Origin of the sequence: Ornithinibacillus bavariensis, assembly GCF_018333235.1 — a bacterium.
Classification (GTDB): domain Bacteria; phylum Bacillota; class Bacilli; order Bacillales; family Amphibacillaceae; genus Ornithinibacillus; species Ornithinibacillus bavariensis.
Map to the genome: position 1 here is coordinate 173,015 of NZ_BORP01000003.1, position 115,343 is coordinate 288,357.

The 115,343-nt window shown below is 36.3% G+C and carries 113 protein-coding genes, 2 pseudogenes, 1 CRISPR repeat array and 1 riboswitch (1 of these 117 cut by a window edge); of the genes and pseudogenes, 32 read left to right on the forward strand and 83 right to left on the reverse strand.

Annotated elements, in window-relative coordinates:
• Positions 1-15: 15 nt before the first annotated feature.
• Positions 16-366: a VOC family protein gene (locus KI338_RS09550; RefSeq protein WP_212920777.1), complete on the forward strand. Its 351-nt coding sequence runs from the start codon at positions 16-18 to the stop codon at positions 364-366.
• Positions 367-788: 422 nt separating this feature from the next.
• On the opposite strand, the gene KI338_RS09555 is transcribed toward KI338_RS09550, so the two are convergent.
• Genes KI338_RS09555 through KI338_RS09570 form a run of 4 tightly spaced genes read right to left on the reverse strand, consistent with a single transcriptional unit; the run spans position 789 to position 4,653 of the window.
• Positions 789-1,907: an ABC transporter permease gene (locus KI338_RS09555; protein ID WP_212920778.1), complete on the reverse strand. Its 1,119-nt coding sequence runs from the start codon at positions 1,905-1,907 to the stop codon at positions 789-791.
• The gene (locus KI338_RS09560) at positions 1,904-2,788 is read right to left on the reverse strand and encodes an ABC transporter ATP-binding protein (RefSeq protein ID WP_212920779.1); all 885 of its coding nucleotides are present in this window, start codon (positions 2,786-2,788) and stop codon (positions 1,904-1,906) included. Before KI338_RS09560 ends, KI338_RS09555 begins: the two co-directional genes overlap by 4 nt.
• A gap of 18 nt (positions 2,789-2,806) precedes the next feature.
• Positions 2,807-4,084 (reverse strand): ABC transporter permease subunit, encoded by a 1,278-nt coding sequence (locus tag KI338_RS09565; protein ID WP_212920780.1) that lies wholly within the window; start codon positions 4,082-4,084, stop codon positions 2,807-2,809.
• Positions 4,085-4,107: 23 nt separating this feature from the next.
• Entirely contained in the window at positions 4,108-4,653 is a 546-nt protein-coding gene (locus KI338_RS09570) for a hypothetical protein (protein ID WP_212920781.1), read from the reverse strand.
• Between the two features lie 182 nt (positions 4,654-4,835).
• Between KI338_RS09570 and KI338_RS09575 the strand changes: the two genes are divergently transcribed.
• The 4 genes from KI338_RS09575 to KI338_RS09590 all read left to right on the forward strand — a co-directional run bounded on the left by KI338_RS09575 (position 4,836) and on the right by KI338_RS09590 (position 7,934).
• The gene (locus KI338_RS09575) at positions 4,836-5,558 is read left to right on the forward strand and encodes an ABC transporter ATP-binding protein (RefSeq protein ID WP_212920782.1); all 723 of its coding nucleotides are present in this window, start codon (positions 4,836-4,838) and stop codon (positions 5,556-5,558) included.
• A complete protein-coding gene (locus KI338_RS09580; protein WP_212920783.1) occupies positions 5,555-6,307 on the forward strand; it encodes an ABC transporter permease in 753 nt (250 codons plus the stop codon). Before KI338_RS09575 ends, KI338_RS09580 begins: the two co-directional genes overlap by 4 nt.
• 100 nt (positions 6,308-6,407) lie before the next feature.
• The gene (locus KI338_RS09585) at positions 6,408-7,340 is read left to right on the forward strand and encodes an aldo/keto reductase (RefSeq protein ID WP_212920784.1); all 933 of its coding nucleotides are present in this window, start codon (positions 6,408-6,410) and stop codon (positions 7,338-7,340) included.
• A gap of 165 nt (positions 7,341-7,505) precedes the next feature.
• A complete protein-coding gene (locus KI338_RS09590) occupies positions 7,506-7,934 on the forward strand; it encodes a MarR family winged helix-turn-helix transcriptional regulator (RefSeq protein ID WP_212920785.1) in 429 nt (142 codons plus the stop codon).
• A 61-nt stretch (positions 7,935-7,995) separates the two neighbouring features.
• Here KI338_RS09590 and KI338_RS09595 read toward each other — a convergent pair whose 3' ends face one another.
• Positions 7,996-8,859, reverse strand: coding sequence for a VOC family protein (locus KI338_RS09595; RefSeq protein ID WP_212920786.1), 864 nt, complete (start codon positions 8,857-8,859; stop codon positions 7,996-7,998).
• A gap of 189 nt (positions 8,860-9,048) precedes the next feature.
• Positions 9,049-9,093: riboswitch (PreQ1 riboswitch) on the forward strand.
• A 7-nt stretch (positions 9,094-9,100) separates the two neighbouring features.
• On the opposite strand from KI338_RS09595, the gene KI338_RS09600 reads away from it, so the two are divergent.
• The gene (locus tag KI338_RS09600; RefSeq protein ID WP_212920787.1) at positions 9,101-9,586 is read left to right on the forward strand and encodes a QueT transporter family protein; all 486 of its coding nucleotides are present in this window, start codon (positions 9,101-9,103) and stop codon (positions 9,584-9,586) included.
• A gap of 44 nt (positions 9,587-9,630) precedes the next feature.
• Here KI338_RS09600 and KI338_RS09605 read toward each other — a convergent pair whose 3' ends face one another.
• The 3 genes from KI338_RS09605 to aac(6') all read right to left on the reverse strand — a co-directional run bounded on the left by KI338_RS09605 (position 9,631) and on the right by aac(6') (position 11,876).
• The gene (locus KI338_RS09605; RefSeq protein WP_212920788.1) at positions 9,631-10,218 is read right to left on the reverse strand and encodes a lysophospholipid acyltransferase family protein; all 588 of its coding nucleotides are present in this window, start codon (positions 10,216-10,218) and stop codon (positions 9,631-9,633) included.
• An 89-nt stretch (positions 10,219-10,307) separates the two neighbouring features.
• Positions 10,308-11,354: a mechanosensitive ion channel family protein gene (locus tag KI338_RS09610; RefSeq protein ID WP_212920789.1), complete on the reverse strand. Its 1,047-nt coding sequence runs from the start codon at positions 11,352-11,354 to the stop codon at positions 10,308-10,310.
• Positions 11,355-11,426: 72 nt separating this feature from the next.
• A complete protein-coding gene (aac(6'), locus tag KI338_RS09615) occupies positions 11,427-11,876 on the reverse strand; it encodes an aminoglycoside 6'-N-acetyltransferase (RefSeq protein WP_212920790.1) in 450 nt (149 codons plus the stop codon).
• Between the two features lie 177 nt (positions 11,877-12,053).
• Between aac(6') and KI338_RS09620 the strand changes: the two genes are divergently transcribed.
• A complete protein-coding gene (locus KI338_RS09620; protein ID WP_212920791.1) occupies positions 12,054-13,679 on the forward strand; it encodes a catalase in 1,626 nt (541 codons plus the stop codon).
• Positions 13,680-13,876: 197 nt separating this feature from the next.
• Here the strand turns inward: KI338_RS09620 and KI338_RS09625 are convergent, their stop codons facing one another.
• On the reverse strand, positions 13,877-14,173 hold the full coding sequence (locus KI338_RS09625) for an iron-sulfur cluster assembly accessory protein (RefSeq protein WP_212920792.1): 297 nt from the start codon (positions 14,171-14,173) through the stop codon (positions 13,877-13,879).
• 177 nt (positions 14,174-14,350) lie between these two features.
• Between KI338_RS09625 and KI338_RS09630 the strand changes: the two genes are divergently transcribed.
• The gene (locus tag KI338_RS09630; RefSeq protein WP_212920793.1) at positions 14,351-15,016 is read left to right on the forward strand and encodes a GntR family transcriptional regulator; all 666 of its coding nucleotides are present in this window, start codon (positions 14,351-14,353) and stop codon (positions 15,014-15,016) included.
• 38 nt (positions 15,017-15,054) lie between these two features.
• Here KI338_RS09630 and brnQ read toward each other — a convergent pair whose 3' ends face one another.
• The 10 genes from brnQ to KI338_RS09680 all read right to left on the reverse strand — a co-directional run bounded on the left by brnQ (position 15,055) and on the right by KI338_RS09680 (position 23,210).
• Positions 15,055-16,413, reverse strand: coding sequence for a branched-chain amino acid transport system II carrier protein (gene brnQ / locus KI338_RS09635; protein ID WP_212920794.1), 1,359 nt, complete (start codon positions 16,411-16,413; stop codon positions 15,055-15,057).
• 352 nt (positions 16,414-16,765) lie between these two features.
• Positions 16,766-17,644 carry a metal ABC transporter permease gene (locus KI338_RS09640; RefSeq protein ID WP_212920795.1) on the reverse strand — a complete coding sequence of 293 codons (879 nt, stop codon included), beginning with the start codon at positions 17,642-17,644 and terminating at the stop codon, positions 16,766-16,768.
• Between the two features lies 1 nt (position 17,645).
• Positions 17,646-18,569, reverse strand: coding sequence for a metal ABC transporter permease (locus KI338_RS09645; protein ID WP_212920796.1), 924 nt, complete (start codon positions 18,567-18,569; stop codon positions 17,646-17,648).
• Positions 18,550-19,308, reverse strand: a complete 759-nt coding sequence (locus tag KI338_RS09650; protein ID WP_212920797.1) for a metal ABC transporter ATP-binding protein — start codon at positions 19,306-19,308, stop codon at positions 18,550-18,552. Before KI338_RS09650 ends, KI338_RS09645 begins: the two co-directional genes overlap by 20 nt.
• Before the next feature lies 1 nt (position 19,309).
• Complete coding sequence (locus KI338_RS09655; RefSeq protein WP_212920798.1) at positions 19,310-20,251, reverse strand: metal ABC transporter solute-binding protein, Zn/Mn family; 942 nt, start codon at positions 20,249-20,251, stop codon at positions 19,310-19,312.
• Positions 20,252-20,484: 233 nt separating this feature from the next.
• Complete coding sequence (locus KI338_RS09660; protein WP_212920799.1) at positions 20,485-21,294, reverse strand: DUF4097 family beta strand repeat-containing protein; 810 nt, start codon at positions 21,292-21,294, stop codon at positions 20,485-20,487.
• Positions 21,287-21,847, reverse strand: coding sequence for an HAAS signaling domain-containing protein (locus KI338_RS09665; RefSeq protein WP_212920800.1), 561 nt, complete (start codon positions 21,845-21,847; stop codon positions 21,287-21,289). The genes KI338_RS09660 and KI338_RS09665 overlap by 8 nt, the downstream gene beginning before the upstream one ends.
• Positions 21,840-22,163, reverse strand: a complete 324-nt coding sequence (locus KI338_RS09670) for a PadR family transcriptional regulator (protein ID WP_212920969.1) — start codon at positions 22,161-22,163, stop codon at positions 21,840-21,842. The genes KI338_RS09665 and KI338_RS09670 overlap by 8 nt, the downstream gene beginning before the upstream one ends.
• Before the next feature lie 185 nt (positions 22,164-22,348).
• Positions 22,349-22,873, reverse strand: coding sequence for a DUF2812 domain-containing protein (locus tag KI338_RS09675; RefSeq protein ID WP_212920801.1), 525 nt, complete (start codon positions 22,871-22,873; stop codon positions 22,349-22,351).
• A gap of 1 nt (position 22,874) precedes the next feature.
• Positions 22,875-23,210, reverse strand: a complete 336-nt coding sequence (locus KI338_RS09680) for a PadR family transcriptional regulator (protein WP_212920802.1) — start codon at positions 23,208-23,210, stop codon at positions 22,875-22,877.
• Between the two features lie 216 nt (positions 23,211-23,426).
• Between KI338_RS09680 and KI338_RS09685 the strand changes: the two genes are divergently transcribed.
• From KI338_RS09685 to KI338_RS09695, 3 genes are read left to right on the forward strand one after another with little or no spacing between them, the layout of a single operon-like run.
• The gene (locus KI338_RS09685; protein ID WP_212920803.1) at positions 23,427-24,182 is read left to right on the forward strand and encodes a GTP cyclohydrolase II; all 756 of its coding nucleotides are present in this window, start codon (positions 23,427-23,429) and stop codon (positions 24,180-24,182) included.
• Positions 24,175-25,269, forward strand: a complete 1,095-nt coding sequence (gene ribD / locus KI338_RS09690; RefSeq protein ID WP_212920804.1) for a bifunctional diaminohydroxyphosphoribosylaminopyrimidine deaminase/5-amino-6-(5-phosphoribosylamino)uracil reductase RibD — start codon at positions 24,175-24,177, stop codon at positions 25,267-25,269. The genes KI338_RS09685 and ribD overlap by 8 nt, the downstream gene beginning before the upstream one ends.
• A gap of 8 nt (positions 25,270-25,277) precedes the next feature.
• Positions 25,278-25,841: a 5' nucleotidase, NT5C type gene (locus tag KI338_RS09695; RefSeq protein WP_212920805.1), complete on the forward strand. Its 564-nt coding sequence runs from the start codon at positions 25,278-25,280 to the stop codon at positions 25,839-25,841.
• A 43-nt stretch (positions 25,842-25,884) separates the two neighbouring features.
• Here KI338_RS09695 and KI338_RS09700 read toward each other — a convergent pair whose 3' ends face one another.
• The 5 genes from KI338_RS09700 to KI338_RS09720 form a co-directional block, all read right to left on the reverse strand.
• The gene (locus KI338_RS09700; RefSeq protein ID WP_212920806.1) at positions 25,885-26,340 is read right to left on the reverse strand and encodes a MarR family winged helix-turn-helix transcriptional regulator; all 456 of its coding nucleotides are present in this window, start codon (positions 26,338-26,340) and stop codon (positions 25,885-25,887) included.
• 154 nt (positions 26,341-26,494) lie between these two features.
• Complete coding sequence (locus tag KI338_RS09705; RefSeq protein WP_212920807.1) at positions 26,495-28,624, reverse strand: heavy metal translocating P-type ATPase; 2,130 nt, start codon at positions 28,622-28,624, stop codon at positions 26,495-26,497.
• Positions 28,605-28,979 carry an ArsR/SmtB family transcription factor gene (locus KI338_RS09710; RefSeq protein ID WP_212920808.1) on the reverse strand — a complete coding sequence of 125 codons (375 nt, stop codon included), beginning with the start codon at positions 28,977-28,979 and terminating at the stop codon, positions 28,605-28,607. Before KI338_RS09710 ends, KI338_RS09705 begins: the two co-directional genes overlap by 20 nt.
• 151 nt (positions 28,980-29,130) lie before the next feature.
• On the reverse strand, positions 29,131-29,886 hold the full coding sequence (locus KI338_RS09715) for a GNAT family N-acetyltransferase (RefSeq protein WP_212920809.1): 756 nt from the start codon (positions 29,884-29,886) through the stop codon (positions 29,131-29,133).
• 232 nt (positions 29,887-30,118) lie between these two features.
• On the reverse strand, positions 30,119-30,724 hold the full coding sequence (locus KI338_RS09720) for a class I SAM-dependent methyltransferase (protein ID WP_212920810.1): 606 nt from the start codon (positions 30,722-30,724) through the stop codon (positions 30,119-30,121).
• A 285-nt stretch (positions 30,725-31,009) separates the two neighbouring features.
• Here KI338_RS09720 and KI338_RS09725 point away from each other — a divergent pair, with 285 nt between their 5' ends.
• Entirely contained in the window at positions 31,010-32,176 is a 1,167-nt protein-coding gene (locus tag KI338_RS09725) for an MFS transporter (RefSeq protein ID WP_212920811.1), read from the forward strand.
• Positions 32,177-32,486: 310 nt separating this feature from the next.
• On the opposite strand, the gene KI338_RS09730 is transcribed toward KI338_RS09725, so the two are convergent.
• Positions 32,487-33,107 carry a class I SAM-dependent methyltransferase gene (locus KI338_RS09730; protein ID WP_212920812.1) on the reverse strand — a complete coding sequence of 207 codons (621 nt, stop codon included), beginning with the start codon at positions 33,105-33,107 and terminating at the stop codon, positions 32,487-32,489.
• A 138-nt stretch (positions 33,108-33,245) separates the two neighbouring features.
• On the opposite strand from KI338_RS09730, the gene KI338_RS09735 reads away from it, so the two are divergent.
• Positions 33,246-33,680, forward strand: coding sequence for a YugN family protein (locus tag KI338_RS09735; protein WP_212920813.1), 435 nt, complete (start codon positions 33,246-33,248; stop codon positions 33,678-33,680).
• Positions 33,681-33,716: 36 nt separating this feature from the next.
• Here KI338_RS09735 and KI338_RS09740 read toward each other — a convergent pair whose 3' ends face one another.
• The gene (locus tag KI338_RS09740) at positions 33,717-34,787 is read right to left on the reverse strand and encodes a C45 family autoproteolytic acyltransferase/hydrolase (protein WP_212920814.1); all 1,071 of its coding nucleotides are present in this window, start codon (positions 34,785-34,787) and stop codon (positions 33,717-33,719) included.
• Positions 34,788-34,904: 117 nt separating this feature from the next.
• On the opposite strand from KI338_RS09740, the gene KI338_RS09745 reads away from it, so the two are divergent.
• Positions 34,905-35,114 (forward strand): hypothetical protein, encoded by a 210-nt coding sequence (locus KI338_RS09745; RefSeq protein ID WP_212920815.1) that lies wholly within the window; start codon positions 34,905-34,907, stop codon positions 35,112-35,114.
• A gap of 47 nt (positions 35,115-35,161) precedes the next feature.
• On the opposite strand, the gene KI338_RS09750 is transcribed toward KI338_RS09745, so the two are convergent.
• From KI338_RS09750 to KI338_RS09790, 9 genes are all read right to left on the reverse strand, one after another.
• On the reverse strand, positions 35,162-35,947 hold the full coding sequence (locus tag KI338_RS09750; protein ID WP_212920816.1) for an ABC transporter permease: 786 nt from the start codon (positions 35,945-35,947) through the stop codon (positions 35,162-35,164).
• Positions 35,947-36,705 (reverse strand): ABC transporter permease, encoded by a 759-nt coding sequence (locus KI338_RS09755; RefSeq protein ID WP_212920817.1) that lies wholly within the window; start codon positions 36,703-36,705, stop codon positions 35,947-35,949. Before KI338_RS09755 ends, KI338_RS09750 begins: the two co-directional genes overlap by 1 nt.
• 1 nt (position 36,706) lies before the next feature.
• Positions 36,707-37,651, reverse strand: a complete 945-nt coding sequence (locus KI338_RS09760; RefSeq protein WP_212920818.1) for an ABC transporter ATP-binding protein — start codon at positions 37,649-37,651, stop codon at positions 36,707-36,709.
• 384 nt (positions 37,652-38,035) lie between these two features.
• Positions 38,036-38,977: a nucleoside hydrolase gene (locus tag KI338_RS09765; protein WP_212920819.1), complete on the reverse strand. Its 942-nt coding sequence runs from the start codon at positions 38,975-38,977 to the stop codon at positions 38,036-38,038.
• A 12-nt stretch (positions 38,978-38,989) separates the two neighbouring features.
• Positions 38,990-39,928 (reverse strand): nucleoside hydrolase, encoded by a 939-nt coding sequence (locus KI338_RS09770; RefSeq protein ID WP_212920820.1) that lies wholly within the window; start codon positions 39,926-39,928, stop codon positions 38,990-38,992.
• A 129-nt stretch (positions 39,929-40,057) separates the two neighbouring features.
• On the reverse strand, positions 40,058-40,603 hold the full coding sequence (locus KI338_RS09775; RefSeq protein WP_212920821.1) for a cupin domain-containing protein: 546 nt from the start codon (positions 40,601-40,603) through the stop codon (positions 40,058-40,060).
• Between the two features lie 75 nt (positions 40,604-40,678).
• Positions 40,679-41,431, reverse strand: coding sequence for a FixH family protein (locus KI338_RS09780; RefSeq protein ID WP_212920822.1), 753 nt, complete (start codon positions 41,429-41,431; stop codon positions 40,679-40,681).
• Positions 41,432-41,452: 21 nt separating this feature from the next.
• Positions 41,453-42,037 carry a DeoR family transcriptional regulator gene (locus KI338_RS09785; protein WP_212920823.1) on the reverse strand — a complete coding sequence of 195 codons (585 nt, stop codon included), beginning with the start codon at positions 42,035-42,037 and terminating at the stop codon, positions 41,453-41,455.
• A gap of 158 nt (positions 42,038-42,195) precedes the next feature.
• On the reverse strand, positions 42,196-43,068 hold the full coding sequence (locus KI338_RS09790) for a hypothetical protein (protein ID WP_212920824.1): 873 nt from the start codon (positions 43,066-43,068) through the stop codon (positions 42,196-42,198).
• 358 nt (positions 43,069-43,426) lie between these two features.
• On the opposite strand from KI338_RS09790, the gene KI338_RS09795 reads away from it, so the two are divergent.
• The gene (locus KI338_RS09795) at positions 43,427-44,338 is read left to right on the forward strand and encodes a nuclease-related domain-containing protein (protein WP_212920825.1); all 912 of its coding nucleotides are present in this window, start codon (positions 43,427-43,429) and stop codon (positions 44,336-44,338) included.
• Positions 44,339-45,135: 797 nt separating this feature from the next.
• On the opposite strand, the gene KI338_RS09800 is transcribed toward KI338_RS09795, so the two are convergent.
• The 4 genes from KI338_RS09800 to KI338_RS09815 form a co-directional block, all read right to left on the reverse strand.
• Complete coding sequence (locus KI338_RS09800) at positions 45,136-46,329, reverse strand: MFS transporter (RefSeq protein ID WP_212920826.1); 1,194 nt, start codon at positions 46,327-46,329, stop codon at positions 45,136-45,138.
• Between the two features lie 125 nt (positions 46,330-46,454).
• The gene (locus KI338_RS09805) at positions 46,455-46,928 is read right to left on the reverse strand and encodes a CBO0543 family protein (protein WP_212920827.1); all 474 of its coding nucleotides are present in this window, start codon (positions 46,926-46,928) and stop codon (positions 46,455-46,457) included.
• 25 nt (positions 46,929-46,953) lie between these two features.
• Entirely contained in the window at positions 46,954-47,421 is a 468-nt protein-coding gene (locus tag KI338_RS09810) for a CBO0543 family protein (RefSeq protein ID WP_212920828.1), read from the reverse strand.
• A gap of 96 nt (positions 47,422-47,517) precedes the next feature.
• Entirely contained in the window at positions 47,518-48,705 is a 1,188-nt protein-coding gene (locus KI338_RS09815) for an amidohydrolase (RefSeq protein WP_212920829.1), read from the reverse strand.
• A 218-nt stretch (positions 48,706-48,923) separates the two neighbouring features.
• Here KI338_RS09815 and KI338_RS09820 point away from each other — a divergent pair, with 218 nt between their 5' ends.
• The gene (locus KI338_RS09820) at positions 48,924-50,267 is read left to right on the forward strand and encodes a sodium-dependent transporter (RefSeq protein ID WP_212920830.1); all 1,344 of its coding nucleotides are present in this window, start codon (positions 48,924-48,926) and stop codon (positions 50,265-50,267) included.
• 70 nt (positions 50,268-50,337) lie between these two features.
• Here KI338_RS09820 and KI338_RS09825 read toward each other — a convergent pair whose 3' ends face one another.
• The 4 genes from KI338_RS09825 to uvrA all read right to left on the reverse strand — a co-directional run bounded on the left by KI338_RS09825 (position 50,338) and on the right by uvrA (position 56,358).
• On the reverse strand, positions 50,338-51,939 hold the full coding sequence (locus KI338_RS09825; protein WP_212920831.1) for an ABC transporter permease: 1,602 nt from the start codon (positions 51,937-51,939) through the stop codon (positions 50,338-50,340).
• On the reverse strand, positions 51,939-52,841 hold the full coding sequence (locus KI338_RS09830; protein ID WP_212920832.1) for an ABC transporter ATP-binding protein: 903 nt from the start codon (positions 52,839-52,841) through the stop codon (positions 51,939-51,941). The genes KI338_RS09825 and KI338_RS09830 overlap by 1 nt, the downstream gene beginning before the upstream one ends.
• Positions 52,838-53,485, reverse strand: a complete 648-nt coding sequence (locus KI338_RS09835; RefSeq protein WP_306345308.1) for a TetR/AcrR family transcriptional regulator — start codon at positions 53,483-53,485, stop codon at positions 52,838-52,840. Before KI338_RS09835 ends, KI338_RS09830 begins: the two co-directional genes overlap by 4 nt.
• A 413-nt stretch (positions 53,486-53,898) precedes the next feature.
• On the reverse strand, positions 53,899-56,358 hold the full coding sequence (gene uvrA / locus KI338_RS09840) for an excinuclease ABC subunit UvrA (protein WP_212920833.1): 2,460 nt from the start codon (positions 56,356-56,358) through the stop codon (positions 53,899-53,901).
• Between the two features lie 169 nt (positions 56,359-56,527).
• Here uvrA and KI338_RS17760 point away from each other — a divergent pair.
• Together KI338_RS17760 and KI338_RS17850 are read left to right on the forward strand one after the other, a co-directional pair.
• Positions 56,528-56,722 (forward strand): annotated as a pseudogene (locus tag KI338_RS17760) (MerR family DNA-binding transcriptional regulator); the annotation flags it as partial.
• Positions 56,723-56,728: 6 nt separating this feature from the next.
• Positions 56,729-57,241, forward strand: coding sequence for a MerR family transcriptional regulator (locus KI338_RS17850; protein ID WP_373306339.1), 513 nt, complete (start codon positions 56,729-56,731; stop codon positions 57,239-57,241).
• A gap of 266 nt (positions 57,242-57,507) precedes the next feature.
• On the opposite strand, the gene KI338_RS09850 is transcribed toward KI338_RS17850, so the two are convergent.
• From KI338_RS09850 to KI338_RS09895, 11 genes are all read right to left on the reverse strand, one after another.
• Positions 57,508-58,215: an FAD-dependent oxidoreductase gene (locus KI338_RS09850; protein ID WP_212920835.1), complete on the reverse strand. Its 708-nt coding sequence runs from the start codon at positions 58,213-58,215 to the stop codon at positions 57,508-57,510.
• Between the two features lie 41 nt (positions 58,216-58,256).
• Positions 58,257-58,628, reverse strand: a complete 372-nt coding sequence (locus KI338_RS09855; RefSeq protein ID WP_212920836.1) for an iron chaperone — start codon at positions 58,626-58,628, stop codon at positions 58,257-58,259.
• Between the two features lie 17 nt (positions 58,629-58,645).
• A complete protein-coding gene (locus KI338_RS09860) occupies positions 58,646-59,053 on the reverse strand; it encodes an SRPBCC family protein (RefSeq protein WP_212920837.1) in 408 nt (135 codons plus the stop codon).
• A 3-nt stretch (positions 59,054-59,056) separates the two neighbouring features.
• Entirely contained in the window at positions 59,057-59,386 is a 330-nt protein-coding gene (locus KI338_RS09865; protein WP_373306337.1) for an ArsR/SmtB family transcription factor, read from the reverse strand.
• A gap of 146 nt (positions 59,387-59,532) precedes the next feature.
• Positions 59,533-59,982 carry a hypothetical protein gene (locus tag KI338_RS09870; protein WP_212920839.1) on the reverse strand — a complete coding sequence of 150 codons (450 nt, stop codon included), beginning with the start codon at positions 59,980-59,982 and terminating at the stop codon, positions 59,533-59,535.
• 112 nt (positions 59,983-60,094) lie between these two features.
• Positions 60,095-60,412, reverse strand: coding sequence for an RNHCP domain-containing protein (locus KI338_RS09875; protein WP_212920840.1), 318 nt, complete (start codon positions 60,410-60,412; stop codon positions 60,095-60,097).
• A 144-nt stretch (positions 60,413-60,556) separates the two neighbouring features.
• The gene (locus KI338_RS17855) at positions 60,557-60,679 is read right to left on the reverse strand and encodes a hypothetical protein (protein WP_280530745.1); all 123 of its coding nucleotides are present in this window, start codon (positions 60,677-60,679) and stop codon (positions 60,557-60,559) included.
• A 319-nt stretch (positions 60,680-60,998) separates the two neighbouring features.
• The gene (locus KI338_RS09880) at positions 60,999-61,841 is read right to left on the reverse strand and encodes a MerR family transcriptional regulator (RefSeq protein WP_212920841.1); all 843 of its coding nucleotides are present in this window, start codon (positions 61,839-61,841) and stop codon (positions 60,999-61,001) included.
• 80 nt (positions 61,842-61,921) lie between these two features.
• The gene (gene norA, locus KI338_RS09885) at positions 61,922-63,088 is read right to left on the reverse strand and encodes a multidrug efflux MFS transporter NorA (RefSeq protein WP_212920842.1); all 1,167 of its coding nucleotides are present in this window, start codon (positions 63,086-63,088) and stop codon (positions 61,922-61,924) included.
• 575 nt (positions 63,089-63,663) lie between these two features.
• Positions 63,664-64,188 (reverse strand): hypoxanthine phosphoribosyltransferase, encoded by a 525-nt coding sequence (hpt, locus tag KI338_RS09890; protein WP_212920843.1) that lies wholly within the window; start codon positions 64,186-64,188, stop codon positions 63,664-63,666.
• A gap of 44 nt (positions 64,189-64,232) precedes the next feature.
• Positions 64,233-65,519 (reverse strand): NCS2 family permease, encoded by a 1,287-nt coding sequence (locus tag KI338_RS09895; RefSeq protein ID WP_212920844.1) that lies wholly within the window; start codon positions 65,517-65,519, stop codon positions 64,233-64,235.
• A gap of 123 nt (positions 65,520-65,642) precedes the next feature.
• Between KI338_RS09895 and KI338_RS09900 the strand changes: the two genes are divergently transcribed.
• From KI338_RS09900 to cas2, 8 genes are all read left to right on the forward strand, one after another.
• Complete coding sequence (locus tag KI338_RS09900) at positions 65,643-66,503, forward strand: LysR family transcriptional regulator (protein ID WP_212920845.1); 861 nt, start codon at positions 65,643-65,645, stop codon at positions 66,501-66,503.
• A gap of 334 nt (positions 66,504-66,837) precedes the next feature.
• Positions 66,838-69,243, forward strand: coding sequence for a CRISPR-associated helicase Cas3' (gene cas3, locus KI338_RS09905; RefSeq protein ID WP_212920846.1), 2,406 nt, complete (start codon positions 66,838-66,840; stop codon positions 69,241-69,243).
• A gap of 233 nt (positions 69,244-69,476) precedes the next feature.
• Entirely contained in the window at positions 69,477-70,190 is a 714-nt protein-coding gene (gene cas5c, locus KI338_RS09910; RefSeq protein ID WP_212920847.1) for a type I-C CRISPR-associated protein Cas5c, read from the forward strand.
• A 2-nt stretch (positions 70,191-70,192) separates the two neighbouring features.
• The gene (gene cas8c / locus KI338_RS09915) at positions 70,193-72,106 is read left to right on the forward strand and encodes a type I-C CRISPR-associated protein Cas8c/Csd1 (RefSeq protein ID WP_212920848.1); all 1,914 of its coding nucleotides are present in this window, start codon (positions 70,193-70,195) and stop codon (positions 72,104-72,106) included.
• A complete protein-coding gene (cas7c, locus tag KI338_RS09920) occupies positions 72,087-72,944 on the forward strand; it encodes a type I-C CRISPR-associated protein Cas7/Csd2 (RefSeq protein ID WP_212920849.1) in 858 nt (285 codons plus the stop codon). Before cas8c ends, cas7c begins: the two co-directional genes overlap by 20 nt.
• Positions 72,934-73,590: a CRISPR-associated protein Cas4 gene (gene cas4 / locus KI338_RS09925; RefSeq protein ID WP_244853531.1), complete on the forward strand. Its 657-nt coding sequence runs from the start codon at positions 72,934-72,936 to the stop codon at positions 73,588-73,590. The genes cas7c and cas4 overlap by 11 nt, the downstream gene beginning before the upstream one ends.
• Positions 73,587-74,618 (forward strand): type I-C CRISPR-associated endonuclease Cas1c, encoded by a 1,032-nt coding sequence (gene cas1c / locus KI338_RS09930; RefSeq protein WP_212920850.1) that lies wholly within the window; start codon positions 73,587-73,589, stop codon positions 74,616-74,618. The genes cas4 and cas1c overlap by 4 nt, the downstream gene beginning before the upstream one ends.
• 8 nt (positions 74,619-74,626) lie before the next feature.
• The gene (cas2, locus tag KI338_RS09935) at positions 74,627-74,917 is read left to right on the forward strand and encodes a CRISPR-associated endonuclease Cas2 (RefSeq protein ID WP_212920971.1); all 291 of its coding nucleotides are present in this window, start codon (positions 74,627-74,629) and stop codon (positions 74,915-74,917) included.
• A gap of 173 nt (positions 74,918-75,090) precedes the next feature.
• Positions 75,091-78,237: direct repeats of the CRISPR family, unit length 32 nt; unit sequence GTCGCACTCTTTATGGGTGCGTGGATTGAAAT.
• A 514-nt stretch (positions 78,238-78,751) separates the two neighbouring features.
• On the opposite strand, the gene KI338_RS09940 is transcribed toward cas2, so the two are convergent.
• Complete coding sequence (locus KI338_RS09940) at positions 78,752-79,891, reverse strand: response regulator (RefSeq protein WP_212920851.1); 1,140 nt, start codon at positions 79,889-79,891, stop codon at positions 78,752-78,754.
• Between the two features lie 191 nt (positions 79,892-80,082).
• On the opposite strand from KI338_RS09940, the gene KI338_RS09945 reads away from it, so the two are divergent.
• A complete protein-coding gene (locus KI338_RS09945; RefSeq protein ID WP_212920852.1) occupies positions 80,083-83,169 on the forward strand; it encodes a hybrid sensor histidine kinase/response regulator in 3,087 nt (1,028 codons plus the stop codon).
• Positions 83,170-83,320: 151 nt separating this feature from the next.
• Here the strand turns inward: KI338_RS09945 and srtD are convergent, their stop codons facing one another.
• From srtD to copZ (KI338_RS09990), 9 genes are all read right to left on the reverse strand, one after another.
• Positions 83,321-83,905 carry a class D sortase, LPxTATN-specific gene (srtD, locus tag KI338_RS09950; RefSeq protein ID WP_212920853.1) on the reverse strand — a complete coding sequence of 195 codons (585 nt, stop codon included), beginning with the start codon at positions 83,903-83,905 and terminating at the stop codon, positions 83,321-83,323.
• 90 nt (positions 83,906-83,995) lie between these two features.
• Entirely contained in the window at positions 83,996-84,826 is an 831-nt protein-coding gene (locus KI338_RS09955; RefSeq protein ID WP_212920854.1) for a GNAT family N-acetyltransferase, read from the reverse strand.
• Positions 84,827-86,077: 1,251 nt separating this feature from the next.
• Positions 86,078-86,284: a copper chaperone CopZ gene (gene copZ, locus KI338_RS09960; RefSeq protein WP_212920855.1), complete on the reverse strand. Its 207-nt coding sequence runs from the start codon at positions 86,282-86,284 to the stop codon at positions 86,078-86,080.
• Positions 86,285-86,314: 30 nt separating this feature from the next.
• Positions 86,315-88,699, reverse strand: coding sequence for a heavy metal translocating P-type ATPase (locus tag KI338_RS09965; protein ID WP_212920973.1), 2,385 nt, complete (start codon positions 88,697-88,699; stop codon positions 86,315-86,317).
• 12 nt (positions 88,700-88,711) lie between these two features.
• Positions 88,712-89,014, reverse strand: coding sequence for a metal-sensing transcriptional repressor (locus tag KI338_RS09970; RefSeq protein ID WP_212920856.1), 303 nt, complete (start codon positions 89,012-89,014; stop codon positions 88,712-88,714).
• A 208-nt stretch (positions 89,015-89,222) separates the two neighbouring features.
• Positions 89,223-89,846, reverse strand: a complete 624-nt coding sequence (locus tag KI338_RS09975; RefSeq protein ID WP_212920857.1) for a nitrite reductase — start codon at positions 89,844-89,846, stop codon at positions 89,223-89,225.
• Between the two features lie 125 nt (positions 89,847-89,971).
• Positions 89,972-90,250 (reverse strand): glutaredoxin family protein, encoded by a 279-nt coding sequence (locus KI338_RS09980; RefSeq protein WP_212920858.1) that lies wholly within the window; start codon positions 90,248-90,250, stop codon positions 89,972-89,974.
• A gap of 26 nt (positions 90,251-90,276) precedes the next feature.
• A complete protein-coding gene (locus tag KI338_RS09985; protein WP_212920859.1) occupies positions 90,277-90,951 on the reverse strand; it encodes a DUF8832 domain-containing protein in 675 nt (224 codons plus the stop codon).
• A 126-nt stretch (positions 90,952-91,077) separates the two neighbouring features.
• Complete coding sequence (copZ, locus tag KI338_RS09990; RefSeq protein WP_212920860.1) at positions 91,078-91,284, reverse strand: copper chaperone CopZ; 207 nt, start codon at positions 91,282-91,284, stop codon at positions 91,078-91,080.
• Between the two features lie 278 nt (positions 91,285-91,562).
• Between copZ (KI338_RS09990) and KI338_RS09995 the strand changes: the two genes are divergently transcribed.
• Positions 91,563-91,754, forward strand: a complete 192-nt coding sequence (locus KI338_RS09995) for a helix-turn-helix transcriptional regulator (RefSeq protein WP_212920861.1) — start codon at positions 91,563-91,565, stop codon at positions 91,752-91,754.
• Complete coding sequence (def, locus tag KI338_RS10000; protein WP_212920862.1) at positions 91,747-92,322, forward strand: peptide deformylase; 576 nt, start codon at positions 91,747-91,749, stop codon at positions 92,320-92,322. The genes KI338_RS09995 and def overlap by 8 nt, the downstream gene beginning before the upstream one ends.
• 375 nt (positions 92,323-92,697) lie before the next feature.
• Here the strand turns inward: def and KI338_RS10005 are convergent, their stop codons facing one another.
• From KI338_RS10005 to KI338_RS10060, 12 genes and pseudogenes are all read right to left on the reverse strand, one after another.
• Positions 92,698-93,153 (reverse strand): GNAT family N-acetyltransferase, encoded by a 456-nt coding sequence (locus KI338_RS10005; protein ID WP_212920863.1) that lies wholly within the window; start codon positions 93,151-93,153, stop codon positions 92,698-92,700.
• Positions 93,154-93,408: 255 nt separating this feature from the next.
• Complete coding sequence (locus tag KI338_RS10010; RefSeq protein ID WP_212920864.1) at positions 93,409-94,287, reverse strand: class I SAM-dependent methyltransferase; 879 nt, start codon at positions 94,285-94,287, stop codon at positions 93,409-93,411.
• Positions 94,288-94,649: 362 nt separating this feature from the next.
• Positions 94,650-94,997, reverse strand: a complete 348-nt coding sequence (locus tag KI338_RS10015) for a YkgJ family cysteine cluster protein (protein ID WP_212920865.1) — start codon at positions 94,995-94,997, stop codon at positions 94,650-94,652.
• 615 nt (positions 94,998-95,612) lie between these two features.
• Complete coding sequence (locus tag KI338_RS10020) at positions 95,613-96,005, reverse strand: hypothetical protein (protein ID WP_212920866.1); 393 nt, start codon at positions 96,003-96,005, stop codon at positions 95,613-95,615.
• 221 nt (positions 96,006-96,226) lie between these two features.
• Positions 96,227-96,832, reverse strand: coding sequence for an ABC-2 transporter permease (locus KI338_RS10025; protein ID WP_212920867.1), 606 nt, complete (start codon positions 96,830-96,832; stop codon positions 96,227-96,229).
• A pseudogene (locus KI338_RS10030) lies at positions 96,825-97,690 on the reverse strand (ABC transporter ATP-binding protein). The gene KI338_RS10025 and the pseudogene KI338_RS10030 overlap by 8 nt, the downstream one beginning before the upstream one ends.
• A gap of 5 nt (positions 97,691-97,695) precedes the next feature.
• Positions 97,696-98,067, reverse strand: a complete 372-nt coding sequence (locus KI338_RS10035; protein WP_212920868.1) for a GntR family transcriptional regulator — start codon at positions 98,065-98,067, stop codon at positions 97,696-97,698.
• A gap of 15 nt (positions 98,068-98,082) precedes the next feature.
• Entirely contained in the window at positions 98,083-98,388 is a 306-nt protein-coding gene (locus tag KI338_RS10040) for a YfzA family protein (RefSeq protein ID WP_212920869.1), read from the reverse strand.
• Positions 98,389-98,752: 364 nt separating this feature from the next.
• Positions 98,753-99,112, reverse strand: coding sequence for a hypothetical protein (locus KI338_RS10045; RefSeq protein WP_212920870.1), 360 nt, complete (start codon positions 99,110-99,112; stop codon positions 98,753-98,755).
• Between the two features lie 54 nt (positions 99,113-99,166).
• Positions 99,167-99,682, reverse strand: a complete 516-nt coding sequence (locus KI338_RS10050; protein ID WP_212920871.1) for a GNAT family N-acetyltransferase — start codon at positions 99,680-99,682, stop codon at positions 99,167-99,169.
• Positions 99,683-99,763: 81 nt separating this feature from the next.
• Positions 99,764-99,943: a DUF2087 domain-containing protein gene (locus KI338_RS17770; RefSeq protein ID WP_244853534.1), complete on the reverse strand. Its 180-nt coding sequence runs from the start codon at positions 99,941-99,943 to the stop codon at positions 99,764-99,766.
• Between the two features lie 178 nt (positions 99,944-100,121).
• The gene (locus KI338_RS10060) at positions 100,122-100,982 is read right to left on the reverse strand and encodes a LysR family transcriptional regulator (RefSeq protein ID WP_212920872.1); all 861 of its coding nucleotides are present in this window, start codon (positions 100,980-100,982) and stop codon (positions 100,122-100,124) included.
• A gap of 291 nt (positions 100,983-101,273) precedes the next feature.
• Here KI338_RS10060 and KI338_RS10065 point away from each other — a divergent pair, with 291 nt between their 5' ends.
• Positions 101,274-102,359, forward strand: coding sequence for an NAD(P)H-dependent flavin oxidoreductase (locus KI338_RS10065; protein WP_212920873.1), 1,086 nt, complete (start codon positions 101,274-101,276; stop codon positions 102,357-102,359).
• 1,068 nt (positions 102,360-103,427) lie between these two features.
• Complete coding sequence (locus tag KI338_RS10070) at positions 103,428-103,916, forward strand: SRPBCC family protein (protein WP_212920874.1); 489 nt, start codon at positions 103,428-103,430, stop codon at positions 103,914-103,916.
• A 74-nt stretch (positions 103,917-103,990) separates the two neighbouring features.
• Here the strand turns inward: KI338_RS10070 and map are convergent, their stop codons facing one another.
• The 5 genes from map to KI338_RS10095 form a co-directional block, all read right to left on the reverse strand.
• Positions 103,991-104,731, reverse strand: coding sequence for a type I methionyl aminopeptidase (map, locus tag KI338_RS10075; protein ID WP_212920875.1), 741 nt, complete (start codon positions 104,729-104,731; stop codon positions 103,991-103,993).
• 146 nt (positions 104,732-104,877) lie between these two features.
• Positions 104,878-105,705 (reverse strand): hypothetical protein, encoded by an 828-nt coding sequence (locus KI338_RS10080; RefSeq protein WP_212920876.1) that lies wholly within the window; start codon positions 105,703-105,705, stop codon positions 104,878-104,880.
• A gap of 160 nt (positions 105,706-105,865) precedes the next feature.
• A complete protein-coding gene (locus KI338_RS10085) occupies positions 105,866-106,417 on the reverse strand; it encodes an LPxTATN C-terminal sorting signal domain (protein ID WP_212920877.1) in 552 nt (183 codons plus the stop codon).
• Positions 106,405-110,727, reverse strand: coding sequence for a DUF8202 domain-containing protein (locus tag KI338_RS10090; RefSeq protein ID WP_212920878.1), 4,323 nt, complete (start codon positions 110,725-110,727; stop codon positions 106,405-106,407). Before KI338_RS10090 ends, KI338_RS10085 begins: the two co-directional genes overlap by 13 nt.
• 698 nt (positions 110,728-111,425) lie before the next feature.
• The gene (locus tag KI338_RS10095; protein ID WP_212920879.1) at positions 111,426-112,397 is read right to left on the reverse strand and encodes a helix-turn-helix transcriptional regulator; all 972 of its coding nucleotides are present in this window, start codon (positions 112,395-112,397) and stop codon (positions 111,426-111,428) included.
• A 76-nt stretch (positions 112,398-112,473) separates the two neighbouring features.
• Here KI338_RS10095 and KI338_RS10100 point away from each other — a divergent pair, with 76 nt between their 5' ends.
• A complete protein-coding gene (locus KI338_RS10100; RefSeq protein WP_212920880.1) occupies positions 112,474-113,079 on the forward strand; it encodes a DJ-1/PfpI family protein in 606 nt (201 codons plus the stop codon).
• Positions 113,080-113,199: 120 nt separating this feature from the next.
• On the opposite strand, the gene KI338_RS10105 is transcribed toward KI338_RS10100, so the two are convergent.
• Together KI338_RS10105 and KI338_RS10110 are read right to left on the reverse strand one after the other, a co-directional pair.
• Positions 113,200-115,146, reverse strand: coding sequence for a BglG family transcription antiterminator (locus KI338_RS10105; protein WP_212920881.1), 1,947 nt, complete (start codon positions 115,144-115,146; stop codon positions 113,200-113,202).
• 72 nt (positions 115,147-115,218) lie between these two features.
• A protein-coding gene (locus KI338_RS10110; protein ID WP_212920882.1) for a glycoside hydrolase family 1 protein crosses the window boundary here: on the reverse strand, positions 115,219-115,343 show its 3' portion. Its footprint extends 1,321 nt past the window's final position; 125 of the gene's 1,446 nt are visible here — the last part of the coding sequence; its start codon lies off the right edge, out of view; it ends in the stop codon at positions 115,219-115,221.

A 115,343-nucleotide genomic window follows, 5' to 3' on the forward strand; every position in this document is an offset into this window, starting at 1 on the left:
AAGGAGAGTGTACTAATGAAGGTCATTCGAATAGTTGCCAATGTTGAGACTCAGGAAATATCTAAAGCAAAGTACTTTTACGGGGAAGTGCTTGGACTTGATGAACTGATGGATATGGGATTTATTGCGACTTTCGGTTCGCATGAGAAAATGGAGACTCAAATAAGCTTTCTTTCTGAGGGTGGTTCAGGGACACCTGTGCCTGATTTGTCAATTGAAGTTGATGATCTCGATGATGCACTTACTCGCATAAAAAAAGCAGATATTCCAATTGAGTATGGACCAATTGAGGAACCGTGGGGGGTTCGACGTTTCTTTGTAAAAGATCCATTCGGTAAGCTTGTTAATATTCTTAGCCATCTTTAAATAAATGAGATGACAGATGTGTTGAATATCGACTTTAATAAGGTGTTTTTGTTGAATAGAAACAAATGAGTTACTTCTACACTTTACGACCATAATGTGTAATAAAAGAAAAGGTGCTTTAGTTTAACAAGACAATATAGACAATACGGTTTTTAAGTGACAAGGCTGGTAAATAAAGGCAACATAGTAAAGAACATATTTTTGTCTATATAATGGAATTCCAATAACTGTAAAAAGAGTGCATTCCTTTATTATAATAAAGCTCTAGATTTGGAACGGTATAGTGGTTTAGTACCGTATTCTAATATAGAACTATTTTTGTATATAACGACGAGTCCGTTACTAATGTTAAATAATAGCAAACGCCTGTGAAATCACAAAATTCCACAGGCGTTCAGTAAATTTCCTTAACATAGTAAGATTTATTCCACCTTACTCTTCCTGATCTTCTGCCTAGCTACTAAATAAAAAATAGCTGTCAATACAAGAATAGCTGGAACTCCTTGCCACCAAACCCTTCCATTTTGAAATTGAATACTTTCTCCTGGTAATAAATATTGAAATGGATTGAACCAAGCTAATGGATTCCACGAAGCAATTGTAGTCAATCCATAACCAGCTAGTAATATTCCTAAGACACCAGAAAGTGTGGCTAATGTATGTTTAAAGAACAAACTAAGCAATAAACAAAGAGAAATTATCATGAGTATACTTACCGATACCATACTAATTGCTAATTGCATATATTCCGATATGGTTAAAAGTTCTATCCGCTGATTTACTTCTATTACAATAGGATAATTAAATGACCCTTTATATCCAAAAACATACCCAATAATTGAGGTTACTACTAATAAATATCCGATTGTTATTACATAAATAATAATCGAACTCCAGAATTTACTTGAAATAATGTGCGTACGATTCAATGGCTGAGTAAACAATAAATTAATAGAACGATTCTCAAATTCAGATGACATAATTTCCCCTACTAATAACAAGACAATAAGAATCGCCCCAAAACTAATAAACAAATCTACCACTTGTTTAATAAAATTCGGAAACGCTCTACTATAGACTTCATGTTCAGGAGGGATATTCGAATCGAGCAATTTTTCGTTTAATGCTAAAGAATAGGAAATTTCCTGAAAGGTTAACGAATGATCCCCACCCTTCTCTTTATACTCCTTAGCAGTCGAATAGTACTCATTCTGTAGTCTCAACCTTTCCTGAAACTGATTAGGTGCTAGTAAATTCCTTGTTTCATATAAATTATTAATCATCGCACTATTTAACCGTTGAAGTTCCTTATGCTCTTCATTCTCTGGGGCATCCTCGAGAATAGATTGATGAATCTTTGCATTAGAGAAATTACTCTCTAATAGCTCATCAATCCGTTCTCTGGCCTCTTTTTCAATAGATGATTCAAATATGATATTACGAGCCATCAGAAAAGCTACACAAATAACAATTCCGATTAAGATATACAAGAACTTTTTACTAAAAACTATCTTTTTTAACTCGAATGACAGTAGCCTCATGAGGATAGCTCCTCTTCAAACAACTCACGATACCGCTTCTCTGCACCTACTTTTTGTACTTCTATATCTGTAATCGCAACATCATTGTTATTCAACGAATCAATAAAGCTCTGCAGGTCAATATCTGTTTCTTCAAATCCCAATTGAAGCTGGTCAGTTATGGAGAAAGAAATATTCCTTTCGTTTAAGCCCTTTTTGGCCTTTTCGATATCACTTACTGTGACTAAATACCGTTTCGATGATATGTCTTTTAGGGATTCCTTTAAAAGTGCGCCATCCTTCATAAAGTAAATCGTATTCGTTAATCGATCAATTTCATCTAAATTATGGGAAGAAACAATAATTGATGTCCCTTCCTTATGTAACTCTAGTAAAATCTCGCGCATATTAATCGCACTAGTTGGATCTAGTCCGTTTATTGGTTCATCCATTAATAAAAGCTTTGGTTCATTAATAATAACCATGGCGAGTAGTAGATGCTGTTTCATCCCAAGAGAATAATTACGGACTCGCTTTTTCAAGTACTTTTCCATACCAACACGCTCCGCCACCTCTTTAATCTTAGAATTAGCTATTTTTTGTACACTACAAATAAATTTCAAATGATCATAGCCCGTTAGATTTCCATATAGGATACGGTTATCCTGTAAATAAGATACTTGATGAAAAAGGGACGCATCGGTATGCTTCTTTCCTAACAACGTTACTTCTCCTTCTTGAAAGGAAAGGAGATTGGTCATGCAATTCAATAAAGTAGTCTTCCCTGAACCGTTTGGACCTACTAAAGCAATAATCTGTGGTGTCTCTATTTTTATATCTATTCCTTTTAACACCATTTGCTTTTTATATCGTTTCTTTAAATTGCTCACATCTACAATCACGTCATCACTCCCATTTCTCTAATTACCCATCTTAGTTTGCAGGCTATATACAACATACGTTACAACTAATAGAACAAAACTAGAAATACTTAATGAAATCATTCCGTTTGTAAAAGTGATATTAAAATTAGCCATATTTAGTGCTAATTCATTTGTTAATACTTCAAATACGGAGAAATATTGAAATGGGATATAATGTGTCACGCTGGATGTTTGTAATACCCCACTCATTTTCAGTCCAATAAATAGCGTCGCAAGGGTTAATCCTATGGAGACAACTACACGTTTGGTCATAATCGAAAACAGGAATAAAATAGAATAACAGAATAATAGTATTAGCATAAACATACCTGCAGCTTTTATTAGAAATACTCCCATACTCATGAGCGTAAATGTTCTATCCTCACCATAGATTAGTACTGGATAGTCCCAGTCACCAAAACGATCAAAAATAATTCCAACTATTATAGAAAATCCTACTGCTGTCACCAGTATGAATATACTAACAAAAATTGCTGTTATAAATTTACTAGTTAAAATTTTATACCTACCAATCGGTTGTGTTTGCAATAAATGGAACGGTCCATGTCGGCCTAGTCCTTCCTTCGTAACAATATCTCCGAATAGGAAAAGAAAGAATATGACACCAGTAAAACTAAACAATAAACCAAACAATCGAAAGAGATAATGAATGCTGGCAGATGAATATTTATTACTATTTTCTTTTATATAATTCATTATGGATTCTGCTTCTTCTAAGCTACTACTAGAAACCTCCCTATCATATAGCGTTACATAAGAAAAGTACCTATCCACTGGCAATAGAGGTGTAACATCTTTATCTTGCATCCATTTGCTCATTTCCACAAAGGTTTCTAATGTAAATAATGTTGGATGGGTATATGTATGTGTTTCATTTTGAAATTTCTTTGTGTCAATTACTGGTTGTGTTTCTTCTATTTCTATTTGTAGTAGAGCATCCCAATTTTCTTCTTCTAATAATTCTAAAGTCGTTTGTCTTTTTCCTAACCAATCCTCATCAAACTCAATAGAAGACTGTAGTTCCATTGCTTTAGCACCTTCAGCAGATTCTAAAGCCCTTCTATTTTCTTCAAGTCTTTGTTCCGTTATTTGAATTTCTTCCTTTACTGGGCTAATTTCATCCTCAACACGGGTTGTATTGATATAAACAAACACATAATATGCAATAAAAAATACAAGCAATACTACCAAAAGTATTCGAAAAAAAATGGTATTCCACAACTTCTTTATTTCAAAAATAATTAGCTTTAACAAAAAAACACCCCCTATTCGTAGAATTACTGAACAATGATGCCAAAAACATAATAAGCTTGCCCTACTAGGTCTCCGTCCCATTGTAATTTAAGGTAGTAATAGTACCTCCCTTTTTCCATGGGTGCAGTTATTTGTCTATTATTGACTTCTACTTTTTTTTCTTCATCAAAATTAACCTGAGTTAATTCAATACTATCTGGATTGTAGATGTGGTCTGATTTAGGTTGACCACTGGTGGATATAGAAAAACTAAATACCTCACCTGGTTCTACTCCTAACGGTTCCCAACCATATAATTGCTCCTCTGGCGGATTTGGCTTCAGCGAACAGAGACTTTCCTCTTTCCAACACCAAACATCAAGAGCAACAAGCGTTGATTTTTCTTCTGTTCCTATATCAACTGTAGGCACTTCGCTCTCCCCATGACTTTCTTGGTTATCAGGTTCATTTTCAATGCTATCAGGCGACCTAACAGCCTCTTCCTTCATCCCTTTCAATGCTGGATTTTCCGCACATCCGACAAGAAATATCCCTATTATTAATAGGAAAGAAATAGAATACTTTTTCACATGAAATCCTCCAAATAATCATTTAATAATATTCAAAACCTTTCAAAAATTGTAACATAAATATAATATATTTGAAATAATTGCCCTTTCTCTTTTATATTTATAAGTTGAATGGTTAAAGAATTTAACCTCCGATTATAAGGAACATTAAAAATAGCCAAATCACATAAGGAAGTGACAAAATGAGTCAAACTGCCATTTTATTTCAAGATGTTAATTATTCTGCCGATGATCTAAAAATATTAAAAAACATTAATGGCTACTTCCCTGAGGGTAAAATCGCAACCATTGTTGGTCCATCAGGTGCTGGAAAATCAACTTTGTTTAAACTATGTAATGGATTACGTTCTCCTGATTCAGGGGAAATTCTAATTAAAGGAAAACCAATCATTAACTTTCATCCAGTAGAACTACGCAGAAAGGTAGGCATCGCATTACAAAGTGCTACAATGATAAGCGGTAGTGTATTAGAGAACCTTGAACTACCACTTAGATTGCAGGGTAAGACAATTGACATCGAATTCGCAAAAGAATTACTTCATGATGTTGGATTAGATGGGGATTTCTTGATGAGGAATGCTAAGGAGTTATCAGGTGGTCAGCAGCAAAAGCTATCCATCGCACGTACATTAGTGAATCAACCCGAAGTATTATTACTAGATGAAATTACTTCTTCCCTCGACCGAGTGTCTCAGCATGACATTGAGGAATTAATTGAAAAAATTAACGAAAAATACGGGACGACGATGATTTGGATCACCCACAATCTTGAACAAGCATTAAGAATTGGACAATACACATGGGTGATGATGAATGGGGAACTGATTGAATCGGGAGAAAGCTCCTTATTAAGGAATCCACAGGATAAACGAGTCCAAGAATTCGTAAAGGGGGAAATAGTATGAGCTATCTCGCCCTATCACTAACATTAATTTTCGTCCTTATCCCTCTAGTCCTTTCACGGACATTAAGACTTGGGTTAGAAAAGGATACACTTATTGCAACAGTTCGATCAATTATTCAATTACTAGCGGTTGGTTATGTCTTGCAATATGTATTTGAAGCGGACAATATCATTTTCCTTCTCCTCATGATTTTATTAATGATTGGGGCAGCAACCCAGAATGCTCGGAAAAAAGGAGCATCCATTCGAGGAATTACCTGGAAGCTTTTCATTACATTCGTTTTTATTGAAGCATTAACACAAAGCATCTTGCTAGGCTTTAGCATCGTGCCACCTACACCACAATATATCATCCCGATTAGTGGCATGGTAATCGGTAATTCAATGGTTTTGGGAATACTTTTTTTAAATCGTTTTACTGCTGAGATAGAAAATCGCCAAGATGAAACCGAACTGATTCTAACCTTAGGTGGGACACCAAAACAAGCAATTCATACGCAATTAATTACATCCATTAAAGCGAGTACGATTCCAACAATTGAAAGCCAAAAAACAATCGGGCTCGTCCAGTTACCTGGGATGATGAGTGGGCAAATTATAGCAGGAGCTGATCCTGTACAAGCAGTCCAATTTCAGTTGCTTATCTTATTCATTCTATTAACAACAGCAGTTGTGACCAGTATCATGCTAGGGTTTCTTTCCTACCCAACTTTATTTAACAAGCGAATGCAGTTTTTAAAGATCAGATAGCACGCTATAGGGAGCCATCCATGACGAGGTTCCCTATTTCTTGTGTTTCCTTACCCTTATTTATAAAATGAGATTAATACTTGGAAGGAGGTATTTTGTATTGTCTAAAAAAGTACGAATTGGAAAAACAGACTTGATTGTAAATCCAATTGGTCTTGGAGCAAATGCCATTGGTGGCCACAATTTATACCCAGGACTGAATGAAGAAGCCAATAGAAATCTTGTCAAAACCGCTATTGCCCAAGGACTAAATTTTATTGACACAGCTTTTAGCTATGGAAACGGTCGTTCTGAAGAGTTAGTTGGTGAAGTTTTAAAAGAAATAGGAAATCGTCACGATGTGATTATTGCAACAAAAGGTGCACAAAAATTCGTTGGGGAAGATAAGCAAATTGTTAATACCCCTGCCTTTTTGAAGGAATCCGTTGAGGCAAGTCTTAGAAGACTGCAAACAGATTATATTGACCTGTACTATATTCACTATCCCGATGAGTCTACACCAAAATATGAAGCTGTTGGTGCTTTAAAGGAATTGAAGGATGCTGGAAAAATTAGGGCAATCGGCGTATCTAACTTCTCATTAGACCAGCTTAAAGAAGCGAATCAGGATGGCTATGTGGATGTTATTCAAGGACACTATAATTTGTTGAACCGTAAAGCAGAGCAAGAGTATTTCCCATATACTTTGCAAAACCAAATTTCATTTGTTCCATATTTTCCTTTTGCATCAGGATTATTAGCTGGAAAATACAGCACAGAAACTACCTTCCAGGATTTCCGAGCGAATATGCCACATTTACAAGGCAAAGAATTTGAGGAAAATTTATCAAAGGTTGAAAAGCTACGTACGATTGCGAATGCAAAGCAAGTAGAGGTGTCCAACATTGTATTAGCATGGTATCTAGCTCAGGAAGCAATCGATACAGTGATCCCTGGAGCAAAAAAGCCTGAACAAATTCTGCAAAATTTAAAGACATTAGATGTCCAGCTTTCAGCTAGTGAAATAGAAGAAATTAGCAACATATTCTCATAGAGGGGACTATCCCCTCTTTTATCTCCTCGCCATAATCCCCAAAAGTCCGCTGATATTAATTATTTGACAAGAAAACATAAACTCCCTAAAATATACTTAATTAAAAATAATTTAATTCATAATAAATTCAGCATCATTTATAACGAAAAATAAGAAGGTGGAACCATGAGCGAAAATCTTTCCTTAAAAGCATTTATCGTTCTAATGAAGGCATCAAAATCAGTGCAAGAGCTTATTAAAAAAGATATTAGTAATTATGGAATGCGTACCTCTGACTTTGAGATATTAGAGGTTCTATATCATAAAGGAAAATTAACCGTTCGAGAAGTCTCAGAGGCTGTCCTCATCAATACGGGCTCTATCACCTATGTTATTGATAAATTAGAGAAAAAAGGACTAATTGAACGAAATAATTGTAAGGACGATAGACGTGTCGTATACATTCAGATAACTGCGGAAGGCAGGAAGTTGATGGATAATATCTTCCCACAGCATCAAAAAGTGATTGAAGCTTTATTTGATGGGATAACCGAAGAGGATAAAAAAACGATGATTGAAGTGCTAAAGACCGTTGGCCAAAAAGCTGCAAACTAAAAGGATTAATTACCAAAGTAAAGATGAGGTCTAAAACTTCCTCATCTTTATTTTTTACAAATTATTCACTAACCCTCAATTGCATCTGATTACCAGCAGGGTCTTTTACCACAGTAGAATTTCCAATCGTTTCCGTACTTACGCCTATCTCGCTAAGTCTGGCAATAATTTTTTCCTTCGTTATTTCATCTGGTACTACTAACGTAAACCAATTTAGTCCGACACTATTAGCAGCTGGAGCAGGTGCCCCTACACCATTCCAGACATTTAGCCCCAAATGATGATGATACCCACCAGTTGAAGCAAATAACGCTCCAGGATATCTTGTTACAATGTCAAACCCAAGCCCATTGACATAAAAGTTTTCTGTCTCTTCCAAATCTGCTACATGTAAATGAATATGCCCCATAACCGTATCTTTTGGTATACCATCCCAATCCTTATCACTCTCTGCTAACAGGTTGCTAGCATCTAATGCTACCGTAGCCATATCAACATGCCCATTATTCCAGTTCCAATCCATCGATGGCTTATCGCTTGCCACCTCGATACCATTACCATCTGGGTCATCAAAATAAAGTGCCTCACTTACATAATGGTCAGATGCGCCTAATCGAATAGATGGTCCCTCCGTTTGAATAAGATGCTTGAGGAAGTTTGCTAAGTCTGCACGTCTAGGTAGAAGAATTGCAAAATGATAAAGCCCTGTTGTTCTACCCACTTTTGCCATAATATCCTCCGGCTGTTCGAGGATTAGAAGTGGTTGTACCCCATCAGCAGAAAGGACTACCTTCCGTTCTGATTGCTCCAGAATCGCGAATCCAAAGACTCTTTGATAAAAAGCCAAGGACTTTGCAATATTTAAAACCTTTATATTCACTTCTCCGACAAATATGGTCGGTTTTTGAAAGAATCTCTTTTCCATAAGCAGATACTCCCTTCCAAAAAGTAACTATTATCCACTAACTTACTAATTGTAAGTATAGTTTTAATTTAAGGCTCTGTCAAGTAGTTATCCTCCTTTAAATCTTACACTAGTCTAATTTAAAGGCATTCTAGATTAAAATACATCTTTCTATTTTTAACAATTTGTACTATACTAGATAAGTTCTAGCAAGACGTGGTTCGAAACCATCCCACGTAAAAAAACTAAGGGAGAGATTAATATGAAAGCAAAGACACTCGTTGTCAATGCACTAGTAGCTGCTCTTTATATTGCAGTAACCGCACTAGTTGCACCATTCGGATTTACGAATATTCAATTTCGTATTTCTGAAATATTTAACCATCTTATTGTTTTCAATAAGAAATACTTTTTTGGAATTGTAGTTGGAGTATTCTTAGCCAATCTGTTAATGTCGCCATCCAAGCTAGACTTACTATTTGGTGTGGGACATTCCGCAATATCACTAGGGATCGTCATACTAATTTCCAAGTTTGTAAAGAATGAATGGGCATTATTAATAACAAACACTATCGTTTTTACATTTAATATGTTCATCATCGCATGGGAATTAAAAATCCTCGAACCGATTACACCATTTTTACCTACTTGGCTGACTTTGGCGGCTAGTGAATTAATAGTCTTGGCAATCGGTATTCCGATTATGTATGCATTAAATAAATCTATTAAATTCCATAAGATGATATAAAAAAATCCTTCACAGATCTCTTAAACGGGACCTGCGAAGGATTTTTATTGTATTTTTTCCTGTAACAAATTCATTTCCTTATCTAACTCTTCCATTAGAACATCCATGGCTTCCTTTTTGGATATTCCCTCAGGTAAATAAATTGGTTCTCCATAAATAAGTCTAGGCTTAATACGCTTAAATAAATCTTTAAAATTATTTGGGCCGACATATGCTGCTGGAACAATCGGCACATCTGCATGTACCGCAATGGTTACCGCACCACGTTTAAGTGGAGCACCTTCACTGGAACGTGTTCCACTAGGAAAAATCCCAACAACCTTCCCCTCTTTCAGTAGCTTTCGAGGTGTCTTGATTGCACTTGGTCCAGGATTTTCACGATCAACTGGAAAGGCATGTAAGCTCTCCATTAACCATTTCGTGAACTTCGACTGAAATAATTCCTTTTTTGCCATATAATGAATTTGTGTTGGCATCGTCGCAATTCCTAACCATAAGATATCAACAAAGCCTGTGTGAGTACATGCAATAACATAACTGCCGGATTTTGGCAGATTGTCTTTTTGATAAACTTTTATCCTTCCAAAAAGGCTAAGAAACGCCTTTACCACATTGGCTGCTAATTTATACATGTTTCTCTCCTCTATTCTTTCTCATGCTTACCTTTATTTTACCACAAACTAATAATACCTGGTACTAAATTAGTACCCGAACAAAAATATTATTTTGCTATGTCCATTACTTCTTCTTCAGCAAGAATGTCCATAATTTTAAAATTGATAGCTTCCCTAACCTCGAGATATTTTCCCCAATCTGTCGTCTTTGTAAAGAAATAAATCAAGATATCAAAACCATTGTCCATGTAATTCTCTAGATTGACCTGAATCGTTTCAGGGTGCACTTCATTGCTTTCTTGTAATAGGGAACGAATACGCTCCAATACACGTTCAATTTTTTCTCGTGGAGTATCATACTTAATCCTTAAGTAAAAGGATACTTGTCTCTTCCCCATTTTGCTCCAGTTTGTAATGGCCTCATTTGCCAGTGTATTATTGGGAAGCGTTACAAGAGCCTGGGCAGCAGTTCGAATCTTTGTACTACGGAAGGTAATATCTTCTACTTTTCCCTCGACACTTGGTGTCCGAATCCAATCACCAATTGTAAATGGTTTTTCCGAAATAATGACAATTCCTCCGACAACATTTGCTAATGCATCCTTTGCGGCTAACGATACAGCTAATCCACCCAGACCCAGACCTGCTACTAAGCCATCAATTTTATAATTAAACTCAGCTAATATAACACTAATACTTATAGCAATAATAACTACTTGTAATGCCTTTGACAGAAACGGAATCAGGATCTCATCAATATTTATCGTTGTCCTTTCATTTATATTACGAAATAAATTGGACGAGGTGGATGATAAGCGGACAAGGCCCCATGTCAGCAAAATAATCATTATTATCTTAATAGCAGTCCGAAATGCTTCATTGTCCTCATTTAAATACGGATAATAGGCAACTGCCGCATAGATCCCGAGAATAACAAACACCCACTGAACCGGCCGTTCAAATGAGCGTAAAATATTTGTCAGAAGACTGCTGTTAGAACGACTGACAAATTGCTTTAAAATAGCAAAAATATATTTGGTAAAAATTTTGCGAAACAAAAGGAATAATAAAAAGATACCTATAGCAATTCCTAAATCAATTAAATTCCATGGTGTTAAAAATGCATTCCAAAACTCATTCCAATTCCCATTCATAGAACCCGAATATCCTCCTAAAAAAAAGTAAGTTTATCATACCATATTACTGCAAGCTTTCGCATTTAAGCATTAGTCTAAGTCACGGATAAAGGTAATTAGACGTCCCGCTTCCTGAAATCCTAGGCTGATATGGAATGGATAACTATCCTTATTATCAATCTCCATATCTGAACCTACCTGCTTACATCCATGTTCAACTAACCACTTTTTCCCTTCATGAAAAAGTTTCGTAGATATTCCCCTTCTCCTATATGATGGGCTAACGTATACTCCTTCAATGTATCCTGTTGGACTTGAATCTGCTCCCTCTACATATTCTGTTCGGATAGATAAATGCATAAATGCCACTGCTTCACCATCAACTACATACAATAGAAATCTATCTTTATCGGTTTGTAGCATTTCCTCAAATTCTTGTTTAAATTCCATAAAATCATGTCCTTGCCATAATTCCATGGCTAATTTCGTAAGGCCATCCAGTTGCTTCTTTCCAGCTACTAAAATTTCTCCCAATGACAACTCAACCTTCCTCGTAAACTTTATAATAACTACTGTTAATCTTAGAATATCTTTTCAATTTAAGGGTTTCAACGTTTTTTTCCTAATCGAAAAACAACTTCCATTTTTAGGTTTATTTCGATAGGTTCTGGCAAACATAGATACTGTGAAGAATGACGATGAAAAGGAGCCAGGCAAATGGATAACAATCCTTCAAACGAGAATCACCAAACAAATATTGAAAAGGAAGATACCCTTACCACTAGGCAAGGCCATCCTGTTACCAATAACCAAAACATACGAACTGTTGGTAACCGTGGACCGGCTACATTAGAAAACTATGACTTTATCGAGAAGATCAGTCACTTTGACCGCGAGAAGGTTCCCGAGCGTATTGTTCATGCCCGAGGTGCTGGAGCACATGGTTATTTTGAAACATATGGCACAGTTGGGGATGAGCCAGTTTCTAAATACACAAGGGCAAAGGTATTTAATGGAAAAGGAAAGCGAACCCCAGTTTTTGCACGTTTTTCAACTGTCGTAGGTGGGCTTGATTCGCCTGAGACAGCACGTGACCCACGCGGATTTGCAATTAAGTTTTATACCGAAGATGGAAACTGGGATTTAGTTGGCAACAATCTTAAAATCTTTTTCATCCGTGATGCTATGAAATTCCCGGACATGATCCATGCCTTTCGTGCCGACCCAGTTACCAATATGCAAGATCCTGAAAGGTTCTTTGATTTCTGTGCCAACTCGCCTGAATCCTTTCATATGGTTACCTTTGTCTATTCCCCATGGGGAATTCCGGCAAACTATCGTATGATGCAAGGGTCAGGGGTTAACACCTATAAATGGGTTAATCAGGAAGGGAAGGCTGTCCTTGTGAAGTATCACTGGGAACCGAAACAAGGCATAAAGAACCTAACGGTTAAGGAAGCTGCCGAAATTCAAGCAAAAAGCGTTAATCATGCAACACAAGATTTATATGAAGCAATTGAACGTGGTGACTTTCCAGAATGGGAACTCTTCGTACAGATCATGGAGGATGGGCCACATCCAGAGCTAGACTTTGATCCACTTGATGATACGAAGCTATGGCCAGAAGATCAATTCCCATGGCTACCCGTAGGAAAAATGGTGTTGAATAAAAACCCAGAGAACTATTTTATGGAGGTTGAACAAGCAGCCTTTGGTACGGGTGTCCTTGTAGATGGACTGGATTTTTCCGATGACAAAATGCTACAAGGAAGGACATTTTCCTATTCTGATACACAGCGTTATCGAGTAGGGGCTAATTATTTACAGCTGCCAATTAATGCAGCAAAAAAACGTGTTGCAACAAATCAAGAAGGCGGACAGCTTCGGCACTATAATGATAAAGCACCTGGTCAAAATCCGCATGTAAACTACGAGCCTTCTATCCTCGGTGGTTTAACGGAAGCCGAGCAAGTTGGAAAGGAATATACGCCAAAAGTAGAAGGAAATCTCGTTCGCGAATCGATTGACCGAAATGATAATACGAAGCAAGCTGGTGAAACATATCGCCGCTTCGAACAATGGGAAAAGGATGAACTCATTAACAATCTAGTCAATGATTTATCCATTTGCGATAAACGTATTCAAGACAAAATGATTGCTCTTGCAGAAGAAGCTGATGAGGAATATGGTCGACGCCTTCGCGAAGGAATTGCTGCTAAAATAAAGGAAATGGGTAATACGAATATGGAAGCAGGAGAAGAATTCCACCCTCTTGGTGCTAAAGATGCCCCAGAAGCAGTCGATGATGCCATTAGAAAAGGACGGGAAGCCGATCCTTATTGATATTGTGGAGAGGTACCAGTTTGATTGGTACCTCTTCTTTTTGAGAAGAAAAAGTTATATTTAGTGAAACGCTGATATGCTGCTACTATTCGCTGATAATCATGTTCCCGAGTTCTCCAAGACCAACTTTATCGTATAAAACTACTTCAGAAACCAAAAAAAGGCAAGGAAACGTATCCTTGCCTCATGCAAACCTATTAATGATGATGTCCCATTTTAGGATTTGTAATTACCATTTCTTCCTGTGGCACATAGAAGTATTGAATCCATACTCCATCTAAATACTCGTTTCCTTTTTCCAATATAATATCGATGTCCTTGTCTGTTTTTACCACTTCATCATTTTCTGTAGGTGTATCTAATTCAATATCATAATGAGCATGGTCTCCGTGAATATGAGTAACAACGACACGAATCATTTTTCCTTGTGCCTCTTCTGACTCAAGCATCTTTTTTAAGACTTTCGCAGCATTTCTATTTATTTTACATTGCATAATAATGAACTCCTTTTACTCAAAATTTACTTTTATATTGTTTCAGTTTTAACCAAAAAACACAAATTAAACATCTTATCAAAACAACTCCCTACTTCCTTCTTTAAAAATCACATATTCATAGAATAAGTTTTCATGTATACTAGAAATAGAGATAGTTATGGAGGGGGGATTCCGTTGCCAATACCAAATAATCATACAAAACCCATTCGTACTACAGCTAAGGAAGGCGCATATAAACAACTACTTCATTGGATCATCGATGGTACCTTATACCCAGGTGAAAAGCTAAACGATACAGAGCTCGCTAATGCATTAGGTGTAAGTAGGACACCGGTCCGAGAGTCCCTACAGCTGTTAGAGTCACAAGGATTCGTTAAAATGTATCCGGGTAAGGCGACCCAAGTAACTGAAGTTGAAAAAGAGTCTATTAAAGAATTACTGCCACCATTAGCTGCATTACAGGCATTGTCAGCAGAACTTGCTATTGAGCATATCACTTCGAAAGATATCTCCTTATTAACTACTACCAACCATGCCTTCCGTGATGCACTTTACGAAAAAGACTATCATTCTGCCTTGAATATAGATGAGCAATTTCACCAGGTGATTGTGGACATTGCTAATAACGGATACATAAATAATATCGTTGAAAAGCTCCAAGCACATGTAAGAAGGCTGTTCTTTCATAACTCCATCATTCTATCGGTCAACTCTATCGACGTTCACGAGAGAATCATTCGTGCGATGGAAAAGAAGAATAAAGAAGAAGCGTCTAGCTTAATGAAACAAAACTGGCTAGGAATACTGCAAGATTTTCAACTACCAGAAAAAATTAGTTAATAAAAAAATCGGTGCCCTCATTTTGGACACCGATTTTTTTATGCCTCTACAGTCCTTCCTACCCTTGCCAATCTAGCAATAACTCCTGTAATAAGTATGACAACCACTGCTGGAACAAGCCAACCGAGGCCATTATCATAAAACGGTAGTATATCTTGATAGAAATTTACAATTGGTTGGAAGAATCCATAACCCTCTATTTCAAGAGAACTATATAACGTTTTTAGGCCGTCTACAATACTTACTAAAAACGTTACCGCGATAGTAGAAACATACACGATACGGGAATGGTGAAATAAAGGTGACAAGAATGTCAACAGCATTAAAACAACAGCCAATGGATATAAGAACATTAATACTGGTATCGAGTACGTAATAATATTCGTTAATCCAAAATTAGCAATCACAAAAGTTAATACAGTAAAGAAAATAACGAGCGTTTTATAGCTAAACCTCGGTAACAACCGGTGAAAGTATTCCCCACATGCTGTAATTAAACCAATATTTGTCGTTAGACATGCTAATATCATGACAACCCCTAGTAAAATTGAACCAAAAATACCAAAATAATAATCCGCTGCACTACTTAAGACAAGTCCACCAGTGTCAAAAAGTCCAAACTCCTCGACGCTTACAGATCCCAAGTACGAAATTCCGAGATAAATTAATCCTAAAAACGTAATTGCTATTAAACCAGTTTTGGTGGTTGCTGCAAGAATACCTCTTTTGGTTGTGACTCCCAACGAACGGATTGCATTAATCACAATGATTCCAAAAACTAATGATGCCAAAGCATCCATTGTATTATATCCCTCTAGAAAACCAGTAGTAAAAGGACTGCTTTGATATACTCCTACTGGAGATTGAGGTGTCCCTAACGGTTTTATAATGACAAGAATAAGAAGAATAGCAAGTAATACAACAATACCAGGAGCTAGAATTTTCCCTACATTATCTACAATTTTTGCCGGATTTAAGGAAAGCCATAGCGTAATGGCAGAGAATATAAGTGTAAATAAGAATAATCCCAACGAATGTGAACCCTCACCTAAATGCGGTAAAATAGCTACATCAAACGCAACTGCCCCTGTTCTTGGTGATGCAAAGAAGGGTCCAATTGTTAAATATAGTAAAGTTGTAAAGAACACACCATAAGCCGGATGTACCCGACCGGAAAGTTCTTGCAAGTCTTTACTTCCGGAAAAACCCATAGCGAGTATTCCTAAAAAAGGTAATCCTACTCCGGTTACTAGAAATCCTAGAGCAGCTAGCCATAAATTCGTTCCTGCTGCTTGTCCTAACTGAGCCGGAAAAATTAAGTTCCCCGCTCCAAAGAACAAGGCAAAAAGCATTGTACCTATAACTAAATACGATGAAAATGATAGTTTTTTCGTCAATTGTCTCTCTCCTGTTGTTTTTCTGAATTATCAGATTAATAGACGAGCAATAAATCAGATATAGACGAAATTTATCTTACTACTTTCTTTAGTAAAATGCAATATATTACGGCTAAATTTTTCGACTTTTTGGCCTTTTGTACTATTTTAGCTATGTGGCTAGTATCGTAATGCAATCTAAAAGTAAATTATCTAACTTCATTAAACAGATTCCTGATGATTAGAAAGTAACCTCCTTCACCATAGATAGCACTTATAGTAATTAAAATTATTTCTATCAAAAAGCTAACCCCAGGGCCCTATTCCCTAAGATTAGCTTAAAGTTAAAGCTTCGTTAAGTTATAAGATTTCATTAGGCTGCTACAATTTCCCCCGGCCGACGATATTTCGCAATTAGACCGTGCTTAGGCGAACCAATAAAACTGATTAAAAAAACGATTCCCGTTGCAAATGCCATCGAAGCAGAGATGGACGTATCTATCCATGCTGCAATATAATATCCCGCTACTGCAGAAACGACTCCAAACAATGCACTTAATAGTAACATTACAGACAATTTATCTGTCCAAAGATAAGCAGCGGCGGCTGGTGTAATCAGCATGGCAACAACCATAATAGCGCCTACCGCATCAAAAGACGCCACTGTCGTAATGGATACGAGGCTCATGAATAGATAATGCATAAAAACAACTGGGATTCCTAGGCTAGCAGCAAGAGCCGGATCAAATGATGTAATTTTCCATTCTTTGTAAAATGCTATAATACAGACCAACACGATCATCAGCACTAGTGCTAGAAGGGCAGTCGCTTCAGGTACTTTTCCTACTATTGGAAGCGTAATAGTCTCCCAAGGAATAAATGTAATCTCTCCCATTAATGCATGCTGAACATCAAGGTGAGCATTTCCGATAGAGGTTGTAATTAATATAACTCCAACTGCAAAGAGTGTAGTAAAGACAATTCCAATCGAGGCATGCTGTTCGATTTCAAATTGATGAAGACCTTGAACGAAAAGGGCAGTTAGAAGTCCAGCTAGTATAGCACCCACCAACATATGTGGCCCACTTAATTCCTTGGTGATAAGAAAAGCAGTGACAATTCCTAATAAGACTGTATGACTAATAGCATCCGCCATCATAGCCATTTTTCTTAAAATAAGAAATGTCCCTACAAGTCCACAAGAGAGTCCAACTAATGATGCAGTCAAGATTATCCATGCTGTATAAGACATTTTAATTCACTCCTTTTGTTCCGATTGTCGAGGTCTGTTTTGTAGTACCAATTCGCTTACGTTCCAAATATTGCTCAAACCAGGTGATAAGTAACCCCTTCTCTTTCCCAAAAAGCAAAGAAAAGATAAAGAGAATAGCAGCAACTACTACAATAAACGGGCCAGTAGGCCACCCTTTTCCTACTGCACTTAAATAAGTCCCAAAGGCCCCAGATAGTCCTCCAAACAATGCAGATAGAATAAGCATATAGTGAAAGGAGTTGGTCCAATATCGAGCACTAACGGAAGGAATAATTAGCAATGCGGCAATTAAGATAACCCCAACAGCCTGAATTCCAATTACAATCGTTGTCACCAATATTAGGGTGTAAATAACATTCATCATGCTCAAGGAAAGGCCAAGTCCCTTCGCATGCTGTGGATCAAATAAAAATAATTTCCACTCCTTGAACCCAATAAAGATAATCGTAATGACTACTAATGCTAAAATGAGCATTGTGAAAACGTCCAGTTTTACCATTGACGCAGCTTGCCCGAAAATAAAACTATCTAGACCGCTTTGATTCCCACCAGCAGAACGATTGACAATCGTTAATAACATAATCCCAAGACCAAAGAAAATCGAAAGGACCATTCCCATTGCCGTATCTTCTGTAATCCTAGTGGATGACTGGATCCATTGAATAAAGAAAGCCCCAACTAATGCACTAACTGCAGCACCGGTAATGAGAAATATGATATTTTTCTCCCCGATGACTAAAAAGCCAATAATGACACCAGGTAGTGCGGAATGAGCTAATGCATCACTCATGAGACTTTGCTTCTTCCAATAGGCTAAGCAACCAACCATACCAGAGGCAATGCCTAAAGTCATCGTACTAGCTAATACCCACTGAAAGTTACTACTAGTTAGAATGGACCACATGGGAACCCCCCTCAACTATTCGTTGCATTTTTCCGCCATAGGTTTTCATGATATTTTCCTTTGTAAATACTGAGTCCGTCAAACCATGCTCTTTAACCGTTCGATTTAAAAATAAAACATGGTCAAAATAATCCGTGACAGTCTGCAAATCATGATGAACAACCATCACCGTTTTCCCCTCATCTTTTAGCTCCTTAAGTATTGCCATAATTGCTTTTTCCGTTGTCGCATCGACACCTGCAAGTGGTTCATCCATGAAATAAAACTCTGCATCCTGAACGAGTGCACGTGCGAGAAAAACACGTTGCTGCTGTCCACCTGAGAGCTGACTAATTTGCCGATCTGCATATGGTGCCATATCCATTTTTTCTAGTGCCTCATATGCTAATTTCCTATGGGCTCGGGATGGTCGCTTTAGCCACCCGATTTGCCCATATAAGCCCATAACAACTACATCCAACGCGTTTGTTGGAAAATCCCAATCAACAGATCCCCGCTGTGGAACGTAGCCAATAACTCGTTTTGCCTTTTTAAAAGGCAATCCATAAAAATCTATTTTCCCTGTGAGAGAGGGATGTAAGTGTAAAAGCGTCTTAATCAATGTAGACTTACCCGCACCATTAGGCCCAACTATTCCTGTTAAGGACCCTTCCTCGATTTGAAAATTTACGTTATCAAGCACCGTATTTTTCCGATAGGATGCAGATAGATTAGTAACCTTTAATACTGTTTTTGCCATGTTAATTTACCCCTCCCATTAATGCCTCATAAATCGTCTTTACATTATGCCGATACATACCTAGGTACGTACCCTCTTCGGTTCCAGCCTTCCCCATTGCATCTGAATAAAGCTGTCCACCCAGTTCCACATCAACTCCCTCTTCTCTTGCCCCTTCTATAACAGCCTTAATGGAGCTCTCATTAATACTACTTTCCACAAAAACGGCAGGAACATTATATTGTTTAATAATCTCAATGGTACTTCTAATATTTGAAACGCCAATTTCACTATCTGTACTTAATCCCTGAAGTCCAATAACCTCTAAATCATGCATTCTACCAAAATAACCAAAGGCATCATGTGCCGTAACTAAGTATCGATGTTCAACAGGAATCTCTGAAAGCTTTTTGGATTCTTCGCTTAAATCATCCACTTTTGCAAAATATGCTTCCTTGTTTTTCGCTAATACATCGGACCTCTCTGGTGCATATTTCTGTAATTCCTTAACAGCCTCATCCAGTGCTAGCTTCCATAGCTCTAAATCAAACCAAATATGCGGATCAATCGAACCCTTTTCATCCTTCAAAAGTAGTTCTTCCGGTACTGCCTCTCCTACCGCTACAACAGGCTTTGCAGCTTTCATTTCTTCAAATATACCGACCATATTTGCTTCAAGATTTAAGCCGTTATAAAAAACAAGCTCAGCATCGGCAATTTTTGTAATATCTCCGTGTGTAGCATTATAAAGATGCGGATCTACCGAAGGACCCATTAAGCTGTTCACCTCGACAAGATCTCCACCAATTACTTGTAAAGGTTCGGCAATTTGGGCAATGGTTGTAACAATCTTTATTTTCCCATCACTAGCATGATTAGCAGATTCCCCAGATGAACAAGCCGTCAAAAACAAACCCAAGCTAAGTATAAGAATTAATATCCAGCCTTTACTAAAACACTCCACTTTTGCACTCTCCCTTTTGTTTTTCCCTTAGGAAAAATTATTAGTTAATTACAATATTAAATAGTACAGTTTGTATTAGTCAAGTTATTTTTGCTAAAACTTTAACTTTTGCCCTAGGGAAACACTGGACGTTTCTAGTAATATGCAGGGATAAGCTGAAACGTGCAATCTATTGAAAATAAAAAAGCTGCTCAAGGTACATTACCTTAAACAGCTTTTTACCAATCCATATACTATTTCGAAACCGTAATACTACCATTAACCGTCGTTAACTTAATTCTATTCTCTCCATTACCGGTTACACTGCTTCTTGTATTACTACCAAAGATATCAACTTTTCCATTTACTACACTAGCATCAATGGTTGCATTTGTTGGCTCATTTTGTGTTTGAACCTTAATTCTTCCATTCACAGATTCTAGATCAATTGAGCGATCTAGATCGTCCGTTATAAATGTGATGGTTCCATTGGTAACATCGCTAGACACCTGACCATCTACATAATTAAATCTAATACTCCCATTTTCAGAGGTAACATGAGTCCGATTAGTGATAACTTCAGTAAGCTCTACTCTTCCATTTTCTGTTTCAATTGCTACATCTTCAGCGGATACATTTTCCGCTTCGATCTTTCCATTTTCCGCTTCTATTTTTAATTTGTGATACATTTTTTCAGGTAAATATACTGTTAATTTAGGACTTTTAAAATCAAAATCCCAACCGAAATGTAGAAACTGGATAACCTTTTCTTCTAATTCAATGGCAAGGGATTGACCTTGTTCTTCCAATTCTAGATTATATTTTTTTTGTTTGGATTCTGTTGCATAAAATTCTACCGTAATAGTTTCTTCTTTCGTAGGCAACACTTCAATTCCCGCATTATCCGCTTCGATTGAGATATCCGTTATATTTGTATTTTCAATAACTTCTTTTTTACTTATCTCTTCTGCGGAACCAGATAGTCTAAATGTAGCTAAAACACCTACTAACCCTACAGCAAGAAGACAAGAAGCAATGACGATCAATAGCTTTTGTTTAGGCATCTTTCATTCCTCCTTTAACCATTCTGACATTGAAATTCAGATAACGAATAAAGCCTTTAAATAACCAGCGTGTAACATAATACATCCCAATGATCACGAATATACCGAGTCCACACAATGCGATAGTAAAAAATAGCCCATATAGTTCAAAAACTTCTGGATAGATGACCACATTCAGCAAATACAGTACTGGATTGAGTAAAAATGTTACACCAATGACCCATCCAGAAAAAAGAATTCCTAATAATGCAATAAAAGGTCCTAACACAATTACTAGATTGAAAAAACCCAGTCCGATAACTGCCCAAACAGCACGGAAAATATTACCGGTAGAGGCAGTCTCCTCTACCTGTTCTAAGCGATACGTGACAATCATTTCCTTAGCAATTTGCTGTGGTGATCCCAAGGAAGCTGCAATCTCCTGCTCTGTCTTCCCTTCACTCAATCCAATCTCGAAATGCTCCTCGAAATCATTTATGATATCCTCTCTCTCTGAAGACGGAAGTCGTTTCAAGGCATCATTTAGCTTTTCTATAAACTGCCCTTTATTCATCGCTAACACCTTCCTTTATTAACTCATTTACCCCATTGGTAAACTCATCCCACTCTCGTAATAGCTCATGAAGATACTGACGCCCCTCATCTGTTAATGCATAATATTTTCGAGATGGCCCCTCCGATGATTCCTTTAAATACGTTGTAAAATAACCTTCCTTTGTTAATCTTCTTAATAATGGATATACCGTTCCTTCCGATATAGCAATCTGATCTGATATCTTTTGTACAAGTTCATAGCCATAACGGTCCTGCCTATCTAGTAGGACAAGTACACATAGCTCTAGCACGCCTTTTTTAAATTGTACATTCAACATTTTCACCTCTTCGTTTTCTCATCACTATTATATAATGTATAGTACCGGTTTATACACACTACTTTGCTCAGCTATAATATAACACACACTACTGTTCAATGCAAGGTACTAAATGAAAAAAAGTAAAAACGATTAATACCCTCTTGAAAACAGGTACTAACAGTTTTTACCTTTTTACCTTTTTACTTTCTTTCGATGGATTGAACCCTTTTTCTCAACGATAAAAGGACATAAACATAGAGTACTATGACTACAGCATCTACGCCCACTATCGTATAGTAAAAAGGATAACTCTTCCATGAATTAAAGAGACCAGTGAAGATGCCAAGTTGTGACACAAGGAAGCATAAGAAAATCGTTACATAGAAACGAATCATCCGATTAAAGGAATCTCTTATGGATTCTTTATCAGAATATAACTTTCTAACTTCTTTATTGGATGTTTCGGTTCTAAAGTAGTGGAATGCATTTATCGCATTTGTTACATACTCCCATCCAGCATCCTTATATAGCTGTAAATAATCATCCTTCACATTCTGCTGAAAATCAATCTGATACACATAGGACTTTTCCGGATCTTCTTCAAAGGTATAACTAAACAACTGATACTTTTGAAGATGCAGTCCATTCCTCGACATCTCTGTTAACCATTCTTCTTCCTTCCCTACATCAGAACCTAAAAATAATCGAAACTTTCTTTTTGCCATTTTAATTCCCCTCCATCTGTTGAATAATTTCACTAGAATTTTCCACTAATGATTTCAAACGTTTATATTCGAGCTGTAAAACCTCTCTACCTAATTCCGTTAGCTGATAATACTTACGCCGATCATCATCCTGTACTTGGGCCTTCTCTACCACTTTTTGTTTTTCTAATTTACTTAAAGCACCATATAAGGTACCTGGTCCCATTGTCACTTCACCTTTACTAACCTCCTCTACATCCTGCATGATTGCATAGCCATGTCGTACTTCCCGTAAGGATAATAGAATATAGTAGGTTGCTTGTGAAAGAGGCAGAAATGCTTCTGGTTCTTTTCTCATTTTTTTCACCACCATTATATCTAGTGTCGATATATCGTATGTCGATATATTAACATGTAAAAAAATATAATGCAATAGCTTTTTTAAAAAAATACAAACCGAAGCGAATCAAAGACCATATTTTAAACAAAAGATTAATTTCCTGTATTCCGAGAAAGATAAATTGAAGCTATATTGGTTTTTCTTTATACTAAGGGCAATGAAAGGGGTAATAATATGGGACAAATAAATCTAGAAGCAAAAGTACTAGCCATCTTAAAAGATAAAATACAATCCATTAAGACACCGGAAGGAGCAATCTATTTAGTCGGCCCAATTCAGCTTCCTGTTAATTTATATGGTGAAACAGTTGAGTTCAAATGGTATTGTTGGTTACATTCCGATGAGTTTACCGATGACTATCAAACCATTATTGATAACTTATCCTCACAAAATCTAGCCGAATTTCAACAATCGAGTGTATTAGTATACGGTGATTTTGAAAACGATGATGATGCACTAATCCGTATGCATTCTATTTGCCACACTGGCGATATTTTTGGTAGTAAACGCTGTGACTGTGGCTTCCAATTAAGAGAATCCATGCATAAAATAGTTGAGCATGGGACTGGAGCCATTTTCTATTTGGCGAACCACGAAGGTCGCGGCATTGGACTATTTTCCAAAGCAATGGCTTATATTTTACAGGAGAATGGCCTCGACACTGTTGAAGCAAATGAAGCACTTGGCTTTGTCAATGACTCCAGGAATTATGATGATGCCATTCGTGTACTTAAACAGCTTCGCTCAAAACCAGTAACATTAATTACAAATAATCCATTAAAGCTCGAAGCGATGAAAGAGGCGGGCTTAACCTTAGTTGGTCGTGTTCCACTTTGGGGAGATGTCTCCGAGTATAATGAGCGTTATTTAAAAACAAAGGTTGAAAAATCAGGGCATCTTCGTGAAGAGAGGAACTGCTCTAATGACTAACCATGAATTTTATATGGACTTAGCCTTACAAAATGCAATTGCCATGAAGGGGCAAACAGACCCCAATCCATTAGTCGGTGCGGTTATTATTAATGATAATCGTATTGTTGGGGTAGGTAGCCACTTAAAGGCCGGTGAGCCACATGCGGAGATTCATGCGCTAAGAATGGCGGGAGACAAAGCAAAAGGTGGAACAATCTATGTTACGCTAGAGCCATGTTCCCATCATGGGAGAACTGGCCCCTGTGCCGAGGCAATTGTGGAAGCAGGAATTAAAAAAGTAATCATTGCAACACTAGACCCAAATCCAATTGTCGCTGGAAATGGTGTCAGAATTTTAGAGGATGCTGGTATTGAGGTAATTACTGGAATACGTGAAAAAGAATCCATTAAAATGAATGAAGTTTTTAATAAATTCATTATGACCAAAAAACCGTTTGTGACCCTCAAGGCTGGGGTGACGCTTGATGGAAAAGTGGCTACACATACCTTCAGCAGTAAGTGGATTACTTCAGATGAGTCAAGGCAGGATGTACACCAGCTCCGAAGTGAAAACATGGCTATCCTCGTTGGAATTAACACTGTATTAAAGGATAATCCATCACTCACTTCACGAATTCCAAATGGCAGAAATCCAATTCGTGTTATCATGGATTCTACGTTGAAAATCCCACTAGATGCAAATGTAGTAACAGATAATCAAGCTGAAACGTGGATCTTTACTAGCCAGCATTATGACAGTGTAAAAAAACAGCAGCTGGAGGAGCTTGGAATTCATATTTTTGTAACGACTAGTGAAAATTCCGTTAATCCAAATGAAGTAGTAAAGATATTAGGGGAAAAGCTTGTTTCCTCTTTATTTATCGAAGGTGGCGGCAATATTCACGCATCCTTCTTGGAAAATAGACTAGTAGATAAGGTCGTCCTCTATTTTGCACCAAAGCTAATTGGTGGAAAGGATGCTCCTACTTTCTTAGAAGGAACAGGAATTGCCGACATGGCAGATGCTGTAGAACTAATGGATACAATGATAGAAAAAGTAGGCAGTGATTTTAAGTTTACTGGCTATCCAACCTATGGAAATTGAGGGATTGTATGCGGTTCGGATTTGATATTGATGATACATTAATTAATCTAAGAGAACATGCCTTTCAGCTTTATAAAACAAAACTAAATAAGGAAGTACCAATAGAAGAATTTCATAAGCTTCAACGGGTAGAAATTCACGAACCATTTGGATTAAGTGAAGAAGAAGGCAATAAGATGTGGAAAAGCTCCCTAGAGGAAATTTATTTTACAGATTGTCCTGTGTTTCCGGGTGCAGTGGAAACTGTAAATAGGTTGGTGGAGCTAGGCCATGAGGTATTTTATATTACTGCCCGACCAAAAAAACATGGTGAGCGAACCAAACAGTGGATGATAGAGCAAGGATTTCCTATCCACACTGGCCATTTCTTCTATGGAATGGAGGACCATGAAAAAATTCATATTATAAAAGACTTATATCTTGATTATTATGTGGATGACAAGCCAACAATCTTGGAAACCTTGTCCGAGGAGCCGATTAAAGTTTATCTGAAGGATCAGTCCTATAATCGAGATAGTAGGTTTAATCGAATAGTGGATTGGGTGGAATTTTTACCAATCATTAATGAATAAAGGTATTGCTGTATTGGCAATACCTTTATTCATTAATATCTAATTATAACTCCTGTGCGTACAAGCCTAGCCTTTTTATTTGCTCAATCACCGTCTTTTTCTCTTCCGTATCCAATCCCCCCATAATCTCACTAATTGCTTGGGCATGCTGGGGAAAGATTTCGTCCATGAGCTTTTGTCCGGATTCCGTTATCACTGCATATGTTACCCGTCGATCTGTTGGACAAGCTTTTCTAGCTAAGTATTTCTTTTCCTCTAGCTTATCCACTACATATGTAATACTACTACTGGCAAGTAGAACCTTTTGACCAATCCGCTGAATAGGCTGTTCCCCCTTATGATACAGTAATTCAAGTACACCAAATTCAGTCAAATTAAGGCCGTAGCTTTTTATATTTAGAACAACCTGTTTTTCAATGGCTTGAATTGCTCTTGTCAATACTACAAATAGTTTAAGTGAAAGCTCCTGGTCTTCATTAAAATGATCCGAAGCAACCATGATTATCATTCCTTTTTATTTTTGGTAAATAAGTTTTATTTAGTATACCGTATATTACTAGGATTTTCTATTATGATACAGAAGAAAGCGGAAGCAGTATCCATAATAAAAAGCACCTCCAATTGTGTATGACAATTGGAGGTGCAGATCCACACTAAAGAGACTTTTTCATTAATCGCATTGCATTCAATACGACGATAAGTGTTGCTCCCATATCTGCAAATATAGCAATCCATAGTGTCAGCCAGCCTGGTATTACTAGTAGCAGTGCAACTAGCTTAAGAGCAAGTGCAAATATAATGTTTTGTTTGATAATGGATAGGGTTTTACGACTTAACGATATGGTATATGGTAATTTTTCTAGATCATCTGCCATTAGTGCAATGTCTGCTGTCTCCAATGCAGCATCTGTACCAGCACCTCCCATAGCAATCCCAACATTAGCTGTGGCTAGTGCAGGTGCATCATTAATACCATCTCCTACCATCGCAACATTACCATATTTCGCTTTTAATTCTTTGATAGCAGTCAATTTGTCGTCAGGTAAAAGCTCTGCCCTTGTTTCCGTTAAACCAAGGCTTGAACTAATGGCCACCCCAGTTAATTGATTATCCCCAGTTAACATTATCGTTTGTCTAATTCCAAGGTTATGAAGCTTTTGGATGATGGATTTACTCGTAACCCGTGCTTGGTCTGCTACGGCAATAAGAGCAATAATTTCACTTTTCGTTCCAAGAAGCATTACCGTTTTACCTTCTGATTGCAGTTGGTTAATTCTTTCTTTTTCTTCTCTAGAAACTGTACTATATTCTTCTAATAATGCTAGGTTTCCAATAAGATATTCCTCATCCAGAATTTTTGCCTTTGCCCCTTTTCCAGTTATAGATACAAAGTTCTTTGCATGGTATTTATCTATATTTGACTTGGTAGCTTTTCTAATAATTGCTGATGCAAGTGGATGCTGTGAGTATTCTTCAATCGCACTTGCAATACGTAAAATTTCTTGTTCGTTCTGATTGGCTAGGGACACTATATCGGTAACTTCAGGTTTTCCTCTCGTAAGTGTTCCAGTTTTGTCAAAGGCTATTGCTTTCAGATGTCCAGTTTCTTCTAAATGAATACCACCTTTAATCAAAACGCCATTTCTAGCGGCATTTCCTATTGCAGTTACGATAGCGACTGGTGTCGAGACGACTAGAGCACATGGGCATCCAACAACTAATACCGCTAAACCACTATACACCCACTCTGACCAGTCCCCACTAAAGAATAACGGAGGAATAACTGCTACAAGTAAAGCAATGGCCATTATTGCTGGGGTGTAATATTTAGCAAATTTGTCGACAAATTGCTGTGAAGGAGCACGTTCTGCTTGTGCTTCTTCTACAAGATGAATTATTTTCGCAATGGTCGTATCCTCTACCCGCTTCGTAACACGAACCTCTAAGGAGCCCTCTTCATTGATGGTTCCTGCAAATACCTCATCTCCAGTTGTCTTGTGTACCGGAATGGATTCACCAGTAATTGCTGCCTGATTAACGGAGGACTCGCCGTTAACTACCTCACCGTCCATGGCAATTTTTTGTCCGGGTTTAATTAATAAAATATCGTTAATTTGAACATCCTCTACAGCAATTTCGATTGTCTCATTACTTTTGCGAATGGTAGCCTTTTTTGGGGCAATATCCATTAAGGATGTAATGGATCGTCTCGCCTTATCGATGGAATAGCTCTCAAGTGCCTCACTCAGCGCAAATAGAAATACAACGACTGCACCTTCTGCCCATTCGCCTATAATGGCTGCGCCAATTATGGCGATTGTCATTAAGGTCTTCATATCAAATTGGAGCTTGGATAAATTCTTTAAACCTATGATAAAGAGACTATACCCACCAATTAGGATAGCCGCCAGAAATGCCCCTATCGTAAGAGGGTGAGATTCATTTATCATAAAATAGAATATATATCCTAGCATTGTAAAGAAAAGTGAAATCATCGTTTTCACATTCTCTTTCTTTTTCCAAAAGGATTGTTTAAACTCAGAAAGCTTACTCTGCTCAGGGATAACCTTAATCCCATCAAATGCCCCTGCTTCTTCTAATTCGTCAACCGTAGCGGCCCCCTGAATGGTCAACTTTGCAGCACCAAAGTTCAATTGTGCATCTTCAACAGAGGAAATATTTCGGACATTCTTTTCAAATTTTGCTGCACAATTAGCACAAGACAAGCCTTGTAGTCGATAGACATGTTGATTTTCCGCCAATTTATTCACCTTCTTTCGCATGCTCTAGTGCGATGGAAACTAATTGGTAGACATGTTGATCCTTTAGCGAATAAAATACTAGCTTTCCTTCCTTACGATACTTAGCAAGTCCCATATTGCGCAGTAATCGCAAATGATGGGAGGCAGTAGCCGTTGTTGAACCGATAATATTAGCAACATCACATACACAGAGCTCTTCCTCTATTGTTAACGCATAGGTAATTTTTAGACGGGTAGCATCTGATAATGCCTTAAAAATCATTTCTACCCCAGCCACCTCTTCTACCCTTGGTTTAACGCGGTTAACCTTCTCCTCATCAAACGAAAACGTTTCACATGTATCCTTCTCTAACTTATCATTCACTGATTCTACCATTTCATACCCCTCATTCAAATATTCATTTGATTATAAGAATAGTATATGTGAGAAATGAAAATATTGCCAACAAAATATTCAAATAGGTATTTGAATATTTTGTTCTTCTTGTTAAACACAAAAAGACCCGTCTCCAAAATGAAGTCAGGTCTCACTTATGATATACTTTCAGGGCTTCACACTGGAATCCCATCAATTGGTAATTTTGCTTCTGATACATTTCTCTTGGCGTATCCTTCCCATCAGCAATTAAAATAACCGTACGATCCTGATATAAATCCATAACATTTCGTTGGAGCTGACTCCCTATCCCTTTGCGTTGCATAGAATCTATTACAAAAAGGTTATCAATCTCGGCAATCCCTTCACTAAGGATGACGTCAACCGCACCTACTGGCTTATCTTGATAGAATACGATGAATTGAACTACGTCATTGCTATGAAATCTAAGTTGATGCAGCTTTACCTTCTCCTTAGCAAAATTCTCTCCAAACTGGATTTCCTGATCATACTGTAGCTTTAAATATTCTTCATAATTCTTTGCATTTACTTTTTCCACTTGTATATTAGGATTCTCAGGAACCATTGGAAAGTTTGCAGGGTTTATCGCGTATAGTTCATTTATCCCTGAAGTGTATCCTTCCATATTAAAATATTCTACTAGTTCAACACTTACGTTCTGATTTGGTGGGAAAAGAAATTTCACATGATTTTGCCCATTGTTTACGTGAAAATCCCTTAAAAACATCTCCGCCTCTTTAAATTCATGCATAGCGGGCATCCGTTTAAACGCTATAAAATTACTATCATATCGAGTTAGCATTTCCGGATAATGATAGTGCTTATATAAGTCATTTTCTTTTATTACATGACCTTTAGTTTCTATATTTTCAAATGTTATATTCATACTTTACTTTTCACCTTTTTCTCCATTAATCTGTACATATCACTTGAACAGCTCATACGCTTGTCCAAGCAGCCTGCAATACCATTTAACAGATTCCATCAAATCATTTACATGGATAATAATTGTATGTACTCTATTTTGAATTGGACTTATCATTTACGTTCTTCTCTGTAATAAGGTATCTTCTTTACTAATAATTCGCCAAAACTTTCGATTTTCCTTCTAACATGCATTAATAATCTAATCGATAAACTAAAAAGCGTTCATTATTGTTTTTTTCATATAGACCTGGAACCACAACCTCCTGAGCTTGTTTAAATGCTGTACGATTTTCTAAGTAAAATACATAATCCTCGGAAGGGTAGTAAAGAATAATGTCCACTTCTCTTGGGGCCTTCTCCACCGAAAGCATAATTTGATTCACTATGTATTGAAAGATATGAACGGAAAATGGGTTAAAGAAATAAAATCGATTATCTATTTCACTAATTTCATACTGCTCAGCTAAACAGTGCTTAAACTGGAGTGTCTCTACAGAATTATTTGTTTTCTTTGTGTAAAGTTTTCGGTTATGAAGAGCCTTGCGATAGGCGATTTCATTCATTTCAATTCCGGTCACTGCTGCTTGATAAAAATAATGAATAAAGAAGTTTAGCCTACCAAGGCCACAGCCAAAATCCACGAAATGATCACTACTTTTCACTTCATATTGTTCAACTAAAATCTCTAAAGCCTCGTATGGAGTTGGCTCATACGGATAATAATGAGTTATTTGGTTTAATACACCTTTACCTATTGTTTGTATGTTAAATAGCTTATCATAATAATATTCCTTCATATCTGTGCCTCATTATCTGTTTTTATCGTAATATTACGCTTGTTTTACTCATTAGACAAGGTGGTGTCTCCCTATTTTATCGTTGGCTGACATAATCTTTTTCTTTGTTGATACTAGTTTCGGTAACTATCCTAATCTATAATTCTTCTCAGGATAATCATGGCATTTACGATTTTTCCTCTTGGTCACGTTAAAAATTTCTGCCAATTTTAATCACTATTAACGCTTGTCAGCAAACTCTAACAAGTTTACTATTAGATAGGGAACTTAGAAAGGACAGAGTGAATGGATAAACGTGTTTATTTCTTAATGATCGTTTCATTTATTATTGGAATGGTCGAATTAATCATAAGTGGTTTACTGGATCTAATTGCCGGTGATTTACATGTATCGATTGGAGCTGCAGGGTTTTTAGTAACCATCTTTTCTCTTATTTTTGCTATTGCATCTCCGATTTTATTGCTAATGACAGCAAAAATTGAACGAAAGAAGCTTACCTTAATCTTTTTGTTTTTCTTTCTAATCGGTAATGTCGTATCGATTATTAGCCCGAATTATAGTATTCTGTTGCTGGGTAGGATTATTACTGCATTAAGTGGAGCGCTCTTAATCATTCTTTGCCTTGTCATGGCTCCTACAATCGTAGAACCTAAATACCGTGGAAGGGCGATTGGAATTGTATCGATGGGTGTTAGTGGTTCATTAGTGCTTGGTGTTCCAGTAGGATTAATGCTAGGAGAAATGTTTAGCTGGCGGGCACCTTTTATTTTTATAGCAATATTGACTGCCTTGTCCCTCATTGGTGTCTTTTTCTTCATGGATCGTGTGGAACCAAAGCCTTCTGTTCCGCTTCGATTGCAGCTAGCAACCTTGAAATCAAGGAAAATATTGTTTGCGCATTTTTCAACCTTCCTTTATATGTCTGGACATTCCGTGCTTTATACGTATTTAAAGCCTTTTGTTCAGGAAACGATGGATTTAAGTGCTACCTGGATTAGTATTCTCTTTTTAATTTTTGGGATAGCAGCTGTGAGTGGTGGAGGTCTTGGTGGTACATTCGCTGATACGTTAGGTACAAAAAGGACGATTATTTCCTCCATCCTAATATTCAGTACGGTGATTCTTGTAATTCCATATACTACTTTCTTCATGCCTATATTCTTGATTGCACTCGTACTATGGGGAATTATGAGCTGGGCTATATCACCAGCGATGCAAAGCTATTTAATTGACTCTTCACCAGAAACATCTGATATTCAACAGAGCTTAAGTAACTCATCCCTGCACTTTGGCATCGCATTTGGTTCGTTCGTTGGGGGAATGATTATTGGAAAATTACCAATTGAAGCAAACGCAATTATCGGCGGATTATTCATCTTAGCTTCTCTTGGAACCATGCTCATCTCCTTAAAAAGTAGTCTAGTATCAAACAAAGCTTCTTCAACCATGTAAAATAGGATGACCTTTTAAAATTCATTTAAAAAGGTCATCCTTTTCATTAAGCAACCTTATTGCTCCGCTCTCATATCCTCTTACAACTTATGCCAATATAGCTTTTACTCATCATCAAGCACAGCCACTTGCCAGAAGCAAGATGGAACTTCTATATTCAAACCCGTTCTATGGCTTCCACTACACATTCAGCTAACGTTTTTCTATGCTCGCAGGTTGTACCCCTACATCTAGTTTAGTTAGTTGTATATTATAGTTTTCGTCTATAAAATAGCAAGATATTTTTTAAAACAAACATATCCTGTCCGCATTATTTCTTACAAATGGCTATACCAAGTGGAAAATTTTTCTCTATTACCGCTGGATGTTCAGGTTGGATTAATGCACCTTTTTGATAAAAAAAGTTTTTGTCTGGATAATCTGCAAATAATTCCTTAAATTCCTGTACAGTCAGTTGGTGAACATGAAATTCCTGCCCACTTGGCTTTCCTCTCCCTTCCCCAAATGGCGTGGATAAAATTAATGTTCCACCTGGCTTGAGCATTTCATAAATATTTTTCATAAATTTGGCTTCTTCTTTTACATGCTCAATTGTTTCAAAGCTGATGATACAATCGAACTGGCCAAGCTTATCCGGTAATGTTTGATCAGTAACATCCCCTACTAAAAAGGTTGAGCATGGATGATAATAGGTAGCCTTTGCATACTTCACTGCATCTGGATCAATATCAATACCGATAACCGCTTCTACATGATTTACACGCGACTTCGCAATAATATGACTCCCATACCCTGAACCACTGGCAAAATCCAGTACTCTTCCGTAAGCATATTCCTTTGCAAAATGATATCTAGCAATATGTTCGATTAACAACCCATTCAATATTTTCATGTTCTCTGGGATAATTCGTTCTCCTGTATCCTTTAGCATGTCCATCCCCACGTTCCATTTTTTTCATATTTTTTAGTCTACCATGCAGATACTCATCTGGGAAATATTTAATAGCAAGGGTATGTTATTCCATATATTGCTAATACTAATTGAAAAGCACTACTAGGAGGTTGGAAAGTGATTGAATTACAAACAGAGTTGGAAGGAAAGCGGGCCTACTTTGGCGTTGCCCGACAGTTAGCGAAGCAATTTGGACTTAGTATGTGTGGTAGCTGGGAGTATGACGGTGCATTCTTTGATGCAACACTACACCGTGAAAATGGGGAAACCATTTATCTTCGTATGCCATTTCACGTACTTGAAGGAATGTTAGATAGAAGTGATGCTTTCATTGAATTTAGAACACCATTTGTGATTAAGCATATCGTACATATTGGTTTAGACAAGGATGAGAACTCCTTACTTGCAGCAACAGGTTTTAATCAATTTCAGGAACCACTGGATAAAGATGGACAAATAAGAAATAAAACAAAGTGGGAAGAAATCGGTGAAGATGTGTCAAATGAATATGCCCGAGCAATCGCTGCTATAGAGACCAAACATATATCTTAACCGTAAAGACAACCAATTATAATAGATTGGTTGTCTTTACATTAGTATACTCGGGTTTGAAAGTATTTCCATATTTACAAATGATGAATTAGAATCAAGTGTTCCTTTGATTTGTTTGATGCGCAGCTTCTCTCCGTCCAACCATTTTTGAAAGTCTAACATTACAGGCTTTTGGTCACCACCTAAAGAAAACCATGCCTTCATTTCTCTTGGAAAATATGCTGAGGTATGGAGTGTACCTGCCCAAGCACCATATTTAGAAGAAAACACACCATTATTCGTATTATTCATCATCTGAAAAGCCTGATAAGTATCCAAGCTATTCTTTCCTTGAAGCATCATAGACGCTTGCCTATTCATGGATTCATCTGTTCGGTAACGGTTTTCCTCCGTTATTTTTTCAAAGTGATTTGTACATGCATTACTGTGATGGACCTCTACTCTTCGTGGGGAGGCTTCAACGACATAGCTCTTACCCTGTTTATCAAGAAGGACATAATTAAAAGAGTGTCTATGTGGGATCTCTTTTAACAGATCAACTGCCTCTGCAACAGATGCGCAAGACTCGAGAATAAGTCTCCCAATCATATTACAAATAAAACCACTATCAGAACGGACACGATTAACAAAGTTATATCCCATTGCTAACCCTTTTTCATTTATCCCATCAATACGCCCGGTGATTTGCATCGAAGGTCCAGCTATTGCATACCCACCATCCGTAGGCTGATAAAGCACATATCGTCCTTCATAGGATGCAGGATGGTTATCGTAATTCCGTACCATATAATCCTCACCGGTAAAAATAGAGCACCCACTTTTACCATATTCTAAATAGTATCCGCCAAATTCTCGAATCGCATCGTGCATATGCCATTGCAGTGCATCACATAGTCCCTCTATTTCCTCCCATACGCCAGGAGCAAATTGCAAAATAGCAGACTTAACCTCCTGCTCGTCAATCGAAAAATGATATTTTCTCTTTGGTCCCCATTGTTTTTCACGATTGGCAAGAATTGGTGATTCTCTAAGTGCCTCACCCTGCATAAATCCGAAATCATAGTGACCTCCGCGAAATTGAATTATGTCACTGTATACTGGTTTCATCGTTATCTCCTCATTCCAAATGTATCCTAAGTTTAGTTTATTTTTCATAGGAAAGAAAAAATTATGCCTGCGAATAAAAGGAGTACCGTAAGCCATTCTACTATCTGAGGTGATTAAATGAAAAAAGAGGAAAATAAAAAATTTGCGATGCCTGTTGAAGCAAACATAGACGGAGAAATTGGCGCGCAGAATGGACTACGAGCAAACTATCCATTTGACTATTTAAATAAAATGGTTGGGGACTCTGTTAAGGAGCATAAGGAATTAGAAGCAGCAAATGAAATAATTGCAGAAAAGGAAATCGGGCAGTCATTCCATAATTCTTGAATGAAATACAATATGGCAGTGGGAATAGCCTATCCCACCGCCATATTCTAAACACTCTTTAATAATGCACCATTTTTCCTAGCAACCTTTTCCATCATTGTCGCAAACACTAACGAAACCAATAAATAACAGATACCGATAATTAGCTCTTTTCCTAATAAAGGGTATACCGAATACGACTCGATTCCATAAATGGAACGTAGTGCCTCAATGCTATGGGTTAATGGTAGCATTCTTGCGATAAATTCCAGGCTGTTTGGAAGCAGTGTAACCGAGAAGTTTACCCCACAGAATACTTGAAAGACTGCCAATGCTAGGTTTAAAAACAGGTTAACATTAGCAAATAATAGACTAAGGCAAGCGAATAATAATGAAAAAGCTAACACCGAAAACAGGGTGACAATAAATAACACCAGAATATTTCCAATTTGGTCTAAAGGTAATGGAATATCAAATATGAGCCAGCCGATTAGTAAACCGACGGTAAAAACAAACATTCCATCGAACAATGGTACAATCGCTTTTCGAATAATAATCCACAGTGTCGGTGAAGGAGAAGCGATATTTAACTCTAGCGTCCCATACCTTCTCTCAAATCGGAACATTGTCATAAAGTTTATCATAATTGTATGACATGTATAGCTAGCAATATTTCCAATGACTACAAAGCTTAAATAGTCCGACCCAATCATGGCACTGACTAATGTTGCATAAAACAAATAGTTCATAAAAGGATCAACAATGCGAAACAAAATAAACAGCTTTAATGATTGAAAGGAATATAGTGCTTTATAGGATAGGTTAGTAAATCCGTATTTATGTATCCAAAACATCACATTGCACCTAACTTTCCATGTCTACGTAAGACCATTTCCATTTTTCGAATAACAAATGCAGCTAATAATAAATAGATGAAACTTATACCTAGTGAAATTATCATGGTCGTATACATCATTTCATTTACCTCAATTGCTTCATAGACAGCTTTTATTCCCCAGGTCATCGGTATACCATATGAAACAAATTGGATAACATTAGGCAATTGCTCAACTGGAATAAATACCCCACACATTAAAATAATTGGTGTCAGAATTAAATTTTGAAAATCAAACACATTTTGAAATACCGCAAAAACTATTGCTAAAATGATTCCCACTACACATAAAGAAATAATAAGCACAATGACAGAAGAAAAAAACCAGAAATAATTTGAAATAGTAATGGAAAAACCAAAAATAAATCTGGCATATACGAAGCTTAACACCATCGTAATTAGTGCAATCATGGAATTACTAAATGCCTTTGAGATAATGACTTGAAACAGTGAGGTTGGTGCCGCAATAACAAGCTTTAATGTGTCACTCCATCGTAAAGAGACTAATGCAGAACCCGAGGAATATAATACATAGCTCCACATACTAATTAATGCCGAAGCTACTACAAAGCGGTCTGTATTTACATCTCCCCTAATCTGCTGTAGAAAATATACAATCGTTAGAAATACTAAAGGCTGGAAGAAAAGTAGAAATTGGTACATTTTGTTATGAAAATTTGTAAAGTATTTTATCTCTTGGACGAATAAATTTAGCATCTTAACCTACATCCTCCATTAGATAAATATAGGCATCCTCTAACGATATCTCTCTCTTACTAAGTTTAAGCACCTGACCAAATTGTTCCAAATAACTAGTTGCCTCATCCTCACTAGAAATTTTCATTTCGAATTTAATATGAACAAAGGATCCCTTTAAAACTTCTTCCTCTACATTCTTAAAGGTTTGATCCGCTTTCAGCTTCTCTAAATGTTCCGTGCTCAATATCGCCTCATACAGGTTCAAATGATTACAGCTCTCCTTAATATGACTTGGTTCACCAATGATGCTGATTTTCCCATCGCGAATAAAAGCTATGCGGTCACATAAATCATCTGCTTCTTGCATGTAATGGGTTGTTAAAATTACTGTTATCCCTTGTTCAGAAAGTTCTCTGACTAAGTCTCGTAATAATCTTGCTCCAACCGGATCAAGACCGATAGTAGGCTCATCCAAAAACAGGATTTTCGGCTCATTAATTAAGCATCTAGCAATATGTAATCGTTGAATCATTCCTTTGGAAAAGGTATGGATTTTCTGGTTTTCTGCTTCCTTTAAGGAGACTAAATCTAGTAGTTTATCAATTAATGCGGGTTGTTCCTTCCTCTTTACCTTATAAAGCGTACAAAAATAATATAAATATTCCTTTCCCGTTAGCCGACCATAAACGCCTCGCTCTCCACCATATACAAAATTAATTTGGTTTCTAATTTTTTGACTTTCACTGACGACATCGTAACCTAATACCTTTACATCGCCTTCTGTTGGAAGTAATAATGTCGTAAGTATTTTAATCGTCGTAGTCTTACCTGCACCGTTCGGACCTAAGAGACCAAATACCTCTCCTCGTTTCACATCAAAGGAAATATGATCAAGTGCAAGCTTATTCCCCTCTTTTAGCTTATATACACGTGTAAGATCCTTCACTTCAATAACGTTTTCCAACCTAATTCCCCTTTTATTATTGATATGTTTTGAATTTTATCATACTTGGGAAATAATTCCTATATTGAAAAATATTCAGGGAATATAGCTGTTATAATCACTTGAAATAGGTAATATAATTGGATAGAGCTAAATGAAAGGTCACGAAAATTGGCAATTACTACAGAATAACGATGCCAAAGAGGATGTTGAATGAAGTAAGGGATTAGTTACGGAATGATGTCATAGATAAAAAAATGACTTTGAAGAAATGATAAATATAATTCAAAAAGATAGGAAGAAAGTGTTATAAGGCACATCCTTATTATTAGAATGTGCCTTCCAAGGCTATTTTTTTATTCTATTTGCAAATATAATATCTTTTCTAATTTCTGTTTATTTATTTTATTTTCCTCGCAGAACCGCTAACAGGTCGGCTTTGAATACATCACGATCCACAGCTTCACAAACCCTCACATTAGGATTCTTCCCACTCCGATTATTGATATCTACCATATTATAACCTCTCGTGATCTCGCCTTTTGTTTCTACATCGACATAGTACATCGTTGACTTTGTCATTAATTCCTCATTCGCTGCAATCGCAACTAATAATGTATCTGGATGTGTTGTTCCATTAATCTTATGTACTTCACGGTTAAATTTCAGTACAACACGATTTATATCCATGAAAAATTTCGAGCGCTCTGTTCCTAGCTTTTCAATCTCCTGATGGTCCTCATCTGCCATAACAGAGTACCTTGTACACATATCCCAGCCGACCATTGTAATTGGAATACCAGAATGTAAAACGATTTTAGCTGCTTCCGGATCCACATAAAAATTATACTCTGCAGCTGCCGTAATATTACCGAGGGAATTGTTCGTACCTCCCATGATATAAATATGTGGAATATCCTTCACAATTGTAGGGTCCTTCTTCATCGCCATCGCAATATTCGTTAATGGCGCAATAGCTAATAGCTCTATCTCTCCGGGGTTTGCTTTTACCGTTTCAATAATAAAATCAATCGCATGCTTGTCCTCTGGTCGTTGCTTAGCTTTTTCAAAGAATGAATCCCCCATTCCGTCTTTTCCATGGACATCCTCTACTGTTACATGCCCTTCCTGTGTTCCAAGGATTGGACCCTCATATCCTTTAAAAACTGGCACATGATAATCCGGATTAAAAACCTGGATTGTATACAATGCGTTCTCTACCTCTTGATCAAAATCTACATTTCCACCAGTAATGGTTACTCCTTCAACTTTAAAATGATGAAGTGCCGTTAGAATGGCAATTGTATCATCACCTGCTGTGTCCGTATCAATAATAATTCTTCTCATTTTGTATTCCTCCTATGCCTGTTTAGCTAATTCCGTGATGTAAGTGAAGAAGGCATCTCTGTCTGCCTCATAAACCAATTGAACTGCTCGTCCACTTTCAGACAGCTCTGTTTTACCTTGACTAGGTCCATCCTTATAGACAATGCTTTTGACCTCTTTTTTCTTAACTAAATCATCTCTGCCAACAGTAGCAGTTGTTAATACATCCCAAAGGAAATAAGTAGAATTTGTTTGGAAATGAACTAAAGGCGGTACAACAGCATAGCTTTGCCCAAGAAAATCTACACCTTCATATTTCCGCTCAGAAGCCCAGTGATTTCTCACATCCAATGTTAGTGGAACCATATTCGTACTCTCTAATGCCACTAGATCTATTTGAATATTCGAGTCCCACACAGCCTTTACAGCCTCTGGGTCCCAAAAAGCATTCCATTCTGCTGTTCCATCATGCTCAGGCTCCTCGACATTACCCATTTCTAAGAATGTGCCACCCATCCAAGCTAATTTTTCAATTTTCCCTTGAATGTCAGGTGCTTCTTCTAATGCTCTAGCTAAATCTGTCAGAGGACCGACGAAGACTAAGGTTATTTTTTCTGTGCTATTACGAAGTGACTCAATTAAATGCTTGTGAGCTGGTAGATCAGATAACGGTGTTTTGACCGGTAAGTGCTCATTTAATATCGGCAAAGCATCCACCACAAATGCATGCATTCGCCAATCTTTAGGAAATGGATTTTTTCCACGTGAATTGGAAGCAGAAACCTCAATTCTTCGACCCTTGCCAAAACGATCGATAATTTTTCTACTTGCAGAAACTGCTGGTTCTAGATAACAGTCTGCAGGAATGACACCCACCCCAATTAAATCAACATCATCCATTTGTAGCAATAGAAATAATGATACTAAATCATCTACTCCACCATCGTGGTTCAAGTAAACTTTTTTCTTCATGGATGCACTTCCTTTTTCATCTACTGTTTTGACTATATTATAGTCCACTTTTACAGATAGTGGTAGCTTTGCTTTTCTTATGAAAAGGCATCAAAAAAGCGCAATCCCAAAGAATTGCGCTTTCCCAACTTAATCTCCTTCCTCCATTGCTTGTGCTTTGGTCGTATGGACTGTTCCATGAGGGTGATGTGGAGGAGCATAGATGGAATAAAGCTTTAACGGTATATTTCCTGTATTGATGACATTATGCCAGGTCCCTGCTGGTACCATTATAGCCGTGTCATCCCGTAATCTTCGTTCAAAATCTAGCTTATTCTCCTCTTTCCCCATTTGAACAATACCTTGCCCTTGCTCAATGCGAAGAAATTGATCTGTATTTGGGTGAATCTCTAATCCTATATCCTCACCGACATTTATACTCATCAATGTTACCTGTAGGTGTTTACCAGTCCATAAGGTAGTACGATAATTTTTATTTTGTTTACTTGCTGCGTTAATATCCACAACAAATGGTCCTGGACCATGGTCTTTCAATGGTACCCTAGCCTTCAACTTCTCTGTTTGCCAATAGCCCCAACGTGTGTCAGGAACCTGCCAGTAAGGCGTCTGCATAGGATAATACGCAGGGTCATAGTATAGAGCTGTATTCGGATACATCATCGGAACATAGTACATTTTCTCCATCCTCTCATAGATTTTCTAAATTATTGTATGCTCTATGTTAGGCGAATGTACTTGTTAATGTTATCCTTACTTAACTACTTCTATTTCCTGCTCCTGATGTTCATGTAATCCATCATCATTTGTGACATGGATTACAATCGTGTATTTACCTGTCTCTGTAAACGAGTGTGCACTACTATATTCACCAGATTTAGCTTCTTTTGCATCGACCCAATCATGCTTTTCAGAACCATCCTGGTATATTTCATAACGTACATTTGCAGCTACAAGAGGTTGATCATCTAATTGCAGATGAACTGTTAATGGCACTTTTTGGTTCTGTTTTACACTATCCGGTTTTTCAAAATGCATAGAAAAACCTTCTGTACTTGAGTGCTCATGCCCTTCCTCATGACCCTCATCATGCGTGGCTGCTGCACCATTACCAACTGTAATCGATTTTTTTGGCATGGAATGCATGTCTCTTGCTGTTGTATGTGCATAGATTTCATAAATGCCATCCTTATCAAAAGTCACTTCGGCAGTATATGTACCATCTGCATTATTTTTTGCATTGATAGTCTTACTATCCTTTTCCTTTCCTTGTTCCCAATATTCAAACTGAACCTCATTAGCATCTTTAACTGCCTCTTCACCATACGAAACAACTGCCTTTAGTAGTACTGTTTCATTTACTTCTGCATGCTCTGGAAGATCAAAATCAACACGTAATACGTGCAGTTCTTCTGGTTCACTCTCGGTCTCTTTTTCAGAATTTCCACATGCTGATAACAACCCTAACACAATTACGATTAATCCAATCCAAATTCTTCGTTTCATTTTCTTTCCTCCATTAGTATTTTAGCTGTGATTATGACATCCATAAGTCCCAAGCATTTTATCGGCAATGACTTCCATAGCCTCTTGAAATCCATAAATCTTACCACCAAATCCTTTTACAAACTTCTCGGCATGTTCTAGGTTTCCAAATGTTAAAACTTGTGGCTGACAACAGGCAATATTTAAAGTAGTATCCATTATATACCAAGTTAATGGTGCACTTATCGTTGTATTTAGGAAAAAATCATGACAAATTGCCTGCAGTACTCCGTTACCTAATTGTCGATGTCTTAGTAGACCACAGTGTGCACAGCAAGCAGTCTCAATTTGGTCATTTTCCAAGATTAGCCGATATGCCATCTTTGCATTAACTGGCTTCTGACAATACGTACATATCCCCTGGTCAGGCAAACGATTATCCTCTTTTTCGATGAGGGAGATCCCACCAAAGGTCTTGATAATCAGCCCCTCTTCCAATAAAGGCTTAATGTCACGATAGACCGTCATTTCTGAGACTCCTAGCTTTTCACTTAATTCACTAATTCTCATCGCCTTTTTCGAATAAATTAATGCTCTTATTTTATTTTGCCTTTCAACCGGCAGCATAGATTCACCCCTTTGTTATAGTTTGAGGAAATTTGTTTCAATTTAACAATCTAACACAAGTATAACACCTAAATATTCTTATTTATTCAGGTAAGTTTGAAAGAATTGTGACTTTATTATTAAATAGAAAAAACCAAACTTCCATGAAGCTTGGCTTTTTATAAATAACATGTAATCGATTGTTCAATCCAGTACATAAATACGGTACCCGGACAATTTTTTTCAAATTCTTTCATTCTTAAATACATATCCAGTCCATCTGAAACATCATGCCATAAATCTGTGAATACAAAATCATAATTATTCATAGGCATTTTTTCCTCAGCAAATTCAAAGGCATCCGCTTTTATAATAGTAATTTTCTCTGCATTATCAAACTGTGGTAGTATATATTGTTTAAATAACTGAATAACATCCTCATTTTTCTCCACAATGGTGACGGTTTTGACTCTCTCTTTTTCAGATACCATATAAGCATAATAACCAAGTCCCAAACCATATGTCAGAACATGGCCGAATGCTTGATCAACCGCTTCTTGTATCGTCTCTATTTCATTTGGAGTAACAGTCATCCAAATACGGTTACGTTCCAGAACCGCGGGGTAAATAAATTCCCTATCAAAAAATCCAATTTGCGGTATTTGTCTACCTTCTTTCGTTTGGATAATATCATCACAAACAAAAGCCTCAAATGGTTTATATTTTTCATATTTTAATTCACTATTACCGATTTTTATAGTAGGTAGCTTGATATTTTTGTAATATAGGTTACTAGAATATGTACCTCCATCAAGATGATGAATCATCTGCAGAAAGTACTGGTTAAATAGCTCCCTGTCAGCTGTATTATCTACTATATCCAGTCCAAACGCAGCAGCTAATATAATCGAAAAAGCATATTCATAAGAGATACCACCTTGAACAAGCTCCTCGATTTCCTCTTTTTCTACATAATCAGGCGCATTATTTAAATAATTGCTTACTAGGGAAAATACTTTGTAGTTATCTTGTTTTACGTTTTCTTTTACCATATTGTGCCTCATTCTTTCTCCTAATCCGATGCGGTATATGTATATTTAGGGTGATCTATATAAGTAACGCTATTTTAATTTTACCAGTTGTACCTCATTCTTTCTCCTAATCCGATGCAGTTTGTTTAGGGTGATCTATATAAGTAACGCTATTTTAATTTTACCAATTGTACCTTTATTATTCCAAAAGGATTGCTAATCACATGCGATTAGATTGTAGTCTAACCCTATTCTGGAAAAATTCTTGAGGTGACTCCCAAAGGACCCGAGTCAGGATGTTATTTCTATTCTGTCTTGAATAATTGGATAATTTTTCCTATAGTATACTATAAGACTATGAAAGGATGTGAGAAAGTGAATGATAATGACAAAACCAGAGGAAATAAATATTTTTCAGTATTTAGAAGCCCGCTTTAATCTTTCAGAGGGAGATAGACTATACTATTCGAACCTGCTAAAGGGTTATGAGGGAGAACAACTATTTGTCAAATTGCTTAGTGACCAGGCTGAGACTTGGACAATCTTAAACGATGTTATTCTTGAATGGAATAATGCTACCTTTCAAATTGACACATTAATTATCTTCCGCAACAAGATCTATTTGTTTGAGATTAAAAATTATGAAGGAGATTATTATATTGAAAATGAAATATGGTATACCATATCGAACAAAGAAATTAAAAACCCGCTTCTACAGCTAACCAGATGTGAATCGTTACTCCGCCAGCTACTCCAACATTACGGATTCCGTATCCCTATTGAATCGTATATTATCTTCATTAACCTGGAGTTTACACTATTCCATGCCACGACAAATCTACCAATAATACTACCAACCCAGTTAAAACGTTATTTGACTCAGTTAAAGACAGCACACCAATCCACTAGTAGTAACCATAAACTAGCTAAATTAATTGCCACACTTCGCAAAGATAAATCTCCATATACAAAAATACCCACATACACCTATGAGGACGTAAAGAAGGGAATTACATGTAGTGCCTGTAGCTCATTTGAAATAAAAATTATAAAAAGACAGTTAATTTGTATGCACTGCAATTATCATGAGCATATAGACGCTGCCATTTTAAGGTCCACACGACAGTTTAAAACTCTGTTCCCTGATAAAAAAATAACCACTAAAATAATTTATGATTGGTGTCAGATTATCGATTCTAGAAAAACTATTCGTAGAGTATTAGTAAATAATTTCACTCAATTAGGGCATGCAAAGTCTATTTATTATATAGACTCTAGTGAAATAAAATAAAATAACAATGGAAGTTTAAGGCAGCTACCATGTTGATCTATTGGTCGCTGAGGTTCGTGGGATGAAATAGGTGCTTTGGTTGGTGTTTCTTGTCTGAGGACGGATTTTTGGTGGCAATAGCGACTTTGGGACCGTTTTTTGTCCGGGCATCGATTTTTGGGAACCAATAGCGGCTTTGGGGACCGTTTTTCGTTCGAGTACCGATTTTCGGGAGCCAATAGCGGCTTTTGGTACCGTTTTTTGTCCGGGCATAGATTTTCGGGAGCCAATAGCGGCTTTTGGTACCGTTTTTCGTCCGTGCACCGATTTTTGGGAACCAATAGCGCCTTTGTTTACCGTTTTTCATTCGAGTACCGATTTTCGGGAGCTAATAGCGGCTTTGTTTACCGTTTTTCGTTCGAGTACCGATTTTTGGGAGCCAATAGCGGCTTTGTTTACCGTTTTTCGTTCGAGTACTGATTTTCGGGAACCAATAGCGGCTTTGTTTACCGTTTTTCGTTCGTGCACTGATTTTCGGGAGCCAATAGCGGCTTTGGCTACCGTTTTTTGTCCGAGCTCCGATTTTCGGGAACCAATAGCCGCTTTGGGGACCGTTTTTCGTTCGAGTACCGATTTTCGGGATGCAATAGTGGCTTTGGCTACTGGTTCTCGCCCAGGCACGTTTTCGAGAGACAATAACCGCTTTGCTCACTGGCTCTCGCCCGAGCACAGTTATTCGCGAAGCAATAACTGCTTTGCATGAAGTTACCCGGTCCCAACAAGGAAGAACCGGGGGACAATAATATCAATCTATGACTCTAGCTCTCCACTCTCTTAAAAAAGATCCAACCAACTCCCAATAGGAGCATTAAGCTTCCTGCAACATAATAGACTGCTGATAAACTATAAAACTCTAATAAGACAAAAGAGGCGAGTGGCCCAAGAGCGGCGCCGACATCTACAGCTAGGGTATGTGCTGTCATGACTTTTACATGGTCAGACCTGGATGCCGCACTAGTAGCTAGCGTATCTGTTGTAGTCGTGAACATTGTCGATATAAGCTGAAATAGTAATAGTGTAATTAATAACCAGATTATAGATTGGACACTACCTAATAAAAGAAATAAAACCCCACCACCAATTAATGGGATAAGTATAACTCTATGTAAAGACTGTAAGGAATCTAGCATTTTTCCAAGTAAAGGTGCAAGAAATGGATCCCATCCCCAGCGAATTGCTTGAACGAATCCTGCAAGAGTTGCTGCTCCAATGGTTATATGTGAAAAGCTCCATTCCGTTACATGGGAGCGTTCGATTAAAGGGCTTAGGGTCGAAGCAAATAATCCAGACACGATAAATCCCAATGCTATCCCTGTTGCTAGCACCATTTGAATATACGGTGTTAGCCATGGCTTTGTTACAGTTTGGTTAATCTTTTCCTCTTGCTCTTCATTTTTGGAAGCAGGGACTAAATACCAAACAAAAGGTATTGTGATTAACGCAATCATTGCAAACAGCATGGTAACAAACATGACAGATGTTTGATCAACCAAAATTCCTCCGGCTAGCATTCCTGCTAACCCTCCAAGTCCCCATAATCCATTATATAGGCCAACAAACTGTCCACGATTGCTGTCACTAGTAACATCGATTACGGTTAAAAATCCCCCCAAACGGAGAAAAGACCAAGCTACACCCCATAAAGCACGCATCACAAGCAATAGCCAAAATTGATTAACAATCCCATACGAAGCAGTAGTGATGACAGCTAATGCAACCGCTATAAAGACTCCTGTACGCATTTGGTATCGTTTATAAAACAGTCCCACCAAAGGAGTAATTGGTAATCGAATGAACCGGTTGATAGATAATAGGATACCCACCTGCCAAAGAGCCGTCATGCCAAAGTCCTGCCAATATAATGGAAGAACAATAAAAAGCATGGCATCCCCCATTACTGCCACCCCGGTTATTAATGCTATTCCAACAACCCTTCTCCTTGTAGTTGTCATGTGTATGATTCCCCCTTCGTTTCATCAAACCAGTCTCATGTATAAGAAGTCTTCTATTTATTTTTTTAGACTATTAGTATTTCACAGTTTCTTTTATTAGAGTACATCATACCATACATTCTTAGTTATGAAGTAAGCTTCTTTTCAGAGAAATACCATACACAAATGATGCGAACGAAGAAGAAGGATAGAAATAATGTAATCCAAGTATAATACCACTCCCAATGGGTATATTTAATTAGTTCGGTATTTCTTTCTAATAAACCCTCGATAATAGTCATGAAGGAGCAATAGCTAACATAATAACCTAATTGAATGAAACGATTGGAACCATTAGGGTACCATACATTAAATGCAGCACATATGATTGGAAAGATGAAGTATTCAAACGTAAAACTCGTTCGATTAATCGAATCAAATAAACGAACAGGATACTCAATCATCCCCAGATCTACAACCAAAAGCCCAACCAAAAAAGTAATCGCCTGGTTAAACAAAAAAGCAACGATAGCAAGTCGGTATTTACCTTTTGGGATGAGAAAAAGTACACTAGTGGCCAAAGTATAGGCAACTATTAATATCCACCACTCAATTATCATTAAACACACAACCCTTATGGAGCAATTATTTTCTTCCTCTATAGAACCAACTACAGCACATTTGACTCATGAAAAAGATGAACCCATTATAAACCCACATCCCAAAAGATGTTATCCTATCATATTCCAATAAATTAGTATGTCTTTCAATTAACATATCGAATAAAGTGACAGATGAAACCCAGATTAAAAAATATGTAATTCTATATTTTAAACTGCCATTTGCTTTCATATGGACGTAATACAACGAGAACAACATAGGATAAAATAAATAATTTATTGTAACCGTGAGATCTGTCGCTTTCGGAAAAAATCGTACAGGTGCACTTAACAAGTTATTGGAAAAAGAAAACATATCACAGAGCCAAATAATTGCTTGGAATATCATGAATACTAAAATGCCCTTTCGCTTCTCTTTACGTGGAATGAATACAATAAATCCGATAATGCCAATTATCCACATGGCAATTAAGATGAAATAATCCATTTGCATATTAGCAACTCCCTATTTTGAAAAAAGCTGTTGTACACTAGATTTTTTTTAATATGTTTGATCTCAAGATGCACTCCAACATTTATTACGTAACCACTAATCAATACCATAATAACTACAAACAACTATTCCAACTGCTTTCGCCGCCACTAAGAGAGCATCTTCATTGATATCAAATTTAGGATGATGATTAAAATATGGCTTCTCTACACCCTTTGGTTTACAACAAATATAGAAAAAGCAAGCAGGAAACCTATTTGCATAATGGGCAAAGTCTTCAGACGGCGATAGTGGTGGGAATTCCTTAACTTCGGTGATATCTTTATCGTTTGCACTTTTTAAAGCTGCAGCAACCATATCTGTTAATCCCGGATTATTATACAAAGGCGGATAATCTGGTTCATAGGTTAAATCACATTTCACATCAAATTCCTCTTCAACACCTCTAGCAATCCGACGAATTTCACATTCAATTAACGCCCTTGTTTCTTCCGTCATTGCCCGAACATCACCTTCAAGTTCCACACGATCTTTAATCACATTAAATGTACCCTTCCCATCAAAGGAACCAATTGTTACGACCCCCATGTCAAACGGGTTTAACCGTCTACTTACTACGGTTTGAATTGCTGTTACAAAATACGCCCCCGCTACAATAGCATCATTCGCTAAGTGAGGTGAGGAACCATGGCCCCCTAAGCCTTGCACCTTCAACTTAAAATATGCCCGACCTGGAAAGACATAACCACTGTTGTACCCAACCACGCCTGCTGGCCCCATTGGTAAAAGATGAATACCAAAAATATCATCGAGATCATCTAACAAGCCAGACGCAATCATTCCAATCGCACCACCTGGAGGTACTTCTTCAGCTGGTTGATGAATAATTTTTATAGTACCTGGAATTTCATCCTTTAATTGGATTAAGCAATCTGCAAGAACCATTAGATACGCCGTATGACCATCATGTGCACATGCATGCATGACTCCAGGGACTTCCGATTTAAAGGGTACCTCTGTTTCCTCTTGAATTGGAAGTGCATCAAAATCTGCTCGTAGTCCAATTGTTTTCCCTGGCTTTCCACCTTTAATGGTTACTATAATGCCATAGCCGCCACCGACATTTGTTTGTATCGCAACATCCTTTCCCTTATAAAACTCTTCTATATATTGACTAGTATTTTTTTCATAAAATGACAGTTCTGGATACTCATGTAGATAACGGCGAATATTTATTATTTCATCCTTACGACTTTCTAACATGGCTATTAAATGTTCTCTCATCTAGATTCCCCCTATTCTGACGTTTACTTCCTGATATCATTAGTTATTAGAGTTTTTGGCATTTACTATTCCAAATTGCTATTTATTCTTGTTTTGAACAAGATTATTGAATATAGAAAAATCAGGTTCCCCAGATATTTCATCAAATTTCCTATTGACAAAATCCCCCATTATCATAGACAATTGGAAACATTAATTACTTCAGGAGGAATCGTATATTGGAACAGCAAGAACAATTTACTACTAGATTGGGTTTTATTTTAACTGCAGCAGGATCTGCCATTGGCTTAGGAGCAATTTGGAAGTTTCCATATATCGCTGGTCAAAATGGTGGAGGGGCTTTTTTAATTATCTTTATTTTATTTACCATTATTCTTGGGCTACCCCTTCTTTTAGCGGAATTTACGATTGGTAGAAGTGCACAGCGAGATGCCATTTCTTCCTTTAAACGAATAGCCCCTGGAACGAAATGGTATTACATAGGAATACTTGGTGTGATAACCTGTTTTATTTTATTGTCGTTTTACAGTGTGATTGGCGGCTGGATTATCAGCTACCTCTTAAAGGCAATTACTGGTGGGCTGAACGGTCTTGATAGTCAGCAATATGCATCCTTGTTCGAACAAACTATTGCAAATCCTGTTACTAGTTTAGTGGTACAACTGGTGTTTATTTTACTCACTATCATTGTTGTCGCAAAAGGACTTCAAAAGGGGATTGAACGGGCAAGTAGTATTATGATGCCTGCTTTAGCGATTCTATTTATCATTTTAGTAATTCGTTCGGTCACATTAGATGGTGCTTCAACCGGAATTGCTTTTTTGCTTGAACCTGACTTTTCTAAAGTTACGTCTAAAACTATCCTGGAAGCAATGGGCCAGTCTTTTTTCACTCTGAGCATAGGTGTTTCTGTTATGATTACATACAGCGCCTATTTACCGAAACATCAAAGCCTGCCTAAATCTGCTTTTTCAATTGTAGGCATGAACATCGCCATTGTGTTGTTGGCCGGATTAGCTATTTTTCCTGCCGTATTTTCCTTTGGTCTTTCTCCAGATGCAGGGCCTGTACTTCTATTCCATGTACTGCCAACGATTTTTAGTCAGTTACCATTTGGAATGGCATTTTTTGTAGCTTTTCTTATCATTTTTTTATTTGCGGCACTGACATCAGCCTTTTCAATGCTTGAAATTATTGTTTCTGTCATAGCGAAGGGGGATCAAGCGAAGCGAAGTAAAGCTGCCTGGATAATTGGTATCGCTATTTTTATATTTGGCATTCCTTCTGCATTGTCATATGGTCTATTAAATGATTTTACTATTTTTAATAAATCATTTTTTGACCTTGCTGATTTCACTGTGAGTAATATTTTAATGCCTTTAGGATCATTGTTAATGGCGGTATTTGTTTCCTTTAAAATGAAGAAGTCAGCTCTGTATGAGGAAATAAAACGTGGAAGCAATATTAGTCAATTCATATTTCAACTATGGTTTATCCTAATACGGTATGTAGCACCAATATTAATTATTGCAGTTATGCTTGATGTGTTAGGTGTTTGGTAGGAATAACGAAATATTATTTTATATATTAAAATAGGAAAGGGCATCTCCCCTTTCCTATTTCTACTGATCGCTACCTTCCAATATCCCTTCTATTATATCCAATAAAACCAACCATGGTTAAAGCAATAGCGATAGTTACCAATATAAGGATTGGTAACCATGTCATATCCTCCAGCTGGATTTGCGGAATATGCCCAAAAGGAGTAAGCTTACTAAGCCATTCGGGAAGCTGGAATAACCCTCCCATATATAGAACAAAGAAGGAATAAACAATATACATCCAGTTGATACTGGTTATTTTTGGTCTAATTCCTATTAATAAGACAGCAACACTAATCATGACAAGCATTGCTGGATAATAAATAATGCCCCATCCGTAAATTGTTCCGAATTGATAAGGCTCCTCCATTGTGGATACTCCTGCCAGCCATAAGCCAATTGCAGCGAGAGATATCATGACAAATCCATTGATAATAGAAATGACAAGGAAGCTCCCCATCAGTCGCGTTCTGGAAACAGCCCTTCCTAGTATATGTTCTATACGGCCCTTTTTCTCCTCACCATATAGTTTATTCACTGTCATTACTGGAGAAACTGTTGCAAGAATTGCCATTACCATGATAATCATGGATACAAATTGAGTAGTTACCGAATTGCCTTCTTCGGATCCGAATAACTGCTCCAACACATCATTTCCTTCAAAAAATGAATCTATATCCCCTAAAATAGATCCGTAGGTAACACCTAATACAAACATCCCTATTGCCCATGATAGAATTGCTGTTCGTTGGAGCCTAAAACTTAAACCAATCGTACTCTGTAAAAAAACAGAGGCACTATTTCTACCAGGCTTTGACGGTAATAACCCTGCCTCTAAATCTCGGTTACTATTTAAATAATTTGCTACGATAAATAGAATCATAGATACAACAAGCATTAAAGCCATTGGCCACCAATTATTCTCGTCATAGATTTGTGTTTTCGTTATCCAACCAAATGGTGAAATCCAACTTAACGCTTCATTACCTACATCCCCAACTGCACGTACAATATAGGCAACGAGAAGAAAACCAATGGAGAGGCCAATCGTTCCACGCGAGCTTTCTGATAGTTGACCAAAAAATGCTGTAACACCTGCAAAAAATAGACCTGTTGTCCCTAGAGTCACTCCATATAACAATGACCCTTCTAAATCCATACTTTCAATTTGAAAGCCATAAAGTCCAAAGCCAACGATAAGCGCTAATAGTATATTTGTAAGGCTATAAACAAGTAAGGTTGCATTTAGATACGACAACCGTCCAATTCGTAAGGAACGAATCATCTCTATACGACCATTTTCTTCATCCCCACGGGTATGTCGTGTTACGAGTAAAATACTCATCAATCCAACTGCCATAGCTGTAAAAAGCAACATCTCATGTGCTGTCATAACACCAATCGTATAGTTCGACAAATCAGCAGGACCAAGCATTGCAGTCATGGCCGGATTTTCCATCGTTTGTGCCAATGTATCTCGCTGTTCTTGTGAACCATATAATTCAGTAAATGATATCGGTACGATAAACGTAAAGAAACTGATTCCGACTAACCATAAAGGAATTCTAATTCGGTCTCTCCTAATGATAAATTTTGAGAGCGTTCCGATACCTTTATTTATTTGACTAGCCATTAGGACCTCCCCCCTGCTCCCGCTTTCCCTTCATAATGACGCATGAAAAGATCTTCCAGAGTTGGTGGTGTGCTTTCCAGTTTAACCACTCCAAATTGACTAATATGTTTCATTACTACATCTAATTCTTCCGTATCCACTTGGAAGGAAAGCACTCCCTCTCGTTCATCTATTTCATGAATGCCTTTTAACACATGGAGGTCTGTAATTTGCTCCTTTGTTTTCACTAGCAAATTAATTCGCGTCAAATGACGTAACTCACTTAATGTACCCGTTTCAATTATCTTTCCTTGACGAATAATACCGACCCGGTCGCATAACTTTTCAACCTCAGATAAAATATGACTGGATAGAAGAATACTTTTTCCTGATTGTTTCTGCTCCATCACACATTGTTGGAAAACCTGCTCCATTAAAGGGTCAAGACCAGAAGTTGGTTCATCAAGGATATATAGATCAGCATCTGATGAAAAAGCAGCAACTAGTGCAACCTTTTGCCTGTTTCCTTTCGAGTACGTGCGACATTTTTTGGATGGATCTAAATCAAATCGTTTAATTAATTCCTCACGCCTATTTGTGTTATTTCCGCCCCGCAGCTTTACAAACAAATCAATAACTTCTCCACCAGTTAAATTTGGCCACAAATTAACATCACCTGGTACGTAGGAAATACGCTTGTGGATTTCAACTGCATCTGCCCAAGCGTCCTTACCGAAGATTTTCGCCTCTCCTGCTGTTGCCTTCAGAATCCCAAGTAATATACGAATCGTTGTTGACTTTCCAGCACCATTTGGCCCAATAAAACCAAATACCTCTCCCTCTCTCACCTCTAGGTTAATACCATTTAATGCCGTGAACTTACCAAACCTTTTTGTTAATTCACTCACTTGCAGGACACTCATTTTGCCCCCTCCTCTTTTTGGTAATATACCGTCTTAAGGACCTCTAAATAGCCATAAAACTCAGCCCAATAAGGATCGAAATTAATGGTGGATAGATTTTGATTTTTTAACTGATTGATTAATTCATTTTGATAGCCTTCAATAGACCATTGTATTAATTTCAATGCTTTATCTGTATCAACGTCTTTACGAAATAGGGTCTTATCAATATTTTCATATAGCTTCAAGTTACTAAGAGCTAATAATTCCTCATATCGCTTCCTATATGCCTTTGGAACCTCTAATGCTTCATTTAAAATAAAGCTGCCTAAGAAGTTAAGTACATAAGGATTTTTGAGATGATATTTTGCTTTTACTTCTGCTATCTGTTTTAGTCTCTCTACAAAATCAGGCTCATTTGTATCGATACGCTGAAAAAACTCAACCATCGTGATATCCAAGCAGTAATTAATTAGAAAGAGATACAGATCCTCCTTACTGTTGAAATAATAGAAAAGCATTCCTTTTCCTATTCCAGCATTTTTTACTATTTGGTTTGTCGAGGCTTTCTCATATCCATTCTCTGCAAATTCCTTTAATGCTGCTTCTATAATTCTTTTTTGTTTATCTATATCGAGGTTATAAAATGATTGATTAATTTCCAATCCCTCCCTTGGATTCAGTAGTATAGTTAAACCGTTAGACCACATCGGTCGATTTCATCGTAGCATTTTAGACCACACTGGTCAATAGGCCTTACGAACAAAAATCCAGCACTTAAGTAAACACTTTATTAAGTTAGGATATTCCCTTCTGTCCCTACTGAATATTAGTTGAACTCATAGCTTGCTTTAACTTGCCACGCCCTTGCTTACCATTTTCAATCTCCTTCAAATTCTTAAGTGATTTATTTAAGCCTATTACCCTGCAATAGCCATAAAAAAAGGGAACGAAAGTCCTAGTAAACTCGTTCCCTACAGCCCTTCATTTTAGAAGTAAGCTTTTCCGTTCCTATACCTAATCCGACAATTACAACGTTAAACTTCATTCAGTAGATGGTTTACATTCAGCTAACCTGCTATAAATATTGGCCTGTGTATGATTTGTTACATGTTATGAGCGAATCTGGCGTCCCTTCCGCAATAAGTTGACCACCTTTATCCCCACCTTCTGGACCTAAATCGATAATCCAGTCAGCTCCCTTGATCATTTGACTATTATGCTCCACCATTATAATTGTATTACCTGCGTCGACAAGTCTGTTTAAAAGCTTAAGTAATTGCGTTACATCATTTGGATGTAATCCAGTTGTTGGTTCATCTAATAAATAGAGTGAACGTTTATTTCCTTGCTTTATTAATTCCTTCGCTAGCTTGAGACGTTGCCCTTCACCACCGGATAGGGTTGTTAGTGATTGACCCATCTTTAAATAACCTAATCCAATTTCAACAAGTAATTCGAGAACCTCTCTTACTTTTTTCTCTTCTTCAAAAATGGCTAAACAATCCAGAATAGAGCTTTCCAGTATATCATTAACAGTGAGTCCCTTATATTGGACGGAAAGAACGTCCTTTTGAAATCTTTTACCATGGCATACTGGACATACAACCTCTAAGTCTGGAAAGAAAAGCATGTTCGTTGTTACATATCCTAACCCTTGGCAGTTTTCACAACGACCTCCTACTGTATTAAATGAAAAGTGTTTTGCAGTTAGTCCTCTTTCTTTCGCAGCTCTTTCTTTCGCAAAAATATTTCGGATATGTGTAAACACATCAATATAAGTGGCTATATTAGAACGTTTCATTCTACTAAGTGGAGATTGGCCAACTGTTATCATCTGATCAAAATGATGAAGTCCTGTTACACTTTCAAATCCTTCATGTATTTTGTCATACCCTTTTGCTAATACATCGAAAACGAGAGACGATTTACCAGAGCCAGATACACCTGTCACTGCCGTCAGACACCCAATTGGAATAGTCACTGTTATATTTTTCAAATTATGTATTGTTGCATGATGAACGGTAATTCCTTCTCCAGTTCCTTCGCGACATGTTTTATTTATCTCTACTTCTTCACGTAAAAACCTTCCTGTCACCGAATCTTCTTGATTCACTAGCTCTTGAAGGGTACCTTGACCAACAACCGTTCCACCTAAATTACCAGCCCCTGGACCAATATCAATAATATAATCCGCTTCCTTCATGACATCAACATCATGCTCAATAAGCAAAACGGTATTTCCTAAGTCTCTTAACCCTTTTAGAACACTTACGAGACCTAAAGTATCCTTTGGATGTAATCCAACAGTAGGCTCATCCATGATATACAGGACTCCTGTTAGAGCCGAGTCAAGTAGGGCAGACAATCGTAACCGTTGCGCTTCTCCACCCGACAACGTAATCACTTGACGGTCTAATGTTAAGTAGCCCAAGCCAATCTTGATTATTCTCGCAAGTTTCGTATTCAAGTCCTGAATGAAGGTTTCCACTAGCTTATAGCTTTCTTGAATTAACACCTTCTCCAGTTTGAGGGTCCAATTTAGCAATTCCTCTAGAGAACAATTTACCAGCATTGGAATTGTCATGCCTTCTACCGTTACATTTCTACTTACTTTATTTAATCGATCTCCCTCACAGTCTGGACAAACTTGAGTATAAAAGTATTCTTCAGCCTCTGATGATGACCCAGATTTTTCTGCAAATCTTCTCCACATTCCAGTTAATACACCTTCAAATTTACCTTTTTCTACTGTCTTAGGAGGTAGAATATCAGGAAAATGTCCTTTTACTTCGTCACTTTCAACACCATAGTAAAGAATTGCCTTCTGTTCCGGGCTATAATCCTTTAGTCGAAGTCCTTTTTCAAGTGGTACACCATAATAATCCATCGCATTTTTTACAACAGACACCATATAGTCACCATAACGACCTTTCCAGAAATCAACAGCCCCCTCTTCTTCAATTGGAAGCTGTTGGTGAAAGACCGATTCTAGATGAATATTTACCGTCTCACCTAGACCTTTACAAGTCGGACAAGCTCCTTCCGTTTTATTGTATGAAAAGTGGGTTCGTGTCAGCCTCTCCATCCGATGATGACAGTTAGGACAATGAATATATTCTTTATAGCTTCCTTCCTCTTTCTCTATATCCTCTTCGTGGAAGGTAGGATCTATTTCATGACTACAATCTGGACACAATCGCTTACCTAGTTTTTCAAAAACCATTCTTAAACTCGTGTACATATCTGTTACTGTCCCAACAGTTGAACGCGGATTCCTATTGGTAATTTGTTGGTTAATACTTATAGCTGGTGAGAGCCCACTCATTAAATCTACTTTGGGCTTATTAATACCTTGAAGACCCATGGATTCTAAATACTGTCTCTGACATTCCTTAAATAACGTGTCCATCGCCAGTGTCGACTTTCCAGATCCAGATGGACCAGTAAATACAACGAGTTTATTTTTGGGAATAGAGACAGACAGCCCTTTTAGATTATTTTCCCTTGCACCTTTAACAAGAATAACATCCTTCAATCCTAACTCCTCCTTTTCAGCATCTATTCTAATCATACAACATTTATGCAAGTGCAAGGTTACACCTATTATGTTACTATTATGATAGTATTTTTAACCAACAAACTCGCCATGGTACTTTAAGGTTTTAAATCAATCTTTATACTTCTATTTTGTTTTGGAGGTTCAGATGGAATTAAGACCAGTAGATATTGCTCGTAAATTAGATGTAGGAACAAGCGCTTTAAGACATTATGAGGAATGGGGGATTGTCCCGCCAGCTAAACGGAAGCCAAATGGATATCGTATTTATACAGAAGAACACGAGGCATATTTCTTATGTATCCGAGCAATGTACCCAGGGTTCGGGATGGCTGCTGTTCGAAAAATAATGCCGATGATCCAGCAAGGTCAATATACAGAGGCATTATGGGAAGTAAATAAGCTGCAGGCAGATTTATATCAGAGGAAAATGCAAGCAACAAAAGCCTTAGAAATACTTAAACCTGCTAATATGAAAAGTTTCTTGGATAAAAGAAATAAAGATTGGTATACAATTGGTGAAGTAGAAAGAGAAATTGATGTACCCACTACAACGCTTAGGCATTGGGAGAAGGAGGGTCTCATTACTCCGTATAGGGACCCAGAAAGTGGATACAGGAAGTATAACCGAGAGGATATTCGTAGATTATTAATTATCCGAACTGTTCAATCATCGGTTTACCTACTCGATAAAGTTAGAGTAATAATGGACAAAATCAATCATTTAAGTATTCATGAGGCTAGAAAAATCGTTATGGATTCATTAGCTCATATGGACTACCAAATTGAGCAACAGTTCCGTGGTGGTTTTTATTTATACCAATTAATAGAATTACTTAAGAAAAACATAGAGGATTCCTAGAGAGAAACCCAGATGGATCAGAATATACGGTTTAACTTCTCTAGTATTTCTGGGTTGTATTTGAGTTTTTTCTAATTGCAAATTCCTTTAGTTCTGCTTCTACAATCCTTTTTTTGTTTATCCACATCGAGGTTATAAAATGATTGATTAATTTCCAATCCCTTCCTTAGGATTAACATTTAACTATTTTAGACTACAATGTTCAATTGGCCATTTCTAAGTTGAATGAAAAAAGGCTGAATCCATTCTGAATCCAGCCCAATTTCTTAATAACCAAAAAAAGCACTCTTTTTGATATTCCGTTTTGAGATATTATTATCTTGTAAATAGCTATGCATAGAATCTACCATTGACTTTGGCCCCGAAATAAAGAATCTACCATCGTTTGAATAGGAATTAGTAATCTCATCTATTTTCTGATACAATTCATCCCTTGAAGCAAGATATGTTACATGTATTGACGTACTGCTAGCAATAGTATCAATCTCATCTTTGAATAAATAGGATTGTGAGCTATCTAGGTAAAGTAGATGAATTGATTGGTCAGCTGTAACTCCATTTGCCTCAATCTGTTTTATAATCGATCGAAACGGTGTAATTCCTATTCCACCTGCAATTAAGAAGGTTGGACAGTTATCTCTTAAATAAAAAGACCCGACAGGACCACTCATCCTAATTTTCATTCCCTCTTCCAGCTCTAGCATCGCCCTCTTAAAGTCACTTGGATTATCACTAATACTTGTTGTTATTTTAATAGTATTCTCTGAGGGAGCAGATGCCACACTAAATGGTCGTATCGAATTTCTGATTTTCTTATGCGTAATACTGAATAACCCATGTTGTCCTGCTTGCCACGTTACATCCTTCTCTTTTTCAAATAAAAAGGTATACACACCATCAGATTCTTTGTAGCTATCTAAGAGAACTAAATCTCTCTTTTTAAATACGGATAATGTATCTTGCAAAAAACTCATTTTTAATGCCTCCTTTTTTACCTAACTAACATTTATAAGGACTATTTCCGCCAGAAAGTAGTACAGTTTGCCTTGTCCCAAATATTAAACTCAATCATTTTCTCTAGTAATGAGTAATCAAACGGCTGATTCCAAGGGAAACGTATTAACTCCTTCGTGTATTCAAAACCCGCCTTCTTAATATCATCCTCTACATATGTAATAGTCACAGCTTCAGGGGCGACAGCTAAATGTTTTTTAGATGCGCTAAACCCAATAATAAATGTGCCATGATCTGTAAACATTGGCTGATTCCATTTAATTTCGGGCTCTAAATTTGGATAGTAATCTTTTATCCAAGTAAAAATTTCTTCTGTTCTTTCTCGATGGGTAGGATCATCAATCCCTGCTAGAAACTCAGCAAAATATTCCATAAAACACCCTCCAAGGCTTAAGATATGTTACTTTCAAGAGATTCCTCTAAAACCTTCTTTAAGTCCTCCATTTTTCCAGCCCAACCATATTTTGCACCATTGAACGCAAAATCTTCTTTTTCAAATCCTGTTTGTTCCAGATGTAAGTAGGTCATTTCTCCCTCTTGTTTTAACGTCCACGTGACTACCGTGTTTATTGGGCCCCCTACCCATGTGTAAGATAACTTATATGGTTCATCTACTACCAAAACCTCACTATCTACTATTAAGTCGATTTCCTTATTTTGAAACTGACATTTGTATCCTACGATAGGTTTAAAATTATTTTCCATTACCCACCTTGCAAGGGTATCTGAATTAGTTAAGGCATCCCATACTTTATTGATAGGACTCTTAAATTGAAAATCTAACGATATATCTGCCATGATCTATTCCTCCTCCAAAATAGTTTTAAGTACCATTGCTCTTTCATTCCAGAACTTCTCATAAAATGATAACCAATCTTTAACCTCTTGTAAGGGGCCAGCATTTAATCGATATCTAGTTTCTCTACCTAGTTTACGGTTCGTTACAAGATTCGCTTCTTTAAGGATCGCCAAGTGTTTTGAAACTGCGGTACGTCCAATTTGAAATTGTTCCGTTAATTCATGAAGAGGTACCTCTTCTTCATCTGCCAGCAAGCGTATTAATTTACGTCTTGTCGGATCTGCTATAGCTATAAAAACATCACGTCTTTGGTGAGTGCTGTTCAATGTCATCACCCTTTATATTTATTAGACACTAATTGGTGTCTTAATTATACGCCACCAATTAGTGTCCAGTCAAATGTATATTATTTATATTAGCCCTTACCCTATTTATTTCTCTATTACTCTTGCAAAATTTCCACTCGATACTCGCAAAATTATAAATCAATATACCTCACTTGCAACCCAGAAATTTGACCTAGTAACTTCCGATAATACTCCGAGCGAATCGAAAACTCGCCATATTCTTCATGCGTTGTACATGAAAACCAAGCAAAGTCATTTTTTAGAAAAGTCAAATCCTCAGGCAGGTTTGGTGCCACCCAATCATAAAGTGTATTTGCAGATTGTTGCAATAGACTACATGTATCCCGATTCGATTCCATTACATATACAGTTGCTTTTGGACCTTTTGTAATGGTATTTGCCCATTTTTTAGTTTTATAGGTTTCCAGAATATATGGCTGAAACTTCTCTAGTATTACTGGATTATATTTCAGTTCTTTTCTTGTTACGAAATAGAATTTATCTGAATGATCACATAGCACCTTCATTAACTGCTGGTAGGTTTCTCCAGTAGGATTTTCAACTATTTCCCAGTATTCCATTTCAATCACCTTTTTCACATTATTATTATTTTCTATACGTGATACGCTTTAAAATGCATCCATTGTATAAAAATGCCTTCCCAATTATAAAATTGAGAAGGCAGAGAATAATCTACATAAGTGAATAAGAGGTCATTAGACTCAAAATATTATCTTCCTGAATCGTATTATAAGCTACCTTATTCCGTTGTAATTTACCACATTTTATACATTCATGAATAATTTGATAACCCTTTTTCCCAGAGTAGTCTAAGCTAATCGGACGCATTAAGCCCTGACAATTACTTAAACGATCACCAGGTTGATTATCGAGGTGCTTTGAAAATAAACAAAATGGACAGTGATTTCGATAGCTGCCATTTGTTAAAGGCATGACATTTGCTCCACAATTTCCGCATTGAAAAGCTGTGTTTTCTGATATTCTACTCAACGTTATCTTCCTCCAAGATGAATTTTCCATCATTGGAGAAAGGGTTCCGTTTGTTTTCCTACTAAAAATGTAGTTTCAGGCTTTTAAGGCGAAGGGACATATTCACCGCTCTGTTCTGGAGAGCGATTACTTCTAGTTCCTGCTTCACAAGGACATGTTGCATCCCCTGATCCGGACCATGATTGACTTTTTCATAATTGTATCAACCACTGTAAGACGGACTTCTCCACCTTCCACTAGTAGGTGTTCATCCTTAATCACTGACATAGGCATCGTCCCCTAGAAGATCCGATTGAGTTTTACTAGTTGATTCAAAAAATCACTCCAAAATTTCTTTTTATTTAGATTATTCCCTTCCCTAATTATATAATCTATTAGACTCGAAAACAAATATAGATTAATAGTTATTGTGTTAAGGGAATCATTGCGTAATCTCCTTTTATATAGCATTTCCCAGATATAAAAGCAAAGTGTATTTTGGGGAGGAAGTAAACTTAACCTTCGACAGGAATGGATGTCGTATAATGTTGTAATTAAAAATACATATCGACCATTTAGAATGATTATGTTTCATGCACTATCTAACTCATTCTTCCTCAATTCGCATCCTCATTTCCATTAATATCCCTTTTTCTCGATTGGAAGAGTAATGAAGGTTTACCAATGACTCGTAAATATCACTTATTACCGTTAATCGATTGTCTTCTACGTATTGGAGGAGCTTTTTTAAATTTGTAAAATAATCCTGTTCTGATAAGCTATAAAAAGCAATACATACATATTTCCCCCGAGGAATGGTTGCGATCTCGGTATCTTTTGATAGTTCCAAGGTATCCTCGTTCGATAAGACAGGTGTGAATAAATATTTGTAGGAGACTTCCTCGGCACAGGTATATGACCGGTAAGGGAAGATAGCACCATAATCATTGTACCGAAAACCCTCTGTCGATGCTGTAATTTGCTTAAGTTTTTGAAACGATGCATTTAATATATTTGTCGGATTAATTCCATCAGCGCCTGTCTGAATAATTTGGGTTTCCTCTTCATGAGAGAAAAATACTTCACCTATTGTCGGGTACTCCTTTATACGCTGTATACCCTTTTTCGCACTTGTAATTGTTTGTTCAATTTGCATTAAGTTATCAATTTTATCCTTTACAACTCTTTCTTGTTCTTTTAAAAATACTAGTAAATCATCTGCGTTAAATTCCTGCACCTCTTTTATTTCCTTTAAAGGGATGCCAATATATTTCAAGGATTTGATTAAGTCTAACAGGTATAACTGCGAATCATCATAATAGCGATAGTTCGTATTTGGATCAATATAGGCCGGTTTAAACAAGCCAATTTTATCGTAATGCCGAAGCGCTTTTATCGAGATATTCATTAGCTTAGAGACTTCGCCTATGGAATAGTATCTTTCCGTCATATGTTCATCACATCCTTAATCATACCGTATAGCAAAAACTGTATTCCTTGCAACATACAAGGAATACAGTTTTTCCATACTTATGCCTTTTGGTGTTTTGGTTCTTTCCATGCAAGTGTTAGCCCAATTCCTATAGCTAAAATAATGGTTGCAAAATAAAACGGGTAATTAAGATCAATATCGAATAATAATCCACCGATTACTGGCCCAATCACATTCCCGACACTGGTAAACATAGAGTTCATACCAGCAACAAAGCCTTGTTCCTTACCAGCAATTCTTGTTAGATATGTCGTTACAGCTGGGCGCATCAAATCAAATCCAATAAATACTGTGATGGTAACAAGTAAAATTGTAAAATATTCATGAACCATCGTTAATAAAAATACGAGAACAGCCGACACCATAAGGCTATATCGGATTAAGCGAATTTCCCCTAGCCATTTGGTTAAGCGATCAAATAACACAATTTGAAAGAATGCACCGATAATGCCTCCACCTGTTATCGCAATGGCAATATCCTTCGGTGTGAAACTGAACTTATGATCGACAAACAATGAAAATAGCGATTCAAAGGATGATAAACCGAATGAGAATATCAATATGATCACAAAGGATATAAAATACATCGGTGCAAAAATTCGTTTCCAACCTTTATTTTGTCCTACATTGTCTTCCTCATGTTCAGGATTTCTCTCTGGTTCATGAAGCAGTATAAATGACAATATTGCGGCAACTAAAGCAACGCCTGCTGCAACAAAGAACGGTAAACGAGTATGAATATCTGCTAAGAAGCCCCCGATACCAGGTCCGATAATAAATCCTGTTGAGATAGCTGCCGACATATAGCCCATTGCTTTGGAGCGAGTTTCAATCGTAGTAATATCAGCAATAAAAGCCGTTACTGCTGGCATGATGAAAGCTGCACTTACCCCTCCAAGCATACGTGATATAAAAAGTAAGCTAACTGAATTTCCGATTCCAAATAGTAATTCGGAAAAACTAAAAATAATTAAGCCAACTACAATCATTCTTTTACGACCAAATTGATCAACCCATCGACCTGCAATTGGTGATACAAGCAATTGTACAAAAGCAAAAGCAGCGACCATATTGCCGAGTACCGACCCAGATAAATGCAATTCATTCATAATAGTGGGAACGACTGGAATAACAAGACTAATTCCCAAGAATGCGATGAAGATATTTGCTAAAACGATAGTTAATACAATGTTGTGTTTCCGCATATTGTTCTACTCCCTTAAAAAACGTATATAACCTAATTTAATGCCTACCCTTAGGGGAGAGTCAATGGATTTGTACTTATTTTACAATAAAGGTGTTTATCTCTATTTCTAGCTAATCTGGCTTATATCGATAATCCCAGGGCTTGACATCCTATTGAAGGACATATAATTATTCTTATCCAAATCGCCACTTAGTAGTCGTAGGGTTGTTTGTTGATCTACTTCTAATCCGTTATATGCGAGTTTCCTCGTATTTTCTTAGCTAGCCCATCCTCCCCAAATATCAATTAAGTTACACTTATAAGTTCACTTAAAGGGATATTCGTATCTCCTGCCACCCATAAATTGGGTTCCATAATCTCTATCACGTAAATTACCAGATGGAATGGAGGGAAAATGGCAAAAGGAAAAGGACTAGCCCGTATTTTATTGGGCCAGCCCTATTGTAACGAAAAACTAATGGAATAACGGTTAACTTCACAATGGTTCTCCCATTACCCTACACCGCTTCTAGCCGTTTCGATACGAACTATTTAGTAGGAGATACGTTAAGAAGAGTATACGACTTGCTACTTTCAATTATCAATCACTTCAAATATATAAGGGGTATTACGATAATGATGACCAAAGTTCAGGCCATATCCCGCTACAAACAGGTCTTCTATAACAAACCCTTTATAGTCAACATCAATATCGGCTTGTCTACGTGACGGTTTATCAAGAAGTGTACAAGTTTTTAAGCTTTTGGGATGTTTTTCTCTTAATACATCGTATACTGCCTTCATTGTATTCCCCGAATCCAATATATCATCAACGATAAGAACATCATATTCGGAGATATCCTCTGTGAGGTTCGAGAATATTTTCACTTCACCTGTGCTCGTTTTTTCAAATCCGTAACTTGCCGTTTCTATAAATTCAATTCGAACTGGAATCGTGATATGCCTTACAAGATCTGCTGTAAAAATAAAGCTTCCTCTTAATAATGAAATAACAAGAAGATTTTTACCCTCATTTTCATAATCCTTTGATATAACTGTGCCTAGTTCCCTTATCTTTTCTTTTATTTCTTCTTCCTTGAATAAAACATTTTTTATCATTCATTTCTACCACCCTAGTTATAATTCACATGTACAGATTTTATTTAAAATACGTACTGAATAACAAAGTTACCGATAAACAAAATGGCAATCAAATAAAGTGCAGGGTGGATTTCCTTCCATTTCCCCAGAAGGAGCTTTATCAATGGATAAAGTATAAAGCCAATTGCCATACCATCTGCAATACTATACGTTAAGGGAATTAATACAATAATTAATAGTGCTGGTATACATTCCGTTAACTCATCCATTTGTATATGAACAATGTTTTGCAACATTAGAATCCCAATCAATATCAATATTGGAGAAACTGCACTTGCAGGAACTATTTTAATGATCGGTATAAACAAGATGGAAACAAGAAACATAATTCCAGTTACAATACTCGTTAGCCCAGTTCTGCCACCAGCTGTAATTCCTGCCGCTGCTTCCACTGATGCTACAGTAGGACTTGTACCAAATATTCCTGAGGATAAAACCGAAACCGCAGTTGCCTGAAGTGATTTCTTGCTGCTTTCAGGACGATTAAGCATTTTACTATGCCCATGTATTAAACCAATGTTCTCAAACACAATCACCATAGCAAAAGAAATGGAGGTTAGCCAGAAAATGATATTTCCAGCCTGTCCCCACGATATTTGGCCAAACACGCCAATGTATTCATGAAAGGATGGCATAGAAAGAGATATTCCCTCAAAATTAGAACCACCGAACCAAATCGTTAGAAACGAGGTAATAATAATACTTAATAATAGGTTTCCTGGTACATTTTTAATAAATAATAGAATGGTAATCGTTAAACCAATAAACGTTATGATTGCTGTAGGGCTGCTCAAATCACCAATTGCAAGTAATGTGTGCTCAGAGCTTGTAATAATGCCCGCATTTTCAAATCCTATTAAGATGAGTAGGATGCCTATTCCAATTGTAATGGCTTCCTTTAAGGAATTAGGAATGGAGGATGTGATTACTTTGGCCAATGGTGTAAAGGCAATAACAATGAAAACGAGGCCAGAAACAAAAACCATTGCCAAGGCTTCCTGCCAGGAAAATCCCCCAGATTGAACGATCGTATATGTGAACATTGCATTAAGGCCCATACCAGGAATAATAAGAAGAGGAGCATTGCTCCATAACCCCATGACTAAGCAGCCAATAAAACTGGTCAAAATAGTTGCAATAATCCCTGCTTCCATTGGGATTCCTGCTACCGCTAAAATTGTTGCATTAACAATAATAATATAGGCCACAGTAATATATGAAATTAACCCCGCAGAAATTTCTTTTGTAATTGTCGTACCATATTGATTAAATTTAAAAAAACGCTCCATCTAATCACCTTTCCACTTTACCTTTTAAAGGAATATGAAAATCATGATAACATGGACATATCCATATGGAAAATATATAATTTAAATGGAAACTATATGTTTTTTATATAGAAGGAGAAATGTATGGATATTAAACAATTACGGTATTTTATAGCTATAGCTGAGGAGAAGAATATAACTGCTGCTGCCAGTCGTCTGCATATGTCTCAACCACCTCTAAGCATGCAGTTGAAGCAATTGGAAAGTGAGTTAGGTGTTAAATTGTTCGATCGAAGTGGCAAAAGAATGGAGTTAACGGATAAAGGTGAAGTACTTTACAAAAAGGCTTTACACCTTGTAAACAATTTAGAGGAAATAAAAAACGAAATACAGGAAACCGAGCAAGGAAAAAAGGGTGTTCTAGCTTTAGGTATTAATACTTTATCGCTTTCAGGATTTTCAGAAGTACTCCAGTCCTTCCACAAAAAATATCCGTCCGTTTCTTTAAAAATTGTTCAAAACGATTCTAATTACTTAGCAGAGATGGTAAAAACGAGAGCCATCGAAATGGCATTTGTACGGCTTCCACTCGAACATCATGGTTTGATATATCAGCATCTCATGAATGAGCCCTTTTATTTCGTAACAGATAAGGAAACAAGCACGATTTCACTAGAAGAGGTTTCACAGATCCCTCTTATTATTCCAAGTACAGAAGGGCTGGGCATCTATAGTACGATTCTTGAAGCATTTACAAAGCAAAACCTGCAACTAAACAAAATGGCAGAGTGCTCTGATATGAATACATTAATGGATTTGGTTAAAGGGGGAATTGGTGCAACAATTGTTCCAAAGTCGGTACTAGACGTCTATGGTGATAAGCAGCTCTGTTCTATACCGATATGCAATACTAATATGGCATCTTCTTTAGGAGTCATTTGGCTTGAAAACCATTATGTCTCTACTCCTGCAAAGAAGTTTATCAGGCTACTGAAAGAACTCTAAAAATTATTTCTATGGTGAAAAAGTTGGAATTTAACATCATGTTTGGAATGATATGCTATGTTCCTTTCTATAAGATAAACACACCATATTGCAAAGTAAAAAATACTAAGAGACTTTTTTAGTTATAGTTTATTAATATTTTCATGTGCATCTAAGGTTAGCACCATAATTAGTAATAATGTATCCCACTTGCAAAATCACTTTAATATAAGTGCTATTCGTAATTACAAGGGTAAAGAAGACACAAATAAATGTAAAGATTCAGTTTATAATACTGCTAATTAATCAATTCAATGGTACTATTGATTTATATATTTTAATAGGGGGTCTAAGAATGGTCTATATAGCCCATGTTCGCGAAAATGATCAGGAAATTCAAACTGTTTCCGAGCATTTACTTGGCGTTAAACGTTTAGCAGAGGTATTTGGCGAAAAATTAGGGCTAGCTCATGTTGCTGGTTTAGCAGGCTTGCTTCATGACTTGGGAAAGTATACAGATGTTTTTCAAGAATACATAATACAAGTAGCATTTCATCAGGAACCCGCTGAAAAAAAACGTGGCGAGGTTGATCATTCAACAGCCGGAGGAAAATTGCTGTTCTCCATGTTCCATAATAAAAATAATACACCTCAAGAAAAATTACTAACCGAAATAGTCGGAAATGCCATTATTTCACACCACAGTAATTTACATGATTACATTTCCCCAGATATCAAATCCGACTTTTTAAGGCGTGTAAGGGATAAAGATTTAGAAGAATATCCACTAGCCGTTGAACGCTTTTTCGAAGAAGTAATAACAGAGAAGGACTTTAAACAATATGTATACAATGCCTTGGATGAATTAATGCAATTCATAGATTCTAGTCCTACACAAATTTTCTTTCTAACAAAATTTATTTTTAGCTGTTTAGTCGATGCTGATAGAACAGATACTAGACAATTTGAAGAAAAGAGGAAAGAAGTACAGGATTCGCAATTTGGAAGTCTATTCGCCTCCTACTATCAAAAATTATTGAATAAACTCATTTCCTTTAAAAAGGGTAAAAAAGGTAATGAGCAAATCAATAAATTACGACAAGAATTGTCAGAACAATGCGACTCATTTGCTGATAAACCCTCAGGTATTTATACTTTGTCAATTCCAACAGGAGGAGGAAAAACACTAGCTAGCCTCCGATATGCACTTAAACATGCACAAAAATTTGATAAACAGCGGATTATATACGTTGTACCATTTACAACAATAATTGAACAAAATGCAGAAGAGATTAGAAAGATATTGGAAGACGATATACATCTATTAGAGCATCATTCCAATGTTATTGATGATGAAGAGGAAAATGATGAACTACTCGATGGTTTGATTACAAAGAGAGAAAAACTAAAACTTGCACGTGATAACTGGGATAGCCCTATTATTTTCACTACACTTGTCCAATTTTTGAATGTTTTTTATGCCAAAGGAAATAGAAATACACGACGATTACATAATCTAAGTCATTCTGTACTTATCTTTGATGAAGTACAGAAGGTTCCGACAAAAAGTGTATCCCTTTTCAATGAAGCGCTAAACTTTTTAAAAAAAGATGCTCACTCTAGCATTCTGCTTTGCACTGCAACCCAACCAACATTGGATCATGTAAATCATTCTCTATTGAAAAACAGAGATGGAGAGATTGTTCAAAATCTGCCAGAAGTTTTTAAAGCATTTAAGAGGAATGAGATTATTGATCGAACAGGTACACAGATAAATAATAACCAGTTAGCTGATTGGATTCATTCTAATGCAGAATCATGGGTTAATACACTTGTAATATTAAATACAAAGTCAGTGGTTAAAAAACTTTACGAAGCTTTAAAGGATGGTCCATTACCAGTTTATCATTTGAGTACAACTATGTGTGCAGTACATCGGAAAGATATTTTAAACAAAATAAAGAAATTATTGAAAAATAAAACCCCTTTTATATGCGTGACAACTCAATTGATTGAAGCCGGTGTTGATGTAAGCTTTAAGCGTGTAATTCGATCATTGGCTGGACTCGATTCCATTGCTCAAGCAGCTGGAAGATGTAATAGGCATGGTGAAGATGGTGTCCAAGATGTATACGTGATTGATCATGCTGATGAAAAACTTACGAGATTGAAGGAAATTAAAACTGGTAAAGAGATAACAGGGAATATTCTTGCAAGATATAAAAAGGTCGCTGAGGAATATGATAAAAGCTTATTATCGTATACAGCGATGAATGAATACTTCCAGCATTATTATAAAAAAATGGAAACAGATTTAAACTATTATATTCCTAAGGTAGAAAAAGACATGACGAAATTGTTGATGGCTACTCGAAGGGAAAACGATTATCTCAAAGCATATGTGAAAAAATATAAAGCAGGATTTCCACTAGTTTTAACCGGCAGTTATAAAACAGCAGCAGACTATTTCCAAGTTATTGATCAACAGACTACTTCTGTAATTGTACCTTATGGCGATGGAAAAGAAATTATCGCAAAGTTAAATAGTGTTAAGAGAATAGAAGATTTATCAAAACTATTAAAGCGAGCGCAACAATATACGGTTAATGTATATTCACAAGCCTTAAGACAATTGAACCAGGATAATGCTATTGTTCCGCATCTAGAAGGCATGATTTATGAGCTAAGGGAGAATTGGTACAGTGAAGATTATGGTGTTGATTTTAAAGGAGAAGGTGAGATGGACTTTATGTCATTTTAAAATAAAATCTATCTATTTCAGATAGCCGTTTCAAAATTCTATATATGAATTTTTCAATCTGCACTTAAATAAACGATATATTTAATATAACAAAATATTAAATAAAAATGTTACTTGGATCTAAATGCCAAATAAATATATATCAGTAAAGTTTATACAAATCCTACTGGTTTATTCTATTTTAATATTAAATAGAAAATTCACTAGCTATCTATTTTAAAGGAGGTGAAACCATGAAAAACGAAATCCAATTTGAGATATTTGGCGATTATGCCCTTTTCACAGACCCGCTTACCAAAATTGGTGGTGAAAAGCTTTCATATAGTGTACCGACGTACCAAGCTATAAAAGGAATAGTAGAATCCGTTTATTGGAAGCCAACAATCATGTTTATTATTGACGAACTTCGTGTCATGAAACCAATTCAGATGGAGTCAAAAGGAATTCGGCCAATTGAATATGGCGGTGGGAATACACTTGCGAACTATACCTATTTGAGGGATGTGCATTACCAGGTAAAGGCACATTTTGAATTTAATATGAACCGCCCTGATATGGCATTTGATCGTAATGAAGGGAAGCACTTTAGCATTCTTCAGCGAGCATTGAAAGCTGGTGGTCGTAGAGACATTTTCCTTGGCACAAGAGAATGTCAGGGCTACGTGGAACCTTGCGAATATGGAAGTGGAAAAGGTTACTATGATGAAATTCACGCAGATTATACACTCGGAACAATGGTACATGGTTTTAATTATCCAGATGAAACAGGAAAAAATCAATTAGAAGTCAGATTATGGCGACCAGAAATGAAGAGGGGATATATTCAGTTTCCTAGACCCGAAAATTGCAAGATTATAAGACCAATTAAAGAAATGGAAGCAAAATTTTTTAATGAAGAAAATATAGAATCTGTTGAATCGTTGTCTCGTTCGTTAGGGGGGGAATAAGATTGAGTTGGTTGCAGAATCTGTACAAAACCTACAATGACAATGAAGAATACGTTGGAAAAATAGTCAAGAAACGAAGTGATCGGGAGTATACATTATTACCGATTTCCCATACAACACAAAATGCGCATATTGAAGTTACAGTTGATGAATATGGGAATTATTTGAAAGGAATTGTACTAGAAAAAGAGAATACTATTATTCCTTGCACTGAGGAGTCTGCAAGTCGTGCAGGTTCAAAGGTTGCACCATACCCATTACATGATAAATTAAGTTATGTTGCAGGTGACTTTGTAAAATATGGAGGGAAAATTAAAAATCATGACGATATCCCTTTCGAGTCATATATCAAGAATTTAAAGGAATGGGCAGAATCACCACATACCACAGAAAAAGTAATAAGTATTTATAAATATGTATGCAAAGGACGGTTGATTGAAGATTTGGTTAACGATGGTCTTCTAGTGTTGGATGAGAATCAACAATTAATTGAGAAGTGGAATAAGAAGCTCGAAGAAACCCTTGGAGAAAAGCCATTAATCTTTTCTAGTGGTGCTACAGATCAAGTAAGTGCTTTTGTTCGATTTAATGTTTATAAACGAACATCCACAGTAGAAGTATGGAAGGATAAAGAAGTATACCAGTCTTTTATTGACTTTTATAATGAAAAATTAGGTGATGAGGATGTTGACTTTGTAACAGGTAAAATAGCTCCAAGTACAGAGCGACATGCCAATAAAATTCGTCATGCAGCCGACAAGGCAAAATTGATTTCAGCGAACGACACTTCAGGATTTACTTTCCGCGGTAGATTTACGACTAGTAGGGACGCTGCTAGTATTAGCTATGAGGTATCACAAAAAGCCCATAATGCATTAAAGTGGCTAATTCACCGTCAGGGGAAAACTATTGATAACCGTGTATTTCTTGTTTGGGGGAATGATGGCAAAAATGTCCCTTACCCAGTTGAAGACGCCTTGGATATTTTGCAACATACAAATCAAAACATAGAAACAGATCCGGATACAGATAAACCTTTTGCAGAAGAAGTAAAAAGAGCTATAGATGGATATCGAAATGATCTTGACTATGACTCAGAAGTTAACATAATTGTTCTTGACTCTGCGACTACGGGAAGAATGGCAGTTCTTTATTATCGAAATATGAATAAAGAGATATACCTTAATCGATTAAAAGATTGGCATTCAAAGTGTATATGGGAGCATAGATATCGCAGAAGTGAGGAGAGATTTGTGAAATTTTACGGTGCTCCAGCAACGAAAGATATTGCTTTTGCAGCATATGGTCCTAGGGCGAGTGAAAAAGTTGTAAAGGGCTTAATGGAAAGATTGCTTCCTTGTATTATAGACGGACGTGTTGTTCCGAAGGATATTATGAAAAGTGCTTTTCATCGAGCATCTAATCCTGTTACGATGGAGCATTGGGAATGGGAGAAAACCCTGAGCGTTACCTGTGCATTAATACGAAGATCATTGCTTGAAGAAAAGGAGGAAATGGATGTGACATTAGACAAAGATATTACTGATCGTAGTTACCTATTTGGTAGATTGTTAGCAGTTGCTGATGTACTAGAGAGAAGTGCACTTGGTAAAGAGGAAACGAGAGCTACTAATGCAATACGTTATATGAATTCTTTTTCACAAAAGCCGAGCCGAACATGGATGACTCTGCAGGCGAGTTTACAACCATATCAATCAAAGCTTGGGGCAAAAGCGAACTATTTATCAAAAGTTATAGATGAGATTAGTGATAAATTTTCTATTGATGATTTTAATAATAAGCCACTATCTGAAAAATTTTTATTGGGTTTTTACAGTCAACGTCGAGAACTATATATGAAAAAAGAAAAAAATATTGAAAGTGAGGAACAAATAAATGAGTATACTCGACCATAAAGTTGATTTTGCTGTAGTTTTATCTGTTTCAAAGGCTAACCCGAATGGCGATCCGCTAAATGGAAACCGTCCACGTCAAAATTACGATGGACATGGAGAGATTTCAGACGTTGCTATCAAACGAAAAATCCGTAACCGATTGCAAGATATGGGGGAATCCATTTTTGTTCAATCTGATGACCGCAAAACAGATGGCTTTAAGAGTTTAAAGGAAAGAGCAGAATCTGATGAAACCTTAGCAAAAATGTTAAAAGATAAGAAAGCTGCACGTGATAAATTTGCTTCAATTGCTTGTGAGAAATGGATAGACGTCCGCAGTTTCGGACAAGTGTTTGCTTTTAAGGGATCTGATCTTTCCGTAGGTGTTCGTGGTCCCGTGAGTGTTCAAACAGCAACTAGTATTGATCCGATCGATATCACAAGTTTACAGATTACTAAAAGTGTGAATTCAGTTACAAGTGACACTAAGGGTTCTGACACTATGGGAATGAAGCATCGTGTAGACTTTGGAGTATATGTATTCAATGGAAGTATTAATACACAACTTGCTGAAAAAACGGGATTTACAAATGAAGACGCAGAAAAAATTAAACAAGCTTTAATTACACTATTTGAAAATGATAGTTCATCTGCACGACCTGATGGTAGTATGGAAGTTCATAAAGTATACTGGTGGGAGCATAGCTCTAAACTAGGTCAATATTCTTCCGCAAAAGTACATCGTTCTTTAAGAATTGAAGCTAAAACAGATGCTCCGAAGTCTTTTGATGAAGACAATTATACGATAGCATTACATGACTTACAAGGTCTAGCGGTGGAAGTATTTAATGGGCAATAATGAAGATCAATACTTAATGTTGTCAGGTCTACAGCACTTTGAGTTTTGTCGCCGACAATGGGCATTGATCCATATTGAACAACAATGGGAAGAGAATGTAAAAACAATTGAAGGACAGCATTTGCATCAAAAAGCTGATCAACCATTTGTCCGTGAAAAACGTGGTGAAAAGCTGATCGTACGAGCGATGCCTATACAATCTCATCATTTAAAATTGAATGGTATCTGTGACGTTGTTGAATTTATTGAAAATCCAGATGGTGTCGAATTAGCTGGAATGAATGGTTTATTCTTACCATATCCAGTTGAATATAAACGAGGTAAACCAAAAAAAGGTGACGAAGATATTATTCAACTAGTAGCACAAGCAATTTGTTTAGAAGAAATGCTTCTTTGTAAAGTCGATAAAGGGTTTCTCTATTACCATGAAATAAAGCATCGTGTGGAAGTGCCTATAAATGAAACTTTTAAAAATAAAGTGACAGAGATGGCAAAGGAAATGCACCATTATTATGATAATCGGCATACACCTAAAGTTAAAACAGGTCAACATTGTAAAAGCTGTTCATTACAACATATTTGTTTACCGAAGCTAATGATGAAGCATTCTGTAAAAAGTTTTATTGAAGGGAGGTTGAACGAGTGAAAAAATTGCTAAACACGTTGTTTGTTACCCAATCGGATGTTTATTTGTCATTAGATGGGGATAATATTGTGTTGCTAAAAGATCAGGAACAACTCGGGAGGCTTCCTTTACATAATTTAGAAAGTATCGTTAGTTTTGGATACACAGGAGCTAGTCCTGCGCTAATGGGATACTGTGCTGAACGTAATATATCAATTGCCTTCCTAACAAAGAACGGAAGGTTCTTGGCACGGGTAATTGGTCAAAGTAGAGGTAATGTCACGTTAAGGAAGAAACAATATCGTTTATCCGATGACGAGCAAGCCTCAGCAAGAATTGCACGTAATTTTATCTTTGGTAAAATCTATAATAACAAATGGATACTTGAACGAATGACAAGAAATTATCCATTTCGTATAGATGTTGATCGTTTTAAAGAAATATCTAACCACCTGACTTCGATTCTCCAAGAAGTAAGAAAATGTGAAGATTTAGATAGCCTAAGAGGTTGGGAAGGACAAGCCGCTATTAGTTATAATAGGGTCTTTAATTCTATGATTCTACAACAAAAAGATGATTTTTATTTTCATCAGCGCTCTAGGAGACCGCCAAAGGACAATGTAAATGCAATGCTTTCTTTTGCCTATACACTTCTTGCAAATGATACTGCGGCTGCTTTGGAAACTGTTGGTCTCGACGCTTATGTTGGTTTTATGCACCGTGATAGGCCTGGACGCGTATCTCTTGCTCTTGATCTGATGGAAGAATTAAGAGGAGTTTTTGCAGATAAATTTGTATTATCCTTAATAAATCGCAAAGAGGTAAACAAGGATAATTTTTATAAAAAGGAAAATGGCGCTATATTAATGACAGATGATGCCAGAAAAATTTTTTTGAAGTCCTGGCAGTTGAAGAAACAAGATAAGATAACACATCCATTCCTATCTGAAAAAATAACATGGGGACTGGTACCTTATGTACAGGCATTATTACTTGCACGACACTTACGTGGCGATTTAGATGAATATCCACCATTTTTATGGAAGTAGGTGAATTGATGCTAGTTTTAATTACGTATGATGTTAGTACCTCAAGTAAAGGTGGAACAAAAAGACTTAGAAAAGTTTCAAAGGCATGTCAAAATTATGGACAACGTGTACAAAACTCTGTCTTTGAATGCATTTTAGATGCTACACAATATACAATATTAAAACATGAATTGGAGCAACTTATTGATTCCACTACAGATAGCCTTCGATTTTATAATTTAGGGAACAATCATAAAACTAAAGTAGAGCATATTGGAATAAAAGAATCTATAGATTTAGAAGAACCATTATTATTTTAGTTATAGTGCTAACCCTAAGTGCACATAAATTCTGTAGGGGGTTAGCACTAATTAACCACATACTTTTAGGAAAATAATGGGAAATAATAAGGAAAAGTTATGTGAATTAGTATATTTTCAGAGGGAAAATATTTTTTTCGAATATGCGTTCTTGTTTTTTAAAGGAATTCGCTGTCGCACTCTTTATGGGTGCGTGGATTGAAATCAAAAGGGGCATCATCAACAATCGGTTGGTGGTGGTCGCACTCTTTATGGGTGCGTGGATTGAAATTATCTTGAACAAGATCCCAGGTGTCCATATCAATGTCGCACTCTTTATGGGTGCGTGGATTGAAATCTCTAATACGTGTATCTAAGTTTTCAAATAATGGAGTCGCACTCTTTATGGGTGCGTGGATTGAAATTGTAAAGTAGGAATATCTACAGATGAAGTTGAACCGTCGCACTCTTTATGGGTGCGTGGATTGAAATTGTTATGATCTTTGTATTTATTTGGTTTTCCAGTGTCGCACTCTTTATGGGTGCGTGGATTGAAATATAGTCTAACCGAGGAAGAAATGACGTATATCCATAGTCGCACTCTTTATGGGTGCGTGGATTGAAATTCTATTGATATTAATAGTAGTTATCCCTATGTAAGTCGCACTCTTTATGGGTGCGTGGATTGAAATGGGTTTAGTATCGTACCATCCTTGTCCTGGTCGAGTCGCACTCTTTATGGGTGCGTGGATTGAAATATGTCAATGGTTTGACGTGCTTTTAATCCATCATGTCGCACTCTTTATGGGTGCGTGGATTGAAATGTTTAAACTAGTAAGCTCTTTAATCTGTGAAGTGTCGCACTCTTTATGGGTGCGTGGATTGAAATTAATGCATCTTGCTTACTGTATCCTGCTTCCTTGGTCGCACTCTTTATGGGTGCGTGGATTGAAATTCTTTGATGTTCTTTGTCCAACATCCGGAAAACTGTCGCACTCTTTATGGGTGCGTGGATTGAAATAAATGTTGGGAAGGAGGTAATCGTCAAGTGATAAGTCGCACTCTTTATGGGTGCGTGGATTGAAATTTTGAAGGTGATAAAGTTATTCTACGTGATGGTGTCGCACTCTTTATGGGTGCGTGGATTGAAATCTATTTAGTGCGTACCCTAAAGATTGTGGCCCGGTCGCACTCTTTATGGGTGCGTGGATTGAAATCAAACGAAAATAACTTGATGAATAATTTACATACGTCGCACTCTTTATGGGTGCGTGGATTGAAATTTCGAGATTGGTATTTATCCAGTTTTCCAAACTAGTCGCACTCTTTATGGGTGCGTGGATTGAAATTGATACGGAAGCGAAAAGTAATCGAAGTTTTACCGTCGCACTCTTTATGGGTGCGTGGATTGAAATGCTAACAATCTGTATATTATCGAAGCTGTTCCCCGTCGCACTCTTTATGGGTGCGTGGATTGAAATATTGCCGATATGGCGGTTGTAAACCAAATTAAGAGTCGCACTCTTTATGGGTGCGTGGATTGAAATCCTTAAACTTTGGGCATTATCTCGCATAACCTCAGTCGCACTCTTTATGGGTGCGTGGATTGAAATCCCGTTATAAACATCACCGTTGAACACCTCTACGGTCGCACTCTTTATGGGTGCGTGGATTGAAATACCACTACGTCTGTTTGCGTGTCGCAACCATATTGTCGCACTCTTTATGGGTGCGTGGATTGAAATACCACTACGTCTGTTTGCGTGTCGCAACCATATTGTCGCACTCTTTATGGGTGCGTGGATTGAAATCGTTGGGATATAGTATCTTTAGAAAGTCATCAGACGTCGCACTCTTTATGGGTGCGTGGATTGAAATCTCTGTATCTTGGGGTAGAAGGGGAATGAACCCCGTCGCACTCTTTATGGGTGCGTGGATTGAAATGGAACGAATACAAATGCTAAACCTAAAAGTACAAAGTCGCACTCTTTATGGGTGCGTGGATTGAAATGACTCTAAAACGCTGAACATTTAAACCACTAAAATGTCGCACTCTTTATGGGTGCGTGGATTGAAATATAGCCTTCTTCATTGCTGCAGTAGGTTTGGATAAGTCGCACTCTTTATGGGTGCGTGGATTGAAATTTTGAGGTAATCTTTGAGTCAGTTTTAAATTTACGTCGCACTCTTTATGGGTGCGTGGATTGAAATACAAATTTCGAAGAAGAAAAATTAGCGTTTGCTAAGTCGCACTCTTTATGGGTGCGTGGATTGAAATATTGATGGCATTGATCCAGAGGAAACTATCTTTAGTCGCACTCTTTATGGGTGCGTGGATTGAAATACTCCTTAGGATACCTTGGCAAATCTGACTCTAAGTCGCACTCTTTATGGGTGCGTGGATTGAAATGATTATTGCGTCTAGGGGTGGTGCACTATGATTGTGTCGCACTCTTTATGGGTGCGTGGATTGAAATCAATTGAATCCGTCTTTACATTTAATGTATCAGAAGTCGCACTCTTTATGGGTGCGTGGATTGAAATAACGAAATTGGAAAAAGTTGCTATACTTACAAGTGTCGCACTCTTTATGGGTGCGTGGATTGAAATATTACTAGATTTTATTTTATCTGAATTCGACAAAGTCGCACTCTTTATGGGTGCGTGGATTGAAATTCTTCGCAGCATTAACGGAAACATGACTACTTGGTCGCACTCTTTATGGGTGCGTGGATTGAAATTTCGATTGCGTTAGCTGTATCTGTGTGGATTAGGTCGCACTCTTTATGGGTGCGTGGATTGAAATTTTGCTAAATGGTGGAGTTGTTGATACCAATGCCAGTCGCACTCTTTATGGGTGCGTGGATTGAAATCGGAACTGGTGTAGGTGGCTATGGAAACGTAGTTGTCGCACTCTTTATGGGTGCGTGGATTGAAATAGGAATTAATGAAGTTGCAACCTCAACAAGTGAAGTCGCACTCTTTATGGGTGCGTGGATTGAAATAGGTTCTGGTTCAGGATTAGGTTCAGGGTCAACACCGTCGCACTCTTTATGGGTGCGTGGATTGAAATCTGGAGTTACTACTACTAAGTTTGTTCCGCCCTCCAGTCGCACTCTTTATGGGTGCGTGGATTGAAATTGGAAGTAAGGGGAATTGCTACCACATAACAGACGTCGCACTCTTTATGGGTGCGTGGATTGAAATAGATTTAAAGGCAAGAGGAGGGTTTGAATGAATTGGTCGCACTCTTTATGGGTGCGTGGATTGAAATTTTGCTTACTCCATTTACTGTGATGGTGTGTGCCCGTCGCACTCTTTATGGGTGCGTGGATTGAAATTTGGTATTCCAAGCCTTGAATTTAATTTCTAGGTCGAAACTCTATTTGGGTGTCCAGATTTTATATGATAAAACGCTATGTCCTTATTCTTCAACTAAAAACTGATTCTAGTATAGTTTCATATACACACCTTAGTTAAGTCGTTACAAACTTTTCTGGTCCACTTTCAAGATTTTAACTAGTTACCTGAGCAATAAATCTCATCTACTGTTGGTTTAATTCTCGATTATATCGTTTTGACTCATAGAGCTTGGACTCCCCCTCTAGATAGTTGAATATTAATAGCCTATCCAGATTGTGTTCATATATCTATTCTACGTTCAGATAAAAAATAAAATTGGAAATGCTTATTTTATACTATATAAAGTTTGCAAATAAAGATGGAAATTAGGAATAGAAGACACTGAATTCGTATTGGGTTCAGTCTCTTCTTTTATAGCGCTTAAATAGAAATAATCACCTAGTCTTAAAGCTACATAAATCACTAGGCAATGGAGCTAGTTCTCCAAGGTAGCTAGCATGATTTACCCTTCCAAGCCTGATACCACTTGATTATTCGCTGGCTAGGCAACACGTTCAACTCATCTTTTAATTTAGTTTGTAATAATTGAAATTGCTCCTCTACTACACTTACTTTGTTCATAGATGCATAAACCATCATCAATTCAAAATAACTATCTTCCTCTTCAGGATACATCTGTTGAATTTTCATGCTGATTTTGATTGCGGCTTGCATGTCACCTTTTTTTCGATAAAATTGAATCAATCCTATTCCATGATTTATCCACAATCGCTTAAGTCGTTCTTTTTCTCCCTCTGCCCATAGGTAACTATAATCACCTAAATAATCCCCTTTATATTGATAAAATACCTTCTCATGCTCTGTACTATTTTGATCAGACAGTTTATCTAGATTAATTAATTGTTCTTCCCACTCCTCGGTTTCAATACGTATCGTTGAATTTTCTAACGTATACCCACCGTTTCTACTACTAATTCGAACAGCATCTAGTCCAACTTGCTTGAGAGTTCTTCGTATATGGTAAATAGTTGTATACAACTGCTGCATACCATTTTCTAAATCCACTGATGGCCACAGTAAATCTACTAATATGCCTCTATTAATCGTTTTACCTCTGTGATGGAGCAAGTAAGCAAAGAGCTCTTGTGCCTTAGATGTCCGCCACTTCAAGGTCTCTGATTCGGTTCCTCCCTTTTGCACCTTTAATTGATTAAAGCTCTGAATGATACTATTCTCACTGTCTCTTTTCACTTTAATTATCGGTTTATTACTAATTCGTTGGCTTAACTGCTCGATTGTCTTTTTTAGCCTTTCCACCCGTATCGGTTTCAATATGTAGTCAAACGCAAAAAGTTCAAATGCTTCAATCGCATACTGACTATACCCCGTAACAAAAACAATTTCTATATCTCCGGCCACTTCTTGAATTTTTTCTGCTAATTCCAACCCATTAATTCCGGGCATCTCAATATCCATAAATAACACATCTATGGGATTAGAAGTGATTTGTTTATAAGCTTGCATTGAATCCTGATAAACTCCTACGACCTCTACATTATCAATCTCATTTTCTAATATATCTTTAAGCCTTAATAATGGTAAATATTCATCGTCAATTAGAACGACTCTCATTTTATGACTGCCCCCTTATATAACAACCACAGTTGCTACACGATGTTTAACATAAATAATAAAGTTAATACATGACCTTATCAATTACGATATAATTATTGTAAAAAAAAATCTGTGAAATTACTATTTATCATACAAACCTGATATCTACATCAAGGATATTATACAAAGCGTTTAGAAGCGAGGAAAACATGAAAAAGAACAAACTATTCTTTGTCATAAGTATCGGATTATTTGTTACCATTTTAACTATTATTCGACTTATTTGGGAGTCTTTCCTAGCAGTACCTAATCACCCTGAAGCAGTTAATGGGGTGTTAGATTTGAGAGACTGGGAATTCTCGGAAAGTCAAACCATTCGGTTAAACGGAGAATGGGACTTTTACCCAGATATTCTGCTAGAACCCCGCGATTTAAATAATTCTGAAGCACTTTCAGGACAAAGAGAATTGGAAACGACTGAAAACTGGAAAAGCCTTGCAAAAAATTCCGCTTATAAGGTGGGGACATATCACCTTCGTATATTGCTTCATCCAAAAGATTTGCTAGAAACATATGGATTTCGTGTTAATAGCATTCCAACTGCATCCATGTTCTTTATAGACGGACAGCTATTAGGTGGGTCAGGAAACCCTTCTGAGGTTCTTCAGGATTACACACCTCAGAATCAACCCTATTCCTTATCTTATACTACAGATAAGGACCATATCGATGTACTCATTCAAGTCGCTCATAGCGAAAACGCTGGAACTATACTTCCATTTAAGACCATTAACTTCGGGCTTGACTCCGCAGTTAGTAAAGAAACATTATTTTGGATAATGATTCAGATAACAGTAGCTGCCATTTTATTTACGCTTGCGGTTTATGCAATCTTACTGTATATGATTGGCATTAAACAAAAGGTACTCGTTTATTTCTTTCTCCTAATGATAAATGGAATGTTAATCGTCCTAGTAAGTGATGATAGATTACTATTCGAGTTCATTTCTTTAGGCTTTGAGGCTAGAACTAGATTATCAATCTTAACCTATTCTTGTATTGGACAATCTCTCTTTCTGTTTTCCAAACACTTATTACCGCAATATGCTCATGGAAAAGCTTTTAAATGGTTTCCTAAGATAGGAATAGTTTATATATTGTTCGTTCTATTATTCCCATTGAAATATTTAGAACGGTTTAGCTTTGTTCTTTCCCTTTTTATGATTATAGCTGCTAGTCTTATTGTCATAATATTTATCAGAGCAATTTTAGACAAAATAGATGACATTATTTATTTATTACTCGGTGGAACAGCTGTATTACATAATATTATCTGGGTTGCAATAGCTCATAGATTGTCACTAGAAGTAAACTTTTATCCGTGGAACCTGCTCATAGCTGTTTTCTTATTTTCAGCATTTTGGTTCAAACGTTATTTTCGAAGTGTAAAACGAACCGAAGAGCTTACAAAAGAATTAATTAGAGCAGATCATAAAAAGGACGAATTTCTTGCTAAAACATCTCACGAATTGCGTAACCCACTACATGTTATCATTAATATAGCTCAATCCCTTCTCGAAAATGGAAAGAATAATATGGGGCAAAAAAACAACCAGGATTTGAAGCTACTTATTACTGTTGGAAGAAGAATGTCGTTATTGCTTAATGACATTCTTGATGTTACCCGATTGAAAGAGAATAAAGTACAGTTACATAAACGAAGCATTAAAATTCAATCTGTTGTTACTGGTGTAATAGACATGCTTCAATTTATGATAGAGGACCGAGACATAGAAATTTCCAATAAAATTCCTTCATCCTTTCCACCCGTTGTAGCGGATGAAAACAGACTTGTACAAATACTTATCAATCTCATGCATAATGCGATAAAATTTACAGATCAAGGGAAGATAACGATTTCAGGAACTGTCGCAGAGAATGAAGTTTCTATCCATATCTCTGATACAGGTATCGGAATGGGAGAAGCTATACTTAATCGAATTTTTCAGCCATATGAACAAGCTGATATGGATAAGGATGCAAACCGTGGAGGTATTGGTCTAGGATTAACGATATGCAAACAATTGATTGAATTGCATGGTGGCAGATTAACAGTCGAGTCTAGGATGGAAAAAGGTTCTGTCTTTACTTTCACATTACCGATTCGTTCAGAACAGAATGAAGAAAAGGTTAAAGAAAGTTTTGTTAACCCAGAAAGTGAGGTTGCAGCAACCGCCTTTATCGACCCTCCTTCATTTAGGACTCTATCTTATAATCGGGATAATACACTATTTTTAGGAAAAACAAAGTTATTAGTCGTTGATGATGATTCTGTAAATCTACGTGTTCTTAAGAGCATATTGTCAACTGACAATTACAATATTACGACAGTAACTAGTGGAAAAGAAGCATTAGAGAAAATAAATAAAGAGCAATGGGATCTGGTCATTAGCGATGTCATGATGCCTAACATGTCTGGGTATGAATTGACCGAAAAAATTCGCAAAAAGTATTCTATTTCAGAATTACCTATTCTACTTCTGACTGCACGAAGTCATCCTGAGGACCTCTATAGAGGATTTCTCTCTGGTGCGAATGATTACATCACAAAGCCAGTAGAACCACTAGAATTAAAGGCAAGAGTAGAGCTATTAACTAATCTAAAACAATCCATTACAGAGCTACTTAAAATGGAGGCTGCATGGCTACAAGCACAAATAAAGCCACATTTTCTGTTTAACACCTTAAATACAATCTTAGTATTATTGGACCATGATTCGAAAAAGGCAAAAATGGTGTTTGAAGCATTTTGTAACTTTTTACAAACTAGTTTTCAAATGCACAACTCCAATGCTGTTATACCGTTAAATGATGAGCTTGACCTTATACGTTCATACTTAACTATTGAAAAAGTAAGATTTGGTGACAGATTGCGTTATATATGGGATGTGGACAATAACATTGATTCTCATGTACCTCCACTATCTATACAGACAATTGTTGAAAATGCACTTAATCACGGAATACTTAAACGCCCATCAGGAGGAACATTGCACATTCGAATTCACCAGGTTCAAGATGCAATAACTATTACAGTAGAAGACGACGGGATCGGAATGGATGAAATAAAGCTAAAGAAAATAGTTGAAAGAAAAGCTAATCAAAAAAACGGAATAGGGCTATATAATACAAATAAACGCTTAAAGCAACTATATGGACGAGGTCTATTAATAGAAAGTAGACCGAATGAAGGTACTAAAGTATCCTTTACAATTCCAATTAACAACGCACAATAGAAATGGAGTAAATAAAAACAAACCTAGCGCATTTTAATTAAAGATTGCTCTAGGTTTGTTTTTATTTTATTTTCCTATAAAATGTCCTATTTTTTGCACTGCAACAATGGACCTTTTATTTAAGTCTTTTATTATAAATATTTAAAATATTTTAATTAACTCTTTTTGCAGTATAAATAAATCGTTCTGGTGCATCCCCTAAATATCCGAAGGGATAACATGTCGTTACTGTTAGAATTTCTTCCGGAGCGGTAGATTTGATGACGGTTCGATCATCCGCGTCTACAATTTTAGTGTCTACAATCTCATACGTGAACTCGCCATATTGTACCTTCACAATAAAATGGTCGCCAATTTCGAGTTCATCAAACTTTTTAAATACAGTATCTCGATGACCAGACAATACGATTTGATCACCTTGAGTAGGAAGAGCGGTACCTATATAATGTCCGACCCCTTTTCTTAATTCTTCATCATTCGTACCCTCAACAATTGGTAGCTTCTCATCTATCTTAGGAACCTCCAACACACCAATGGTATCTCCTTTATCAAAGCTTGGAATACTAATCTCGGTTCCTTCCGGATTAGTGCCTGCTAATATGTCTTCAGCTTCTGCCAACGTTTCATCTGTGTATTTCTTTGCTTCCCAAATTTGATAGATGGCGTAACCTGACAACAAAACACCCGCTATTATTAAGGCTATCGAAAAGAAATGAATTAATTTTTTAAATCGCATCGTCACACAACCTACTTTCATGCAACATATTGTCTATATAGTGTTATATAATTCTATCATTTTAGACTATACATAAACTATATAAAATATCTATTCAAGTGAAAAATAATATCCAGTATAGTTAAATTCATTTTTAAATCCAATATTCTCCGCAACTGCAACGGAAGGCTTATTCATTTCCATACAATCCCAATACGGAACCATATGATTCTCGAAACAATCTTTAACAAAACTGTGAGCTACCTTTTGAGCTAATTTTTTCCCCTGATGTGCCTCTAATGTTTCAATATTGATGCAGTGAACATTTCCTGCGACAAAGCCTGAAAAACAAACACTAACAATCTCATTGTTATAAAGGATACAATAACCAATGCCATTTCTAAGGAAGATCTCTGGTGAGGACCAATACGCTAAAACTTTTGATTGTAAAAATTCTATGTTGTTTATCGTGTTACTCTTATTTTCAAAGAGTGTATTGCAGATTCTAATGACCCTATATCCTTCTTCAATTGCTGGCACAGAATTACTTTTAAAATCGCCCTTTCGCATAGTATAAACCCTCTGAATCCAGCTCTCTATTTTGCGATGTTCAAAAACGCTCTCAATAACCTTATTCCATTTTTCATGATTACCAACTACTTCAAACCATTTTAGTTGGACCTTTTTTGCTTCCGATTTGATTACATTGTCAATAAAATGGTTCAATTCATTATTAAATGCATCGTTTTTCTCACTTCCAAAAAGGATAAAGCCATCATTATTTCCTAACCAAATAAGCCCGGATGTAGGGTTCTTACTATCATTTACAAAGATACGGCCCGGATTAATATTTTCAACAATTGCTTTTGCTTCTAAATGCCCTTGTTCATTTAACAGCTTTCTACACTTACCGAAATCAGTTTTATCTAATTCTACAATCATAATATAGCACCTGTTATCTCTCTCAAAAATTTCTTCGTTCAATATCCAACCATATTATCATAAATTTTCCAAAAATTCATCGTTTTATTGTGTTGTTAATCCATTTTCTACTCATTAATGGGATTAGGAATTGAAGAAGTAATCAATAGTATGTTACTCAAACTAAAATAGCTAAAAAAGGGGTATTCGGATTATAGTGTGGAACAAATAAATCCTTTGATTTCTTATATGGTACATGGCTAAAGGAGAACAACTATCACACGCTTAGATACGATATCGAACTATAGGATGAACGTTACAAACCTAAAGATACAAAAAATGAAATTGAGGTGTATGTTACTGTGAAGCATACTTAATTTATTTAAGGAGGCAGTGGAAGAAACCAATTCCAATTGCTTCTTTTTAAACTAGCATCTTTTTCGAACACATGAACCCCGCTTCATTGGCTCGGAATTGCGGTTATTTTCGTAGCAATTTCATTAACGAGCTTGGTAGATATTTGTTTTGTTAGCAAAAGGTGATAGGTAGGTTACTATGATATGCATTACGTTTGTCATTAAGGTGATCCAATTACGCTGGTGGCTTGTTTTTCTTTAACTTTGTCTATTAAAACGGGGCTATTAGACTGTGTTCCGCGTTTTTCATTATCTTAGTCCATTAGAGCAGTTCTATTGGACTGAGTTCCACGTTTTTCGTTATCTTTGTCTATTAGAGCCTCTCTATTAGACTGAATTCCGGGTTTTTCGTTATCTTTGTCTATTAGAGCGGTTCTATTAGACTGTGTTCCGCGTTTTTCATTATCTTTGTCTATTAGAGCGGTTCTATTGGACTGTGTTCTGCGTTTTTCGTTATCTTTGTCTATTAGAACGGTTCTATTGGACTGTGTTCCGCGTTTTTCATTATCTTAGTCCATTAGAGCAGTTCTATTGGACTGTGTTCTGCGTTTTTCGTTATCTTTGTCTATTAGAGCCTCTCTATTAGACTGAGTTCCACGTTTTTCGTTATCTTTGTCTATTAGAACGGTTCTATTGGACTGTGTTCTGCGTTTTTCGTTATCTTTGTCTATTAGAACGGTTCTATTGGACTGTGTTCTGCGTTTTTCGTTATCTTAGTCCATTAGAGCGGTTCTATTAGACTGTGTTCTGCGTTTTTCGTTATCTTTGTCTATTAGAGCGGTATTTCAACACTATTTTCCGATTACCCAAAAAAAGCTGATTTCCGTAACAGGAAATCAGCTGTTGATTCATATATTTAATTTTCAACATCATAGCCTTGCTCTTCGATAGCATCTTTCATGGTCTCAACATTTACCTTTGATTCATCAAAAGTAATATCTACTTTACCAGCTTCTAAACTTACTTCTGCTTTTGATACGCCATCTAATTTTTTTAATGCACCTTCGACTGACATTTTACAATGACCACAGGTCATACCTCGTACATTTAACGTTTTCTCCATTTTCTTTTCACCTCCTTTAAAAGGGTCTGATTATAGTTTTACTCGTTTTAAACGAAGTGAGTTGGTAACAACACTTACAGAACTTAATGCCATTGCTGCACCAGCAACCCATGGTGCGAGTAGCCCAATAGCTGCTACTGGAATTCCTGCTGTATTATAGCCGAATGCCCAGAAGAGGTTTTGACGGATATTTCGAATGGTTGCATGACTAATTCTAATGGCTTTCGGTATGAGCAATAGTTCACCACCCAGTATAGTTACGTCAGCAGCTTCAATCGCTACTTCTGTACCAGTTCCGATAGCAATTCCAATATCTGCAGTAACTAATGCAGGTGCATCGTTCACACCGTCACCAACCATTGCCACTTTTTTACCCTGTGCTTGAATTTCTTTCACTTTATCGGCTTTCTCTTCAGGCAATACCCCGGCAATCACTTTGTCAATTCCTACCTGTTTTCCAATTGCTTGAGCTGTTCTTTCGTTATCACCTGTTAACATGATTACTTCTAGCCCTTGTTCTTTCAATTCTCTAATTGCTTGTGGTGCTGTTTCTTTAATCGTATCTGCAACAGCCACTATTCCACGAAACTCCCCTTCAATGGCAATCAACATCGCTGTTTTGCCATTGGTTTCATATTCAACTAATTTATCTTCATTCGCTTTAATATCAATTTGGTGATCATTCATTAACTTTCTATTTCCAACAAGAACTTGTTTTCCAGCAATCTTGGCTTCGATACCATGACCAGGTATCGCATGAAATTCATCGACATCCACAAAATCAATTTCGTTTTCTGTTGCGTACGCCACGATAGCGCCTGCTAATGGATGCTCTGAACCCTTTTCTGCGCTTGCCAATAATTGCAGTGCTTCTTTATCGCCAGTAAAATCCGTTACTTCCGGCTTTCCTTTTGTAATGGTTCCTGTTTTATCAAGAACGATAGCATTCAACTGATGGGTTCTTTCTAAATGTTCTCCACCTTTAAACAAGATGCCATTTTCAGCAGCCTTACCCGTACCAACCATAATAGATGTTGGAGTTGCTAACCCTAAAGCACACGGACAAGCGATAACCAGAACTGCAATTGCCGCCACTAATGCAGGTTCAAATTGACCTGGATCGACAAACACGATCCAAACAATAAATGTTAGAATAGCAATTCCTACAACAATTGGTACAAAATAGCCAGATATAATATCAGCCAAACGTTGTATTGGCGCTTTTGATCCTTGCGCTTCTTCGACCACTTTGATAATCGATGCAAGGGCAGTATCTTTTCCAACCTTTGTCGCTTCCATTTCAATGGAACCATTTTTATTAATGGTAGCCCCAATTACTTTAGTTCCGGGATCCTTTTCGATAGGAATTGATTCTCCTGTAAGCATGGATTCATCTACAGAGGTTCTTCCTTTAACAACGATACCATCTACAGGTATTTTTTCCCCTGGTTTTACAACTAATCTATCACCGACAATAACTTCCTCAACCGGAATCATCACTTCTTGCCCATCTCTGATGACACGAGCTTCTTTTGCTTGTAAGTTAAGCAATTCAGATAGTGCATTCGTTGTCTGGCTCTTTGCTCTTGCTTCTAAATATTTACCAAATAAGATCAACGTTATTAACACAGCACTGGTTTCAAAGTATAAATGTGGCATATATTCAGGATTACCGATGGTCTTCACTGCTTCGTACAAGCTATAGAAGTATGCAGCACTTGTACCTAGTGCCACTAGCACATCCATGTTTGCTCCACCATTGCGAAGGTTCTTATATGCACCTACATAAAATTGCCATCCAATGATAAATTGAACAGGGGTTGCTAAAGCAAATTGGAACCATGGATTCATGAATATATCCGGTATAGTCATATTAAATAAATGAACAAGCATGGTAACCAATAGTGGTATCGAAAGGATGGCAGAAACAATCAACTTGATCTTTTTACCTTGAAGCTCTTTCTCCTTATAGGTTTGCTTTTCCTTTACTTCTACCTTTGGTTTTGCGTCATAGCCAATATTTTTAATCTTTTCAATCAAGCTTTCTACATCGACTAATGCTGGATTGTATTCAATCGCTGCACTTTCTGTCGTTAAGTTCACTGTGGCATTCGAAACGCCCTCTTGTTTATTCAGTACCTTTTCAATCCGGGTTGAGCATGCTGCACAGGTCATTCCAAACACATCGAGATCTACTTTCTCTTTTAATACACCATAACCGATATTTTCTATTTTCTTTGTAATCTCATCTAGTGAGGTTTTTTCTGGATTGTAATCAATAGATGCCTTTTCCGTAGTTAAATTAACCTGAGCTTCTACCCCATCCATTTTATTTAATGTCTTTTCAATACGGTTGGAGCATGCCGCACAGGTCATACCCGTTATACCTAATGAAGCGTGACTTGTTTCGCTCATCATGATTCCCTCCTACTTGGAGAATTGTTTTAGAACCTCCATTAATTCTTCAATCGTTTCTTTGCCTTCACCTTGTCTAATTGCATCACTGACACAATGGTTAATATGTCGTTCCGTAACAGCGAAGCCTACATTTTTTAAAGCGGACTGAATGGCACTAATTTGTACTAGAATATCGACACAATAACGATCATCTTCCACCATCTTCTGTATTCCACGAACTTGACCTTCTATTCGTTTTAAACGATTAATAACTTTTTGCTTTTCATCATGTGTTCTCGGTTTACTTGGGTGATCATGTAAGAATTTATCCAAATAAATCACTTCCTTATTTTTTATACTTATACTATACCCCCATACGGTATTATTGTCAACTGAAAAACTCCAGATGATGGACTGAAGAAAGGAATGTCGTAATTTCAGAATGCATTCGTGTAACCAGATACCCAAGTTCACCTATACTCACAAAGTAAATGATTTTATCGTGTCCTTATGGCAGTAACGCTTATCATTTCAAAAAGTCTTATAGTAATCCAATCAATTGTTCTTTCCCTATCCTCTTCCAGAACTTAAAAAATGTCTCCCGCTTTTTCCCCATTTCCGAGTAGGTATCAATAATCTTTTCTATCGTATCGTATAATTCCTCTGGCTCTATATTTTCCTTGAGCAAACATCCGACCTCCGCATCCATTCCTTTTCCCTTTCCGCCGACATATAAATTGTAATAATCCTTAAACTTCATAACACCAATGTCGCTTACCATCGGTTCACCACAGCCTATAGGGCAACCAGTATAGGCCATCTTCAGTGTAAATGGCACCGGTTTACCCGCAAATCGTTTGTTTAATTCTTTTGCTACTGGCATTCCTTCTCTTTCTTCACCTTTACAGAAATTGCAGGTTCGCAAGCTCTTTACAAAGTTACCGACTGGATAATAAGACAATCCAACACGTTCAAACTCTGCTATAATTTCTTCTTTTCTATTCTCTGGAATCTCGATATACAGCTGTTGAAAAGTGGTTAATTCAAGTTCATCATCTGCATTCATATACGTTGAGATGGTCACCAATTGTTTAGCATCTAGCTTTGCCCCATAGCCTATTCCCCCGTTTACGGCTATTTTAACTTTCTTCAACTCGTTTTCCATAAATCTCTCCCCTTTTATAATTCTCCATATTATTTCGCACATTAGCAGTTACCATACTGGGGGAGGGTATAAATATTTCAAAAAAATATATTTACTTACCCTCACCCCAAAGTATGGAATGCCAACTATCCTACTTTTAACAGTTTCTTTATTTCATCCTTATTCGTTTCAAACCCTATCATACTCTTTGTCTTTCTCATCAATCCGAATAAAGATGACTGAGAAAATACAAGCGCTGGTACGATTCTATTTCCCGTTATTTTTATAAGCTCTTTTTCTTTTGCTGGGTCTTTTGCTAAATCGTATTCCTTATGAGGAATATCGTGACGTTTCAAGAATTCTTTTAAGTCCTGGCAATCAGAGCAAGTAGGTCGAGTGTACACTTCAAGTCGATAGTCCTTCATCTACCTTACCTCCTTTAACAATTTGCTTATTCCTTTACCTCTATAACAAAAGGATAGACATATTTGTTATCACTGAACTTAAATTCTGCCCAAATCTTGTACATACCGGGCTTAGTAAAATACGCATTAAAGGTAGTTGTATTTGCTGAAGCTGGATGGACATGAATATACGTTTCGACATTCTCATCAACAATAACTACATGGCCTAAAGCACCAAGATGTGGCTCTGGCTTTTCTCCATGCATATGAAAGACTAACGGAACTTCTTCCCCAACAGTTGCATCTACGTCAACTAAAGTTATTGTCTTTCCATTTTGCTCTTTCGTCCAATTATCCTTTCCGTCAAGGTTCGCTTTGCTCGTATCCTTTGTTCCAACTTGTAAAATATTTGGCTTAATCTGGTATGCTTTATTTTTCGGTGTTATATCAACGAACGCTTGATAGGTACCATCTTTCAGAAGTTGGTTTACTGTATAGATTTCTTGTTGCTCCTTCGTTGGATGTAGATGAAAGTACTCCTTCAAATCATTAGAAACAATAATGAAATGCATCACTTTTTCATGTTGAGTCGAAAGCTCGGGTGGGTTACCATTATCATCTTCCAACTTAATAACAACTTTTCCATTATTATAGGTCACAGTTGTTTTAATTTCTAATTCCATATTATGTGCATGGTGATGATGATGTTTACTATGATCCATTGTTCCTTCCTCCTTTTGAACTTGTGAATTTGTAATAGATTATCTTCTTTAAACCTTACGATAACCAACACTATATTAAATTACTCAGGAAAATTAGCTTTTTGGTATTATTTAAAGTTCAGTTTCTTACGCAACATCATATCCTTGCTCTTCAATAACTGCTATAATATCCTTCAATTCGACTTTCTCTGGATCAAAGGCTACATCCACCTTTCCATCCTGTAAATGAACTTTTACTTCTTTAACACCATTTAGATATCCAACACTTTGTTCAATAGAATTCACGCAATGCCCACAAGACATCCCTTGTACGTTAACTGTTTTATTTAACATGTTAAATACCTCCTAGTTTTTATTTCACCCCCACTTTACCATACCCCCGATGGGTATTGTCAAGTATAAAAATCGAACTACTCGTTCCAAATTTACCTCGAGACATATTTGGATAACCGTTAATGCTTCTTCCAGTTCATGCACTAACTAAGTCAATGCTTGATTACACCGATTACTAATACACCCTCAAGAAAATGGTAAAATGTCTAAAGTTATTGACATTTTTATCAAAATTGATAAAATAATTATGTCCAAAACATTTGACATAGGTGATACTGTTGAAAAATAAAATTAAAGCAATACGAAAGAAACTGGGGATAACACAAGAACAGCTCGCTAAGGAGTGTGGTGTTGTTAGACAAACGATAAATTGTATCGAAAATGATAAATATGACCCCACACTGGTGCTAGCTTTCAAATTATCGAAAACTCTAAAAGTAAAGGTAGATGAGTTATTTATTTATGAGTAAATTTCATTCAACGTACATAATTACAATGGAAGATATCATAAGGGAAGGAAATGAAATTCTTCGTCAACCAACAAAAGAAATAATAGGAGCTCCATCTGATGAAGATAAGGAAACATTAATTTGTATGATGAATTTCTTGAAAAATAGTCAAGATCGCCATCTATCAAAAAAATACAAATTGCGTGCAGGAGTTGGCTTATCCGCAAATCAGATTGGCTTAAATAAGCGAATGTTCGTAGCTTATTTGACTGATGAGAAGGGGAATAAGCATGAATATTCTTTAATTAATCCGAAAATAATCAGCCATTCCGTTTCCATGATTTACTTACCACCTAGCGAAGGTTGCCTCTCCGTTGATCGTGATATAAAAGGGTTTGTTCCCAGATATGAGAAGATTAAAGTTAGAGGGCTAAACGTAGAGGGGGAAGAAATAGTAGTGAAGCTTAAAGGCTATGCCTCTATTGTTGTTCAACATGAAATCGATCATCTTAATGGAATTATGTTTTATGATCACATTAATAAAGAAAATCCTTTTAAACTACCTGAAAACTGTAGAAGTTTATACTAAAAAATTAGCTCCATATTCAAGACTTATTACTATATAGGTCATTTGGTTAAGGTAACGTTATAAATCATATTTACTAAGTAATACCATGTACACGGTGACAAAGTAATCAATGAAGTGAATGCACCAGGGTAAATTGAACGAATGATGGATTGCCCCATATGAATAAAAGCATGTAGAATAAAACCAATAGCAACATGGTAAAAAGATAACTATTACCAAAGGCTCCTTGATCACCTATTGATTAGCCAAAATAGCTAAATTACTAATGAATAGAAATATAACTATTATGGCAACCGCAAACTCAGTAGTTGCCATATTCGTTATCTTTTTGATTACTGTATCTGCAATCTCACCGTTTAGCTGAATAACTACAACTTAGCGTTTAAACTCGATAAAGTGACTGGAATTCGAATAAATATTTCCCTTTGAAAATCCAATTAAAGTATAAAATTTATCAGCCTGTTCGGTGTCTGTATAAAGTACCAATATTTTATAATATCTTTTTGCTTCGTTAATTATTTCTTTTACCAAAAGACTTCCGATGCCGTTTCTTCTATACGCTTTGCTAACATAAAATCTTCTTAGCCTGCCAATATTTTGTCCATATGAAAATGGGTCTTTGTTTAATCCACCAATAGCAACAAGTACATTGTCATCATTAAACACACCAAATAAACCCTCTCCAAAATCGTTGAAGGTATTGCTGCCATTTTTATAATCATTTACTAATCTTTCTACAAAACAAAAACCTTCTTCTCTGCTTTGTTTTACTAAACTATCCAAATCAAAATTCAATAGATTATGTATACGCTTGACCTCATATTTCCTCATATAGTTTCTCTCCAATAGATTTTTCTAAAGCAAAATACACTCAAAGCTATTTGACCAAAATTATTATAGGATCTATAGATTCATTGGACATTAGTAAACGAACGGAAATATTCACGCTTCTACATTACAATTTTGATTGAAATAAAGTTTTGCTTAAATTAAAAGGTTCAATAGCACAGTTACTAAAACAAATATCTATTCTTTCATTAAATCACCCATTTATTGAATAAAAATTTAAAGGGCTAGGATTAATCACTATTTTTTTATCTCTCCAAAAGTAATTTTCATGCTGGGGGCGTAAATTAAAGAGGAGTCCATGTTAAATACTTGTGAAAACAGTAGTTCAGCCTCAAATTGCTCTAGTGCATCCTTAGCTGATATCCCTCGTTTTATCAAGTTTTCAATAAACTGGGCTTTATCTACAGGTGCTCCACCCACTCCATCCTCCTTAAGTGAATGAAACAATTTTTGCTTATCTTGTTGATTCTTATCAGGATGGAGGAAATTAACCTTATCACTGACTCGACACTCAATGTTCTTCACGCCCAATTCAGATAAATAAATGGGTACTTTTGCTCCAATATTCCCATCATTTCCAGTTTTGTTTTTACTTCCTTCAAATAGTTTCTGAAGAATACCTAGTGGAACAATTTGTGATTGTTCATATCCCGCAAGTTCGTATGATGACATACCTGATATCCAATGTGGCTCGAAGCAAATTATTTTTCCATCGTTAACAATAGAATCTATCATTCTTTGAAGCATTCTTTTTGGTTCGGACATATGTAACAAAAAAGCATGACAAACAGCAATGTCGTACTTACTCTCCATTTCTATCTCATTCGTATCCGCTACAAAGAATTCCGTTTCATACGGAAGGTTATGAAAGTATTCTTTCGCCTTATTAATAAGCTGTTGGCCTTTATCTATTCCTGTGTATTTAGAGCCCTTTGGTAAAATTGGCAATAATTTCAGTCCTAAATACCCATATCCACAACCAAAATCTATTATATGTATCGGTTTAGAAATCTTCCAAACGCTAGTTACTAGAAACTCCAAATAGTCATCGTTATAATATAAATCTCTTGTTCTTCTTAGATATTCCAGTTGGGTATCCCAATAATACGCCTCCATACAAGTCCTCCCTTATCCTTTTTTAAGGAACAAATTATTATATTACAAACTCGATAGTTACTTCTTCTATAACCAGGTTCATTAGAACGTCTGTCACTCATGCTAACATATACTAACGCAATATCCCAAAAATACTATAATAATATTGACTAAAAAAGGTGACCATTCTATGATCACCTTGTTCATTCCTCAAATAGTGCAATTTAAAAGCTCGATTATTCCATAAATGAAGTATCATAAGAGTTTTTAAGTGGTTTTATTATAACACTAGCCAGGTAAAACCCATCAGCCCATATAGAAGGATTTCCCTTAATTGAATATGTTTCTATTTCTTTGAACGATTTCTCCAACCTTGAGCACCATTATTTAAAATCTCTCCAAGTAAAATCAACACTCAGAATCCCTACTGGCTTTTCATCGGCTATATAGTTATCTTTAGTAGCTAATTTCGGTTCGCGAAAACAAGCAAGATTTTGATGGTACCCAAATGCCCTGCAAATTGATGGACGTACGGAATGAATACCACATCGATCATTTACTTCATCATAAAAAATACAGGTACCAAAAAAACGTTGTTGCTTTTCTAATTCTAATCGTTTTTTTGGAGGCATCGCCTTTACCTTCTTTTTTATTCTCTTTAGCTCGGCCTCTGTAATAGGAACTGGCCCACAACACATCCCTTTGCAGCCTTTACAAGGTAAAGTTTCCATTGAATCATCTCCTAGAATTATTTTTAAGACGGAATCTGGTATATGAATCTTCTAGTTGAATGAATAAACATAGTATTTCATACATAATGAACGGCATTGCTCACTTATCGAGGTATTTCTATTCTCAACAAAACGCAGTCCTATCCCCTAATCCATCCGATAGTTTATATGACATTTCTTCTTAACTTAACGAGCGATATTATTTTTTAGTCCCTCCTTTATAATCTTAAAGCAACTCAAAAAGGTCTTAGACACATTTGAAGTAGCTTTCATCAAATGGTCAAAGACCTTACATTAGCTGTTTAGAAATATAGACTCGTTACTAACAATAGAAGATACCACATTTAAATTATGAGAATAGTATATCTATTAATTAGTATAACAAAATTGTCCGCTTCCCACAAATAATAAGTAATTAGAGTAGTAGGTAGAATCTATTTCCGCAATCGCGCAATAAATGGATTACCCTAATACTAATGCTGCATCCCTAATTAAACCTACTTACAGAGTAAGTAGCTATCCTATTCTATAGTGAATCCCTGCAATAGAAACAGTGTTTATAACGGAACCGTACGTTAGAATGTCAATCACTTTCATTACATATTTTATTTATTATTATTCTAAGGAGTCTTTTATTAATTTAAATCGCTCATTGATCATTTCATGAGGATTAATGTTTTTAAATGCAGCAGCCTTAGCTGAAAAACTAGCAAAATTTAACCCTGCACCAAATATTTGTAATGCACCATCAGCCAGGTTTCCTTTTTTCAAGTCCTCAATACCATCTTTAATAAAGTTATTACTTTCGTCTAGATGGCAATCTGCTATATATTTTTCTCCTTCGTGAAATAATTTTAGATTTTCTAATATTTGGTTAGCTGTATTTTCCGATATCCCTGCATCTATATCCATCAGCATATCGTTAATAGGTTTTACTAGCTTTCCATATAAACTGTCATATTCTTGACAGTACATTGCAATTTTTTCTCTTAACTCTTTTGAATTCATTGCACTTAGCCCCTTCTATAAATTTATTTCCTCGAATAGCTTGCTCTCATTTTAAAAATTTTATTACTACTATCATGAGAAGAAGCTAAGTTGAATTATAAACGTATTATTTCTTACCGTCGACTAATAAACCTCCAGAACTTCCTAAGCATACATAGCTCTCAATAGGAACTTTTTACCATACTTCAAGTGACTTAGATTCAGTTCGTACAAAGAACCACTTAGAACGCTTTCCGTTGATAAATGAAAGTGGTAACTCCCCATGAAACAGCATAGAATGTTATGATAATAACTGCCGCTCCTATATATAATGCTGGGACGGATAAATTAACAAGAAAATCAGTTATTGCAGTTAAATGTTCCGCTAAAAATAGCACAATAGGTGGTCCAATACCTGCTAAAAGGATAAAGCTAATGAGTACAACCGTTGAAATATAGCCTGGTTTAAATATATAAAACAATGGAAAGGTAAATGCAGCAAATACTAAGAATAAGCCTCCGCCAATCGCAATATCAGTCATCGTAAACGGTTTATTGAAAACAAAAAATGTTAGACTTGTCACCCCAATGGCTAAAACCATATAAATAATAGCACCAAGATAGCGCGATGCGATAATTTCCTTACGTGTATAAGGTAAGGAATTTAATAATATGTTTGTCTCTACTTTTTCATCGTAAGCATAGGTGTTAAAGGGAATAAAAATGCTAGCAATGAGAAATGTCAAGGCTGGATGTGCATCCATAATGATAAAGAATAGGATAAAAGGAATAAAGATTAATAGTTGCCTTTTCTGTAAGATGACATCACGTCTGATCAAATTAAACATGCTGTAGCCCCCCTTTGAAGTGATACATGATATCTTCCAGTGATGCTTGTTCAATGACAACCGAATCCCCGAAGATATTTTTCACTTCTTTTATATTATCCGTTAATGCTTCAAATCCTGTTGGTGCACGATGAACATGAACAAAAGCCGTTTCCGTGTCTCTATCCAGAAGCTCCACTCCTCCTTTAACAAGTGCATAGTCTTCAGCTACATCGTGAATGGACTTATTAAATACTAATTCCCCTCTCTGTATAAAAGCGATATAATCTGCAATGCGATCTAAATCAGTTGCAATATGCGTAGAGAAGAAAATGGTACGATTATCATCAACCATTAATTCCTGTAAAAGATCCAACAACTCTCTTCGAATATAGGGTCCAAGCCTGCTGTTGGCTCATCCATAATAATGAGCTCTGCATGATGTGAAAGGGCTATTGCCAATGATGCCTTCATTTGCATCCCTTTTGAGAAAGTCTTCATCGCTTTATTAAGCGGTAATTCAAATTGCTCCATATATCGATAAAATAATGTATCATCCCAGTTCTTGTAAGCTGGTGCAACAATGCGCTTTATATCTTTTAAGTTCATCCCTTCAAAGAATACATTGCCATCATATACAAATCCAATACGCCCCTTAATCTCCTTTTCATGTTCCCTGTAATCCAACCCGAAAAGCTTAACCTCCCCAGCATCTGGCTTTAATAGATTCATTATCATTTTTATCGTTGTTGACTTACCAGATCCATTTGCCCCAATGAATCCTGTTACAAAGCCTTGCTTTACTTGTAAATCAATATTATTAACGGAAAAACCTTTGAATTCCTTCGTGACATTTTTTAATTCAACCACATTTTCCATTCATCTCACTCCTCATATAGAATCTTCAGTAACTGCTGTAGCTCCTCAAGTGACAGACCAATTTCACGGCTATTCGTTATGACTGCACTCAACTGCTCCTCAATAACCCTTAGCTTCTTCTCTCGAATAACCTCTAGATTTTGCTCTGCGACGAAGGACCCTTTTCCGACAATGGAATAGATAAAGCCCGCCTTCTCCAATTCCTCATAGGCACGCTTCGTTGTGATTACACTAATTTGTAAATCCTTTGCCAGTTTACGCATAGAAGGTATTGCAGTTCCTTCTTGTAGTTCACCTGCTAAAATTAACGATCTTATTTGATTTACAATTTGTTCATAAATCGGCTCCTTTGAACTGTTGGAAATAATTATTTGCATGTGAATCCCTCTCTCTTATTCTTTTCGAAGCAAACTTGCAATAATGTCGTGTACGGCTTGAATCAGTATAGCAATCACATGAATTGTCATGAACATATTAAAAAAAGGAAAGGAATAAGGAGATATCCATTCCGTAAATAGCTTCGAATCCAAAATCCCTCTTGCTATTTTGGCAAATAAATTATCACTATCGTTTATGTTTGGCTCCAGGGAAGTGCCATCAACCACGAAAAAGATTAATTGCATAATTAAAAATATAGCAATGATGCTCATCCAGCGTTTTGTTAGATTTTTATTATTTGTTACTACTTTTTCTACCATTTAAACACTTCCACCTTTCATGCTTCACATTTTGAGTAATTACTATCTTTGAACCCTTTATAGTGTATATGAGTAGTAGTTGTTATACGTTTATTTTTTTGTCATTACCCATTTACAAAATTACTCCCTATATATTGTATATATACTATATAAACATTATATACACACATAGAACCTCCTGCAACAATTTTGTTAAAAGAGAAGGGAAAAACATAAAATCGAAAAAGACAATCAAAAAACAGTAATGACAAGGGATTAGTAGAATATGGAACAACGAAAAAAGACTGAATCCCTACTAGATCCAGTCTGAATTTGTGTTGATGTTTAATTAGCCCGAAACCGGTTGGACAACGATTGCATCGCATTATAGTTGAATAACTATATTAAAAATTACTGCAAAAATTACCGAACAAACGATTATCCATATTATTTCTATACGAACAAAAGAAATCCATACACTACTATTCTTAATTTTAGCGATATTTCTAGCAACCTCTAGATTAATTGGTACGAAAAATAATGAAAACAGGAATCCCACTGATAGGGAAATACAAAAGTGAATGATTGCAATATTAGAAGTTAACTCTGATACGAAGCTACCAATTATAAAAACTGGAATACCAGCCCATAGAAAGAAAGTAAAAACTAATAATACAGATACCATTATGACTAACATAAATTCCTTTTTAAGGACATCTTTAAAGTTCTGAAAATATATACTCATGATATCCTCCCTAGTTCTTTATCTTTGCAACATGCCTACCAATAGTTAAAGAGGCTAAGAACTCCATTCCTCATCTAAGATTGCGTAATAATACTCATCCCACCACTCGTTTCCTTGGGGTATACATTTCTTGAAAAACCCTTCTCTTCTCATGCCAATCTTCTCCATTACTCGATAGGATGGCGTATTTTCAGGCTGACAGGTAGCTATTATTCTATGTAATCCCATTGTCTCAAAACCATATTTTAATATAGCGTGTGCTGCTTCAGAAGCATACCCTTTATTATAATATTTAGGATTGAACACCCAACCTATCTCATATGTATGATCACCAAAATACTTATGGAACACAATGTGACCAATCAAATTTTGGTCTTCCTTTAACAACACAGGGAAATACTTAGCATTTTCACCACTGTTGTCCATTACAAATTTTTTTGCATCTTCAACAGAAAAAACATCTTCTGGTAAATACTTCATAACATTGCTATCCGATGTATACTCATAGACACTTTGCCAATCGTCCTGTGTAAAATTACGTATAATTAGTCTTTCTGTTATAATGTTCATTTAATTTACCTCCATATGGTTCCATTCAAATCTTTTTCTATCTCTCTTTACCCCGCTGTTGTTCATTCCGATAATCCTACCCTAATCTTTTATCCAGTATTCGGTACAATCCTTAGAACGTTCCATAAAGTTATATTCAATTAGGTATCTTTTGATTGTAGCAAAATCACTGTATATTGTCTTTAATATTCCGTTAACTTCCTTTTCGGGGTAAATCCTATTCTGTTCAAACCGTTTTATTATATGTTGTAAAACAATCAATTTTCTTTTTTCTTCCCTTGAAAAAGTCTCTAAGGTACCATAAATACCTTGCTTAAGATAAGCAGATAAGACCTTTTCTTCTCTTCTTCAGTCGTCGCATTCCGTTGATCCACCATTTTATCCCCTTTAAGAGAACTAACAAATTTTGTTCACTCTCTTTTTTAGACTAACCTCTCATTTACTCACTTAATACATTTAAAAACTTTAATAAAGCCGAAGGTACATACTTATCCTTTCTATAGATGAATACCGTTTTGACTTTTCTATATTCTTTCGGAAGTAAATGCTTTCTAAGCGCTCCTTCTTGTAATTGTTTTTCTACAACGCTTTGTGGGACCATACTAATTCCTAGACCAGCAGATACACATCCAATGATTGCATCTAGGGTTCCAAATTCCATTATTTTTTTAGGAATCACCCGTTCTTGGTGAAACCATTGTTCGAGCCTCTCCCGATAAGAGCACCCTGTACGGAATACAAGTAATGTCTTCGTTTGAATGTCCTTGATTGAGGATATAGGAGGATGAATTGCATCTGTTACAAGTACTAACTCTTCTTCAAATACCTCCTTTTGAATGAGATCAGGATGTTCAATAGGCTCAGCTACAAATGCTCCATCAAGCTCATACTGGAGAACACCTAGGATATTTTCTTCCGTAGAACCTGTTTTTAGAGTGAGATCAACGTCTGGATAGTTTATAAGGTACTTTGAGAATATGGCTGGTAATCGAACTGCTGCAGTTGTTTCCATCGAACCGATAATTAAAGGACCTTTTGGTGTTTGATCATCATTTATTACGTTTTTTGCTTCTTCTATAAGATTTAATATTTTTTCCGTGTATGTTAATAGCAGGCTTCCTTTGGCGGTTAAAGCAGTCCCTCGATTATGTCTATAAAATAAGGTCGTTTGTAGTTCTGCTTCCAATTGCTGTATTTTCATCGTGATATTCGATTGTGCATATTGAAGTTCTCTTGCTGCTTGTGAAATACTCCCAAGCTTTGCAACCGTCTGGAAAACTCTTAATGTAGACAAATCCATAAAAAATCCTCACCTCTTCCTGCCATCTAAATTACTGATGGCCAATATCAATATTATGTATTATTCAATATATCAGAAAAGAGATATCCTTTACATATAATCCTCTATTACTGGATGTTTCTATTTAAGGAAGTAAGCTATTCTATTAAATAGGGAAAAACTATATTTAATTTATGTTTTAAAAGATTTTCCTTTCCCCCGCTCTTCTACTTATGTAAAAAGATTTTTCCTTTAAGAATACGATTGCTGGTTATACGGTATCAAGTAATGAAGCTACGAGGAGTGTTAATTATGTTTACTAATGAAATGACAAGACGAATGAATATCGAGTATCCAATTATTCAAGCCCCTATGGCTGGCGGAATAACCACTTCTAAATTAGTGGCTGAGACTTCAAATGCCGGAGGTCTAGGAATGATAGGAGCAGGGTATATGACGCCTGCGCAAATACGAGAACAAATTAGGGAAATAAAACAGTTAACTTCAAATCCGTTTGGTATTAATTTATTTGTTCCTAAAAAATTTAAGGTTATAGAGAACAATATTAAATCAGCTAATCAGTTCTTAAATCCCATTCGTCAGCAATTAAATTTACACCAAAGAGATAACTTTGAAATTCCTAATTTTAATCATGCTTTTGCAACATTTATGGAGCAAATTAAGGTTGTGAGGCAAGAAAAGGTTCCTATATGTTCTTTTACATTTGGCATTCCATCTGAAGAAGTGATTACTGAATTAAAACAATCTAACATTATTCTGGTGGGAACAGCAACAACAGTTACAGAAGCAGTCGAAATTGAAAAAGCACAAATGGATATTGTTGTGGTACAAGGCAGTGAGGCTGGTGGGCATCGGGGAAACTTTATGAATGATTCTCAAGAAGGTTTAGTTGGTTTAATGTCCTTAATTCCACAGGTAGTAGATAGTGTAAGCATTCCTGTCGTAGCTGCCGGGGGAGTTATGGATGGAAGAGGACTAATGGCTTCGATTTGTTTAGGTGCTAAAGGCGTACAAATGGGGACGGCTTTCTTGACTTGTAAGGAAAGTGGAGCAAATAAGATTCATAAAACAGCAATTCTTCATGCTAAAGAAGATCAGACCGTTTTAACCCGTTCATTTTCAGGTAAATGGGCAAGAGGAATTAAAAATAAATTTATTACAGAAATGCAGGAACATGAAACACTTTTACCGGATTTTCCTATTCAAAATACACTAACACAAGCTATTAGAAGAGCTTCTGCTGCACAAAACAATCAAGATTTTATGTCACTTTGGTCTGGTCAGAGCCCAAGATTAGCCAAAAATCAAACCGTTCAATTATTAATGAACAGTATTATTGCTGAGGCAAAAAAATTAGGTTCCATGGATACGAGGTAATTTACAATGTAGAAAAAGACCTAGCACAAAAAGCTAGGTCTTTTTCTATATTGCGGAATCCCGCCAGTAAGCATTCACTTAAAAAGTATGATCACCATTAAATAAGGCAAACTGAACTCCACTCAAACTGGATTTTTAACAGTTAGCATGGTTTTTTTATTTCTTTCGCTTTAATCCAAATAGCTTCAACGTAAACTCCGATTATTACCGTCAGCAACACAGCGTTTGCATAAAAAACGCCATCTTTAACAGAATAAAAAAGTGAAGGGAATGATAAAGGTGTTACAAGCGACAATAAAGATCTCTATATTCTTAGCTTCTTGGTTATCTGTTTTCTTTCTACCGAACAAAAAGAAATTATTCGTCAAATATTTACCCGTTTCCTTGTTTTCAACCATGCTCCTAATACTTGAGATATTTTACTTTACAGTAAATAAATTATGGTATGTAAAAGGTCCTAAAAAAAATCTATTTCAAACCGCTGTGCTACTTGTTTTTGGCCCTTATCTTATATCAAATATATGGTTTTTTCATTTATCTAAAGGAAAATTCCTTCCATATTCTATAATCAATCTCGTAGCAGACCTAATCTACGCCTTTCCGATAATTGCCCTATTAAAAAAGCTTGATGTGTTTAAAATAAAAGTTAAATCCAGTTATTTTTTCATGTTAATTTTTACTGATGCATTATTAAACTATTCCTTCCATAAATTTTTTAATAAAATACAACCCCAAATAAAAAGGTAGTTGGTGTAAGAAAATGGTCAACAATCTCTCTTTAACTATCTCTACCGGTTCGTTGATAGAATGAACAGAATGACAACCTATGTCACTTGTAAAAGACATTTTTAAAAAGCTTATTCCCTCTAAGAAGATGACTTCTGTATTCAACAAGTGTACTGCACCCCAAAAGTTAGAGCGATATTCAAAGTTAACTTTTGGGTGTCACACAAAGAGTCATCTTCTTTAAATTACATTTATTTTTGCAAATGTAATAGTGGTTATTTCATAATTTTTTTAATAATGATACTATTAAAAGTGATAATTATACAAAAAGGAGAGATTTCTATGACAACTGTAACAAATGATAAAGCTATCATTAAAGAGATAACAATTAACGTGCCATTACAATTAGTATGGTATGCTTGGACAATATCTGATAGAGTTGCTGAATGGTTTGCTCCTGAAACGGTAGTTGAAGCTAAGATGGGTGGCGCATATGAACTTTATTTTGTACCTGGAAATAGAGAGGGTATGAATACGAATGGCTGTAAGATCACTAAGCTTATTAATGAAAAAGAGCTACATTTCACTTGGAAAGGACCAGACCAATTCGCGACACTAATGAACGATGAAAATGAGCTAACAACTGTTAAAGTATGTTTTGCAACTATCGATTCAGATTCTACAAAGGTGATTGTTGAACATGTGGGATTTAAGGATAGTGAGGACTGGACTGAAGCATTCAATTGGCACCAAATGGCGTGGTCAGGTGTTCTTGATAGTTTAAAATCTGCTTTAGAAAAAGGCGAGGGTAATTTATGTTGCCAACCCTAGAAGTAATATGTTTACATAACAAAAACCATCTATATTTTTAGGTATATAGATGGTTTTTTGTATGATTATGGCTCTTACAATGTAGTGACTATTGGCCCTTCCTTTGTAAGAATAATCGTATGTTCATATTGAGCTACAAAGCTTTCATCGGTTAGATATGTCCATCCATCTTCAGATTGGAAAACTTCCTCTTCAAGAGTAGAGATAAAAGGTTCAAAGGCAATTACCATACCATCTTTTAAAATTTCGTCATCCCAGCGGGAGAAATAATTGAATATATGATCGGGGGCTTCATGAATCGAGCGCCCAACACCGTGTCCAGTAAGGTTTTTTATGACTGTTAAACCATGTTTTTTTGCTACATTGTGTGCAGCTTTGCCAAGCGCGCTTTTTTTCGAACCTGGTTTTGCCTTCTCAAGTCCAGCGTCAAATGCTTCTTTCGCAACGTCACATATTTTCTGTAACATTATCTCTCCTTTCCCAACAACAAAGGAAACTCCAGTATCTGCGAAATAACCATTTTTCGATCCTGAAACATCAATATTTACAATATCCCCTTCTTGAATGACCCGTTTCCCCGGAATTCCATGCGCTACTTCTTCATTTACACTAATGCACGTATATCCAGGAAAATCGTATTCCCCTTTTGGTGCCGATTGAGCACCTGCATTTTCAAACATGTCTTTAGCAATTTCATCGAGTTCTTTTGTAGTAATTCCAGGTTTCGTACATTGGACTAATTCATCTCGAATCGCTCCACAAATTCTACCGATTTCTTTTAATCCATTAAAATCCGCTTCAGTCTTTGCAATCATCGTGGGTCCTCACTTTTTTAGTATTTTATGATTATCATTTCATTTATTTTCTAACATAAATTTTAATTGCTCTTTTCTCAACAAAATGGTTTTCGAATATGTGAACTTGAAATAAATAAGACAGTCCATCCAAAAACTACTTTCGTTTAAATATCTTCGGTTAGTCGTTTAGCCTCATCAATACATTTAATATCAATCATTGCTTTAATAACTATATCGAAAAGTTCGGGGTAGTCTTGCCAGCTATAATTTATTTGCAGATCCCTAAATATTGCTAGTCTTGAGGCAATTGGTTTGGAAGATAGGTATTCCTGCAATAACTCCAAATCAAGATATGTTTCCTTGATTGGAAAGTGTATGTGTTTTTCACCTAGAAGTAATGGATTTGTAACGCCCAATCCATCCTGTGTCTGGATGATTATATTTTTCTCCCGCTCCCTTTTAACAGTTTGAACGTATCGATACGGATTGTCAATACGAGGTATTTTGAGATCGTCTATTAAATAATTGCAGATCCTCTTCCTACTGAAATTTTCCTTTTCAGTAGGTTGATACGGGGAATTATTAGCCTCTTCACGCCATTGTTCTTTAGCAAGTAAATAATTCTCTTCACTTTCAAACTGGTTATAGAACAGTTCACTGTCTGTCATATTTACCCTTAAAAACTCCCTTAGGTTGTTAGCAACGATACGAATTGGACGATCAAAATCGATTGGGTTGACACAAATGATAGGGGCTACCTCAAGATCACTTACAGAACCATAATCTGTAAGAAATCCATAATGAATACCATCTACACCAATATTCCCAAATACGACCACATCGCTGGGTGTGTTAAAATATCTGAACTTCTCCAGAGATAGATAAAAATTAAAACCAAAATAAAATTGTTCAGGATCACCTAAATCATGTTGTAAATCGATTATTTTTTGAAGTGTAGGTGGTACTTCATATTTTCCAAAATTAATACGCATTGCGTCAACTCCTAAAACATTCACTAATACTATCATCATCATAGAACCTATCCGTCTTAGTAATTCTATTCCCTTATGAATATTTATTAAAGACTTCAGTAAAAAAATAACCCAAAGCCATACATGTAATGGCCTTGGGTCAGCTTTTATGTCATACTTTTTATGCCTTTCTTCTGCTTCGGACAATAAGAATGACTAATCCAGCTAGCAGTAATGCTGTTCCTAATAACAATATTTGGTATAAATTAGTTGCGGTTTGAGGTAATTTATTATCAACCGTTTTTTCTATTAATTCAGCTTTAGCCTTCAATAATTGTTTTAATGCATCATTCACTTCTGACTGCGTCGCATTTGGATCAGCAAGAACTGCCACTGCTCGTTCCAATGCCTTTTCATAGGCTGTCCAACTCTCTTTACTATAGTCGGAAGGCACTAATTTACGTCCTAATTCTACTTGCTCTTTTAGCTCTTCTTTATTAACAGTTAAGCCTTGATAAGCTTCTACTAATCTAGTATAGGCTTCATTAATTTCATCTTGCGTTGCATTTGGGTTATTTAACACTTTTTCAGCTGCTTTTAAAGCTTCTGCAAATACCTTCCAGCTTTCCTCACTGTAATCGGTAGGTGTTAACGATGCTGCCTCTTGTACTATTTCTTGTAGAGCTTTCTTATTAACTGATAAATTATTGTAAGCCTCCGTTAACTTCGCCAATTCAGCAATGATTGAGTCGCATTCGGATCTGCTAATACTATAGCTGCTCTTTCTAATGCTTTCTGGTATGCAGCCCAACTATCTTTACTGTAATGAGACTCTACTAATCTGTCAGCTTCTTTTACTTTGGCTTGCAACGCAGATTTATCCACGGTTAATTTTAAACGTGCATCTTCCAACGTTTTTAAAGCTGCATCCACTTCTGATTGAGTTGCCTTAGGATTATCAAATACTAACTTCGCATTTGTTAATGCCGTTTCATAAGCTTCCCAGCTGTCGGTAGAATAATCCTTTTCATTTAGAGTTTCTCGCAAATTGATTTCTGCCTCTAAAGCAGATTTATCTACTTTTTCAATCGTAAATTCTTTTGTGATCACTTCTGATTTCTTTCCATCTTTTTCAGCACTAACGGCAATCGTATAGGTACCATTTTCTAATGACTCTGTTGGCGTATACTCCCAGTTTCCGTCAACATCAGTTATTACCGTTTTTGTCACTTTATTACCATCGCTATCGGTAAGCTCTATGGTAACAGTTGAACCTGGAGTCGCTGTTCCTTTAAACGTCGGTTTGTCGATATGAATCGTTTTATCTATAGGTTCTGTTAGTTCAATTCTTAATGTTAAGCTGTCTAGTGCCTCTTGTAATTCCTCGAATGCATTATTAACTTCTTCCTGTGATGCATTTGGATCCGCAAGCACTTCTTTCGCTACTTGTAATTTGGACTGTAATTCTTGCCAGCTTTCCTGCGTGTAGTCTTCTTCTATTAGATTTTCTGTAATAACTTCTCCTACTTTTGCCTCTAATGCAGTCTTATCTACTACAGTCAATTCTTTATCGAAGCTCTTAACTGGCTCACCATTCGTACCTCTTAAGTTACCTGAATCCTCATCATAGGTTACTTTTACGATGGAGCCTCCTTCTACTGATTCTGGTAGTCGTAATGTTAATTTTTCACCGTCTACCTCAAAGTCAGTTACAACCACAAGTTGACCATTCACTTCTACAGTAAACCCGTTTAAGTTATCTAAATCAATCGGTTTATCAAACGTTAATTCGATCTTATCTAGTTCATTAACCTCCGCTGTCTCTACCTCTGGCACCCATCTGGTCAGTGCTTCATATGCTTGTTCTAGCTTTTCTAACGCTTCTTTGACGTCTTCTGAAGTTGCATTTGGATCCTCTAACACGCCTTGTGCTTCTTTTAATTTAGACTGTAATTCTTGCCAGCTTTCTTCTGTGTAGTCTTCTTCTCGAAGATTACTAGCTTCAATCTCTTCTACTTTCGATTCCAATTTAGTCTTATCAACTATCGTAAATTCCTTTGTTTTTGTAGCAGTTCTACCATCTTTCGTAGCTGTTGCTTCAATTGTATAAAGACCGTCTGGCAGTTCAACAGCTGGGGTGAAGTACCACGTGCCATCTTCATCCACCGTTGTTGTCCCTCCAGCACCTTCTACAACATTACCCTCAGAGTCTTTAATAACAATCGAGACTGTTGCATCAGGTATTGCAGTTCCAGTTATGGTAGGTTTGCTCGTATTAACAAGCTCATTACTAGGTTCTGTAATTTGCAATGCAGAAGCAAATTCATTAATGACAACCTGTTCAAATCCATCCACAGGGACACCATTTGTACCTTTTACATTCCCATTTCCGTCATAAATTACTTTAACTTCTTTTTCATGCACAGCGGTTCCTTCTGGTAGCAGAAGATACAACTGTTTTCTATTATTCGGGTCAACCTCAAAATTGATTTCATTTATTGCTACTTCTTCGCCATCAATAGTGATTGTAAAACCATCTAAGCTTGTAAGATCTATTTCATTGTCAAAATTCAATGCAATACGAACATTGCCTGTTTCCGTTTCCTCTAGGGCACCACCTTCAAACTGTGGTACAGTTGCAGCAATTGTAAAATAGGAAACAGGACCAAAAGCCTTTGTATCTATGGTGACCTTACCATCCTCAATGAGATAGAACGAATCTTCTCCATCAAATTGCTCATCCGAACTAACAATGACATAAAGCGGCCATTCTTCAGCGCCCTCCACTTTTTCAATCTGTAACGTGATTTTTGAATCTTCACCGTTAGCGTTCGTATCTTGCCAATTCGTTTTTTGAACTTTATAAACGCGTTCCATCCGTTTCAGGTTTTCATCATTTTTGTCAGCAGGGTCAATAAATTCAGTACTTGCTCCGTTATCTCCGAACACAAAGTATGATTTATTGTTCCATATCATGTTTTCATTTTCCTCATTGGAATTCGCAACAGCATCCCCCAATGCAATCGTTACATTAGCTCCATTCTCCTGAGACACGGATTGTTTCTGATACAATCCACCGAAATCATCTCGTCCGATACCAGTAATACGATTACTATAATCTGCGTTATCAGCTTCAGTCCATAGAATTCCTTCGCTACTATCCAAATAGTCAGTCGGCAAAGTCAATCCGTACTTTAACGCAAGATAACTATTTACTTGCTGTCGTTCTATCGAAGTTAGCACCCTATTGTATAAAATAACTTCAGATATCGATCCGTTAAAACGACTATGGTGACCAGCTCCAATGTAATACGTACCAAGTTCAGAGTTAGACCATTTCACAACATTTTCGTCGAACGATTCCAGTTGATTACCGTCTAGAGAAAGAGACCATTCTTCACTTGAGCTTCTAATATTTAACACACGGCTTTTCAGCAAGTCATACTTCTCAGGAATATTAACTGTTCTATTACTTGTTGAGAAAAATGATGTACTAATTTGTGATCCATTATTAAGACCATATCGAGGTCCTTGACTATTACTACCAAATTCCCAAGGGAAACCCGTATAATTACTACTACTTTGTACAGAGAAAATTTCCCTTGAAGTATCATTTTGACCAAAATTGGTAGTTGAATAATAACCTACAGAGCTATCAATTGTAATCCCTGGGTTAAAGTTAATGGTCGAAGCATTATACGGCTGTGCATTCGTTCCAACAACACTCCAAATCCTATCAAACGCCAAATCTTCCATTTCGATAACTCGATCACTAGCATCTCTTACCGAGCTTTTCCCTACATCTACCCAAGAAGACAACCCATCAATTACTCCACCTGGACCTCTAGGCACTGCGGGTGCTTCATCAGTAGCAATAGCTCCTCCTACAGCAACAGCTCTAATGTCAGTGCTTGTAAAAGGATCATTCGGAATAAAGTAAACTTCTAATTGTCCGTTACTATCTGTCAACATCGTAGACCAATCAGTAATTACGTTACCGTCAAGGTCTTTCCATACTCCATTCTTAGAGCTCGTCATCTCAATTGGAACACCAGCTGCAATCGATTTGTCCGCATTTTTTGCTGTAACGGATACTTTGAATTTTCCCTTTTCAGATGTCTCGTCAACAACCATCTCTATCGAACTAGGTGCTTGCTTAAATTGTGCCGTATCATCTAAGTCGCCAATCGGTGCATATTCGTTTACGAAATACCAGCTAATAATTTCATGGGATTCATCCCAGCCTACACCAGTAAAACCAGTATAGATGGCATCTGTTCCATCAAAAATATTCTTTAAATCAATTCCAGCTGCATCGATTATAGGATTACTTGGTTTACTCGCTGAATCATTGAAGTATACCTTCATATTATTAGAGGCACCGTCATAATCAATCCAGGTAAAGTAAGTTTTTCCGTCCTTCAGAACAAACTTAGTTTTGCCGGAATCATCTTTCAAGTCAGGATCATTAAGGTTTTTGTACCATGAAGCATTTTCATTTATTAAATTTCCATTTAAGGCAATCCCAATATAGTTGTTCGATGGGTCACCATTGGCCGCATTATAATAAGTATCAAACTTCAAGGCAAAGCTTGGTGTAATCCCTTCTATCCCCAGACCTCCGCCAGTGCTGCCTAGACCTTCTAGATCATTCACAATTGCAAAGGACATGCCATCAGCAGAGTTCGCCACATTTGCATTCATTTCAAAGGAAAATCCAGTGCTAAATGAAAACTCTTCATGCGGTTGAAATGATTGCTTGTTAAAGGCGCTTCCAGTTTGATGTGGAGTCGCTCTCGGGTTTATGATTAACCTTCCATCCGCAAATGACGCTAATCCATTTAACTGAAATAGCTCCTGTAATGAAGGCTCTGAAAAGTCATTAATGTCAAACTTATAAGTCAACCAGTTCATTGTTGAACTTGTATTCGACTCCGCTTTAATAGATATTCCCGTTGTCATAAAGCTACTAAAAATTAGGGTTATGGACAGCATTATAGCTAACAAACGATTCCCAGTGTTTTTCATTTTATACAACTTCATCTTTTATTAACTCCTTCCTTTTCATATTCATTAAGTTAGATAAAGATATGGATAGATGATAGAAATAGTTTTACAAATTGTAAGTAGGGTGATTATTTTGTCTAACGCTGATAATAATATAGTTATTCATCATTCGACATATATGGATAATATGTACGGAAACTCTGATTACTTCGGTTAATTGCACCAAAATTCTCTTTTAAAATTCTATAATTATTTGATCAACCCCTTGAACTTGTCGTCCTATTTAGACAAAATTCCTCAAAATAATCCTATTTAGTAATTCTACTAATATCCCCTATACAAAATCTAAACAATACTATATTCAATGCGTTAATTAAATCGAATAGAAGGTATACTGCACTAGCCTTTGCGTAATGCAACATAAAAGTGCTTGATCTATTAGTAGTAATTAAAGGAGGGCTTTCTAATGAAAATCATCTTATGTGAAAAGTGTTCAAAAGGTTTACGGTAAGGGTATTAGAAGAAATTATTAGTATTTTGTTATATATTTACACACTCATTTACGTTTCATTTAATACTTCACATGGAAGCATTCCTTCATGATATTTACACAAAATTATAACTAAGCAAGAGAATTTCCCTTATCTTTGTGGAACAAAAAAAAGAAGCCACAACTAGAGCTTCTTGTTTCATTCAAGCTACTTTCCATTGAATAAGTGCTGATAAGTAGTTTCCTATACCAAATTACGGTATAAATCATTTAATACTAAAATCTTCTTTTTTATTTCAGCTACTAACTCTATGGGTTCAACTACTTTTGCGTGGTTCCCCATTTGTATGAAATAATCAGCTAAAAAGTCTATTTCCGTTTCACTAATTGACCCCTTAATGACTCCATAGCCTCTACTATCAATGGATATTTGATAATAAAGTGAAACACTAGATTTATATTTTTCTACTCCTTCTGGTGTTAATTCCACTTTAAGCTCATACTCTTTTTTTGTTGTTAAAATCTTAATAATATCATTTAAGTTTGTATCTTTTAGATTCATCTTGTCACTTCTTGAGCTTATCCCAACCTCTGATATTCGATCACAACGAAAAAGTCTAAAATCCTTCCTAAGATAACAATACGAAGGACAATACCATCTTCCATACTGTGAAAATAATCCAACCGGTTGAATCTCTCTTTTCACCCCCAAGTAAGAAATCCAGAGTGACTCATTTCCTATTGCCGCCATAAATAGCTCTTTCAATAGGGGACTTTCTTTACTCTGGTTATCTATTTTAAAATCAATCTTATTTTTAATTAAATCAATTTCATCCTTCATCTTTCCGTTTAAGTTCAGATAGAACTTTTTTATGATTGAATCATATTCTGATTCAAAAGGAAGGCTTATAAAATGTTTTAAAGACAAAAGAGCAAAAAAGATAGAGAAAGTTTCTTCTTTAGTAAAAGAGACAGCCAGTAGATTTTTTTCTTCTAATACTTGATATCCTCCATGAGCTCCTACCGCTGAAATTAATGGAACCCCCAAAATACTTAGTTCTTCTAAATCTCTAAGAATCGTTCTTCTTGATACATTAAATTCTTGTGCTAAATCATCTACCTTAAACTTTTTCACTCGATTAATATACAGCCTTAATTCATTTAATCTAATTGCTTTACTCAAAACTTTCACCCTTTTTACTAATTGTGTCATCATTTGTCACTATTCCATTATATACTGAAGACAGTATCAAAATAATAGAATTTTTCAATTTAATTTGGAGGGAATAAGAATGAATCAGATCGAGAAAAAAGAAATTTTAATAGTTGTTTTGGAGGAATTTGCTGATTGGGAAATCGCTTATGTAGCAGCTTTTTTAAACGAAACAGACAAGTACATCACTAAGATAGTTGGTATCAGTGAGGGAGTTATCAAGTCTATCGGTGGATTAAATGTTCTACCAGATTACACCGTAGAAAATATACCTGAAGTCTTTCATAGTTTAATTCTAATTGGGGGGAACTCCTGGCGTAAACCACTAAGCAATAACGTGATCCCAATAATGGAGAAGGCATTTGCCATGGATATTCCAGTAGGGGCAATATGTGATGCCACAGTTTTTATGGGAGCAAATGGATGGTTAAATGACATAAAGCATACAAGCAATGATCTTAATGATTTAAAAGCCTATGCAAAAGATACCTACAGCAATGAAGGGAATTATGTATTCGAACAAGCAGTTCGTGACAGAAAGATTGTTACTGCAAATGGAACAGCTTCATTAGAATTTGCAAAAGAAATGCTTGAATTATTAGAAGCATATCCTAAGGAGCAAATTAATCAACTGTATCTTTACCATAAATTAGGCTATTACGAGGCAGAAAAGACAAATTCATAACTAGCAAAAACTTACAATGCACATAATCCTTAAGAAAGGAATTTATGTGCATTTACTCTAAATAAGAAAAAAGCGGGCAAAATTATCCGTCGATAACTAACCCACTAATCGTAATGATTATCATGAAGCATTACTGTCAATTAATTCATTTACCATCATTTTAAGTTTATTAATAAACTCATCGAAGTTTTCCGATTTTCTTAATTGCTCTACATTGTATGATTCAGAAACTATTTCAATAAAGAGCTCAAATAATCGATTAAAGGTTTTTGATTCTTTATTATTAATCGCTACAAGTGCAACCATTTTAACTTCATGACCAGACCATACTATTGGTTCTTGTAACGTTACTATTGCGATACCACTCTTAATTGCATCCAGCTCAATCGAATGGGGTACCGCAATACCAGACGGAAAGCTTGTCGGCGACATTTGTTCCCTTTTCTGGATACTATAATAAAAGCTATCATTAACATACCCTTGCTCTACCATCATTTGATTCATACGTTTGACAATATCACCTTCGACTAATCCAGAAGGATCAATTTGATTCAAATAGAGCGCTTCATTAAAGAATCTTTTGATAAAATTATTAATGGCGATCTTTTGATGTAGTTTTCTTGTTGCTTCCACACGTCTTTCAATCTTAATAATATCCCTATCTGTCAGAAACGGCTTAATAAACACGGAACCTTCGTATGCGGAAGCAACTTTTCTATCTGTTGTCACTAATAAATCAAACATATACAATCCAATATCATTATGATTAGGAATTGATTGAATTCCCACAGCGTCCCCTAACCGTTTTATAATCTTATTCGTTAATTGTTCCCGTATACCATGGTAATCGTCTGCAACCAACAGTATCCGAATTTCGTGCTTATCAATATCTCGTTGTTTTTCTAGCAAGGAACCAATATGCAGCGCTATAAATGATATTTCATCTTCATTAAATCTAACATCAATTTTTTCTTGGATTAATGAAGAGATATATACCGACACATCATAAATAATTGGATAGCTTATCTTAATATCGAGTAAACTACTATTCCGTACAAATTTTTGATACTTAGACCGGTAGAATAAGCCTTGTAAATGTATTGCCAATTTATTAATAAAATCAGCATCCTCAAAGTCAATGAAATATACCTTTTCTGCTTTACGCAAAACATCTTTTAATGTAGATAATATCGTACTGTCAACATATGTTTCGATTTTTTCAGTATTGTCCTCAACTAATGATTTATCGTATAAACCAACAAATTGTAGAGCTAATTGATATATTTCTAATTCCGGAAAATGAATATTATATATTTTTGATAGTTCTTCCGTTATTTCATTTGTTAATATATATTCCTGTTGACTTAAATTGTTCTTATATAAATCTTGATCATTCTCTGACAGAATATAACCTTGTCGAATTCTTTCGATACTCACTGCAAAATGAAAAGCAATACTATTAAGGGAGTATTGATTAATAAATATATTATGATCTGATAGGGCAGTACGAATGATATTCCTTAGTTCATCTAAAGAAATTTCTTCTATCATTTTCTCAATACTTGATTTTAATTCGTCATATATATTACCCTCATCATAAAGTAATTCCACCATATATTTTCGTCTTGAACGCTCCGAACCCTTAAGTTTAACGATATTATTTTTAATCGTTATCTCAAGAGTTTGTGCTGGAAGACTTTGTTTCAATTCTTGAATATCATTTTTTAACGTAGACTCTGAAATAAATAGTTTTTCACTTAAATCGAATAAATCAATTCCATCTGATGAATATTTAAGCATTTCCAAAAAGATTCTTGATTTACGGTTATTGAGTTTAAACTCCGAATCATCACTATTTTGTCTATTACTTTTTAACGCTTCTTTATTAAGTCTGTAACCAATATTACTTGATTCTATCGCATTTGATAATTCATTGTTTATCTTTGAAACATAATTTCTAATTGTTCGTGTTGAACAATTAAGAAAATCCGCTAATTCATTAGCGTTGATCCACTCACCATGTTTTCTTCTCAATAGGTTCAGTAATTCTTTTTGCTTCTCATTCATGATCATTCAGACTCCTTGAATATGAACAGAAGTAGGTTATTGAAAACAATAACCTACTTTCTTTCGTGTATCTTAAAGCTCAGAACCATTTGTTTCAATTACATTTTTATACCAGTAGAAGCTGTCTTTCTTAATTCTTTCACCTGTGCCTTTGCCTTCATTATCTAAGTCTACATAAATAAAGCCATAACGCTTAT

Bases quoted from the DNA above. Each gene is read 5' to 3' on its own strand.
- KI338_RS09550 (WP_212920777.1), top strand. From the start codon at position 16: ATGAAGGTCATTCGAATAGTTGCCAATGTTGAGACTCAGGAAATATCT.
- KI338_RS09555 (WP_212920778.1), bottom strand. From the start codon at position 1,907: ATGAGGCTACTGTCATTCGAGTTAAAAAAGATAGTTTTTAGTAAAAAG.
- KI338_RS09575 (WP_212920782.1), top strand. From the start codon at position 4,836: ATGAGTCAAACTGCCATTTTATTTCAAGATGTTAATTATTCTGCCGAT.
- KI338_RS09580 (WP_212920783.1), top strand. From the start codon at position 5,555: ATGAGCTATCTCGCCCTATCACTAACATTAATTTTCGTCCTTATCCCT.
- KI338_RS09590 (WP_212920785.1), top strand. From the start codon at position 7,506: ATGAGCGAAAATCTTTCCTTAAAAGCATTTATCGTTCTAATGAAGGCA.
- KI338_RS09595 (WP_212920786.1), bottom strand. From the start codon at position 8,859: ATGGAAAAGAGATTCTTTCAAAAACCGACCATATTTGTCGGAGAAGTG.
- KI338_RS09600 (WP_212920787.1), top strand. From the start codon at position 9,101: ATGAAAGCAAAGACACTCGTTGTCAATGCACTAGTAGCTGCTCTTTAT.
- KI338_RS09605 (WP_212920788.1), bottom strand. From the start codon at position 10,218: ATGTATAAATTAGCAGCCAATGTGGTAAAGGCGTTTCTTAGCCTTTTT.
- KI338_RS09610 (WP_212920789.1), bottom strand. From the start codon at position 11,354: ATGAATGGGAATTGGAATGAGTTTTGGAATGCATTTTTAACACCATGG.
- KI338_RS09620 (WP_212920791.1), top strand. From the start codon at position 12,054: ATGGATAACAATCCTTCAAACGAGAATCACCAAACAAATATTGAAAAG.
- KI338_RS09625 (WP_212920792.1), bottom strand. From the start codon at position 14,173: ATGCAATGTAAAATAAATAGAAATGCTGCGAAAGTCTTAAAAAAGATG.
- KI338_RS09640 (WP_212920795.1), bottom strand. From the start codon at position 17,644: ATGTCTTATACAGCATGGATAATCTTGACTGCATCATTAGTTGGACTC.
- KI338_RS09645 (WP_212920796.1), bottom strand. From the start codon at position 18,569: ATGTGGTCCATTCTAACTAGTAGTAACTTTCAGTGGGTATTAGCTAGT.
- KI338_RS09650 (WP_212920797.1), bottom strand. From the start codon at position 19,308: ATGGCAAAAACAGTATTAAAGGTTACTAATCTATCTGCATCCTATCGG.
- KI338_RS09660 (WP_212920799.1), bottom strand. From the start codon at position 21,294: ATGCCTAAACAAAAGCTATTGATCGTCATTGCTTCTTGTCTTCTTGCT.
- KI338_RS09665 (WP_212920800.1), bottom strand. From the start codon at position 21,847: ATGAATAAAGGGCAGTTTATAGAAAAGCTAAATGATGCCTTGAAACGA.
- KI338_RS09675 (WP_212920801.1), bottom strand. From the start codon at position 22,873: ATGGCAAAAAGAAAGTTTCGATTATTTTTAGGTTCTGATGTAGGGAAG.
- KI338_RS09680 (WP_212920802.1), bottom strand. From the start codon at position 23,210: ATGAGAAAAGAACCAGAAGCATTTCTGCCTCTTTCACAAGCAACCTAC.
- KI338_RS09685 (WP_212920803.1), top strand. From the start codon at position 23,427: ATGGGACAAATAAATCTAGAAGCAAAAGTACTAGCCATCTTAAAAGAT.
- ribD (WP_212920804.1), top strand. From the start codon at position 24,175: ATGACTAACCATGAATTTTATATGGACTTAGCCTTACAAAATGCAATT.
- KI338_RS09695 (WP_212920805.1), top strand. From the start codon at position 25,278: ATGCGGTTCGGATTTGATATTGATGATACATTAATTAATCTAAGAGAA.
- KI338_RS09700 (WP_212920806.1), bottom strand. From the start codon at position 26,340: ATGGTTGCTTCGGATCATTTTAATGAAGACCAGGAGCTTTCACTTAAA.
- KI338_RS09705 (WP_212920807.1), bottom strand. From the start codon at position 28,624: ATGCGAAAGAAGGTGAATAAATTGGCGGAAAATCAACATGTCTATCGA.
- KI338_RS09710 (WP_212920808.1), bottom strand. From the start codon at position 28,979: ATGGTAGAATCAGTGAATGATAAGTTAGAGAAGGATACATGTGAAACG.
- KI338_RS09715 (WP_212920809.1), bottom strand. From the start codon at position 29,886: ATGAATATAACATTTGAAAATATAGAAACTAAAGGTCATGTAATAAAA.
- KI338_RS09720 (WP_212920810.1), bottom strand. From the start codon at position 30,724: ATGAAGGAATATTATTATGATAAGCTATTTAACATACAAACAATAGGT.
- KI338_RS09725 (WP_212920811.1), top strand. From the start codon at position 31,010: ATGGATAAACGTGTTTATTTCTTAATGATCGTTTCATTTATTATTGGA.
- KI338_RS09730 (WP_212920812.1), bottom strand. From the start codon at position 33,107: ATGCTAAAGGATACAGGAGAACGAATTATCCCAGAGAACATGAAAATA.
- KI338_RS09740 (WP_212920814.1), bottom strand. From the start codon at position 34,787: ATGAAACCAGTATACAGTGACATAATTCAATTTCGCGGAGGTCACTAT.
- KI338_RS09745 (WP_212920815.1), top strand. From the start codon at position 34,905: ATGAAAAAAGAGGAAAATAAAAAATTTGCGATGCCTGTTGAAGCAAAC.
- KI338_RS09750 (WP_212920816.1), bottom strand. From the start codon at position 35,947: ATGTTTTGGATACATAAATACGGATTTACTAACCTATCCTATAAAGCA.
- KI338_RS09755 (WP_212920817.1), bottom strand. From the start codon at position 36,705: ATGCTAAATTTATTCGTCCAAGAGATAAAATACTTTACAAATTTTCAT.
- KI338_RS09765 (WP_212920819.1), bottom strand. From the start codon at position 38,977: ATGAGAAGAATTATTATTGATACGGACACAGCAGGTGATGATACAATT.
- KI338_RS09770 (WP_212920820.1), bottom strand. From the start codon at position 39,928: ATGAAGAAAAAAGTTTACTTGAACCACGATGGTGGAGTAGATGATTTA.
- KI338_RS09775 (WP_212920821.1), bottom strand. From the start codon at position 40,603: ATGTACTATGTTCCGATGATGTATCCGAATACAGCTCTATACTATGAC.
- KI338_RS09780 (WP_212920822.1), bottom strand. From the start codon at position 41,431: ATGAAACGAAGAATTTGGATTGGATTAATCGTAATTGTGTTAGGGTTG.
- KI338_RS09785 (WP_212920823.1), bottom strand. From the start codon at position 42,037: ATGCTGCCGGTTGAAAGGCAAAATAAAATAAGAGCATTAATTTATTCG.
- KI338_RS09790 (WP_212920824.1), bottom strand. From the start codon at position 43,068: ATGGTAAAAGAAAACGTAAAACAAGATAACTACAAAGTATTTTCCCTA.
- KI338_RS09795 (WP_212920825.1), top strand. From the start codon at position 43,427: ATGATAATGACAAAACCAGAGGAAATAAATATTTTTCAGTATTTAGAA.
- KI338_RS09800 (WP_212920826.1), bottom strand. From the start codon at position 46,329: ATGACAACTACAAGGAGAAGGGTTGTTGGAATAGCATTAATAACCGGG.
- KI338_RS09805 (WP_212920827.1), bottom strand. From the start codon at position 46,928: ATGATAATTGAGTGGTGGATATTAATAGTTGCCTATACTTTGGCCACT.
- KI338_RS09810 (WP_212920828.1), bottom strand. From the start codon at position 47,421: ATGCAAATGGATTATTTCATCTTAATTGCCATGTGGATAATTGGCATT.
- KI338_RS09815 (WP_212920829.1), bottom strand. From the start codon at position 48,705: ATGAGAGAACATTTAATAGCCATGTTAGAAAGTCGTAAGGATGAAATA.
- KI338_RS09825 (WP_212920831.1), bottom strand. From the start codon at position 51,939: ATGGCTAGTCAAATAAATAAAGGTATCGGAACGCTCTCAAAATTTATC.
- KI338_RS09830 (WP_212920832.1), bottom strand. From the start codon at position 52,841: ATGAGTGTCCTGCAAGTGAGTGAATTAACAAAAAGGTTTGGTAAGTTC.
- KI338_RS17850 (WP_373306339.1), top strand. From the start codon at position 56,729: ATGCCGATGATCCAGCAAGGTCAATATACAGAGGCATTATGGGAAGTA.
- KI338_RS09850 (WP_212920835.1), bottom strand. From the start codon at position 58,215: ATGAGTTTTTTGCAAGATACATTATCCGTATTTAAAAAGAGAGATTTA.
- KI338_RS09855 (WP_212920836.1), bottom strand. From the start codon at position 58,628: ATGGAATATTTTGCTGAGTTTCTAGCAGGGATTGATGATCCTACCCAT.
- KI338_RS09860 (WP_212920837.1), bottom strand. From the start codon at position 59,053: ATGGCAGATATATCGTTAGATTTTCAATTTAAGAGTCCTATCAATAAA.
- KI338_RS09865 (WP_373306337.1), bottom strand. From the start codon at position 59,386: ATGACATTGAACAGCACTCACCAAAGACGTGATGTTTTTATAGCTATA.
- KI338_RS09870 (WP_212920839.1), bottom strand. From the start codon at position 59,982: ATGGAATACTGGGAAATAGTTGAAAATCCTACTGGAGAAACCTACCAG.
- KI338_RS17855 (WP_280530745.1), bottom strand. From the start codon at position 60,679: ATGTCAGTGATTAAGGATGAACACCTACTAGTGGAAGGTGGAGAAGTC.
- KI338_RS09880 (WP_212920841.1), bottom strand. From the start codon at position 61,841: ATGACGGAAAGATACTATTCCATAGGCGAAGTCTCTAAGCTAATGAAT.
- norA (WP_212920842.1), bottom strand. From the start codon at position 63,088: ATGCGGAAACACAACATTGTATTAACTATCGTTTTAGCAAATATCTTC.
- hpt (WP_212920843.1), bottom strand. From the start codon at position 64,188: ATGATAAAAAATGTTTTATTCAAGGAAGAAGAAATAAAAGAAAAGATA.
- KI338_RS09895 (WP_212920844.1), bottom strand. From the start codon at position 65,519: ATGGAGCGTTTTTTTAAATTTAATCAATATGGTACGACAATTACAAAA.
- KI338_RS09900 (WP_212920845.1), top strand. From the start codon at position 65,643: ATGGATATTAAACAATTACGGTATTTTATAGCTATAGCTGAGGAGAAG.
- cas3 (WP_212920846.1), top strand. From the start codon at position 66,838: ATGGTCTATATAGCCCATGTTCGCGAAAATGATCAGGAAATTCAAACT.
- cas5c (WP_212920847.1), top strand. From the start codon at position 69,477: ATGAAAAACGAAATCCAATTTGAGATATTTGGCGATTATGCCCTTTTC.
- cas7c (WP_212920849.1), top strand. From the start codon at position 72,087: ATGAGTATACTCGACCATAAAGTTGATTTTGCTGTAGTTTTATCTGTT.
- cas4 (WP_244853531.1), top strand. From the start codon at position 72,934: ATGGGCAATAATGAAGATCAATACTTAATGTTGTCAGGTCTACAGCAC.
- cas2 (WP_212920971.1), top strand. From the start codon at position 74,627: ATGCTAGTTTTAATTACGTATGATGTTAGTACCTCAAGTAAAGGTGGA.
- KI338_RS09940 (WP_212920851.1), bottom strand. From the start codon at position 79,891: ATGAGAGTCGTTCTAATTGACGATGAATATTTACCATTATTAAGGCTT.
- KI338_RS09945 (WP_212920852.1), top strand. From the start codon at position 80,083: ATGAAAAAGAACAAACTATTCTTTGTCATAAGTATCGGATTATTTGTT.
- srtD (WP_212920853.1), bottom strand. From the start codon at position 83,905: ATGCGATTTAAAAAATTAATTCATTTCTTTTCGATAGCCTTAATAATA.
- KI338_RS09955 (WP_212920854.1), bottom strand. From the start codon at position 84,826: ATGATTGTAGAATTAGATAAAACTGATTTCGGTAAGTGTAGAAAGCTG.
- copZ (WP_212920855.1), bottom strand. From the start codon at position 86,284: ATGGAGAAAACGTTAAATGTACGAGGTATGACCTGTGGTCATTGTAAA.
- KI338_RS09965 (WP_212920973.1), bottom strand. From the start codon at position 88,699: ATGAGCGAAACAAGTCACGCTTCATTAGGTATAACGGGTATGACCTGT.
- KI338_RS09975 (WP_212920857.1), bottom strand. From the start codon at position 89,846: ATGGAAAACGAGTTGAAGAAAGTTAAAATAGCCGTAAACGGGGGAATA.
- KI338_RS09980 (WP_212920858.1), bottom strand. From the start codon at position 90,250: ATGAAGGACTATCGACTTGAAGTGTACACTCGACCTACTTGCTCTGAT.
- KI338_RS09985 (WP_212920859.1), bottom strand. From the start codon at position 90,951: ATGGATCATAGTAAACATCATCATCACCATGCACATAATATGGAATTA.
- copZ (WP_212920860.1), bottom strand. From the start codon at position 91,284: ATGTTAAATAAAACAGTTAACGTACAAGGGATGTCTTGTGGGCATTGC.
- def (WP_212920862.1), top strand. From the start codon at position 91,747: ATGAGTAAATTTCATTCAACGTACATAATTACAATGGAAGATATCATA.
- KI338_RS10005 (WP_212920863.1), bottom strand. From the start codon at position 93,153: ATGAGGAAATATGAGGTCAAGCGTATACATAATCTATTGAATTTTGAT.
- KI338_RS10010 (WP_212920864.1), bottom strand. From the start codon at position 94,287: ATGGAGGCGTATTATTGGGATACCCAACTGGAATATCTAAGAAGAACA.
- KI338_RS10015 (WP_212920865.1), bottom strand. From the start codon at position 94,997: ATGGAAACTTTACCTTGTAAAGGCTGCAAAGGGATGTGTTGTGGGCCA.
- KI338_RS10020 (WP_212920866.1), bottom strand. From the start codon at position 96,005: ATGAATTCAAAAGAGTTAAGAGAAAAAATTGCAATGTACTGTCAAGAA.
- KI338_RS10025 (WP_212920867.1), bottom strand. From the start codon at position 96,832: ATGTTTAATTTGATCAGACGTGATGTCATCTTACAGAAAAGGCAACTA.
- KI338_RS10035 (WP_212920868.1), bottom strand. From the start codon at position 98,067: ATGCAAATAATTATTTCCAACAGTTCAAAGGAGCCGATTTATGAACAA.
- KI338_RS10040 (WP_212920869.1), bottom strand. From the start codon at position 98,388: ATGGTAGAAAAAGTAGTAACAAATAATAAAAATCTAACAAAACGCTGG.
- KI338_RS10045 (WP_212920870.1), bottom strand. From the start codon at position 99,112: ATGAGTATATATTTTCAGAACTTTAAAGATGTCCTTAAAAAGGAATTT.
- KI338_RS10050 (WP_212920871.1), bottom strand. From the start codon at position 99,682: ATGAACATTATAACAGAAAGACTAATTATACGTAATTTTACACAGGAC.
- KI338_RS10060 (WP_212920872.1), bottom strand. From the start codon at position 100,982: ATGGATTTGTCTACATTAAGAGTTTTCCAGACGGTTGCAAAGCTTGGG.
- KI338_RS10065 (WP_212920873.1), top strand. From the start codon at position 101,274: ATGTTTACTAATGAAATGACAAGACGAATGAATATCGAGTATCCAATT.
- KI338_RS10070 (WP_212920874.1), top strand. From the start codon at position 103,428: ATGACAACTGTAACAAATGATAAAGCTATCATTAAAGAGATAACAATT.
- map (WP_212920875.1), bottom strand. From the start codon at position 104,731: ATGATTGCAAAGACTGAAGCGGATTTTAATGGATTAAAAGAAATCGGT.
- KI338_RS10080 (WP_212920876.1), bottom strand. From the start codon at position 105,705: ATGCGTATTAATTTTGGAAAATATGAAGTACCACCTACACTTCAAAAA.
- KI338_RS10090 (WP_212920878.1), bottom strand. From the start codon at position 110,727: ATGAAGTTGTATAAAATGAAAAACACTGGGAATCGTTTGTTAGCTATA.
- KI338_RS10095 (WP_212920879.1), bottom strand. From the start codon at position 112,397: ATGATGACACAATTAGTAAAAAGGGTGAAAGTTTTGAGTAAAGCAATT.
- KI338_RS10100 (WP_212920880.1), top strand. From the start codon at position 112,474: ATGAATCAGATCGAGAAAAAAGAAATTTTAATAGTTGTTTTGGAGGAA.
- KI338_RS10105 (WP_212920881.1), bottom strand. From the start codon at position 115,146: ATGAATGAGAAGCAAAAAGAATTACTGAACCTATTGAGAAGAAAACAT.